The sequence below is a fragment of the Streptomyces venetus genome (assembly GCF_039540295.1).
GTDB classification, from domain to species: Bacteria; Actinomycetota; Actinomycetes; order Streptomycetales; family Streptomycetaceae; genus Streptomyces; species Streptomyces venetus.
This window is the reverse complement of sequence record NZ_BAABET010000009.1, coordinates 114,934-229,609: the sequence shown is the minus strand read 5'-3', so window position 1 is coordinate 229,609 and position 114,676 is coordinate 114,934. Positions and strand designations below refer to the sequence as shown.

Genomic DNA, 114,676 nt, shown 5'->3' with positions numbered 1-114,676 from the left:
CCGGCCCCGGCAGGAACCGCAGCGTCCGCTCGGCCGGACGGGCGACGCCCCGCCAGACGAAGGTGCCGGACTCGTGGTGGAGCAGCCCGCCGTCGTCCAGCGCGCCGAAGCCGGTGGTGCCGGTGAACCGCCCCTCCTCGCCGCTCGCGAGATCCCGTACCGACCGCGCCACCCTCCAGCGCCCGGCCAGATACGCCAGTACGTCCGGCACTGGCCAGAACTCGCCCATCCTGCCCCGCTCTCCGTCCCAGCAGTTGCTGCGCGACCCATTGACGCGCTTGATCCCCCTCCCTATCTTGCCGTTCGAAGTGCTGATCAATGTCTGATATTTCGAACACTCCTCTACCAGAGAGCCGCGGAGTATCCATGCCACGCACCGCCCGCACCCGATGGAGAATCGGTCTCACGACCACCGCTCTCCTGACGGCGGCAGCCCTCGTACCGGCCCCCGCGCACGCCGAGGACGTCACCGACTACGCGATCACCGTCGACCCGTCGTCCGCCAGGGGCGCGAAGATCGACGACACCATGTACGGCGTCTTCTTCGAGGACATCAACCGGGCCGCCGACGGCGGTCTGTACGCCGAGCTCGTGCAGAACCGTTCCTTTGAATACTCCACCGCCGACAACGGCTCCTACACGCCCCTGACCTCCTGGACGGTCGGCGGCACGGCCCAGGTCGTGGACGACTCCGGCCGGCTCAACGAGCGCAACCGCAACTACCTCTCCCTGGGCGCCGGTTCGTCCGTCACCAACGCCGGCTACAACACCGGCATCCGGGTCGAGCAGGGCAAGAAGTACGACTTCTCCGTCTGGGCCCGCGCCCAGGGCGGCAGCACGCTGACCGTCACCCTGAAGGACACGGCGGGAACGCTGGCGACCGCCCGCCAGGTCGCCGTGAAGGGCGGCTGGGCCACGTACAAGGCCACCTTCACCGCCACCCGCACCAGCAACCGCGGCCGCCTCGCCGTGGCCTCCACGAACGCCGCCGCGCTCGACATGGTGTCGCTGTTCCCGCGCGACACCTACAAGAACCAGCCGAACGGCCTGCGCAAGGACCTCGCCGAGAAGATCGCCGCGCTGAAGCCGGGATTCGTGCGCTTCCCGGGCGGCTGCCTGGTCAACACCGGCTCCATGGAGGACTACAGCGAGGCGAGCGGCTGGCAGCGCAAGCGCAGCTACCAGTGGAAGGACACCGTAGGCCCGGTCGAGGAGCGCGCCACCAACGCCAACTTCTGGGGCTACAACCAGAGCTACGGCCTCGGCTACTACGAGTACTTCCGCCTCTCCGAGGACATCGGCGCCATGCCGCTGCCCGTCGTCCCCGCCCTGGTGACCGGCTGCGGCCAGAACAAGGCCACCGACGACGAGGCGCTGCTCAAGCGGCACATCCAGGACACCCTCGACCTCATCGAGTTCGCGGGCGGTCCGGCGACCTCCACCTGGGGCAAGGTCCGCGCGCGGATGGGCCACCCCAAGCCCTTCCACCTCACCCACATCGAGGTCGGCAACGAGGAGAACCTCCCCAAGGAGTTCTTCGCCCGCTTCCAGCAGTTCCGGGCCGCCGTCGAGGCGAAGTACCCCGACATCACCGTCATCTCCAACTCGGGCCCGGACGACGCCGGCTCGACCTTCGACACCGCCTGGCAGCTCAACCGCGATGCCAAGGTCGACATGGTCGACGAGCACTACTACAACAGCCCGAACTGGTTCCTCCAGAACAACGACCGCTACGACTCCTACGACCGGAAGGGTCCCAAGGTCTTCCTCGGCGAGTACGCCTCGCAGGGCAACGCCTGGAAGAACGGCCTCTCCGAAGCCGCCTTCATGACCGGCCTGGAGCGCAACGCGGACGTCGTCAAGCTCGCCTCGTACGCCCCGCTGCTCGCCAACGAGGACTACGTCCAGTGGCGGCCGGACATGATCTGGTTCAACAACCGGGCCTCCTGGAACTCGGCGAACTACGAGGTCCAGAAGCTGTTCATGACCAACGTCGGCGACCGCGTGGTCCCCTCGAAAGCCACCACCACCCCGAACGTCAGCGGCCCGATCACCGGCGCCGTCGGCCTGTCGACGTGGGCGACCAGCGCCGCGTACGACGACGTGAAGGTCACCTCGGCGGACGGCTCGACCCTGCTCAGCGACGACTTCTCCGGTGACGCCTCGAAGTGGACGGGCAGCGGCCGCGGCAGCTGGACCATCCAGGACGGGAGTTACGTCCAGACGGACGCCACGACCGAGAACACCATGGTCACGGCGGGCGACCCGGCCTGGAAGGACTACGACCTGCATGTGAAGGCCACCAAGAAGTCCGGCAAGGAGGGCTTCCTCGTCGCCTTCGGCGTCAAGGACACCGGCAACTACTACTGGTGGAACCTGGGCGGCTGGAACAACACCCAGTCCGCGATCGAGCAGGCCGTGGACGGCGGCAAGGGCACCCTGATGACGAAGGCCGGGTCGATCGAGACGGGCCGCGCCTACGACATCGACATCAAGGTCCGCGGCCGTCAGGTCACCCTCTACCTCGACGGCAAGGAGTGGGGCAGCTTCTCCGACGACAAGCCGGCCGAGCCGTTCCGCCAGGTCGTCACCAAGGACGCCACGACCGGTGACCTGATCGTCAAGGTCGTCAACGCCCAGTCCGCCGAGGCCCGCACCGCCGTCGACCTGGGCGGCGCGAAGGTCGCCTCGACGGCTCGCGTCACCACGCTGGCCGCCGACGAGGACGCCGTGAACACCGAGACGGACACCCCGGTGACCCCGGTGACGTCGACCTTCCGGGGCGTGGCCGGGAAGTTCACCTACACCTTCCCGGCGAACTCCGTGACGTTCCTGCGGATCAAGCAGAACTAGGACCCATCGGTGCGGGCAGCCGTCCCCCGGGCGGCGGCCCGCACCGCGGGCGTCACTGGCAGCAGGGCCTCCCGAGTCGCCGCACAGCACCTGAACGGGAATTGCATAAACGTGCGGAGGAACGTATAGTCATGCCCTCTAAGGAGGAGGTTCCATGGCGGTACGTGCGGCAGTGGCCGGAGCGAGTGGATACGCGGGCGGGGAACTGCTGCGTCTGCTCCTGGCGCACCCCGAGGTCGAGATCGGTGCCCTGACCGGCAACTCCAACGCGGGACAGCGGCTCGGCGCGCTCCAGCCGCATCTGCTGCCGCTGGCCGGCCGGGTGCTCCAGGAGACGACCGCCGAGGTGCTCGCCGGGCACGACGTCGTCTTCCTCGCCCTTCCGCACGGGCAGTCCGCCGCCGTGGCCGAGCAGCTCGGACCGGACGTGCTGGTGATCGACATGGGGGCCGACTTCCGGCTCACGGACGCCTCCGCCTGGGAGAAGTTCTACGGCTCGCCGCACGCCGGAACCTGGCCCTACGGCCTTCCCGAACTTCCCCGTGCCCGCGCCGCGCTGGAGGGGGCCAAGCGTGTCGCGGTGCCCGGTTGCTACCCGACCGCCGTCTCGCTCGCCCTCTTCCCGGCGTACGCCGCGGGCCTCGCCGAGCCCGAGGCCGTGATCGTCGCCGCCTCCGGCACGTCCGGCGCGGGCAAGGCGCCCAAGCCCCACCTGCTGGGCAGCGAGGTCATGGGGTCCATGTCCCCGTACGGCGTCGGCGGCGGGCACCGGCACACGCCCGAGATCACCCAGAACCTCAGCGCGGCGGCGGGGGAGCCGGTCTCCGTCTCCTTCACGCCGACCCTCGCGCCGATGCCCCGCGGGATCCTCGCCACGTGCAGCGCGTCCGCGAAGGACGGCGTCACGGGTGAGTCCCTGCGCGCCGTCTACGAGAAGGCCTGCGCCGACGAACCCTTCCTGCACCTGCTGCCCGAGGGCCAGTGGCCCGCCACGGCGTCCGTCTACGGTTCGAACGCCGTTCAGGTGCAGGTCGCGTACGACGAGGCCGCCGGACGGATCATCGTGATCAGCGCCATCGACAACCTCACCAAGGGCACCGCCGGCGGTGCCGTGCAGAGCATGAACCTCGCCCTGGGACTCGACGAGACCACGGGACTGACGACGATCGGAGTTGCGCCGTGAGTGTGACGGCAGCAAAGGGATTCACGGCGGCGGGCATCGCCGCCGGGATCAAGGAGAACGGCAACCCCGACCTGGCCCTCGTGGTCAACACCGGCCCCCGCCGCGCCGCCGCCGGCGTCTTCACCTCCAACCGTGTGAAGGCCGCGCCGGTCCTGTGGTCCGAGCAGGTCCTGAAGAGCGGCCAGGTGTCCGCCGTCGTCCTCAACTCCGGCGGCGCCAACGCCTGCACGGGACCCAAGGGCTTCCAGGACACGCACGCGACGGCCGAGAAGGTCGCCGAGGTCCTCGGCCGGGGCGCCATCGAGGTCGCCGTCTGCTCGACCGGCCTGATCGGCGTCCTCCTCCCGATGGACAAGCTGCTCCCGGGCGTCGAGAAGGCCGCCGAGTCACTGAGCGAGCACGGCGGCGAGAAGGCCGCCATCGCGATCAAGACCACCGACACCGTCCACAAGACGTCCGTCGTGACCAAGGACGGCTGGACCGTCGGCGGCATGGCCAAGGGCGCGGGCATGCTCGCCCCCGGCCTCGCCACCATGCTCGTCGTCCTCACCACCGACGCCGACCTGGACGACGACGTACTGGACAAGGCCCTGCGGGCGGCCACCCGCACCACCTTCGACCGGGTCGACTCCGACGGCTGCATGTCCACCAACGACACCGTGCTGCTGCTCGCCTCCGGCGCCGCCGGCGTCACCCCCGAGTACACGGAGTTCGCCGAGGCCGTCCGGCAGGTCTGCGACGACCTCGGCCAGCAGCTCATCCGGGACGCCGAGGGCGCCAGCAAGGACATCAAGGTCGAGGTGATCAACGCCGCGACCGAGGACGACGCCGTCGAGGTGGGCCGCTCCATCGCCCGCAACAACCTCCTCAAGTGCGCCATCCACGGCGAGGACCCCAACTGGGGCCGCGTGCTCTCCGCCATCGGCACCACCTCCGCCGCCTTCGAGCCCGACCGGCTGAACGTCGCCATCAACGGCGTCTGGGTCTGCAAGAACGGCGGCGTGGGCGAGGACCGCGAGAAGGTCGACATGCGCTACCGCGAGGTGCACATCGTCGCCGACCTCGCCGCCGGCGCCGAGACCGCCACCATCTGGACCAACGACCTCACCGCCGACTACGTCCACGAGAACAGCGCTTACTCCTCATGAGCAGTCCGACGCGGAAGCACACCGCTCTCCCCAAGGCCCAGATCCTCATCGAGGCGCTGCCCTGGCTGGTCCGGCACAACGGCAAGACCGTCGTCATCAAGTTCGGCGGCAACGCCATGGTCGACGAGGACCTGAAGGCCGCCTTCGCCCAGGACGTCGTGTTCCTGCACCACGCCGGGCTCAAGCCCGTCGTCGTGCACGGCGGAGGTCCGCAGATCAGCGCCGCCCTCGACCAGCACGGCATCGTCAGCGAGTTCAAGGCGGGCCTCAGGGTCACCACCGAGGACGCCATGGACGTCGTACGGATGGTGCTGGCCGGGCAGGTGCAGCGCGAGCTGGTCGGGCTGCTCAACCAGCACGGGCCGCTCGCCGTCGGCCTCACGGGCGAGGACGCGCACACCATCTCCGCCACCAAGCACCAGCCCGAGATCGACGGCGAACTCGTCGACATCGGCCGGGTCGGCGAGATCACCGCGATCGACACGGGCGCGATCGAGGCCCTGCTCGCCGACGGCCGCATCCCGGTCGTCTCCTCGATCGCCCGCTCCCAGGACGACGGACATGTCTACAACGTCAATGCTGATACGGCGGCTGCGGCACTCGCTGCTGCGCTGGGCGCCGAAACCCTCATGGTCCTCACTGACGTCGAGGGCCTCTACGAGGACTGGCCGAACAGCGACGAGGTGATCAGCCGCCTCACCGCCACCGAGCTGGAGCGGCTGCTGCCGGACCTGTCCTCCGGCATGGTGCCGAAGATGGAGGGCTGCCTGCACGCCGTACGCAACGGCGTCACCACCGCCCGGGTCATCGACGGCCGGGTCCAGCACTCGATCCTGCTGGAGATCTTCACCGACGAAGGCATCGGCACGATGGTCGTGCCCGACGAGAAGCCCGGGGGAACGGGCGAACAGGGGGAGTCGTGAACAACGGCGTGGACAACGTCGCGGGCAAGGCGGCGGGCAACGTCACGGGCAATAAGGAACTGACCGCGCGGTGGCAGGGCGCGCTCATGAACAACTACGGCACCCCGAGGCTCCCGCTCGTCCGCGGCGAGGGCACGCAGCTGTGGGACGCCGACGGCAACCAGTACCTGGACTTCGTCGGCGGCATCGCGGTCAACGCGCTCGGCCACGCCCACCCGGCGATCGTCGAGGCCGTGAGCCGGCAGATCGCCTCCCTCGGACACGTCTCCAACCTGTTCGTCGCCGAGCCGCCGGTCGCGCTCGCCGAACGGCTGCTCCAGCTCTTCGGCCGTGACGGCAAGGTCTACTTCTGCAACTCCGGCGCCGAGGCGAACGAGGGTGCCTTCAAGATCGGCCGGCTGACCGGGCGGAGCCACATGGTCGCCACCCAGGGCGGCTTCCACGGCCGCACCATGGGCGCCCTCGCGCTCACCGGCCAGCCCGGCAAGCAGGAACCCTTCCTGCCGCTGCCCGGCGACGTCACCCACGTGCCGTACGGCGACGCCCAGGCCCTGGCCGCCGCCGTGACCGAGGAGACGGCCCTCGTCGTCATCGAGCCGGTCCAGGGCGAGAACGGGGCCGTGGTCCCGCCCGCCGGCTACCTCAAGGCCGCCCGCGCGATCACCGCCGCGACCGGGGCGCTGCTCGTCCTCGACGAGGTGCAGACCGGTGTCGGCCGGACCGGTCACTGGTTCGAGTACCAGGCCCACGAGGGCGTGCTGCCCGACGTCGTCACCCTCGCCAAGGGGCTCGGCGGCGGACTGCCGCTCGGCGCGACCGTCGCCTTCGGGCGGGCCGCCGAACTGCTCCAGCCCGGTCACCACGGCACCACCTTCGGCGGCAACCCCGTCGCCTGCGCCGCCGGGCTCGCCGTCCTCGACACCATCGAGAACGAGGGGCTGCTGGAGAACGTCAAGCGGCAGAGCGAGAAGCTGCGGGACGGAATCGAGGGCCTCGGCCACCAGTTGATCGATTTCGTCCGGGGCGCGGGTCTCCTCCTGGGTATCGTGCTCACCGAGCCGCTCGCGCCTCAGGTGCAGCAGGCGGCTCAGGACGCCGGTCTCCTGGTGAACGCGCCCGCCCCCGATGTCGTACGGCTCATGCCGCCGCTGAACATCGCCGATGCCGAGGTGGACGCTTTCCTCCGGGTGCTGCCCGGCGTCCTCGACGCAGCCTACGGGGACGGACGATCCGGGGAATGAGACGACGATGAGCCAGGCGCAGGATCACGAGCAGCCGGGGGCGGGCGGGCCCGCCGTGCCGCAGACCCGCACCGCACGCCACCGCCGGATCGTGGACATCCTCAACCGGCAGCCCGTGCGGTCGCAGAGCCAGCTGGCGAAGCTGCTCGCCGACGACGGGCTGAGCGTCACACAGGCGACGCTCTCCCGGGACCTGGACGAGCTGAACGCGGTGAAGATCCGCAACGCCGACGGCGACCTGATCTACGCGGTGCCGAGCGAGGGCGGTTTCCGCACGCCGCGCGCGCCGCTGGGCGGGTCGGCGAAGGAGGAGCGGATGCGGCGGCTGTCGCAGGAGCTGCTGATCTCCGCGGAGGCTTCGGCGAATCTCGTGGTCCTGCGTACTCCGCCGGGGGCGGCGCAGTTCCTGGCCTCGGCGATCGACCAGGCCGAGCTGCACGACATCCTGGGGACGATCGCCGGGGACGACACGTTGCTGCTGATCAGCCGTGAGCCCGACGGGGGGCAGGCGCTGGCCGACCATCTGCTGAGGTTGGCGCAGAACGGGCACTGACGCTCGTGGGTGAGTGCGGGTGAGCTGTGGCTGGTCGCGCAGTTCCCCGCGCCCCTGAAAGACAGGCCCGCTGAGCTGCGGGCAGTCGTGCCGCTCGGGGCGATGGGGGTCCCCCCTGCTCGAGCGTAGCCGAGAGCTTGGGGGAGGGTGGGCGCAGCGGCACCCCGCTCCGCCGGGTTGCGGACCCACCCGCCCCCAGCCCCCACTCAGCCCAGCCGCGAAGCCAACCCCCCGGTGCAGCGCACCTCGTCACCGCCGGTGATGAGTAAGGCCTCGACCTCCGGCAGCGACTCCAGCCACGCGAGCCCCTCCCGCGACCCCATCGCGAACGCCGCCGTGGCCCAGCAGTCCACCCACGTCAGCCGAGGCCCGACCACCGTCACGGCCACCAGGTCGGTCACAGCGGACCGCCCCGTACGCGGATCGACGATGTGCGCACCCCGCTCGGCGGTCCCGGACGTGGCCACGGACAGCTCGTCCGCACCGGCCGCGGAGACGACCGCCGCGAGCCCACCCGGCCGCAGCGGATCCGCCACCCCCACCCGCCAGGGCCGCCCCGCCCCCGGCGACCCCAGCACCTGCACATCCCCGCCGCCGTTGACGTTCACCCCGCACACCCCGGGCACCGCCGCCAGCCGCCGCGCCGCCCGCTCCACCGCCCAGCCCTTGACGATGCCGGTCGGATCGAGGCGGCCCTGGTACGACGTGCTGAACCAGCCCTCGCTCAGCCGCTCCGCCTCGGCGGCCAGCTCCAGCACCTCGGCGACCTCGGGGTCACACTCCGCGACGGTCAGTTCGCCGCGCTGGAGCCGCGAGACCTGGCTGTCCTCGCGGTACGTGCTGAACACCTCGTCGACCCGGTGCAGTCCGGCGACGACCTCGTCCAGCGCCGCGCGTACGTCGGCCGGTTCCCCGCCGCGGACGTCGAGCGAGAAGACGGTCCCCATCGTCTCCTCCACATGACGCACCGCGGCGGGAGCCTGTGCGGAGTCGGCCACCGTGTCAGCCACCGGCCTGGTCCAGTGCGGACTGGAGCGACTGCTTGTAGCCCGCGCTGGTGTACGTCGCCCCCGAGACCGCGTCGATCTGCGCGGTGCCCGCCGCGACCGCCGCCTGGTTGAGGCGGGGGACGGAGGAGGAGGTGATCTGGTCGCTGCGTCCGCCCTTGGGCGCCTGGACGGCTTCGGCCTTGGTGATCTTCCCGCCGGCGACGGTGACACGGACCTGGACGGGCCCGTACTGCGTCTGCGCCACACTGCCCGTGACGGTCTTGGCCTGGGCGCCGCTGCCCGACCCGGCGCCCTGTGCGGAGCCGGAGCCGCCGCCCCCTGCCGGGGCCTTGTCCAGCGCGGACTGGAGGGACTTCTTGTAGCCGGCGCTGGTGTAGGTGGCTCCGGAGACCGCGTCGATGTCCGCGGTGCCCGCCGCGACCGCCGCCTGGTTGAGGCGGGGGACGGAGCTGGCGGTGATCTGGTCGCTGCGTCCGCCCTTGGGCGCCTGGACGGCTTCGGCCTTGGTGATCTTCCCGCCGGCGACGGTGACACGGACCTGGACGGGCCCGTACTGCGTCTGCGCCACGTCGCCCGTGAGGGTCTGGGCGTTGCCCGAGCCCTGCGAGGCGCCCGCCGAGGCCTTCGCCTTGTCCAGGGCGGACTGGAGGGACTTCTTGTACCCGGCGCTGGTGTACGTCGCCCCGGACACGGCGTCGATCTCCGCGCTCTGCGCGGCGACCGCCGCCTGGTTGAGGCGGGGCACCGAACTGGCGGTGATCTGGTCGCTGCGTCCGCCCTTGGGGGCCTGGACCGCCTCGGCCTGAGTGATCTTGCCGCCGCTCATGGTGAGGCGGACCTGCACCGGACCGTACTGCGTCTGCTGCGCGTCACCGGTGACCGCGCCGTTCACGCCGCCCTGCGGTGCCTGCCCGGCGGCGGCCGGCGGGAGCTGACCGCCCGCGGCCTGGGCGCTGCCCGGGTCGGAGGCCGGCTTCATGGACAGCAGCAGCACGATTCCGGAGACGGTGGCTGCGCCGGCGAGCACGGCACGCCGGACGGGGTGACTCTTCTTCATGGTTCTCAAGCTCCTGAAGGGCCGTTGATGTCCCGTCGCTCACATCTCGAACGACTCGTGATGGATACGGCGGGCGGGGACTCCCGCGCCGCGCAGTGCCTCGTACACCGACTGCGCGAAGCCGGGCGGCCCGCACATGAAGACGTCGTGCTGGTCGATGTCCGGGATCTTCCGCTGGAGGGACTCCGCGGAGATGTCGGGGCGTTCCCCGTCCGGGCTGTTGACCGCGTACATCAGCCGGGCGCCGCGCTCGTCGGAGATCTTGGCGAGTTCGCCCCACAGCGCCAGGTCCTGGGTGGTGTTGGCCCGGTAGAGCAAGGTGATGTCACCGGTGGCGCCCGGCAGCGTCTCGAACAGGGCCCGCATCGGGGTGATCCCGACGCCGCCCGCGACCAGCAGGACCTTGCCACGGCTGCGGCGCTGCGCGGTCATCGCGCCGTACGGCCCCTCGGCCCACACCTTGGTGCCGGGTTCGAGTTCGCGCAGCCGGGAGGTGTGGTCACCGATCGCCTTGACCGTGATCCGCAGCATGTCCGGGCGGGGCGCCGCCGACAGCGAGTACGGGTGGGAGCTGAAGCGCATGCCCGGCGCCTTGAACCGCCAGCGGAAGAAGTGCCCGGCCTCCGCGCCCATCCGGTGCAGCTTGCGCCCGCCGATCAGCACGGACACGATCCCCGGGGTCTCCTCGATGACCGCCTCGACCCGCATGCGGTGCCGCAGGTTCAGCCGGATCGGGGTGAGGATCCGGTACCAGAGCACCAGTGCGGTCACCACGCCGTACAGCCCGTACCAGAAGGTCTTCGCGGCGGGCTCGACGGCGAACTCGTTGCCGGTGGTGATCTGGTGCCAGAACGTCATGTACACCGACGCGTAGGTGAGCAGGTGCACGTGGTACCAGGTGTCGTACCCGATCAGGCGGCGCACCCCGCCGATCGAGAGGATCCCGATGAGGAACAGCAGGCCCGTGCCGATGGCGGCCTTGCCCATGTCCGGCAGCTGGTTGATGGAGTCGATCGTCTGCTGGACGATGTCCCCGAGCCCCTTGCCCGCCTGGAGCGCGTAGCCCCACATGGTGAGGAAGACGTGGGCCAGCACCAGACAGAGCGTGTAGCGGCCGGTCATGGCGTGCCAGCGCGCGACCCGGTCGGTGCCCACCCGCCGCTCCAGCGCGGGCACCCGGGCCATCTGGAGCACCACCAGCGCCATGAGGTAACCGGCGAGCAGGCCGGTGATCCGGCCCGCGGCCAGGATCTTGCTCGTGTTGTCGGCGAGGGACGGTGTGTTGTCCCACCACAGCCACAGCACGGCCGCCGCGCCCGCCCACACGGCGATCAGCAGCGGGACGGCCGGGGAGCGGCGCGGGCGGATGCGGCGCATCGTCTGGCGGCGGGCGGCACGTCCGCCTGCGAGCGTGGTGGTCACGGTTCCTCCGTGGGGACTTGACCCTTGGCCCACAGATACGTGCCGGGACACGGGAGCGTTCAGCCAGGTGCCGAGTCATGTGCGGACCGGAGTGACCGGAGGTAACACGCCCGCTGTGCCGGGCGGGCGCACGGTCCTAGTACCGGGTGACGGCCGTGGCCCCGCGGGTCGTGCCGACCGCGATGTGAGGGTGCTTCGCCGGGTCGGCCCAGGTCAGGATCCGCCGCATCGCGTCCTTCGGCACGGACACGCAACCGGCCGTCGCCCCGCGCCCGTTGACGTGCAGGAAGATGCCGGCCCCGCGCTCGCGCACCGGGCGCTCGTAGTTGAAGCCGACGACGAGGGCGTGCGCGTACCGCTTTCCGTAGCTGATCAGGTGCTCGGACTCGGCGGCCCGGCAGTCGGCCGCGCGGGGCTCGGTCCACCGGTTGTAGGAGCGGGAGGCGTTGTCCTGGCACCACCAGGAGTCCCGGCGCACCCGGCGGTAGGGGAACGCCGTCCCGCGCGGTGCCGCGTCGATGCCGAAGGCGAACGGCAGGTCGTACAGGCCCGTCGGTGTCGTGTCCGTGCCCTGTCGGCGGGAGGTGCCCCGGACGAGTCCCTTCGCCCCGAAGCGGGCGGGCGCGGACCCCGCCTCCACCCACCGCCCGCCCCTGCGCTCCCACCAGGTGACGGTGCCTCTCGTCGAGGCCGTCTTCGGGGCCACCGCGGTGATCAGCTGGGTGCCGCCGCCGGTGTCCGCCATCCGGGCCGGCAGCGGCGCGGGGGCGGGCGGCCCGGCGCCGAGCGCGACGAGGGAGGAGACGGCGAGGGCGACGGCACCGGGGCGCATGCCTCAGACCGTAGAGGGCGGCAGCGGCAACGGCAGCCCGGGGAGTCCGTCCATGCTGGTCGCGATGTGCTCCTTCTTGGTGAAGTAGGCGCTGAGCGAGGCGTCGTCCTCGCGGGCGAAACGCCTGCCGTGCAGATCGCGGTCCGCCTCGTACGCCATGTAGGGCACCGCGTAGCCGCAGGTGTCGCGGACGAGTTCGGCGGTGACGACGATGACGGCGCGCAGGCCGTGCTGCGTCGGGTCGATGTCGGGGAAGTGGGTGAGCAGTTCAGCGAAACGGGCGTCGTCGCGGAAGACCGGCTCGCCGCGGCCGTGCACCCGGACGATGTTCGGCGGGCCCTGGAAGGCACACCACATCAGGGTGATCCGCCCGTTCTCCCGCAGGTGGGCGATGGTCTCGGCGTTGGAGCCGGCGAAGTCGAGGTAGGCCACCGTGTGCTCGTCCAGCACCGCGAAGGAGCCCTTGAGCCCCTTGGGGGACAGGTTGACCGTGCCGTCGGCGGACAGCGGAGCGGTGGCGGTGAAGAAGACCGGCTGCGCCTCGATGAACGAGCGGAGCCGGCCGTCTATGCCCTCATGAGTCTTTCCCATGCACGTGATTATGTGCCCAGGTCGTTCGACCGTCTAAGGAATTGCGGGATCCGGTCACCTCTGCCGGATCCCGCGCCCAGGTCCCTGTCCGTGGCCGCCCCGGCCGGCGCTCACACGGGGCGGCCACGGCGCCTGTCACCTCACTTGTTGAGGGTGCAGGCAGCCAGGGAGTCCAGGCCGGCAGGCTTCTCGGCGGTGCGGCCGATGGCCGTGGCGATGCGGTTGACGGTGGAGATCCGCTTGTCCTCCAGGGGGCCGAGGATGGCGTTCTGGACGAAGTTGGGGCCGCCCTGGCCGACGGTGTCGACGAGCCGCTTGTTGGCCTCCGCGATCTGCGTGTCCAGCAGCGCCAGGTTGCGGTCGACCTCGGCCTGGGCGGAGGCCGGGACGGCGGGCAGCTGGGAGGCGACGTCCGGGCAGGTGATCGTGCCGGCCGCGGCGTTCCCCGCCTCACCCGCACCGGCACCGGCACCCGCGTCCTCGCCGGCGCCCGCCCCGGCTTCCTCGCCCGCTCCGGCTTCGGCTCCGGCACCTGCTTCGGCGCCCGCTCCGGCCTCGGCGCCCGCTCCGGCTCCGGCCTCCGCGCCGGCGCCCGCCTCGCCACCCGCGGCGTCGCCCGCTCCGGCTCCGCCGTCGGCGTTGAGCTGGCAGGCGGCGAAGGCCTCGAGGCCCTCCGGCTTCTCGGCCGCCCGCCCGATGGCGGTCTCGATGCGGTTCAGGGCCGCGACACGCTTGTCCTCCAGGGGGCCGAGGATGGCGTTCTGGACGAAGTTGGGGCCGCCCTGGCCGACGGTGTCGACGAGGCGCTTGTTGGCCTCCTGGATCTGGGTGTTCAGATCGGCGAGGTTCCGGTCGACCTCCGCCTTCGCCGAGGCGGGGACCTCCGGCAGCTGGCCGGTGACGTCCGGGCACGAGATGGTGCCGGGACCGGCCAGGGTCCGGGCGTTCGTCCCACCGCTCTCGGGCGTCTCCCCGGCGAGGGCGAAGCCGGCGATGACCGTGCCGGACAGCGCCACCGCGGCGGCGCCGCCGATGAACGTGACGCGACGCTTGTTGTACTTCGGAAGAGCCCTGGACATGGGGGTGCCTCACTAGGGGTCGGTGGGTCGTGGGTGTTCGACGCGGCGCCTGCGTTCGGCGAGAGGTACGGGTAAGCGGTTTCCCGCGTTCAAGGGATCTTCAAATTCTTCTCGGCGTGGCCGGAATCAGGCTCTCGAAACCGAGACTGATTGACGAATCATGCGGACCTCTGCATAATCATGCATGTCAGTGATCGCAGTATGAGGAGAAGAACCCGTGACCGAGCGCGTCGTACTCGCCTACTCAGGCGGTCTTGACACCTCCGTCGCCATCGGCTGGATCGCCGAGGAGACGGGCGCCGAGGTCATCGCGGTAGCGGTGGACGTCGGCCAGGGCGGCGAGGATCTGGACGTCATCCGCAAGCGCGCCCTCGCGTGCGGCGCGGTGGAGGCCGAGGTGGCCGACGCCAGGGACGAGTTCGCCGAGGAGTACTGCCTCCCGGCGATCAAGGCCAACGCCCTCTACATGGACCGCTACCCGCTCGTCTCCGCCCTCTCCCGGCCGACGATCGTCAAGCACCTGGTCGCCGCGGCCCGGAAGCACGGCGCCGGCACGGTCGCCCACGGCTGCACCGGCAAGGGCAACGACCAGGTCCGCTTCGAGGCCGGCATCGTGGCCCTCGCTCCCGACCTGAAGTGCATCGCCCCGGTCCGCGACTACGCCATGACGCGCGACAAGGCCATCGCCTTCTGCGAGGAGAAGGGCCTGCCGATCGCGACCACCAAGAAGTCGCCGTACTCCATCGACCAGAACGTCTTCGGCCGGGCCGTCGAGACCGGCTTCCTGGAGGACATCTGGAACGCGCCGGTCGAGGACCTCTACGAGTACACCGAGAACCCGGCCCTCGCGCGTGAGGCCGACGAGGTGGTCATCACCTTCGAGCAGGGCGTCCCGGTCGCCCTCGACGGCAGGCCCGTCACCGTCCTCCAGGCCATCCAGGAGCTCAACGAGCGCGCCGGTGCCCAGGGCGTCGGCCGGATCGACATGGTCGAGGACCGGCTCGTCGGCATCAAGTCGCGCGAGGTGTACGAGGCTCCGGGCGCGATCGCCCTGATCACCGCCCACCAGGAGCTGGAGAGCGTCACCGTCGAGCGGGAACTCGCCCGCTACAAGCGCCAGGTCGAGCAGCGCTGGGGCGAGCTCGTCTACGACGGCCAGTGGTTCTCCCCGCTCAAGCGTGCCCTGGACGTCTTCGTCGACGAGGCCAGCCGGCACGTCACCGGGGACATCCGGATGACGCTGCACGGCGGCCGCGCCGTGGTCACCGGACGCCGCTCGGCGCAGTCGCTGTACGACTTCGATCTCGCGACCTACGACACCGGCGACACCTTCGACCAGTCCGCGGCCAAGGGCTTCATCGACATCTACAGCCTGGCGTCGAAGATCGCGGCCCGGCGCGACCTCTCTTAAGCAGTAGCGTGAGAGCCGCCTCTCCCGTTCACGGGCGGGGAGGCGGCGGCACATCCGTATCTCTCTAGGAGCAACGCAAGTGAGCAGCAACAGCGGTGACGTCCGGCTCTGGGGCGGCCGTTTCGCCGACGGTCCCGCCGAGGCCCTGGCCAAGCTGTCCGCGTCCGTCCACTTCGACTGGCGGCTGGCGCCGTACGACATCGCCGGTTCGCGTGCGCACGCGCGCGTGCTGCACAAGGCGGGCCTGCTCACCGAGGACGAGCTGACCCGGATGATCGCCGGGCTCGACCGGCTGGAGGAGGACGTCGCCGACGGCTCCTTCGTGGGCACCATCGCCGACGAGGACGTGCACACCGCCCTGGAGCGGGGCCTGCTGGAGCGGCTCGGCCCCGACCTCGGCGGCAAGCTGCGCGCCGGCCGCTCCCGCAACGACCAGGTCGCGACCCTCTTCCGCATGTACCTGCGCGACCACGCCCGGATCGTCGGGGGCCTGCTCGCCGAGCTCCAGGACGCGCTGATCGGCCTCGCCGAGGCCCACCCGGACGTGGCGATGCCCGGCCGTACGCACCTCCAGCACGCGCAGCCGGTGCTCTTCGCCCATCACGTCCTAGCCCACGTCCAGGCCCTCTCGCGGGACGCGGAGCGGCTGCGTCAGTGGGACGCCCGCACGGCCGTGTCGCCGTACGGCTCGGGAGCCCTGGCCGGTTCCTCCCTCGGCCTGGACCCGGAGGCGGTGGCGAAGGACCTCGGGTTCGAGCACGGCTCGGCCGGCAACTCCATCGACGGCACGGCCTCGCGCGACTTCGTCGCCGAGTTCGCGTTCATCACCGCGATGATCGGCGTCAACCTCTCCCGGATCGCCGAGGAGGTCATCATCTGGAACACGAAGGAGTTCTCCTTCGTGACCCTGCACGACGCGTTCTCCACGGGCTCGTCGATCATGCCGCAGAAGAAGAACCCGGACATCGCGGAGCTGGCCCGCGGCAAGTCCGGCCGCCTGATCGGCAACCTGACCGGCCTGCTCGCCACCCTGAAGGCGCTGCCCCTCGCCTACAACCGCGACCTCCAGGAGGACAAGGAGCCGGTCTTCGACTCCATCGACCAGCTGGAGATCCTGCTGCCGGCCTTCACCGGCATGATGGCCACCCTCACCGTCCACCGCGACCGCATGGAGGAACTGGCCCCGGCCGGCTTCTCCCTCGCCACGGACATCGCCGAGTGGCTGGTCAAGCAGGGCGTCCCCTTCCGCATCGCCCACGAGGTCGCCGGCGAGTGCGTGAAGGTCGCCGAGTCCGAGGGCAAGGAACTCGACGAGCTGACGGACGAGCAGTTCGCGAAGATCTCCAGCCACCTCACCCCCGAGGTGCGGACGGTGCTGAACGTCCCCGGCGCCCTGGCCTCCCGCAACGGCAGGGGCGGCACGGCCCCGAGCGCGGTCGCCGTCCAGCTGGGAGAGGTGAAGGCGGACGTGTCGGCCCAGCACGAGTGGGCGACAGCAGGACAGCGGGCCTCTTAGGGGCGCGGGGCCGTATCGATGTGCGGCTCCGCCGCGCGGGCGCGACAAGCCCCCACAACCCGCACGCGCAAAACACCGCAAGTCCCGAGCTCTGAGGCGAAGGTCATCGCGGGTTACGTTGGGTCGAAGCCGAACCGGAGCCGACCGAACGGAGCCCCCGATGCCCTTCGCCCGCCTGGCCACAGCAACAACCCCCACCTGCCACATCGGCCTCGGCCTCGCCGCAGTCGGACGCCCGGGCTACATCAACCTCGGCCGAGACGAAGACCTCGGAGAAGACCGCAGCGTCGAGACGCTCCGCGACCGCACCCACGAACTCCTCGACGCCGCCTACGCCCAAGGCGTCCGCTACTTCGACGCCGCCCGCTCCTACGGCCGCTCGGAGGAGTTCCTCGCCGACTGGCTGGCCGGCAGGCCGGGCCTCGACGACATCGTCGTCGGCAGCAAGTGGGGCTACACCTATACCGCCGACTGGTCCACCGACGCCGAGACGCACGAGGTCAAGGACCACACCCTCCCCACCTACGAACGGCAGCGCGCCGAGAGCGACGCCCTGCTCGGCGACCGGCTCGACCTCTACCAGATCCACTCCGTGACCCCGGACAGCCCGGCCCTCACCGACAAGGAACTGCACGCGAAGCTCGCGGAAGCCGCCGCCCAGGGCCTCACCGTCGGCTTCTCCACCAGCGGCCCCGCCCAGGCGGACGCGATCCGCGCCGCCCTGGCCGTGACGGTCGACGGCGAACCCCTCTTCCGTACGGTGCAGTCCACGTACAACGTCCTGGAGACCTCCGCCGCGCCCGCCCTCGCCGAGGCCCACGCCGCCGGCCTCACCGTGATCGTCAAGGAGGGCATGGCCAACGGCCGACTGGCCGGGCCGCACGCTCCGAACGTCGTCAAGGAGGTCGCCGAGCAGGCCGGACTGGGCTGTGACGCCGTCGCCCTGGCCGCGATCCTGCGCCGGCCCTGGGCCGGCGTCGTCCTCTCCGGCGCCGCCACGACCAACCAGCTCGCCTCGAACCTGCACGCCGCGGCCGTCGACCTGGACGACGACCAGCTGGCCCGCCTCGCCACGCTGGCCGAGGAACCGCACGCGTACTGGGAGCGGCGCGGTCAGCTGCCCTGGCACTGACCACTCACCTTCCGAACTCTCACCTTTGAGTGCTCACCTTCTCTCCGTGAGCCGACAGCCATGAGTCACGCATGCCCAGGATGAGACACTGATGTCTCATACGGGTTATGCTCGTCTCATGGCTGTCGACCCTGACCACGTGCTGCGCTCCGCCGCCGCCCTGCTGACCCGCAAATCCACCGCGACCATGGACGAGGTCGCCAAGGCCGCCGGGATCAGCCGCGCCACGTTGCACCGCCACTTCGCGGGACGTGACGCCCTGGTCCGCGCCCTGGAGTCGCTGGGCATCGAGGAGTGCCGGGCGGCGCTGGACGCGGCCCGGCTCGACGAGGGCGCCGCGAGCGAGGCCGTCCGCCGGCTGGTGGGCGCCATGGAGCCCGCCGCCGGACTGCTGGCCTTCCTCTACACCGAGAACCAGCTGTTCGAAGGGGAGGAGCAGAACGCGGGCTGGTCCCTCATCGACGACCGGATCTCCACCCTGTTCCGGCGCGGCCAGCTCGCCGGCGAGTTCCGCATCGACCTCACACCCGCCTGGCTCACCGAGGCGCTGTACGGCCTGATGGCCTCCGGCGCCTGGATGGTGCACAGCGGCAAGGGCGCGCCCAAGGACTTCCAGCACATGATCGTCGAGCTGCTGCTCGGCGGCGCACTACGGAGAGAGGAATCATGACCAGCACCCTGCAGGCGGCGAGGACCGACGAGGCGGTGAAGCGCCCGGGCCGCTGGCTCGCGCTCGGCGTTCTCGTGCTCGCCGTGCTGCTGGTGGCCGTCGACGCGACCGTCCTCGGTCTCGCGACCCCCTACATCAGTGAGGACCTGAAGCCCTCGGGCACGCAGCTGCTGTGGATCGGCGACGTCTACTCGTTCGTCATCGCCGGTCTGCTCGTCTCCATGGGCAGCCTCGGCGACCGCATCGGCCGCAAGCGGATCCTGCTCGTCGGCGCGACGGCGTTCGGCGCGATATCCGTGCTCAACGCCTACGCCACGACCCCGGAGATGATGATCGTCGCGAGGGCGCTGCTCGGTGTCGCCGGCGCGACCCTGATGCCCGCCACACTCGCGCTGATCCGCAACCTCTTCCACGACCCGCGCGAACGCAGTCTCGCCGTCGGCATCTGGGGCGCCACCGCCTCCGCGGGCACGGCGGTCGGCCCGATCGTCGGCGGGTTCCTGCTGGAGCACTTCTGGTGGGGCTCGGTGTTCCTGATCAACCTGCCCGTGATGATCGTGCTGGTCCTCGTCGGAATGAAGCTGCTGCCCGAGTCGCGCACCGCGAACCCCGGCCCCTGGGACATGAGCAGTGTCGTGCTGTCGCTCGTCGGCATGGTCGGCATCGTGTACGCGGTCAAGGAGATCGCGGCGCACGGCTTCGCCTGGACCCCGGCAGCCGCCGGCCTGCTGGGCGCCGCCGCCCTGTACGGGTTCGTCCGCCGTCAGCTCCGGCTCCCGGCTCCGCTGCTGGACATGAGGCTGTTCCGCAACCGCGGCTTCAGCGGGGCGGTCCTGGCCGACCTGCTGACCATCCTGGGCCTGTCCGGGCTGGTGTTCTTCCTCTCGCAGTACCTGCAACTCGTCCAGGGCAGGCGTCCGTTCGAGGCGGGTCTGGCCGAACTGCCCGCCGCGATCGGTGCGGTGGCGGCCGGTCTGGTCGCGGGGCGTGCGGCCCGCCGTTTCTCGGTGCGGTCCGTGGTCTCCTGCGGTCTGGCGGCGATCGGCCTGGGTCTGGCCGCGCTCACGGTGGTCGGTCAGTCCACCGGCTATCCGCTGCTCGGGACCGCGCTGCTGGTGGTCGGTGTCGGTGCCGGTTTCTCGTTCACCGTGACCGCCGACGTGATCCTTTCCAGCGTGCCCAAGGAGCAGGCGGGCTCCGCCTCCGCCGTCTCCGAGACGGCGTACGAACTCGGCGCCGCCCTCGGTATCGCCGTGCTCGGCTCGATCGTCACCGGCGTCTACCGGGACTTCACCGGTCCGGCGGGCACACCGGACGCGGCCCACGAGTCGCTGGGTGGCGCCGTCGAGGCGGCGGCGGGCATGCCCGCGCACAACGCCGCCGTGATGCTGGACGCGGCCCGCACGTCGTTCGTCGACGGACTGGCACTCGCGGCCGGCGTCGGAGCGGCGGTCCTGCTGGCCGCGGCGGTGGTGGCGTGGTTCCTGCTGCGGGGGCAGCGGCTGGAGGGCGGGGCGGAACACCCGTAGCCGGGCGGCGCCGAGGGGCCCGGCCCCTCGGCGCACCGCTGCCTAGGCCGCTTCCTTGGCCTTGCTGGCGTACATGTCGACGTACTCCTGCCCGGACAGCCGCATGACCTCGGCCATCACCGAATCGGTGACGGCCCGCAGCACATAGCGGTCCCGGTCCATCCCCTCGTACCGGGAGAACTCCATCGCCTCACCGAACCGCACGGTGACCTTGCCCGGCCGGGGCAGACCCGCCCCGCCCGGCTGGATCCGGTCCGTGCCGATCATCGCGAACGGCACCACCGGAGCCCCGGTCATCAGCGTGAGCCGGGCGATGCCGGTACGCCCCCGGTACAGACGGCCGTCGGGCGACCGTGTGCCCTCCGGGTAGATGCCGAAGACCCGGCCCTCGTCCAGCACCCGTCGCCCGGTCATCAGGGCCGCCACCCCGCCCCGGCCGCCGTCGCGGTCCACGGGGATCATGCCGACGCCGGTGAAGAACCAGGCCATCAGCCGGCCCTTGAGGCCCTTCCCGGTCACGTACTCGTCCTTGCCGATGAAGAAGACCTGCCGGTCGCAGACCAGCGGCAGGATCATCGAGTCGATGAACGTCAGGTGGTTGCCGGCCAGGATGACCGGACCGTCGCCGGGAATGTGCTCCGCACCTTCCACCTGCGGGCGGAACATCAGGCGCATGATCGGGCCGAGCACTGCCTTGATGAGCGCGAAGCGGGACAACGGACCCTCCGGTGTCAGGGATGCTTTATGTGTCTGTGCAGGTGAGGACGATACTCGCGGCCCCCGGGATCGCGCACATCGGGCACGGCGACTTAACCGAGGCCTTACACACTGTTGACGCGTGTTTACCTGCGGTGACACCCCGTCGACGATGCGTGACCCGGCCGTCGCGATGTGACGGACATCGCTCCGGGCGGACCGGTATCGGCCTCGCACGCGTTCCCAGAACCCGCCGTGCCGAACCGGCCGGGACGTCATGAACTCGACGAACCGTCAGTCCGCCGCCCCGCCCGCCACGGTGACATCGCGTGTCACCCGCGTGTTCCGCGCGGCGTCTCCCGCTGGTCATGTACGCGCCCGTACGATCGGCCCGCACTGACGAGCCGACGGCAGGAGGGCGCTCATGGGAACGCAGAAGTCGAACGAGGGAGCGAGCGGAACCGGACGGCGGGCCCTGCTCGGCGCGGCGGTGCTCGGCGCCGGCGGAGCGGTGCTCGGCGTGACCGGCACGGCGAGAGCCGACAGCGCCCGGTACGGCAGCGGCGGACTGAAGAGCCTCCCCAAGCCGACGATCGTCGGCCACCGCGGAGCCAGCGGCTACCGCCCGGAGCACACCCTCGGCTCCTACCAGCTCGCTCTCGACATGGGCGCCGACATCGTCGAGGCCGGCGACCTGGTGCCGACGAAGGACGGGCACCTCGTCTGCCGTCACGAGCCCGAGATCGGCGGCACCACGGACGTCGCCGACCACCCCGAGTTCGCCGACCGCAAGAAGACCAAGCAGCTCGACGGCGTCTCCACCACCGGCTGGTTCACCGAGGACTTCACACTCGCCGAGCTGAAGACCCTGCGGGCGATCGAGCGCATCCCCGCCAACCGCCCGCACAACACCCTCTACAACGGGCGCTGGGAGATCCCCACCTTCGAGGAGGTCCTGACCTGGCAGGACCAGCAGACCCGCGCGCGCGGCAAGCAGGTCTGGATCTACCCGGAGATGAAGCACCCCACCTACTTCCGCAAGCAGGGGCTGCCGCTGGAGGAGCGGGTCGCCAAGGCGCTGCGCAAGCACCGCAAGGACGGGCGGACCTCCCCGGTCATCATCCAGTCCTTCGAGCCGACCAGCATCGAACGCCTCAACAAGCTCGTGGACAACCCGCTGGTCGTCCTGCTCTCCGGCGCGGACACCCGCCCCTGGGACTTCGTCGAGACGGGCGACCCACGCACGGTCGCCGACCTGGTCAAGCCGGCCGGCCTGCGGGAGATCGCCTCCTACGCGCAGGGCATCGGACCGACCCTGGACCTGGTCATCCCGCGCGACGCCGGGGGCAAGCTCACCGAGCCGACGACGCTCGTCTCCGACGCGCACAAGGTGGGCCTGATCCTGCACCCGTGGACCATGCGCAACGAGAACCCCTTCCTCCCGGCGGACTTCCGCAAGGGCACCGAGGCCGACGCCTACGGGGACGTCTTCGGTGCCTACAAGGCCTACTTCGCCACCGGTATCGACGGTGTCTTCACCGACCAGCCGGACACGGGCGTGCTGGCCCGCGAGGCCTTCGTCAACGGCTGAGCGCGTCAACAGCTGCGCTCACACCCCCCGGTCGAGTGAGCTTCGGCCGCCCGGGCAACCCACCGCCCGGGCGGCCGCGTCGCTCCGCATATGACGCACCACCTGGTCACCTCCCTGCGCCCGCTGCTCACCGCCGAGGCCTCCGCCGAGGCATATGCCGCCGGAGTAGAGCCCGGCGACCTGGAACAGGCGGTCTGGCTCCGTCTGCTGGAGCGCCTGGACGCCGAGGACCCGCCCCGCGACCCGCAGGGATGGATCCGCCGGGCCGTCCGTTCGGAGGCCCGGCGTACCCGCCGGACGAGCCGCCTCGAACGGCCGTACGGAGTCGAACCGGTCGCCGACGGTGGCCGCGACCCCGAACAGCTCGCCCTCGACGCGGCCCGCGGCCGGGCCGTGCGCGCGGCCGTGCGCCGTCTCCCGGGCCGCTGCCCGCGCCTCATGGAGGCCCTGCTCTCTCCTGAGGACCTGACATACCGGGAAATCGCAGGGGAGTTGGGTATCTCACAGGGCAGTCTCGGCCCGGAACGTTCCAGATGCCTGGGATGTCTGCGCAGATTGCTGGCACCGGAGGTTGCGGCCCGCTGAGGACGGGGATAGGAGTGGGGGACGACCGGTGATCAGATGAGCGGGAGGCGTGCGCACATGGGCATGAGCGTGACCATCTCTGCGGCGACCGAGCAGGACGCGGAGCAGATTTTCAGACTGCAGTACCTGTGCTTCCAGACAGAGGCCGCCCTGTACGGGAACTACCGCATCGACCCGCTCGTCCAAACCCTCGACTCGGTCCGCGAGGAAGTCGGCCGCGACTGCGTCTTCGTGGCCCGGCTCGGCGACGAGGTCGTGGGCTCGGTCCGCGGCTCGGTCACCGACGGCGGCGCCGCCGCGATCGGCAAGCTCTGCGTCCACCCGCGCCTCCAGGGCCACGGCATCGGCGCCCGCCTCCTCCGCGCGGCCGAATCCGCCCTCGCCGACCAGCACGGGGCCACCCGCTTCCGCCTCCACACCGGCCACCGCAGCGAGGGCAACCTCCGCCTCTACCGCAGGGTCGGCTACGAAACGGTGGGCACGTCCCAGGGCGCCGACGGCGTCCCGATGATCGTCCTGGAGAAGCCGGCCGGTACCTACGCGGCGACGGCTTGATCTTCGCCTTTCAGGGGCGCGGGACTGTATCGAAGTGCGGCTCCGCCGCGCGGGCGCGATCAACCACGTGTGACCCGCGGCCGCCTGATCACGTCAGGCGGCATCCCCGTCTCGCGTACGCGACTTCCGCAGCCAGTAAATGGCCGACACCGGCAGCAGAACCGGGATGAACACATACCCCATCCCGAAGTCCGACCACACGGTCGCGTCCGGGAAGGCGGACGGCTCGATCAACGTCCAGGTCCCCACCGTCAGGACCCCCACCAACTCGGCAACACAGCAGGCCAGCGCAGCCTTCCGCGCCGTCTCCCCACCGCGCACCAGCGAGTACGTGATGAACCCGTACACGACACCGGCAACGGCCGACAGTGAGTACGCCAGCGGCGCCCGGTCGAACTCCGTCGCGATCTGGTACGCCGACCGCGACACCGCCCCGACGACCATCACTCCGTACAGCCACACCAGCAGCGTGCCCGGCCCGCTGATCAGCCGCTGCCGGCCCACCTCAGCCTCCCCAGATGTCATAGAGCCGCACCTCCAGCACCGCCAGCACCACGCCGCCCGCGGCGACCGTCACCGACCCCCACCGTGAGCGCTCGGCCAGCGACATGAACCCCGCCGCCGGGATGCACGCGAACGCGCCCAGCAGATACGCCACGAAGATCGTCGTGCCCTGCTCCGGCTTCTCGCCCCGTGCCAGCGCCACGATCCCCACCACCAGCTGGATCAGCGACAGCAGGGTGACGACGGCCATGGCGATGAAATGCCAGTCCTTCGTCGGCTGGTCACGGTAGGCCGCCCAGCCGCACCAGGCGGCCAGCAGCAGCGCGGCGACCCCGGTCACCAGCGTCAGGACATCAAGCATGCTGCGACCTTATTACGGCCGAAAAGGCCCGATGCTCCCGGCCCTGGCCTGCCCCGTAGGGTCAGGGGCATGAAGATCGACGCGCACGCCCTGCTGTTCGACAACGACGGAACCCTCGTCTCCTCCCTCGCCTCCGTGGACCGCTGCTGGGCACGGTGGGCCGCCGAGTACGGGATCACGGCCGAGGACTTCGCGCGGGTCGAGCTGCACGGGCGGCCGGCCGCCGAGATAGCCGCCGACCTGCTGCCCGCCGACATCGTGGCGGAGGCCGTCGCGCGGATCGAGGACCTGGAAGTGGAGGACGTGCCCAACGGTGGCGTGCACCTGCTGCCCGGCACCCGCGCGTTCCTCGACGCCCTGCCCGCCGAGCGCTGGGCCGTCGTCACCTCCGCCACCCGGCGGCTGGCCGAGGCCCGACTGGACGCCGTCGGCATCCTGCCCAAGACGCTCGTGGCCGCCGACGACATCACCCGCGGCAAGCCCGACCCCGAGCCCTACCTGCTCGCCGCCCGCACCCTCGGTGTCGACCCCGCCCACTGCGTCGTCTTCGAGGACGCCCCGGCGGGCCTCGCGGCCGGGCGCGCCGCCGGTATGACCACCGTGGCGTTGACCACAACCCACCCGGCGCACGAACTGCGGGCCGACCTCGTCGTCGAGGACCTGTCGGTCCTGTCGGCACTGGTCACCCAGCAAGGGGTGGAGATCTCCCTCCGCGGCTGACGCGCCCCGGCCCCTGTCCACCACTGTCCACCATCCGGACAGCGGCGGGCTGTCAGGACCGTACGCATGTTTTACTGACCGCATGACCACGACGAGCGACCGCATCCCCGCGACCGAGGCGACCGTGCCGCCCGGTGCTCGTTGTACGTGTCGAATGTGCGCCTTCTAGAGGGCCCCCGCACCACCCCCTGAGCTCGCGCCCCGAAGCGAGACCGCGGCATGTCCGCACGCCCTGAGCGATGCGTGACACCCTGCCGCCCGCGCGCATGTTCTCTCCGGTTCCACGCTCCTGCGAGAACCGTGTCGCGTCCCTGAACGAATGCAGCTGTGCCCGGGCACACCCACGCCCGCGCACCTGACAGTGACGGAAACCCACGTGATCACCACAACGGACCTGACCAAGGTCTACCGTTCACGCGGCCGCGAGGTCACCGCCCTGGACGGCGTCGACCTGCACGTCCGCGAAGGCGAGGTGTACGGCGTCATCGGCCAGTCCGGCGCCGGCAAGTCCTCCCTCATCCGCTGCGTCAACCTGCTGGAACGCCCCACCTCCGGCACCGTGACGGTGGCCGGGGAGGACCTCACCGCCCTGGCCGGCCGCGGCCCGCGCGCCGGAAAGGAACTGCGGCAGGCGCGCAGCCGGATCGGCATGGTCTTCCAGCACTTCAACCTGCTGTCCTCGCGCACCGTCCAGGACAACGTCGAACTGCCGCTGGAGATCCTCGGCAAGTCCGGGAAGGAACGCTCCCGCAAGGCACTGGAGCTGCTCGACCTGGTCGGCCTCGCCGACAAGGCGGGCGCCTACCCCGCCCAGCTCTCCGGCGGCCAGAAGCAGCGTGTCGGCATCGCCCGCGCGCTCGCCGGCGACCCGAAGGTGCTGCTGTCCGACGAGGCCACCAGCGCCCTCGACCCGGAGACCACCCGGTCGATCCTCGCGCTGCTGCGCGACCTGAACCGGCAACTCGGCCTCACCGTCCTGCTCATCACCCACGAGATGGACGTCGTGAAGTCGGTCTGCGACTCGGCCGCGCTCATGGACAACGGCCGCATCGTCGAGTCGGGCACGGTCAGCGAGCTGCTGGCGACCCCGGGCTCCGAGCTGGCCGCCGCCCTGTTCCCGCTCGGCGGCGAGGCCTCCGGCGAGGACCGCACCGTCGTCGACGTGACCTTCCAGGGCGAGAGCGCGACCCAGCCCGTCATCTCGCAGCTCGCCCGCACCTACAACATCGACATATCGATCCTCGGCGCCGCCATCGACACCGTCGGCGGCCTCCAAGTCGGCCGTATGCGCATCGAACTGCCCGGCCGCTACGAGGACAACGTCGTGCCGATCGGCTTCCTGCGCGAACACGGCCTGCAGATCGACGTGGTGGGCGCGGCGGAGAACCCGGCCGCGCTGGTGAAGGAGAGTGCCGAATGACCTGGTCCGAGATGCAGCCCCTGCTGGAACAGGCGTGTTGGGACACGCTCTACATGGTCGGCTGGTCCACGCTGATCGCCGTCGTCGGCGGCCTGCCGCTCGGCATCCTGCTGGTCCTGACCGACCGCGGCGGCCTGCTCCAGAACCTCGCCGCCAACAAGGTCATCGGGCAGGTCGTGAACATCGCCCGCTCCCTGCCGTTCATCATCCTGATGGTCGCGCTGATGGGCTTCACCCGCTCGATCACCGGGACGACCATCGGCCGTGAGGCCGCCATCGTGCCGCTCGCCATCGGCGCCATCCCGTTCTTCGCGCGCCTGGTCGAGACGGCCGTCCGCGAAGTCGACCACGGGCTCGTCGAGGCCGTGCAGTCCATGGGCGGCAACACCTGGACCATCGTCCGCAAGGTGCTCGTACCGGAGTCCCTGCCGTCGCTGATCTCCAGCACCACCACCACGATCGTGGCCCTGATCGGCTACTCGGCGATGGCGGGCACGGTCGGCGCCGGCGGCCTGGGAGACATCGCCATCCGCTACGGCTACCAGCGCTTCGAGACGCAGCTGATGTGGATCACCGTCGCGATCCTCGCCGTCGTCATCTCGGTCATCCAGTTCGCCGGCGACTACGCGGCCCGCTCCCTGCACCGCCGCGGCGCCCACTCGGGCCCCGCCCCCAAGCTGCGGCTGCTCAAAGCCGCCTCCTGAACCCCCCCGTTCACCCACGACGGGGCCGCACCACCCCAAGGCCACAAGGAAAGGCACTTTTCGTGCGTAACACCGCCAAGATCACCACCGCCGTACTCGCCGCCGGAGCCCTCACCCTCGGGCTCAGCGCCTGCGGCGCGGGCAGCTCGGACACCGACGGTCCCCTGATCGTCGCCGCCAGCCCCACCCCGCACGCCGAGATCCTGACCTACGTCAAGGACAACCTCGCCAAGAAGGAAGGCCTCGACCTCCAGGTCAAGGAGTTCACCGACTACGTCACGCCGAACACGGCGACGCAGGACGGCTCCGTCGGCGCCAACTACTTCCAGAACAAGCCGTACCTCGACGACTTCAACAAGAAGAACGGCACCGACATCGTGCCCGTCGTCACGGTCCACCTGGAACCGCTCGGTCTCTACTCCCACAAGGTCAAGAAGGCCGACGACCTGAAGAGCGGTGCGACCGTCGCGATACCCAACGACACCGTCAACGAGGCCCGCGCCCTCAAGCTCCTCGCCGCCAACGGGCTCATCACCCTCAAGGACGGCGTCGGCAACGAGGCGACCCCCTCCGACATCACCAAGAACCCGAAGAAGCTCAAGTTCAAGGAGCTGGAGGCGGCCCAGACCCCGCGCTCCCTCGACGACGTGGACGCCGCCGTCGTCAACGGCAACTACGCCCTCGAGTCCGACCTGAAGCCGGCGAAGGACTCCCTCGTCCTGGAGTCCCCGAAGAACAACCCCTACGGCAACTTCCTCGCCGTGAAGAAGGGCCAGGAGGACGACCCGCGCGTGAAGAAGCTCGCCAAGCTCCTCACCTCGCCCGAGGTGAAGAAGTTCATCCAGGACAAGTACGACGGCGCCGTGCTCGCCTCCTTCTGAGCCCGCGCCCGGCACGCGCCACACACGGCGTCCTCCCTCACCGGGTGGGGGAGGGCCCCGTGGTGCGGATCAGTGCTTGCATGCTGCATGCTGGGCAGTTGAGCAGGCCCTGAAGGTTTACCGAAGGTTACGGAGCGGCGCATGACGAGCACCTTTCCCAACGTCTCCATCAGTACGGAGCGGTTGGTACTGCGCCCCTTCGAGGAGCCGGACATCCAGTCGTTCGCCGACATGATGAACGACGAGCTCGTCACCACGTGGACCACCGTCCCGCGCCCCTACACCGAGGCTCACGCCCGCTCCTGGATCACCGAACGGGCCCCCGCCGAACGCGCCGAGGGCCGTGGCATCGTCTTCGCCGTCACGGAGTTCCTCACCCAGCGGCTCGTCGGCGTCGTCCACCTCAAGAACACCGACTGGCGGGTCCGCTCCAGCGAGATCTCCTACGTCACGGCCCCCTGGGCCCGCGGCGAGGGCTACGCCTCCGAGGCGGTGCTCGTCACCGCGCGGTGGCTCTTCGACGACCAGAAGTTCGAGCGCCTCGAACTGCGCACCGCGGCCGACAACACCGCCTCCCAGCAGGTGGCCCAGAAGATCGGCTGTATCAGCGAGGGAGTGCTGCGCGGCGCCTGGATAGCCCGGACCCGCACGGACGACGACGAGTGGACCGAGGTACGCACCGACCTCATCGTCTGGAGCCTGCTCCCCGAGGACCTCGACGGCGTGGGCGAGCAGCCCACCGGCGCCTTCACCTCCTTCGGCGACTGGAACTGACCCGCGACCCCGTGCGCGACGGCACCGCCGCCCCCTCCGCCGGGTTCAGCGGGTACTCTCACGGAGCCCGCCTGCGGGCCGCCCACCCGACGACACGCAGACGAACTGCGAGAACCCCTGGAGACTGACGACGATGGCCGACCGGGTCACGGTGATCGGCTGGGACGGTTCGCCGCTGACCGCCGCGGCGCGCGCCGCCCTGGGTGCCGCCACGCTCGTGGCAGGTGCCGCCCACCACCTGGCGCTCCCGGAGGTCCCCGCCGGCGCCGAGCGCATCCGCCTCGGCAGCGTCGCCCTCGCCGCCCGCCGCATCGCCGCCCACCGCGGCACGGCCGTCGTGCTCGCCGACGGCGACCCCGGCTTCTTCGGCGTCGTACGCACCCTGCGCGCCCCCGAGTTCGGCCTCGAGGTCGAGGTCGTCCCCGCCGTCTCCTCGGTCGCCGCCGCCTTCGCCCGTGCCGGGATGCCCTGGGACGACGCGCAGGTGGTCGTCGCACACCCCCGCACGCTGCGCCGCGCGGTCAACGTATGCCGAGCCCACACCAAGGTGGCTGTCCTCACCTCGCCCGGCGCCGGACCGGCCGAACTCGGCCTGCTCCTCGAAGGAGTCCACCGCTCCTTCGTCATCTGCGAGGAACTCGGCACCGATCGCGAACGCGTCACCGTCGTCACCTCCGACAAGGCGGCCGACCACACCTGGCGCGACCCCAACGTCGTCATCGTCCTCGGCGGCCCGGCCCGCCCCGGCACCGCCGGAGAGGCCGGCGGCTGGATCGCGGGTCGCGACCCGTCCGCCGGACCCCGTGACTGGTCCCTGCCCGCCGAGGCCTACGGTGGCGAGTTCGGCGAGGGCGAGACCCAGCTGCTGCGCGCCTCCCAACTCGCCCGCCTCGGACCGCGCATCGGCGACCTCGTGTGGGACATCGGCTGCGGCAGCGGGGCCTTCGCCATCGAGGCCGCGCGGGCCGGCGCCGCCGTCATCGCCGTCGACAGCGACCGGGCGGCGTGCGCGCGCACCGACGCCACCGCCCGCCGCTTCGGCGCCCAGCTCCAGATCGTGCACGGCAGCGCCCCGCACATCCTGGAGAACCTCCCCGAGCCCGACGTCGTCCGCGTCGGTGGCGGGGGAGCGGCCGTGGTCTCCGCCGTCGCCGACCGCCGACCGCAGCGCATCGTCACCCACGCCGCCACCCGTGACGCCGCCGAACTCATCGGCCGGGACCTGACGGAGCACGGCTACGGCGTCGAGTGCGCCCTGCTCCAGTCCGTCGAACTCGACACCCGGGCCTGGACGGAGAAGAAACGGAGCGTCGCGTTCCTGCTCAGCGGCGTCCTGCCCCGGCGCAGCGCCTGAGCCTGCGGACGTCCCCGTGATCGGGTTGTCGTACTGCGCGCGGTAGGCTGGCCGATCGCTGCACCGCACCAGGACGCCCGGCGGTTCGTCGGTCAATGTCCGGAAAACCCACCCGTTTTGGGGTGGGTGTGGTACGGCAGAACCGGAGGACGCGCAACGTGGCGCAGTCCACAGCGGAACCGTCGCGGATCAACGTGCCGAGACGGTGGTTCGGCCGCAACAATGCCAGTGAGTGGCTTTGTCGCCTTTTCCGGGCGGGCCGTTCGTGCCGCTGGGGACGCACGCTCGTTCTTCACTGTGGGGCGGTCGGTGCGCCGTTCCGGGTGAGCTGGTCGTAGGAGCACTAACCGATGGGCGAGGGGTACGCATGACCGACACCGGCCAGGTCCCGGGCGAGGGACTGCCGGAGAGCGCAGGCATGGTGGAGCAGCCGGGCGCCTCCGCGCACGGTGCGTACGCCTACCTCTCCGAGGACACCGTCGAGGAAGAGGACCTGTTGCTGCCGGGCTCCCACGGTGCCTGGGGCAACGAGGTCACCCCGCCGGCGCCGGAGCCGGTCGTGGAGACCGTGCACCAGCCGGGCCCGCACGAGATCTCCGGCCGTGACAGCGGCTCGGTCGACCTCGGCGGCGTCCGCCTGCCCGACCCACCGCCGATCCCGCCCATCACCCCGCGCCGGCCGCTGCACCTCGGCCCGCCGCTGCCCGACAGCTCCGCCAGCCCGGTCCGCTCCCTGGCCGACCGCGGCCCCGCCGACGCGCCCGTCCGGCAGCCCGCGCCCGCGTCGGCGGGTCCCGAGTACCTCGACGCACCGCGCGCCGCTGAGCCGCTCGCGCCCCAGGCGGCTCCCTGGAGCGCCCAGACCGTGCCCCAGGCCCCGGTGGGCGCCGGGGCGGCACCTGCGGAAACGGTTGTTCCGGCTCCGCAGCCGACGGAGACGTCCCAGGCCGTCGCGACGGGCGTGGCGACGGAGACGGTCGAGCCGACACCGGCACACCCGGCCGAGGCCGAACCACTTCCGACGACCGCCCAGGCCCCGGAGCCTGCGACCGTCCCCGGCCCGGAGGCGGACCAGGCGGTCGCCGGCGAGGCCGGGCAGGCGGTGCCGGTGCAGGGCACGGAAGTTGCCGGTGAGCCGGACCCCGGCCCGGAGGCGGACCAGGCGGTCGCCGCCGATGCCGCGCAGGCGGTGCCGACTGAGGACCCGGAGGCCGTCGGCGAGCCCGGTGTCGGCCCGGACGCGGGTCAAGTGGCTGCCGCCGAGCCCGGACAGGCGGCGCCTGTGGAGGGCGCGGAGGCCGTCGGCGCGGACGCGGGCCAGGCGGTTGCCGCCGATGCCGCGCAGGCAGCGCCCGTGCAGGGCGCGGAGGTTGCCGGAGAGCCTGAAGCGGCGGGCCTCGGCCCGGAAGCCGTGGCCAACGCCGAGACGGGGCAGGCCGTTCCCGCGACCGGCGGGGCGGTCGCCGAGGCCGGCGGGCAGGTCGTTCCGGAGGCCGGCGTGGCCGACGCCGCCGGAGCGGGCGCCGGTCCGGAGGCAGAGCATCCCGTCGTCGCCGCGACCGAGCAGGCCGCGCCGGCCCAAGGCGCGGCCGTCGTGGGTGACCCCGCCGAGGCGGGGGCCGCACCGGCGCGGGACGAGGAACCCGCCCCGGTCATGGACGGTGCCGTTCAGGCCGGTGAGCAGCAGCTCGCCCCCGCCGCTCCCACTACCCCCGCAGGCGACTTGGCCGACGGCGGCGAACACGCCCCGGCGGCCGCCGCCGCGGAGCACGGCGTGGCTCCCGCTCCTGTCCCCGATGCCGCACCGGCCCCCGAAGCGGTCCCCTTCCCGGAGGCTCCCGTCATGCCCGAGCACGCCGCCGCGGCACCCGAGGCCGGCCCCGGAGAGGCGGTTGCCGCCCCCGAGGCCACCGCGCCCGCGGGCCCCGACCCCGCCGTGCGGGCGCCCGACGAGGTCGGCGCCGACGCCGCCGCACAGGCCCAGGCGACGGGCGTGGGCCCCGAGGCCGTCGCGCAGGAGCCGCACACCACCGGCGCCGAGCCCGCGACGCAGCCTGCCGAGCCGATCGCCGCGCAGGCCAACCCCCAGATCCCTGAGGCAACTGACGCCGGGACAGCCGCGCAGGCCCCCGAGGTGACAGCTGCACAGCCCGCCGCCCCCGAGGCGCCCGCCGACCCCACCGCCGTCCCGGCCTCCGAGACGCCGGCCCCTGCCGCGCCCGCCGAGACGCCCGCTCCCGAGGCACCCGCCGACGCACCGGCGCGGCCCACCGCCGAGACCGCGCCCGCCCAGCCTGCCGAGACGGTCACCCCCGACCCGGCTGAGACCACCGCGCCGGCGCAAGCACCCGAGCCGACCGCCGCCGCCCCGGCGGCGGAGCCCGCCCCCGAGGTGGCGCAGCCCGCCCCGCAGCCGGTCGATCCCGCGCCGGCCCCCGCCGAGGACGTCACCGTGCCGACCTCCGACGAGCAGAGCGCCCAGCCCGTCCTCCAGGGCCCGCAGCAGTCCCCTTCCGTCGTCGAGGCGGACACCGTCGTCATGGTCCCCGCACCCCGCGAGGGCGACGCCGAACTCGTACAGAACGCCGACGACCTGGACACCCGGGCCGCCGAACAGGAAGACCTGGCCGACCAGGCACGTCACGACGAGGAAAGCGCGGCCGCAGTGGCAGAAGCACGGCAGTCCACCGGCCCCGCCGCCCCCGCCTACGACCCCGCCGAGCGCGAGGCCGTACTGAAGGTCATGCGCGAACGCCGCGACATCCGCAACGGCTTCCGCAGCGACCCGATCCCGCACGAGGTGCTGCTCCGTGTCCTGGAGGCCGCCCACCACGCGCCCTCCGTCGGCCACTCGCAGCCCTGGGACTTCGTCGTCATCCGCTCCGCCGACACCCGGCGCGCGATGCACGAACTGGCCATGCGTCAGCGCGAGGCGTACGCCAAGTCCCTCCCCAAGGGCCGGGCGAAGCAGTTCAAGGAACTGAAGATCGAGGCCATCCTCGACACCCCGGTGAACATCGTCGTCACCGCCGACCCGACCCGCGGCGGCCGTCACACCCTCGGCCGTCACACCCAGCCCCAGATGGCGCCGTACTCGGCCGCCCTGGCCGTGGAGAACCTCTGGCTCGCCGCCCGCGCCGAAGGACTCGGCGTCGGCTGGGTCAGCTTCTTCGACGAGCGCGAGATGGTCCGCGCCCTCGGCCTGCCCGAGCACCTCGAAGTCATCGCCTACCTGTGCGTCGGTTACGTCGACGAGTTCCCGGACGAGCCCGAGCTGTTGCAGGCGGGCTGGTCCAAGCGCCGCCCGCTGTCCTGGGTCGTGCACGAGGAGACGTACGGCCGCCGCGCACTGCCCGGAGAGGAACCGCACGACCTGCTCGCCGAGACCGTGGCGCAGATCCGCCCGCTGGACGCCAAGGCGCTCGGCGAGGCGTGGGAGCGCCAGAAGCGTATGACCAAACCGGCCGGTGCGCTGGGCATGCTGGAGATCATCTCCGCACAGCTGTCCGGCCTGTCCCGCCAGTGCCCGCCGCCCATCCCGGAGCCCGCGGCCGTCGCGATCTTCGCCGGTGACCACGGTGTCCACGCCCAAGGCGTCACCCCCTGGCCGCAGGAGGTCACGGCCCAGATGGTGGCCAACTTCCTCGGCGGCGGAGCCGTCTGCAACGCCTTCGCCACCCAGGTGGGCGCCGAGGTCTGCATCGTGGACGTGGGCGTGGCCGCCGACCTGCCGGCGACCCCGGGCCTGCTGCCCCGCAAGGTCCGTGCCGGTACGTCCGACCTGACCACCGGCCCCGCGATGACCCGCGAGGAGGCCAAGCAGGCCATCGAGGTGGGCATCGAGACCGCCCGCGACCTGGTCGCCGCCGGCAACAAGGCCCTGCTCACCGGGGAGATGGGCATCGCCAACACCACCGCGTCCGCCGCGCTGATCTCCGTGTTCACGGGTGCGGACCCGGCCGAGGTCACGGGCCGGGGCACCGGCATCAACGACGAGACCCTCGCCCGCAAGACCGAGGTCGTCCGCCGCGCCCTGGAGCTGCACCAGCCGGACCCGGCCGACCCGATCGGTGTGCTCGCCGCGATCGGCGGGTTCGAGCACGCCGCCATCGTCGGCCTCCTCCTCGGCGGCGCGTCCCTGCGGACGCCGGTCATCCTGGACGGCGTCAGCGCCGGTGCCGCCGCCCTGGTGGCCCGCGCCATCGCCCCGGAGGTCCTGGCCGCCTGCATCGCCGGCCACCGAAGCGCCGAGCCGGGCCACGTGGCAGCCCTCAACAAGCTGGGCCTGCGCCCCCTGGTCGATCTGGACCTGAGGCTGGGCGAGGGCACGGGCGCCCTGCTCGCCCTCCCCCTGGTCCAGAGCACGGCCAGGGCGATGCACGAGGTGGCGACGTTCGACTCGGCGGGAGTCACCGAGAAGTAAGGCTTCTCGGGTCCTCGTGAGTCCGTGGGCACCCGTTCCGCAGGACGGAACGGGTGGCCACGGACCCACGCACCCGCACCCGGCCACGATGCCCAGCCACCGGACACCCTCGCCCCCGAAACTCCCCGCGCCTTAAAATCCGCACGTCAGGGCACCGAACACCGCCACAACAGGAGCCACACCCTCATGGCCGAACACCCCGCCTACCCCGTAGGCCTCCGCCTCACCGGCCGCCGCGTGGTCGTCCTCGGCGGCGGTCAGGTCGCCCAGCGCCGCCTCCCCGCCCTCATCGCGGCAGGCGCGGACGTCCATCTCGTGTCTCCCGAGGTCACCCCTTCCGTCCAGGCCATGGCCGACGCCGGCGAGATCACCTGGCACCGGCGCCCCTACGAGGAAGGCGACCTCACCGACGCCTGGTACGCGCTGATCGCCACCGGCGACGTCGACGCCAACACCCGGGCCTCCGCCGAGGCGGAGCGCCACCGCGTCTGGTGCGTCCGCTCCGACGACGCCGACGAGGCGACGGCCTGGACCCCGGCCACGGGCCACAGCGAGGGCGTCACGGTCGCCGTCCTCACCACGGACGCCCGTGGCCGCGACCCCCGCCACACCGCCGCCATCCGGGACGCCGTCGTCGAGGGCCTGCGCGACGGCACGCTGGTCGCCCCGCACCACCGCACCCGCACGCCCGGCGTCGCCCTGGTCGGCGGCGGCCCCGGTGACCCGGACCTGATCACGGTCCGCGGCCGGCGTCTGCTCGCCGAGGCGGACGTCGTCATCGCGGACCGCCTCGGCCCCCGCGACCTCCTCGCGGAACTCCCGCCCCACGTCGAGGTGATCGACGCGGCGAAGATCCCCTACGGCCGTTTCATGGCCCAGGAGGCCATCAACAACGCGCTGATCGAGCACGCGAAGCAGGGCAAGTCGGTCGTCCGTCTGAAGGGCGGCGACCCGTACGTCTTCGGGCGCGGCATGGAGGAGCTCCAGGCCCTCGCCGAGGTCGGCATCCCCTGCACGGTCGTCCCCGGCATCTCCAGCTCGATCTCGGTCCCGAGCGCGGCCGGCATCCCGGTCACCCACCGCGGGGTCGCCCACGAGTTCACCGTGGTGAGCGGCCATGTCGCGCCCGACGACGAGCGCTCCCTGGTCGACTGGCCGTCCCTGGCCAGGCTGACCGGCACACTGGTGATCCTCATGGGCGTCGACAAGATCGGAAAGATCGCCGAGACGCTCGTCGCGCACGGAAAGCCGGCCGACACCCCCGTCGCCCTCGTCCAGGAGGGTACGACGGCCGCTCAGCGCCGCGTCGACGCGACCCTCGCGACGGTCGCCGAGACGGTACGGACCGAGGACGTGAAGCCCCCGGCGGTCATCGTCATCGGCGAGGTCGTGAAGGTCGGCCCTCCGGTCGCCGCACCGAGCGAGTAACCCCGGGTAACCCAACCCGTCCCCAGCCGTTGGCACCGCACCCAGGACAAGGCAGTATCACCCTGTGGCCGATCTCATCACCGTCGAGGATCCCGACGACCCGCGCCTGCGCGACTACACCGGCCTGACCGACGTGGAGCTGCGCCGCAAGCGCGAACCCGCCGAGGGCCTCTTCATCGCCGAGGGCGAGAAGGTCATCCGAAGGGCCAAGGAAGCCGGTTACGAGATGCGGTCCATGCTGCTCTCGGCCAAGTGGGTCGACGTCATGCGCGACGTCATCGACGAGCTCCCCGCCCCGGTCTACGCCGTCAGCCCGGAGCTCGCCGAGCGGGTCACCGGCTACCACGTGCACCGCGGGGCGCTCGCCTCCATGCAGCGAAAACCCCTGCCGACGGCGGCCGACCTGCTCCGCAGGACCCGCCGTGTCGTGATCATGGAGTCGGTCAACGACCACACCAACATCGGCGCGATCTTCCGCTCGGCCGCCGCCCTCGGCATGGACGCGGTCCTGCTCTCCCCGGACTGCGCCGACCCCCTCTACCGCCGCAGCGTGAAGGTCTCCATGGGCGCGGTCTTCTCCGTCCCGTACGCCCGTCTGGACAGCTGGCCGAAGGGCCTGGAGTCGGTCCGCGAGGCCGGCTTCACGCTCCTCGCCCTCACCCCCGACGAGAAGGCCCGCCCTCTCGACGAGGCCGCCCCGCACACCATGGACCGGGTGGCCCTGATGCTGGGCGCGGAGGGCGACGGCCTGTCCACCCAGGCCCTGGTGGCCGCCGACGAATGGGTCCGCATCCCCATGTCCCACGGCGTCGACTCCCTCAACGTGGGCGCGGCGGCCGCCGTCGCCTTCTACGCCGTGGCAACCGGCCGCCCGCAGGCCTAGGGACCGTCGTGGCGCAGCGCGGCCCAGCGGCGCCGGCGTCCTACGGCCCGAGGTTCTACGCTCTGAAGCCATACCGCCCGTGGTCCTTCGGGTCTGAAGCCCTACGGCCCGAGGCCCTACGGTCAGAAGTCCTGCGGCGGAGCGTGTCCCTGCTGAACGCGCTCCTGACGCACGCCTCCCCCGTCGCCGCCGAGCCCTCGCGCCGGCCCCTGGCAGCCCTGGACGAGGGCGATGCCGAGCGCCACGACGAGTGTGACGACGACGAACACGAACAACCGCTGCCGCAGCAACCGCGGGTTGGCGGGCCGCAGCCGGGTCCCCGTGTTCCTGGACGCCGGGCGTCCGGTCCCGCTGTGCGGAGCCGGCCGGCTGCCGCTGTTCGACCGCGTCCCGTTGCGCCCGGTGGGCGTCGGCCTCGATCCGGACCGTGACGGGGAGCCGCCACGAGGGGAGCCGCCACCCGCCGGAGCACCACCGCGGGCACCGCGCCCCGCCGGTTTCCCGTTGCCCTGCGGGCCGCTTCCGCGCCGGGGTGCCCCGTCCCCCACGGGAGCCGAACCCCGGGGCGGGGGAGTGCCCCGGCCCCGTTGCACGCCGGACGCCCCCGCACCCGGCTGCCCCTGCGGCCGCCTGGTGCGCTCGGGGTAGGTGTCGGCGAGCCGCTCGGTCTCGGCGCCGCGCGGCGCGGGGGGCCGTACACCGGTGAGGTCATGCGACTCGCGGGCCGCGATCTCCTTCAGCCGCAGCGACAGTTGGAGGGTGCTCGGCCGCTCCTCGGGGTCCTTGGCCAGGCACGCCCGGACGAGCGGGGCCAGGGCGTCGGGCACGCCGTGCAGCTGTGCCTCCTCGTGCACGACGCGGTACAGCATCACCTCGGAACTGCCGTGCCCGAAGGGCGAGTCGCCCATCGAGGAGTACGCGAGCGTGGCACCGAGCGAGAAGACGTCCGTGGCCGGCGTGACGGCGGCCCCGCGCACCTGCTCCGGCGCGAGGAAGCCCGGCGAGCCGACCGCCGTACCGACGTGGGTGAGTGTCGAGGCACCGGTGGCCCAGGCGATGCCGAAGTCGATGATCCGCGGCCCCTTGGGGGACAGCAGGATGTTGGACGGCTTCAGGTCCCGGTGCACGACCCCGGCCTCGTGCACGGCGACCAGGCCCTCCGACAGCGCGGCACCGACGGCGGCGACATCGGCCGCGGAGAGCGGTCCCTCGGCGGCGACCTTGTCGTGCAGGGAGGGGCCGGGTACGTACTGGGTGGCGAACCAGGGCCGCTCCGCGTCGAGGTCGGCGGCCACGAGCCGGGCCGTACAGCCGCCCCGGATCCGCCGCGCGGCCGAGACCTCACGCGCGAACCGCGAGCGGAACTCCTGATCCTCCGCCAGGTCGGGGCGGATGACCTTGAGCGCGACCCGCTGCCCCTTCTTGTCGGAGCCCAGATAGACCACGCCCATCCCGCCCGCGCCAAGCCGTCTGTGAAGCCTGAACGAGCCGACGACGCGCGGGTCCTCGCGCCTCAGGCGCATCATCGCCATGTTCATCCCCGCTGCCCGGTCCTGTGACGAGCCACAGCTTACGTTTCCATGACCGCCGGCGCGCAGAGGCCGCGCCCTCCGGGGGCGACGGATTGTCAGTGGTGGGTGGGAGATTTGAAAGGTGGTCACGGAGCGTGCGAACGGGACCTGTTCCCATCGGGCCGTGACCCAACCGCCCGTAAGGGACGGGGGATTGGACCCCTACAGCGTGATCCTGTGCGAACAGCCGTGGCCGCCGGTGACGCGATCCGCACGGACGAGGTGCCGACGAGCAGGGCGGTCCGCGGGGCGGGGACGACGGTACGCCGAGGTGTCATGGAAGTGAGCGAAGTCACGCGTAGGGGGACAGTGGTGCGTACGGCACGCTTTGTGGCGAACTGGGTGCGGGGGCGGGTGGAGCAGCCGGCTCCCCGGAAGGAAAGTCAGGACAAAGCGGAGTGAGCCGGGCTTCCCCTCGGGGAACACCCTGAGACCCCGCTCCGCGTCTCCACCCAGGGGAGTACATCGCGGGCGACGGCTCATCCTCCGGGAGGCCCGGCAATCGGTACGAGGGCATGACGCCCCGGAAGGGCCGGACGCCTAGATTTGAGGTCAAGCGGCGGGTGGCAGCACTCGTCCCCCGAGGTCAGACACCCGCCGCTGCCCATGACAACTGAGAACGGTCAGGAGAGGGCCATGGCCCACACGGCGGCGCGGACGATGATCCGCGAGGAGGGACGCAAGGCGTACGCCGCCGCGTTCCGCTCCCGCCGCCAGGGTCGTCGCCACCCCGTGGTGGCCACGCTGATGGCCCTTCCCCTGGCGGTCCTGCTCCTCCTCGTCTTCGACGGGTGGGAGACAGTGGCCACACAGGCGTCGTCCGTGGGAGAGATGCTGGGGCGCTGAGCGGCGACCCCAGGCCCGGAAGAGCGGTCCGGGCGGGGACATCCACCCATGAAACCCCGTGGGGACGGGGGTGCGGCGGACGGCAAAAATGCCGGCGCAGCTGGGGAGCTGCGCCGGCATTGCTTTGCCCCCAGCTGCGGACAGTCGTGCCGCTGGGGCGATGGGGGCCCCTGCGCGAGCGAAGCCGAGAGCTTGGGGGAGGGTGGGCGCAGCGGCACCCCGCTACTCCGGGCTGCGGTACCCCCCGCTCCCAGCCCCAGCGCCGAGCACCTGAAACTCACAGTCCCGCACCCCGCCCCCGCGTACCCTCACCCCGTGACCCCCGCCCCGGCCCCACTCCTGCACGCCCTCACCACCCAGGCCCGAGCCACCGCCCACACCCGCTCCCCAACGTGCCCCTGCGGAGCAGCCGTCACCCTGGCGGACCGCCCCGACGGCACCGTCGTCCGGCACGCGGACACCGTCGCGAAGGCCCACCCCCCGGACACCGACCCCACCGAACTGGCCAGCCGCCTCGCCACCGCCACGGCCCACCCCGGCATCCTCCTGCCACCGCTCGCCCCGACCCCGGCGGCCCTGCACGACCGACTCGTGACGTTCTGGCCGTACGGGACACCCGTGGACCCGGACGACCCGGACGCGGCCCCCTGGGAGGCCGCCGCCACACTGCTCGCCCGGCTGCACCGCACACCGGCGCCGGACGCCCTGCCCGTCATGCGCGGTCCCGCCAAGGCGGCCCGTGCCCTCGACCGGCTCCGCGAGGCCGGCCCGCATCCCGCTGCCGCCCCCGTCCTCAACGCCTGGAGCACCCTCCCCGCCTGGTCTCGCGCCGAGGCCCCGATGCCGGACACCACCACGCTGTGCCACGGCGACCTCCACCTCGGCCAGCTCGTACGCCACCCCGTTCCCGAGGGCCCCTGGCTGCTGATCGACGTGGACGACCTCGGCGTCGGCGTCCCGGCCTGGGACCTCGCCCGGCCCGCCGCCTGGTATGCCTGCGGGCTGCTTCCGCCCGACGAATGGACCCGGTTCCTCACCGCCTACAGGGTGGCCGGGGGTCCCGCCGTCCCCGCCGACGGCGACCCCTGGCCGTCTCTGGACGTCCCCGCCCGTGCCCTCACCGTGCAGACCGCGGCCCGGGCCGTCGCCAAGGCGGCCGCGGCCGGCCGGCCCCTGGACGAGGTGGAGCGGTCGGTCGTGGACGCCTGTGACCGAATGGCTGCCGTCCCGCCGCAGTTGAGGCGGGAGTACGCGAAGTAGGGTGCAACCGACCACAGCGGGACAGAGTCTGTCCTGACGACATACGAAGCAGGACCGACCGGCGAGGAGTTGAACGACCATGCAGTGTCCGAAGTGTCGTGCGCCGATGCACACGTACAACCGCAACGGCGTCCAGATCGAGCAGTGCAGCGGCTGCCGAGGGATCTTTCTCGACTACGGCGAGCTGGAGTCGCTGACCCGCCTGGAGTCCCAGTGGTCCCAGGGCGCCCCGCCGCCCCCGCCCGCCCCGCAGGCCTACCCCGCTCCGCCGGCCCCCGCCTGGGGCGCCCCGCACGGCGGCCACGGTCACCACGGCCATCACGGTCACCACCGCCACAAGAGCTTCGGGCACATGCTCTTCTCGTCGTGACACGACGAGCGTGACCACCACGAAGCCCCCGGCCGATTCGCTCGGCCGGGGGCTCCGGTGTGATGTGGACGATACTGGGATTGAACCAGTGACCTCTTCCGTGTCAGGGAAGCGCTCTCCCGCTGAGCTAATCGTCCTCGGGACCATGACCACGCTGTGCGGCGGATCATGGGCACTGCGTGCGCGATACTGGGATTGAACCAGTGACCTCTTCCGTGTCAGGGAAGCGCTCTCCCGCTGAGCTAATCGCGCGGGTTCGGATCTTCGACGAGATCCAGTGGACGATACTGGGATTGAACCAGTGACCTCTTCCGTGTCAGGGAAGCGCTCTCCCGCTGAGCTAATCGTCCTTGGAGGTGGAGACGGGATTTGAACCCGTGTAGACGGCTTTGCAGGCCGTTGCCTCGCCTCTCGGCCACTCCACCAGGAGTGTAGGGGGCCGGGAAGCCCCCTGTTCCTCGAGCGGACGACGAGGCTCGAACTCGCGACCTCAACCTTGGCAAGGTTGCGCTCTACCAACTGAGCTACGTCCGCTTGTCGTTTCGGTCCGCTCTCGCGGCCCGGCGACGTGTTGAACTCTAGCGGATTCCGGTGCCAGTACAAAAACGCGTTTGTGCAGCGTGCTGCGCTTCCCCTGCTCAGGCGCGTCGCGGAGGCCCCCGACGGGACACGCCCCGGTCACCCGCGCGACACCGCCATAGACTCGACTGCGTGCTCGACCACCCTCCTCTCGCCCGCTTCGGCGACCGCGTCGCCACCGGGCTCCTCGACGTCACCGACGACCCCGCGGCCCTGGAATCCAGTGGCTTCTGGGCCGTCTGCGCCGACTTCGAGGGCCGTCTGACCTGCGCGCGCTTCCGGGAGGTGCGGACATCACCGGTGCCCGCTCCCGTGCCGGGCGCCTGGCGGGGCCCGGCGGTGGGTGCGTGGACGTCCTCGCTCGACCGCGCGGCGTACACGGCGGCGGTGCGGCGGATCCGCGAGCACATCGCGGCCGGCGAGGTCTACCAGGCGAACCTGTGCCGGGTGCTGTCCGCGCCCGTCCCGCCCGGCGCCGACGTCGACGCCCTCACCGCACTGCTGGCCCGAGGCAACCCGGCACCCTATGCAGGAACGATCCGCCTGCCGCGTCACGGCGTGGAGATCGCCACCGCGTCCCCCGAACTGTTCCTGCGGCGCGACGGCCGGGTCGTCGAGTCCGGGCCGATCAAGGGCACCGGACGCACCGAGGCGGACCTGCTGCGGAAGGACTACGCCGAGAACGTGATGATCGTGGACCTGGTCCGCAACGACATCGGGCGGGTCTGCGCCACCGGCAGCGTGACGGTGCCCGACCTGTGCGCCGTCGAGAAGCACCCGGGGCTGGTCCACCTCGTGTCGACGGTCCGCGGTGAACTGGGCGACGGGGCCGGCTGGGCCGAACTGCTGGACGCCGCGTTCCCGCCCGGATCGGTCACCGGAGCGCCCAAGTCGAGCGCCCTGCGGATCATCGACGCGCTGGAGACCGCGCCCAGGGGCCCGTACTGCGGCGGGATCGGCTGGGTCGACGCCGACCGGAAGGCCGGTGAGCTGGCCGTCGGCATCCGTACCTTCTGGATCGACCGGGCGGGCGGCATGCTGCGTTTCGGCACCGGCGCCGGGATCACCTGGGGATCGGATCCCGAGGGAGAGTGGCGGGAGACCGAGCTGAAGGCGGCCCGGCTGCTCGCGATAGCGTCGGGAGCGTACGAGGTGAGTGGAGAGGATGACCTGACGTGAAGATCTGGCTCGACGGCGGGTTGCAGGACATCGAGTCCGCCCGTGTCTCCGTCTTCGACCACGGGCTGACCGTGGGCGACGGCATCTTCGAGACGGTGAAGACCGTGCACGGCCAGGCGTTCGCGCTCACCCGGCACCTCGACCGGCTGACCCGGTCGGCACGCGGCCTCGGGCTGCCGGACCCGGACCACGACGAGGTGCGCCGGGCCTGTGCCGCCGTCCTCGACGCCAACCCGGCGCCGCTCGGCCGTCTCCGCATCACCTACACCGGCGGCCACGGCCCCCTCGGGTCCGACCGCGGCGAGCACGGCCCGACCCTCGTGGTCGCCCTCGGCGCCACCACCCGCCGTCCCGACTCCACCGCCGTGATCACGGTCCCCTGGACCCGCAACGAGCGCGGCGCGCTCACCGGCCTGAAGACCACTTCGTACGCCGAGAACGTCGTCGCCCTCGCCCGGGCCCGGGAACAGGGCGCGACCGAGGCGCTGTTCGCCAACACGGTGGGACAGCTCTGCGAGGGCACCGGCTCCAACGTCTTCGTGGTCCTCGACGGCGAGTTGTACACCCCGCCGCTCGCCTCGGGCTGTCTCGCCGGCGTCACGCGCGCGCTGGCGATCGAGTGGACCGGCGCCGAGGAGACCGACCTGCCGCTCGACGCCCTCCAGCGGGCCGACGAGGTCTTCCTCACGTCCACGCTGCGGGACGTGCAGGCCGTGCACCGGGTCGACGACCGAGAGCTGCCGGGCGCGCCGGGTCCGGTGACGGCCAAGGCCATGCGGATCTTCGAGGAGCGGTCCGGGAACGATCTCGACCCCTGACAGCACTCGGATATTCGGCTGACCGGGGCCGTGGACCGCGGGTAGAACACCTCTGATGACCACGACCCTGCGGCCGACCGAGCCGCTTCAGCAGAACGCCGACGGGACGCGCTCGCGCCGCTATCAGGTGTGTGTGAACAGCCGTCCCGTAGGGGCGATACTCCTCGGCACGCATCCCGTGTTCGGCGACGCCGTGGCCCAGGTCCAGAGCCTGCGCATCGGAGCCGGACCGCGGACGCGGCCGGGGGACGGTGGCCGCGCTCGCCGCGGAGGAGGTGGCGCGCGGCTGGGGGTGCCGCCGTATCGAGGCGGTGGTGCCCGCCGACTCCGGGCCGGCGTTCCGGCTCGCCACGGCGCTCGGCTACGTCGTACGCAACCGCGGCATGGAGAAACCCCTCGGCGACACCCCGCCGGACCTGCCGGAAGGCAGCCGCGCCCGGCCCATGACCGAAGCGGAGTTCGGCCCCTGGCTGGAGAAGAGCGAGGAGGACTACGCGCGGAGCTGGATGGAGCGAGGCGTTCCGGAGGCCGAGGCCCGGGCCAAGTCCGAGCGCGACCACGCCGTCCTGCTGCCCGACGGCCTCGCCACCCCCGGCGCACTCATCAGCGTCGTGGAACACGACGGGAGACCGGTGGGCACGCTGTGGCTCGCGGTGCGCGAGGACGACGCCTTCGTCTTCGACGTCGAGACCCACGCCGCCCACCGGGGCAGAGGACACGGCCGCACCCTCATGCTGCTGGCCGAGGCCCAGGCGATCGTCGAGGGCAGGCGGACCATCGGCCTCAACGTCTTCGCCGGCAACGATCCGGCGGAACGGCTCTACGCGTCGCTCGGCTACGAGACCCGGCAGTACGCCATGTACAAGCCGCTCCTGTAGCGGCCCGGCGTGGGGCACGGGGCCGGGGACCGGGGCCGGACGGGTCAGTCCTGCTGCCCCTGCTCCGCCAGCAGCCGGTCCGCGATCTCCTCGATCCGCTCGCGCAGCCCCTCCTGGCTCTTGCCGCCGTCGAGGCGCTCACCGCCGATGACGTACGTCGGGGTGCCGGTCACGCCGATCGCCTTGCCCTCGGCCTGGTCGGCGTCCACGAACAGGATGTGCCGGCCGTCGATCAGCGCGGTGTCGAACTCTTCGGCGTCCAGGTCCAGTTCGCGGGCCAGCTCGACCAGGAAGGGTTCTCCCTCACGGCCCAGCTGCTCGACGCGGCCGAGCAGCGCCTCGACGTACGGCCAGCCCCGGCCCTGCTCCCACGCCTCCTCGGCGGCCTGGGCGGCGGCGAAGGCGTGCTTGTTCTTCTCCAGCGGGAAGTGCCGCAGCCGCACCTCCAGGCGGTCGCCGTAGCGGGCGCGCAGGGCACCGAGGTCGCCCAGGGCGGTACGGCAGTCCGGGCACTGCAGGTCGCACCAGACCTCGAGCACGGGGGCGGCGGGACGGGCGGGGGAGGAGTCGCTCATGCCGACAGTCTTCCAGCCCTCGGGGTCGGTACCCCAATCGGACGTACCCGGGCCGGGGGCACCGGCACCTGCGGAGGAGACGACCCGGAGATGTCCCTGATGTCCGGCCGCGGCATGGCCCGCCGGGGTGCGGCGGGTGCAGGATGGAAGGGACGAAACCCCTGCTCGACCGCGCCACGCTGGAGGACCGGATGATTACCGAGACCGTCTGCTCCGCCGTGTCCGCGGCAGGCCTGGGCATTGCGGTCGTCACGGCGTACCGCAAGCGCTACCTCACGGCCACCCGTATCGCGGCCTACTCGCTCGTGCCGATCGGCCTGGTGATGACCGGGGTCGTCGAGTGGCTGGCCGACACCGCCTTCAGCCCGACGGCCTGGGCCGGCTTCGGCGTGCTCGGCGTCGCGTGGGTGCTCTTCATGACCACGCGCGTCGTGGAGCGCCGCCGCGGCGGCACCCGCAAGGAGCGCAGAGCCGCCCGGGCGGCGGACCGGCCCGACGCGGTGGCCCCGGCGGCCTCGGCGCCCTCCCTGGGCCAGGGTTCCCGCCCCGCTGCCCGGCCCGCGGCGGCTCCCCGGGGAGACGACGACTTCAGCGACATCGAGGCCATCCTCAAGAAGCACGGCATCTGAGGGGCCCGCACCGGCTGAATCGTCACAGTGGGTCCGCGGGCGCGCGGAAGTGATCACAACCCGAACGGGACCTCGCGGAATCGGCGCACTCCCGCTCCGAACAGGGACGCTGATCGCGTCCGGTCGGCCGACTGCGCCATCATCACCGCGAGATGCTGGACACCACACAGAGCGACCCCGCGCCGCCGCAGGACGAGCCCCGCGGTTGTCTTTTCGCCCTTTCCCAGCCACCGCTGATGATCTTCCTTGCGGTGATCGGGAGCCTGCTGCTCATGGCCTCGTTGCACGACCTGCTGCTGCTGTGAGCCTCACCCGCGGTACCCGGCGCCATCCGCCGGGACCGCGTCGGCGTCGATGTCCCTCCGGAACCACACCCGGCCCACTCGGCGGGCCGGACGGCCGGGCTCAGCCCGCCGCCTCCTTGCGGCGCGCCCGGTACGCGGCCACGTGCAGGCGGTTTCCGCAGGTGCGGCTGTCGCAGTACCGCCGCGAGCGGTTGCGGGACAGGTCGACGAAGGCGCGCCGGCAGTCGGGCGCCTCGCACCGCCGCAGCCGCTCCTGCTCCCCGGCGACCACGAAGAAGGCCAGGGCCATCCCGCAGTCGGCGGCCAGGTGGTCGGCGACGGAGGCGCCGGGCGCGAAGTAGTGCACATGCCAGTCGTAGCCGTCGTGGTCCGTGAGCCGGGGAGTGGTCCCGGCGGCCGCTACCAGTTCGTTGATCAGGCCCGCGGCGGCCCGGGGGTCGGGGGCGGCGAAGACGGCGGCGAACCGCCCCCGGATCTTCCGCACCGCCGAGAGGTCGAACTCCGAGAGCACTCCGACATCGCTGATCTCGTGGTTGTGCACAAAATCCGTCAGGGTCGCCACGTCGGGCAGCCCGTCGGGTGCCGTGTCGTCCTCCGGTGCGGTGTTCACCAGATCGACCACGGTGTCGAGGGCGCACCGGGTGTCATGGGTGATCAGCACGATTCGCTCCCTGGCCTGGGGGGTCGGGCAGGCGCCCGCCGATGCTGGCCGATGGTAACGGCTCCGCTGTCGCCGGACCGCCCTCGTACCCGCACACGGCTTCGAATACAACGCCGCCCTGCGCGCGATGGTTCCCGGCCGGCCCGCCGTACCGCCCGACGAGGGCGGGAGCGGCGGTGCACGCGAACCGGCGCCGCCCCGCGGGATACGCGGTAACGGCGCCGGTACGTCCCGTATGCAGTTGTCCGAGCCCGAGCCGTCTCCCCGAGTCGACGGCGCCGGGCGGCTTTGTGAGGGCCTCGCCCTAGCTTTCCGCCAGGATGTGCGAGAGCTCCTGGTCGAGGTCGAAATGCCGGTGCTCCGTGCCGGGCGGCACAGCGGCGTCGGTGCGCTTCAGGAAGGACTCCAGGGCCCTTGCCGGGGCCTCGAGCAGGGCTTCGCCCTCCGGTGAGCTCAGGGCGATGCACACGACGCCCTGACCGTGGCTGCGCGATGGCCAGACGCGGACGTCTCCGGTGCCCGTGGGGCGGTGAAGTCCCTCGGCGAGGAGGTCGCGGGCGAACACCCACTCGACGGTTTCCTCGGCTCCGGTGTGGAAGGTGGCGTGCACGGCGTAGGGGTCGGCCGTGTCGTACCGCAGGCCTGCGGGGACAGGCAGGGAGGACTCGCTCGACACAACGAGGCGCAGGTGCAGCTCGCAGCTGACCGTGGTGTTCATAAGCGCCAGGGCCTTTCGCTCAGTGTGCGCTCGGGGATTCGCACGTCGGCGAAATCGACATGCCACCTACGGTGCCGTTGTAAACCCCTCTGAGTGTTTTGCGTGCCTTTACGTAACTCTTCCGGCCGAGAGATCGTTCGCGTCGTGCGTCCATTCCGGTGACTGGTTTCGCTCGGGTAGTGTTTGCCCGTATGAATACGGGGAGTAACGAGCCGGGCGAGGTGGCCGTGGCGTCGGACGAGACGGGGACTGACGAGGTGCACAGCGAGCAAGAGCGGCCGCTCGGCTCGCGTGCTCCGGAATTCATCAAAGCGCGCCGCGCGCTGCACGTGAGCTGGCAGGTCGGGGTCTTCATCATCGGGCTCGCGGTGGTCGTGGCGGGCATCATCATGCTGCCCCTGCCCGGACCGGGCTGGGTCGTGATCTTCGGCGGCATGGCGATCTGGGCGACCGAGTTCGTCTGGGCCCAGCTGGTGCTCCGCTGGACCAAGCGGAAGGTCACCGAGGCGGCGCACCGCGCCCTCGACCCCAGGGTGCGGCGCCGGAACATCATCCTGACATCGATCGGGCTGGTGATCGTGGCCGTACTGGTCGGGATATACCTGTGGAAGTTCGGCATGGTCATGCCGTGGAAGATCGAGGACCAGTGAGCCGCGGCGGGGGTGCCGGCGTCGGCCGTCCGGTCACGGGCACCCTCTGACATGGGGTAATGTTCTTCCTGCGCCCGGGCGATTAGCTCAGTGGGAGAGCGCTTCGTTCACACCGAAGAGGTCACTGGTTCGAACCCAGTATCGCCCACCCGGATCGGCGGCCCACCTGCACAGTGCGTGCGGGTGGGCCGCCGTCGTGTTCGGCCGAGCGGCGCTTCGCGGGCGGGGTCACCTGTCGGAAACCGGACACCGCCCACCCCGCCCCACGGCCCCCACCGGGCTGTCGGCTTTCGGTCGCGACCGAAGCCTCCGGGACCCGGCCCGCTTCGTTCGGCCCTCCGGTCACACCCGCCTCACCAGTGCCGTCATCGAGCCGAAGCCTCGCCGACCGGGCGCCACCTCCTCGCGCCCTCCGTCTCCTCGGTGAGAAATTCTTGTCCGAAACATTGACGCACCCTCAGGCCCTCCGTACCTTGTGCCAGCAAGCGCTTACTTGAAACGATTCATGCGAGCGGGACGACGTGCGGGGAGGCCAATCGTGGTGAACGGCAGGAATGTTGAGAGACGTACGGTCCTGAAGGTGGCCGGCGCCACGGCGGCCACGCTGGGGCTGGCCGCGACCACCGGCTGCGGCGGCGACGGAGGGGCTTCCGCGGACGGAACGGTGACGATCCGTTACGCGTGGTGGGGTGCGGAGGACCGCGCCCAGCGCATCAACAAGACCATCGCGCTCTTCGAGAAGAAGTACCCGAAGATCAAGGTGAAAACGGACTTCCAGCCCTATCTCGACTTCTGGAAGAAGTTCAACACCCAGGCCTCCGGCGGAAATCCGCCGGACGTCTTCCAGAATGCCATCGGCTTCCTCCGCAAATACGACGCGAAGAACGTACTGCTCGATCTCAGTGAGCAGGCCAAGGCGGGCAACCTCCGGATGGACGGATTCCGGGCGGGCCTGGAGAAGTTCGGCGAGATCGACGGCAAGCTCCTCGGGGTCCCGGTCGGTTCGAACTCGATGGCCCTGGTCGTCGACAAGCCCGTCTACACCCGCGCCGGAGTGAAACCGGAACAGGGCTGGACCTGGGACGACTTCGACGCCGCGATGAAGAAGATCCGTGACAAGACGGGCCGCGCCGGGGACAGCGGCATGTACGGCGTCATGTACCTCTACGACCTGTACCTGCGTCAGAACGGCAAGGCCTTCTTCACCGAGGACGGGCTCGGCTTCACCGAGTCGGATCTGACGGACTGGTGGACGAAGGCCGAGAAGGGCGTCAAGGAGGGCCTCTACGCCGACGCCAAGAAGGTCGCCCAGATCAAGCCCAAGTCGGCGGTCGCCGCGGAACTCGCCGGCGGCGAGTTCACCTGGGACAACTTCACCGTCCGTTACACCTCCGAGGGCAAGAGCGAGTACGGCCTGGCCCCCATCCCGACGACGGACGGCAAGAAGACCGGCCAGTACCTCGGCTCACTCATGCTGAGCGCCTCCAAGCGCACCCAGCACCCCAAGGAAGTCGCCCAGTTCATCGACTTCATGGTGCACGACCCCGAGGTCGCCAAGATCATGGGCTACGACCGGGGCGTGCCCGCGACCCAGGCCCAGTACGACGCGTACAAGCCGGCCGACGAGGTCAACAAGGCGATCGCCGCCTACGAGGAGTCCCTCGTCGAGGCGGGCGTCCTGGAGCCCATCACGCCGCACCCGAACGGTGCTGACATCTGCGAGTCCGCGTTCCTGCGCATCGCCGAGGAGCTCGCCCTGGGCAAGCGCACGGTGGACGAGGCCGTCAAGCAGTTCTTCACCGAGTCGAAGACGGCTCTCGCCGGCTGATGGGAACCGCCGTGACACACGCCCCTGCGAGGGAGGGCCTGTCCGAGGACTCCGAGCCGCGGCACGGTCCGGTGAAGCCCGAGCGCCCCGCCGCCCTCAAGCGGCGGCGGCGCCGGGAGAACCTGGCCGGCTATCTCTTCATGTCCCCGTGGATCGCCGGGTTCCTCCTGCTCACCGCGGGCCCGATGGTCGCCTCGCTCTACTTCGCCTTCACCGACTACAACCTCTTCGACGCGCCCAAGTGGATCGGCCTCGACAACTTCTCCGAGATGTTCGGCGATCCGCGCTGGCGCCACTCGGTGCAGGTCACGCTCTGGTACGTCGTCGTCGGCACGCCACTGAAGCTGCTCGCGGCCCTCGGGGTGGCGCTGCTGCTGGCCCAGAGCCGGCGCGGGCAGGGGTTCTACCGGGCCGCCTTCTACGCTCCGTCGCTGATCGGGGCGAGCGTCTCCGTCGCGATCGTGTGGAAGGCGATCTTCTCGGACGACGCGATCGTCGACCGCACGCAGAAGATCTTCGGCGTGGACGTCGGCGGCTGGACCGGCGACCCGGACATGATCATCTACAGTCTGGTGGCGCTCACCGTCTGGCAGTTCGGCGCGCCCATGGTCATCTTTCTGGCCGGCCTCAAGCAGGTCCCGCGCGAGCTGTACGAGGCGGCCGAGGTCGACGGGGCCGGCAAGCTGCGCCGGTTCTGGAACATCACGCTGCCGATGATCTCCCCGGTGCTCTTCTTCAACGTCCTGCTGGAGACGATCCACTCCTTCCAGATCTTCAGCTCGGCGTACATCGTCGGCGGCGGCGCCGGCGGCAACGCCTGTGGCCCCGCGGACGGCTCCATGGTCTACACCTGCTACCTCTACGTCCAGGGCTTCGAGAACAGCCGTATGGGCCTGGCCTCCGCCATGGCCTGGATGCTGCTCGTCGCGGTCGCCCTGGTGACGGCGGTGCTGTTCTGGTCCCAGAAGCGCTGGGTGCACTACGAGGAGGGCGCGTGATGAGCTCCGCCGGTCTGTCGACCTCGCGTCACAAACTGCCCGGTTCCGTCGCCTGGCACATCGGGTCCCTGGTGATCCTCGCGGTGATCCTCTACCCGGTGATCTGGGTCATCGGCGGTTCGTTCAAGAAGAGCGAGGACGTCGTCGGCAGCCTGGATCTCTTCCCGGGCGATCCGGTCATCTCCAACTACACCAGCCTCGCCGACGGCATCGCCGACATCCCGATCTCCACGTTCTTCTTCAACTCACTGTTCCTCGCGGTCGGTTCGGTGATCGGGATCCTGGTGTCCTGCTCGCTGACGGCGTACGCCTTCGCCAGGATCAGGTTCGCGGGCCGCAATCTGCTGTTCGCGCTGATGATCGGCACCCTCCTGCTGCCGTACCACGTGCTGCTGATCCCGCAGTACGTGCTGTTCCGCAACATGGAGATGATCAACACCTACACCCCGCTGCTGCTGGGCAAGTACCTGGCCACCGAGGCGTTCTTCGTCTTCCTGATGGTGCAGTTCATGCGCAACCTGCCCAAGGAGCTCGACGAGGCGGCCAGGCTCGACGGCTGCGGGCATCTCCGGATCTACTGGTCGATCATGCTGCCGCTGTGCCGCCCGGCCCTGATCACCAGTGCCATCTTCACGTTCATCAACGCCTGGAACGACTTCATGGGACCGCTGATCTACCTCAACGAGCCCGACAAGTACACGGTCTCGCTCGGCCTGAAGATGTTCGTCGACCAGGAAGGGCTGGCCAACTACGGCGGCATGATCGCCATGTCGCTCGTCGCGCTGCTGCCGGTCCTCGCCTTCTTCCTGGCCTTCCAGCGGTATCTGATCGACGGTATGGCCACGTCGGGGCTGAAGGGCTGAGTGCGCATGGCCGAGACCCGAGTGAAGGTACGTGGGGAGTCGGTGTTCGCGGAGCGGTTCGCGGTCTTCGCCGAGTCTCTGCTGACCGGGGTGTGGATCGCGGTGGCCTCGTTGGGGGTGGTGACGTATCCGGCCGCGTTCGCCGCGGGTGCGCGGCATCTGCGGCGCCGTACCGCCCATGAGGGCGGCGGCTGGCGGGAGTTCGTCGCCGACTTCCGTACGGCCCTGCGCGGCGGGTGGCTCGCCGGGCTCGCCGGGTGGGCCGTGGCGGCGGTTGTCTGGGTGGACGTCCAGGCGGCCCGGGCGGGGATTCCCGGTGGGCCGCTCGTCGGGGCCGTCGGGATGGTCGCGCTGATCGGCCTCGTCGTGGCGGGGCTGCGCGCGGCGGCGGTCTGGGAGCCGGACACCCGCTGGCGGACGCTGCTCGCGCACGCCTGGCGCCGGACCGCCCTCGACCCGGCCGGATCCTTCCTGATCATCGCCGGGCTGGCCGTCGTGGTCCTGTCCGCCTGGTTCGCCGCACCGCTGGCGGTCCCCGTCCTCGGGGCCGTCGCGGCGGCGGCCGTCGCCGTGGAGGAGCGGTACCGGCACCGCTGACCGGCGGCGCCCTCACCCCAGGTCGGCGCCCCCGGGCGCCGCACCTCTCTCTGTCATGCCCCTGATCAGCGCACGGCATCACTTTCCGCACGGCCCCTTCCGCACGGACAAGGAAAGGCAGCATCCCTATGTCTCCCATCCCCCGCAGGTCCCTCCTCAAGGCGGCCGCCGTCGCCGGAGCCGCCGCCCAGTTCAGCTGGGCGCTGGGGGCGCAGGACGCGCAGGCCGCACCCGTGGCCGAGACCGCCGAGCCCGACCCGGTGACCCTCGACTGGCTGGAGGACGGCGGCCTCGGCGCGGCACCCGGCTCCACCGTCGGCGTCCCCTGGCCCAAGGGCGCCTACCAGAAGGACCAGACGTTCGCGCTGACGGACGCGGGCGGCACGGCCGTCCCCGTGCAGTCGTGGCCGATCGCCTACTGGCCCGACGGCTCCCTCAAGTGGACCGCGCACGCGGTCGGTTCCGGCGACGGCAAGCTCACCCTCAAGGCCGGGACACCCGCCGCCCCCGAGAAGAAGGTCACCGTCGACAAGAGCGGCGGCACCATCGACATCTCGACCGGTGTCATCACAGCGAAGATCGGCACGTCCGGCTCGACGATCGTCAAGTCGGTCAGCCGGGGCTCGACGGAGATCGCGAAGAACGGCCGCCTCGTGCTGATCCGCCAGCCCGAGATCGAGGACGAGGACCAGGGCGCGGTGAAGACCGAGCGCTTCGACGGTGCCGTCTCCAAGGTCACCGTCGAACAGGAGGGCCCGGTCCGCGCGGTCGTCCGCATCGACGGCAAGCACCGCAAGGGCGGCCGCAGCTGGCTGCCCTTCTCGATCCGGCTCTACTTCTACGCCGGCGCCGACTCCTTCCGCATGGTCCACACCCTCACCTTCGACGGCACCCAGGAGCCCGCGAAGGCGAGCGGCGACTTCATCCGCGGCCTCGGCGTGCGCTTCCAGGTGCCGATGCGGGACGCCGCCTACGACCGGCACGTCCGCATCGGCGGCGACGGCACCGGCCTGCTCCGCGAGGCCGTCAAGGGCATCACCGGACTGCGCCGCGACCCCGGGGCGGCCGTGCGCACGGCCCAGTTCGAGGGCAAGAAACTGCCCGACCCGGCCACCTGGGACCAGCGGGTCACCACCCGCCTCCAGTACATCCCCGAGTGGGGCGACTACACCCTCTCCCAGCTCTCCGCCGACGGCTTCACGGTCCGCAAGCGCACCAAGAAGGGCCACGGCTGGATCGGCGCGGGCGGTGGCCGCAGGGCGAGCGGCTTCGGCTACGTCGGCGGCGCGAGCGGCGGCTTCGCCTTCGGCCTCAGGGACTTCTGGGAGAAGTTCCCCGCCCAGCTCGACATCCGCGACGCCCAGACCGACACCGCCGAGGTCACCCTCTGGCTCTGGTCGCCCGAGGCGCAGCCCATGGACCTGCGCTTCTACCACGACGGCATGGGCCAGGACACCTACCCGGAGCAGCTCGAAGGCCTCAACATCACCTACGAGGACTACGAGCCCGGCTTCGGCACCCCCTACGGCATCGCCCGCACCAGCGAACTCCTGTTCTGGGCCCACGACTCCACGCCCGGCGCCGAGCGGATGGCCGAGCAGGTCGCGGCCGTCAGGACGCCCCCGCAGCTCGCCGCACCGCCCAAGCAACTCGTCAAGGCCGGAGTCTTCGGCAAGCTCTTCTCCGAGCCCGACCGTTCCACCAGCGCCAAGGCGAAGATCGAGGACCACCTCGACTTCCTCTTCACCTACTACAAGGACCAGGTGGAGCAGCGCCGCTGGTACGGCTTCTGGGACTACGGCGACATCATGCACAGCTACGACCCCAGCCGCCACCAGTGGTGCTACGACGTCGGCGGCTACGCCTGGGACAACTCCGAGCTCTCACCCGACCTGTGGCTCTGGTTCGCCTACATGCGCTCCGGCCGCGCCGACATCTTCCGGTTCGCCGAGGCCATGACCCGGCACACCGGCGAGGTCGACGTCTACCACCTCGGCAAGTGGGCCGGCCTCGGCACCCGGCACGGCGTCCAGCACTACGCCGACAGCGCCAAGCAGCAGCGCATCGCCAACACCACCTACCGCCGCTACTACTACTTCCTCACGGCGGACGAACGCGTCGGCGACCTCATGCACGCCAACGTCGACTCCGACGAGACGTTCCTCGTCCTCGACCCCATCCGCAAGATCCGCACCGAGCCCTACACACCCGACCGCAACGCCCTGTCCATCGGTTTCGGCACCGACTGGAGCGGCCTGGTCTCCGCCTGGCTCACCGAGTGGGAGCGGCGCGGCCCCAAGTGGGAGAAGGCCAGGGCGAGGGTCCTGTCCACCATGGAGACCATCGCCGCCCAGCCCAACGGCTTCGTCCAGGGCAGCGCGCTCTACGACCTCGACACCGGCAAGTTCGCCGTGGACAAGGAACCCAAGGTCAGCGTCTCGCACCTGTCGGCCATGTTCGGCCTGGTCGAGCTCTGCGCGGAGCTCATCGACCAGATCGACATGCCGAAGTTCAAGGAGGCGTGGCTCGACTACTGCCGCTACTTCAACGCCACCAAGGCCGAGCAGAAGGCCCGCTACGGCTCCGACTTCGGCTCCCTGCTGCTCTTCCAGGGCCACTCCCGGCAGGACGCCTACGCGGCGGCCCGGACGGGCGACGAGAAGCTGGCCGCCCGGGCATGGCGGCAGTTCTACAACAGCGCCGACACCTGGGATTACAAGGAGTCCACCGACTGGTCCACGAAGAAGATCGAGGGCCCGACCGGCCTGGTCGCCGGCAGCGAGGCGGCCTGGGTGTCCACCAACGCCACGGCGCTGTACGGCCTGGCCGCCATCCAGAACCTGGCACTGGTCGGGGACAAGATGCCCTGACCGGAGGTTAGTTCATCCGCCCCAGGACCTCCCGCACCCTGCGGACGTCCCGGATCCGCTGCTCGTACGTCGCCCCGAGTGCGAGCAGCAGGAGCCCGGCGAGGGCGGGCGGCGCCCAGCGAGGGAGGGCCCCGGTCACCTGCACGACGTACGGGGCGAGTTCGTGCAGGGTGACCAGGGCCAGCACCGACCCGCCGAGCACCAGCGGGGCCTGGAGGCGGTGCCTGGCACCCAGCAGGGTCACCAGCAGCGCGGCCGTGCCCAGCAGCAGCGGGCGCGTCCAGTGCGGGTCGGTCCAGGCCACGACCAGACTCGGCACGAGAGTGGCCGCGAGTCCGGGGCCGTACGCCGTCCAGGACGAGGCCCGCGGGTCGTGACGCCGGCGCAGCACACCGATGACCAGCGCCGGCACGGTCACCGGCAGCGTGTACGCCTCGGGCGTGCCGACGTCCCAGGCGGCCAGGCGTACCCAGGCCGCCAGCACGAACAGGGCCGTGGCCGCGTAGCCGACGGGACGGCGGCCGGGGCGTACCGCCGTGCCCGCGGCGATCACCCCGCACAGGGCCAGCACCAGGGCGAGCAGCGGCGGATCGGTGACGGCGAGGCCCACGGCGAGCAGGCCGGCGGCGGCTCCCGCGACCTCGACGGGCACCGTCGCCCGGGACTCCCCGAGACGCGCCGCGAGCAGGGCGGCGGCCGCGGGGACGGCCAGGACCAGCAGCGCGACGCGGGCCGGCGGCCAGTCCACGGCGGCCCCCGTCGCAGCGGCCAGGGCGGCGGCGTACACCAGAGCCGCCGGGGCCGTGACGGCGGCGAGACGCGCCCGCCACGACGCCGCCGCGAACATCGCGACCAGCGCCGACAGCGTGACGAGGGTCGCGGTCTGCGAGGCGAGGGACGTCAGGGCGAGACTGACCGAGGTGACCAGGGCGAGGACGAGGGCGGCGAGCTGTCGCACGGAAGACACCGTGGCCCGGCACCCGTACAGGGCGGCCGCGGTCAGCCCTCCCGGAACCAGCATCCCCGCGACGTACGGAATCCCGAGGACCGCCGGAAGAATCAGTACCGTGGCCGACACCAGGCCCAGCGCGCCCATCCGGGCCCGCGCACGCCACGGCCGCGCACGGACCGCCAGAGCGAGCACCGCCGCGACGGCCACCAGCACCACAGGGACCCCCGCCACGTCCGGCGGCCAGGGGACCTCGACGGTCGCCGCGGCACGCGCGTCCACCGGCGCACCGCTCCACACCCGGCCCAGCCAGCCGGCCGGCCCCAGCACCGTCACGGCGACGACGGGCAGCGTCCACAGCACGGCCAGCGCCTGCACGGCACCGGAGGCCCAGGCGAAGCCCGCCCGCACCGGCGCAGGCAGCCGCCCGGCGCGCACCGCCGCCAACAGGGCGATACCGAGGACCAGATGGGCCGGAACCGTCCACGCCCCCGGCAGCCAGGGCCGGGTCACCGCGCCGAACGCGGCGACCGAGAGCAGCCCCGAGGTGATCGTGAGGCCGAGGGGGTGCTGCTCGCTCGGCGCCCGCCAGGCCGCGGCCAGCGCGATCCCCGCCGCGAACAGAAGGAGAGCCCCGGCACGAGCGGCCGCACCCGGGCCGTCGGCCGCCAGGGACAGCCATCCGGCGGCCAGGACGCCCCAGCCGCCCACGGCGTACGCACCGACCAGGGCGGTGATCCGCACGGACCCGTTCGTCACGCGCAGCGCCACCGCCGCGTCGAGCCCGGCCGTCACCAGCAGCGCGGCCGTGATCACGTACGGGCCGAAGTCACCGGCCAGGGCCCCCAGCGGCAGCGGGAACTGGGCCGCCGCCAGGGCGCAGGGGAGGGGCAGGCGCAGCGCGGCCGTGGCCGGCAGCAGACCGTACGCCGACCAGCCCGCCGCCAGCACCGCCGACGCGACCGCCGCGTACCCGGTGCCGTCCGTCCCGGAGAGGGCGGCCGCGTGCAGCGCGTAGGCGTCCAGAAGGGTGAGCGCCAGCCCGAGCCCCGCCACGGACTCGGCCGTCGACCGGAGCCCCCGCTTCAGCAGCGGCACCGGGGCGGCGAGCGCGGCCAGCGTGACCGCGCCGAGCACCAGCGCCCGCCCGGTGATCCCCAGGTGACCCCAGCTGACCAGCGTGAACACCGCGGCAGCCAAAGTGAGCAGGACACCACCGAGGACCAGGAGCACGTTCTGCACACCGGGCGCGGCGGTCTCCGGGCGGGGCGGTGCGGTGGGCGGCCCTTGTGGCTGTGGCTCTGGTTGCGGTCGCGGCTGCGGCTGGTGCAGCGCCGTGAGCAGCCAGGCGCGGCGGGCCAGCAACTGGGCGCGCCGGGCCTCCAGTTGCCGGAGTTCGGCATCGAGGAGCCGCAACTCCTCGGCCGGGGGCGGAAGGTGCGTCATGCCTCGCAGTGTGGTGCGCGTCACCTCGTACGGCATGAGTGCGGATACTCAGGCGCGTACTCAGACCGTCCCCGCGGTCAGGGGGCAGACTGCCGTCATGGACTGGAACCGCTATCGCTTCCGCAGTCTGTGGGCCCTGCCCGCCCCGCCCGCCACCGTGTACGCGGCGCTGGAAGACGCCGAGGGCTACCCCCGGTGGTGGCGCCAGGTCCGGGAGGTGACCAGGCTCGACGACACGACCGGGGTGATCCGGATCCGCTCCGTCCTGCCGTACGACATGACCTTCACCGCACGGGAGGTGCGGCGCGAACCGGAAGACGGTGTGCTGGAGCTCGCGATGTCCGGGGACATCGAGGGCTGGGCACGCTGGACGGTCACGCCGCTCGGGACGGGCACGCTCGCGCGGTACGACCAGGTCGTGGACGTCCGCAAGCCGTTGCTGCGGCGGCTCGCGGTGCCGTGCCGGCCCGTCTTCCGGGCCAATCACCGGCTGATGATGCGGGCGGGAGCGCGCGGACTGGCCAGGCACCTCGAAGCGGTTTGAAGGAAGCGTGCCGGGACCTGTATTGTTCACTGCGTTCCCGGGCGATTAGCTCAGTGGGAGAGCGCTTCGTTCACACCGAAGAGGTCACTGGTTCGAACCCAGTATCGCCCACCGGAAACAGCCGGTCCGTCTCAGACGGACCGGTTTTTTTCATACCCGGACCAGGTGCTCAGGCCGCCGCCGGCAGGTCCGGACGCAGCGGCCAGGCCGGGTCGACCGTCTCCTCCACGCCGCTGCGCGCGAACCACGCCTGGAGGCCCCGGGCCTGCGCCGCGTGCCACACCGCCTGGAGCGTGTGCAGCTCACCGGGTGCCAGCCGCTCCAGCCGGGACGCGAAACGGCGGCCCACCGCCCGGGTGACCTCCAGCGCCGCCATCGCGTCGGCCGCCGCGTCGTGCGCGCCCTCCAAGGCGACGCCGTAGTGCGCGCACAGGTCCGTCAGGGTGCGGCGGCCCTTGCGGTACCGGTCCAGATGCTTGTCCAGCACCCTCGGGTCGAGCACCCACAGCGGCGCCGACTCGAACCAGCGGCCCAGGGCCGAGGCGCGGTGACGCCGCAACTCCCGGTCCAGCAGGGTCAGATCGAACGGCGCGTTCATCACCACGACCGGGCGGCCGGCGTGGGCCTGCTCGGCCAGCGCCTCCGCTATCTCGTACACCACCGGCGCCGGCCACCGCCCGTTGCGCTGCAGGTGTTCCTCCGTCAGTCCGTGGACCGCCGTCGCCTCTGCGGGCACCGGCACTCCCGGGTTCACCAGCCAGCGGCTGACCCGCGGCCGGATGCCCGGCGCGTCCTGGACGACGACGGCGGCCGACACGATCCGGTCGGTCTCGACGTCCACGCCCGTCGTCTCCGTGTCGAAGGCGGCCAGCGGCCCCTCGTACCAGCACATCGTCATAGCCACACAACCCCTCGCTCACCTCTGGCAGTTGACGCACCGTCCGCTGCCCGATCCGGTGATACCCGGGCTGTTTGCGCCGTACGCCGGAAGGAGACAACAGGAGTACGGGTCATTGCAGTTCAGCGGCCCGCAACGGGGAAACACTTGTTCTGGAAGGCTGTTGGCCATGGCCATAGCGCAGCCCGAACGGGGCGGGCTGCTGCCCGAGCGCACGGCTCCCTCCCGCGGCACTCTCGCCACCACCGCCTGCATGGAGACACTGCAGGTCGGCTATCTGCACGCCGTCGCGGCGGCCGCCGGCTGCTCGCTGTCCCAGCCGTTCCCCGACAACGGCATCGACTGGCACGTCAGCCACAGTGCCCCCGGGCACACGGTCGACGACGAGGTCACCATCAAGGTGCAGCTCAAGGCCACCTACCAGGTGCCGCCCCGCCCGCCGGGACGCACCTTCGCCTTCACCCTCGACAACGACCACCTGGCGAAACTCGCCCGTACGCCCGTCTCCGTGCACAAGATCCTGGTGGTGATGCTGGTGCCGCGCTCCCAGGACGACTGGCTGCGCGCCGGCCACGACCGGCTCGACCTCAGGCACTGCTGCTACTGGACCAACCTCGCCGGCCACCCGATCACCGGCCGCCGCCGCACCACCGTGCGGATACCGACCGCACGCATCTTCGACGACCGGGCGCTGTGCGAGATCATGACGCGGGTCGGGACGGGAGGAACACCGTGACGCACCGCCCGACCGAGGAGCCACTGAGGGCCGTGCGGCCCCACCCCGTCGACTCCTGGAGCGGCCTTCCGCCCGAGCCCCGCGAGGTCGACCCGGCCGTGCTGACCGCCCTGCTGCGCCGGCACGGCTGGCAGCGGCGCGGCGGCGCCCCCGGGCGCTACGGCCGCTGGACCCCGCCCGGCCCCGGCGGCAGCGGCACCAGCCTGCTGGTGCCCGAGAGCCGCGCCTTCCCCGACAGCGACGACCTGCTCGGCGAGGCCCTGCTCGCCCTGTCCCGCAGCGGCTCGCCCTCCGCACGCGACGTTCTCGTCTCCCTCACCGTGGCCGGCGACGAGATCCACTGGTGGCACGACGTACCCGTCGGGCCCGCCGGCGCGGCGCCCTGGATCGTCGAGGACCGGCTGCGCACCGCCGCCCGCCGGATGCTGCTCGCGGCGGCCCTCGCCGCCCGCGCGCGGGCCGGCTACCACGGCGCCCGGCACCGGAGCTCAGCGGCCGCGTCCCTGGAGAACGTCCTCGTGGGCTCCGCCACCGACAACCACCTCACCGCCTTCGTGCCCGTCACCGGCGGCCGCACCCTGGCCGTGCGCCTCCACCAGGCGCTGTACGCCGCCCGTGAGGCCATCGACTACCGGCGCGCCACGGGCGGCATGGACGCCTTCGACGGCGCGGTCGAGGCCGGCGTGAGCCACGAGCTCACCGAGGCCCTCGTCGCCCTGGTCCGGGGGACGGAGGGCGCCCGGATCGCCGTCGAGTGGGCCCCGGCGGCCGGTGTGCCCGAGGGCTGCGCCCCCTTTGCCGAGCCCGTCGAGTTCTCACCCGGCGACCTGCCCGTACTGCGCGAGGCGAGCGCCCGCTACCTGCGCGAGGAACCGGCGGTGCCGGTGCGGATCACCGGCTCGGTGGTACGGATGCGCAGGTCAGGGCCGCGCGGCGAGGGCACCGTACGGCTGCGCGTGCTGCAAGGGGCCGACGTACCGAACGTCCGGGTCACCCTGGACGAGGAGGGCTACCGGATCGCCGGGCACGCCCACCTCGTCGGGCTGCCGGTGCGGGTCCAGGGCCGCCTGGAGAGCCGGGGCGGCTTCCGGCGTCTCACCGGCGCGCACGGCGTCGTACCGGTGCAGGTCGACGACGCCGAGCGGGACCGGCTGATGAAGTCGCTCCAGGAGAACGCCGGGATCGCGGCCTTCTTCGAGGAGGCCTGCGGAGGGGACGGGGAGGACTGCGGGGACTGATTTCGCGGTGGACGGTCCGGGGTCGGTACGATCCTTACTCGTGCGCGCGCTCCGGTATGGCGCACGCGACCCCACCTTCAGTCAGGAGAGACCGGTGTCAGACGTCCGTGTGATCATCCAGCGCGATTCCGAGCGGGAAGAACGCGTGGTGACGACGGGCACTACGGCCGCCGAGCTCTTCGCCGGCGAGCGCTCGATCATCGCCGCGCGCGTGGCCGGCGAGCTCAGGGACCTGTCGTACGCCCTGGCCGAGGGCGACGAGGTCGAAGGCGTCGAGATCTCCTCCGAGGACGGTCTGAACATCCTGCGGCACTCCACCGCGCATGTCATGGCCCAGGCCGTGCAGGAGCTCTTCCCCGAGGCCAAGCTCGGCATCGGCCCGCCCGTCAAGGACGGCTTCTACTACGACTTCGACGTCGAGAAGCCGTTCACGCCCGAGGATCTCAAGGCCATCGAGAAGAAGATGCAGGAGATCCAGAAGCGCGGGCAGAAGTTCGCCCGCCGCGCCGTCACCGACGAGGCCGCCCGCGAGGAGCTCGCGAACGAGCCGTACAAGCTGGAGCTGATCGGCCTCAAGGGCTCCGCGTCCAGCGACGACGGCGCGGACGTCGAGGTCGGCGCCGGCGAGCTGACGATCTACGACAACCTGGACGCCAAGACCGGCGAGCTGTGCTGGAAGGACCTCTGCCGCGGTCCCCACCTGCCGTCGACCCGGGCCATCCCGGCGTTCAAGCTGATGCGCAACGCGGCCGCCTACTGGCGCGGCAGCGAGAAGAACCCCATGCTCCAGCGCATCTACGGCACCGCCTGGCCGACCAAGGACGAGCTGAAGCAGTACCTGGAGTTCCTCGCCGAGGCCGAGAAGCGCGACCACCGCAAGCTCGGCAGCGAGCTCGACCTGTTCTCGGTCCCCGAGCAGATCGGCTCCGGCCTCGCCGTCTTCCACCCCAAGGGCGGCATCATCCGCCGGGTCATGGAGGACTACTCGCGGCGCCGCCACGAGGAAGAGGGCTACGAGTTCGTCTACACCCCGCACGCGACGAAGGGGAAGCTCTTCGAGACCTCGGGCCACCTGGACTGGTACGCCGACGGCATGTACCCGCCCATGCAGCTCGACGAGGGCGTGGACTACTACCTCAAGCCCATGAACTGCCCGATGCACAACCTGATCTTCGACGCGCGCGGGCGCTCCTACCGTGAGCTGCCGCTGCGCCTGTTCGAATTCGGGACGGTGTACCGGTACGAGAAGTCCGGCGTCGTGCACGGCCTCACCCGCGCCCGCGGCTTCACCCAGGACGACGCGCACATCTACTGCACCCGCGAGCAGATGTCGGAGGAGCTCGACAAGACGCTCACCTTCGTCCTCGGCCTGCTCCGCGACTACGGCCTGACCGACTTCTACCTGGAGCTCTCCACCAAGGACCCGGAGAAGTTCGTCGGCTCGGACGAGGCCTGGGAGGAGGCGACGGAGACCCTCCGCCAGGTCGCCGAGAAGCAGGGCCTGCCCCTCGTTCCGGACCCGGGCGGCGCCGCCTTCTACGGGCCGAAGATCTCCGTCCAGACCAAGGACGCCATCGGCCGCACCTGGCAGATGTCGACCATCCAGCTCGACTTCAACCTGCCGGAGCGCTTCGACCTCGAGTACACCGGCGCGGACGGCGCCAAGCAGCGCCCCGTCATGATCCACCGCGCCCTGTTCGGCTCGATCGAGCGCTTCTTCGCGGTGCTCCTGGAGCACTACGCGGGCGCCTTCCCGGCCTGGCTCGCCCCGGTCCAGGCGGTCGGCATCCCGATCGGCGACGCGCACGTCGAGTACCTGGAGAAGTTCGCGGCGGCGGCCAAGAGGAAGGGCCTGCGCGTCGAGGTCGACTCCTCCTCCGACCGGATGCAGAAGAAGATCCGCAACGCCCAGAAGCAGAAGGTGCCCTTCATGGTCATCGCGGGCGACGAGGACATGTCCCACGGGTCCGTGTCCTTCCGCTACCGGGACGGCTCGCAGGAGAACGGCATCCCGTTCGACGAGGCCATCGCGAAGATCCAGAAGGTCGTGGAGGAGCGCGCGCAGGTCTGATCACACGGCGCGAAGGCCCTCGGGGAGATCCCGGGGGCCTTTGCCGTCCCCCCAGCTCGACGCCATATGCTGCACTGCATGACGAGTGAGCCGGAGCAGCAGCTGGGAGTGGGGACGCAGGACGCGTTCCAGCGTCTGTGGACGCCCCATCGGATGGCCTACATCCAGGGCGAGAACAAGCCGACCGGCCCGGGCGCGGCCGACGGCTGCCCCTTCTGCTCGATCCCGGCCAAGTCCGACGAGGACGGGCTGGTCGTCAAGCGTGGCGAGCAGGTCTACGCGGTGCTCAACCTGTACCCGTACACCGGCGGGCACCTCATGACCGTCCCCTACCGCCACGTCGCCGACTACACCGACCTCACGGCGGGGGAGACCGCCGAGCTCGGCGAACTCACCAAGCAGGCGATGACGGCCCTGCGCACGGCCTCCGGCGCGCACGGCTTCAACATCGGCATGAACCAGGGCACGGTCGCCGGCGCGGGCATCGCCGCACACCTCCACCAGCACATCGTGCCCCGCTGGGGCGGCGACACGAACTTCATGCCGGTGGTGGGCCACACCCGCGTCCTGCCCCAGCTCCTGGCCGACACGAGGAAGATGCTGGCAGAGGCCTGGCCGACCAGCTGAGCCCGGCGGGGTCGGGCTTTCTCAGCCCGTCCGGCGTTTGAGGACGAGGCCGTTCAGGCCGATGGGGGTCTGGGGGCGCAGCCCCCAGGGACACAAGCCCCCACCGGCCGGAGGCCTACGCGTCGTAGACGTCGGCCTTCTTCGGCGAAGCCTCCTGCACCGCCCCACTGAGCACCGCCGACCGCGACCCGAACTTCTCCACGTCGACCCCGTTCTCCCGCAGCACCTTCAACGCCGCCGCATGCACCACACGCAGCACAGGCGTCGCGGCCCGAAGCGCGTCGTCCGCCATGAACCGGTGCCGCCACGGCTGGTCCGCCCACGCGTGCCGCAGCCCGAACGGCTCCGGCAGGGTCAGCTTGCCGCCGAGCCAGTCCAGCAGCGGCGGATACCAGGACAGCGGGGCGCGCGCGGCCAGCCGCACCACCTCGTCGGCGTCGATCAGCGGCAGCTTCACGGTGCGGGTCTCCCAGAACCGCAACGACTTCTGGACCGTCTTCTCCTTGTCCGCGGGCTTCTCGTTGAACAGGGAGTTGACCGGCCCCAGGGCGTGCCCGGTGACCTCGATGCGCAGGGTGTCGTGCAGCACCGTCACCGTGATCAGCATCGTGATCACCAGATGGCCGTCCCAGAGGGTCCACTGCACACCGAGGTAGTGCCGGTCGCCGCTGCCGAACTGCTGCTTGTTGCAGATGTCCTGGATGGCGTGCGTCCGGACCGTGTACGCGTCGACGTCCGTGCCGCCCGGCCGGGACACCTCCGTCGCCTTCTCGCCGATCGGCGTGACGATCCAGTGGGTGATGGACGGCTTGGGGAAGCCACCGGTGTTGATGGACGTGCGCTCCAGCATGCCCAGACCGCCCTGGATCGCCACGATCACGTCCCAGCTGCGGAAGGGGTGGAACTCCTTGCCCGGCTCGGCCGAGACCAGCTCCTCGGCCAGCTGCCAGCTGCCCCACCGCGTCCCCATGCCGAGTATGCCCTTGGGACCGGCGTAGAAGACGGAGTTGGAGCGCTGCTCGGCGCCGAGGCGGGCCAGTTCCTTGCGCACCTGCTCGGCCGCGTCGCCGGGATTGCCCGGGACCGCCTCGGGGATCTTGGCCCCCACACCGCCGCCCGACAGCAAACTCGACCAGCGTTCCCGCAGGTCACGGGCCGTCCGCTCGCAGATCATCTTGGCCCAGAACCAGCCGACGACCGGCATGACGACGGCCGCGCGCCCGTACAGGGCCCAGAATCCCGTGAACGGCATACGGATCAGGAACAGCACGGCGAGCGCGCCCACCGCGACCAGCAACGTGGTGGCGAGGGCGCCGGTGCGCTTGTCCTCGCGCTTGGCCATGGTGGTGCGCAGCGTGAACACCAGCAGCCACACGAGGAAGCCCGGCAGGAAGAGCACCCCGCAGATCACCGTGATCGCCGACAGCCAGTTGTCGCGGTCGCGGCGGATGCGGTGGGCCGCCAGGCAGTGCTCCACGACGACCTGGGGCTCGATACCGAAGGACTGGATCACCGGATTGCGCCCGGCACCCAGCATCCGGTCGATGACGGCACGGGAGAAGGCCTCGCCGAAATTGGGGCGGAAGATCCTCGCCCAGGAGCGCGGCGGTGTCACCTTCGACTGGTGCCACTCGTTGTCCGCGTTCAGGATCTTGGTGACCTCGTCGTCCCGGTACGCCGCGGCGGCCAGCGCGTAGGTCGCCGCCGTCTGGCCAGTCGCACCCGCCAAAGGCACCTGGGCCCCTGGACTGAAGTCGAATCCGTCCGTCACTGCCGCCCCCATCGCTGCCGCACCTGCATTGCGGCCTTCCCGACTTCCGCGCTCCGCACACCTGTTGATCAGGTCATCAGCGTATCGGCACGCACCAGCGCCCGTCGGCGGACGGCCACGCAAGCCGCCCGCCGAGGCGCACAGAAGCCCCCACGGGGCAGTCGGCGGCGCCGGGCGCCAACTACGAGGCCTTGCGCACCTCTTCACGGACCCGGTCCGCGACCTGCGGCGGCATCGGCTCGTGCCGCGCGTACCGGCGGCTGAAATGTGCCGTGCCGTGCGACAGGGACCGCAGGTCGACCGCGTACCGGCCGATCTCGATCTCGGGCACCTCCGCCCGGATCAGGGTGCGGCCGCCGGGTGTCTGTTCGGTGCCGAGCAACCGGCCGCGCCGCCCCGACAGATCGCTCATCACGACGCCGACGAAGTCGTCACCGACCAGCACCGACACCTCGGCCACCGGCTCCAGCAGATGGATCTTCGCGTCCGCCGCCGCCTCCCGCAGCGCGAGCGCGCCGGCCGTCTGGAACGCGGCGTCGGAGGAGTCCACCGAGTGCGCCTTGCCGTCCAGGAGGGTCACGCGCACGTCGATGAGCGGATGCCCGGCGGCGACTCCTCTGGCGGCCTGGGCCCGTACGCCCTTCTCCACCGACGGGATGAACTGCCGCGGCACCGCGCCGCCGACGACCTTGTCCACGAACTCGATGCCCGAACCGCCCGGCAGCGGCTCCACCTCGATCTCGCAGATGGCGAACTGACCGTGCCCGCCGGACTGTTTGACATGCCGTCCGCGCCCTGCCGACTTGCTCGCGAAGGTCTCGCGCAGGGAGACCTTGTGCGGTACGACGTCGACCTGGACGCCGTAGCGGCTGCGCAGCCGCTCCAGGGCGACGTCCGCGTGCGCCTCGCCGAGGCACCACAGGACGACCTGGTGGGTGTCCTGGTTCTGCTCCAGCCGCATCGTGGGGTCCTCGGCCACCAGCCGGGCCAGGCCCTGGGAGAGCTTGTCCTCGTCCGGTTTGCTGTGCGCCTGGATGGCCAGCGGCAGCAGCGGATCGGGCATCTGCCACGGCTCCATGAGCAGCGGGTCGTCCTTGGCGGACAGGGTGTCGCCGGTCTCGGCGCGGCCGAGCTTGGCCACGCACGCGAGGTCGCCCGCGATGACGTGCGACACCGGGCGCTGCTGCTTGCCGAACGGCGTGGACAGGGCGCCGATGCGCTCGTCGACGTCGTGGTCCTCGTGCCCGCGGTCGGCCAGCCCGTGCCCGGAGACGTGGACGGTCTGGTCGGCGCGCAGGGTGCCGGAGAACAGACGGATCAGCGACAGCCGGCCGACGTACGGGTCGGAGGACGTCTTCACGACCTCCGCGACCAGCGGCGCGTCCGGATCGCACGGCTTGAGCTCGCGCGGCTTGCCGTCGATGGTGGTGACGCGCACCGTCTCGTGCTCCAGCGGCGTCGGGAAACCGCGGGTGACGAGCTCCAGCAGCTCCACGGTGCCGAGTCCCTGCCGGGAGCCCTCGACCGCGGGGGCGGCGGCCAGGACGGGGAAGAAGACACCTCGTGCGACGGCCCGCTCCAGGTCCTCGATCAGTGTCCCGACGTCGACCGGCTCCCCGCCGAGGTAGCGGTCCATGAGGGTCTCGTCCTCGCTCTCCGAGATGATCCCCTCGATCAGCCGGTTGCGGGCCTCCTCGATCAGCGGCAGCTGGTCCTCGCCCGGCTCGGACTCCTTGCGCTCGCCGGTCGAGTAGTCGAACAGCTTCTGCGACAGCAGCCCGATCAGGCCGGTCACGGGCGCGTGCCCGTCCGGTGCCTGGGGGCCGTGCAGGGGCAGGTAGAGCGGCAGGACGGCGTCCGGGTCGTCCGCACCGAAGGCCTCCGCGCAGGTCCGCGTCATCTCCTCGAAGTCGGAGCGCGCCGCCTCCAGGTGCGTGATGACGATGGCGCGCGGCATGCCCACGGCCGCGCACTCCTCCCACACCATGCGGGTCGAGCCGTCCACGCCGTCCGAGGCCGAGACGACGAAGAGGGCCGCGTCCGCCGCCCGCAGACCGGCCCTGAGCTCACCGACGAAGTCGGCGTATCCGGGGGTGTCGAGAAGGTTGACCTTGATGCCGTCCCACTCGACGGGCACCAGGGAGAGCTGCACCGAGCGCTGCTGCCGGTGCTCGATGTCGTCGTAGTCGGAGACGGTGCCGCCGTCCTCCACACGGCCCGCCCGGTTCACCGCCCCCGCCGTGAGCGCGAGGGCTTCCACCAACGAGGTCTTGCCCGATCCGGAGTGGCCGACCAGCACCACATTCCGTACGGACTGGGGGTGGTCGGCCGCCTGTGCCCTGCCGGCGGCCCCAGGGTGTGTCTGTGCCTTGTCGCCCATGATCCTGCCTCCCGTGCACGGTGAGGTCACTGTGGGCGCGGACACGCGGGATCCGCGTGCGGTGCGGCTCCGGCGACGCCCGCGGTTATTCGAGCTTTCCACTCCTGTCACGGTGCGTCCATACGAACGACGTGATCGCGCCCCGCGCCGCGCCCCGCCTCGCGCTCCGTCGAGCCGTGACACGGGCCTCGGGTCCCGGCCGTCGCCCGCACGCCCGCGTGGCTACGATGGGCCAGCCGGTGGCCAGCAGGGGCCAGACGGCGACACCGACCCTCGGGAAGGCCATGCTGAACAAGTACGCGCGTGCATTCTTCACGCGTGTCCTCACACCGTTCGCCGCGTTTCTGATCCGGCGGGGCGTCAGCCCCGACACCGTCACGCTCATCGGCACCGCCGGTGTGGTCGCGGGCGCGCTGGTCTTCTACCCCATGGGCGAGTTCTTCTGGGGCACGGTCGTGATCACACTCTTCGTGTTCTCCGACCTCGTCGACGGCAACATGGCCCGTCAGCTCGGCCGCTCCAGCCGCTGGGGCGCCTTCCTGGACTCCACGCTCGACCGGGTCGCCGACGGGGCGATCTTCGGCGGCTTCATCCTCTGGTACGCCGGCGGGGGCGACGACCTCGTCCTGTGCGCCGTCTCCATCTTCTGCCTGGCCAGCGGGCAGGTCGTGTCGTACACCAAGGCCCGTGGCGAGTCGATCGGCCTGCCGGTCGCCGTCAACGGGCTCGTCGAGCGTGCCGAGCGGCTGGTGATCTCGCTGGTCGCGGCCGGGTTCGCGGGCCTGCACAAGTTCGGTGTACCGGGCATCCAGTACCTGCTGCCCATCGCCTTGTGGATCGTCGCCGTGGGCAGTCTCGTCACCCTCATCCAGCGGGTCGTCACGGTCCGCCGGGAGTCCGCCGAGGCCGAGGAGGCCGATGGCGCGCAGGACAATGAGGGCAAGCAGCACAACGCCTCTCACGGGAGCGAGGCGGCCACGTGAGCGCACAGGACCGGCTGACGGACGCGCTGTACGGCCTCGGCTGGAGCACGGTCAAGAAGCTCCCCGAGCCGGTCGCCGTACGGCTCGGACAGACCATCGCCGACCTCGCCTGGAAGCAGCGAGGCAAGGGCGTGCGACGGCTGGAGAGCAACTACGCGCGCGTGGTGCCCGACGCGAGCCCCGAGCGCCTCGCCGAGCTCTCGCGCGCGGGCATGCGGTCGTATCTGCGCTACTGGATGGAATCGTTCCGGCTGCCCGCCTGGAGCAAGGAGCGCATCCGGGACGGCTTCGAACCCAAGGACCTGCACCACCTCACCGAGGGCATGGCGGCCGGCCGGGGCGTCATACTCGCCCTGCCCCACCTCGCCAACTGGGACCTCGCCGGCGCCTGGGTCACCACCAAGCTGGGCATCCCGTTCACCACGGTCGCCGAGCGCCTGAAGCCCGAGACGCTGTACGACCGGTTCGTCGCCTACCGCGAGGGGCTCGGCATGGAGGTCCTGCCGCACAGCGGCGGCACCGCCTTCGGCACCCTGGCCCGGCGGCTGCGCGACGGCGGTCTGGTCTGCCTGGTCGCCGACCGCGACCTGTCCGCCTCCGGCGTCGAGGTCGGCTTCTTCGGCGACACGGCCCGGATGCCGGCCGGACCGGCCCTGCTCGCCCAGCAGACGGGCGCCCTGCTGCTGCCCGTCACGCTCTGGTACGACGACTCGCCCGTGATGCGGGGCCGCGTCCATCCGCCCGTCGAGGTGCCCGAGTCAGGCACGCGCGCCGAGAAGACGTCTGTCATGACACAGGCGCTGGCCGACGCCTTCGCCACAGGCATCGCCGACCATCCGGAGGACTGGCACATGCTGCAGCGGCTGTGGCTCGCGGATCTCGACCCTGCGAAGGGGACCTCGTGAGGATCGGCATCGTCTGCCCGTACTCCTGGGACGTACCGGGTGGCGTCCAGTTCCACATCCGTGACCTCGCCGAGTACTTCATCCGCCTCGGTCACGAGGTGTCCGTCCTCGCCCCCGCCGACGACGACACCCCCCTCCCGCCGTACGTCGTCTCGGCCGGACGCGCGGTGCCGGTGCCGTACAACGGCTCGGTGGCCCGGCTGAACTTCGGCTTCCTCAGCGCCGCCCGGGTACGCCGCTGGCTGCACGACGGCGCGTTCGACGTGATCCACATCCACGAGCCGACCTCGCCGTCGCTCGGCCTGCTGACCTGCTGGGCGGCCCAGGGCCCGATCGTGGCCACGTTCCACACGTCCAACCCGCGCTCCCGGGCGATGATCGCCGCGTACGCGATCCTCCAGGCCGCGCTGGAGAAGATCAGCGCGCGGATCGCGGTGAGCGAGTACGCCCGCCGCACGCTCGTGGAGCACCTCGGCGGGGACGCGGTGGTGATCCCGAACGGCGTCGACGTCGACTTCTTCGCCAAGGCCGAGCCCAAGGCCGAGTGGCAGGGCGAGACGATCGGCTTCATCGGGCGCATCGACGAGCCCCGCAAGGGACTGCCGGTGCTCATGAGGGCCCTGCCGAAGATCCTCGCCGCGCGCCCGGAGGCCCGGTTGCTGGTCGCCGGACGCGGCGACGAGGAGGAGGCCGTGGAGACGCTCCCCGCCGAGCTGCGCTCCCGTGTCGAGTTCCTCGGCATGGTCAGCGACGAGGACAAGGCCCGCTTCCTGCGCAGCGTCGACCTGTACGTCGCACCCAACACCGGCGGGGAGAGCTTCGGCATCATCCTGGTCGAGGCCATGTCCGCCGGGGCCCCCGTGCTCGCCTCCGACCTGGACGCCTTCGCCCAGGTCCTGGACCGGGGCGAGGCCGGCGAACTGTTCCCCAACGAGGACGCCGACGCCCTGGCCGACGCGGCCGTGCGGCTGCTGGCGGACCCGGTGCGCCGCGCGGAACTGCGCGAGCGGGGCAGCGCCCACGTACGGCGCTTCGACTGGTCGACCGTCGGCGCGGACATCCTGTCCGTGTACGAGACGGTGACGGCGGGAGCGGCGGCGGTCGCCGAGGACGAGCGGGCGACGGGGCTGCGGGCCAGACTGGGGCTCGCCCGGGACTGACGCCGGGGCGCGGGTGCATTTCGAGCCACTTCGCACCAGGAGCCGGACGGTCGTCCGTCGGCGCCGGACGGGGCGGGGTGCACGGACGGACCGGCCCTGACGCTAGCCTTGCCGCCCGTGACCACCACTCTCATCTGGATCGCCGTGGCCCTGGTGGCGATCGGGCTCTACCTGAGCTGGACCGCCGGGCGCCTCGACCGCCTCCACGCCCGGATCGACGCCGCCCGGGCCGCCCTGGACGCGCAGTTGCTGCGCCGGGCCTCGGTGGCGCAGGAACTGGCCACGTCCGGGGTCCTGGATCCGGCCGCCTCGATCGTCCTGTACGAGGCCGCCCACGCCGCCCGGCAGGCCGAGGAGGAGCAGCGGGAGGTCTCGGAGAGCGAGCTGAGCCAGGCCCTGCGCGCCGTGTTCGCCGAGTCCGCGCAGGTGGAGGCGGTACGCGAGGCGCCCGGGGGAGAGGAGGCGGCCCGGGAGCTCACCGAGGCCGTCCGCAGGGTGCCGATGGCCCGGCGCTTCCACAACGACGCCGTACGCGCGGCCCGGGCCCTGCGCCGGCACCGCAAGGTGCGCTGGTTCCGCCTGGCCGGCCACGCCCCGTTCCCCATGGCCTTCGAAATGGACGACGAGCCTCCGGCAGCCCTGGTGGACCGGGCGGCCTAGACGTTTCTGCTTGCCCGCAGTTTTAAGAATCGGCTTGTTTCTGCTCATCCCAAACAGCCCTCATTCGGTGCGGCACAAAATCATTGCGTGCCTCGGTGAAAGTGGGTTAACGTCTTGGCGGCCAGCCTGACCAGCATGGCCGGGCAGCGTGCCGGAGGGGACCGACAGGGGCGGTGATGCTCCGTCGGACCGGGCGCTCCCTAGGTGCTCTTATTTCTGCGGGGGAACTCAAATGCGGACGTCTGTACTGCTGCGCCACCGAGTGCGTCTTAGGCCCGTGGCGCGATAGGCATCTGTCTTTCCATGTAACGCTTCGCGCTTTTCGGGCCGGCCGTTTTCGCAGGACTTCGTGTCTTCGGTTTCTTGAGGCCGCCTCCTGATTCAGGGTTTTCGACTTCGTGTCCGCGTATCACTGAACGACGGCGTACCCGTTGTCCGCCTGCCCCTGCTTCGCCATGGCTGCTGCCCGCTCACCGAGCGTCGGCAGCCGCATACCCCTGCCCCGCCCTGCTCATCTGACGGGCTGCCCGTATGTGGCGGCAGAAAGGTTCCTTTACATCCATGAACAGCAAGCACATCGCTCCCGCAGGTATGGGGCGGATCATGACGCGCGGCCTCGTGACCGCAACCGCTCTCGCGGCCGTGACCGGCACTGTCGCGCCCGGAGCATTCGCCGACAGCGCTCCGGACGTCCCGGCATCGGACGTCGTGGCCCGCGTGGCGGGCATCGGGACGACCGACGCCCAGCGCGTCGACGCCGCGGCCGTGGTCCGTCTCGACCCGACCGCCGAGGTGCTCCTGCTCAGCGACTACGACTTCATCCACGCGCTGTGGCAGAAGGCCAGCGACGCGGGCGAGAAGCTGGACACGGTGCGCACCGCCGCCGAGCAGGCGATGGCCAGCACGGTCGACGAGGACCACGTGAACTTCATCGTGACCGGCGTGCACGAGGCGTACCGGCTCGACCAGCAGCGGGAGCGGGAGAAGGCCGAGGCAGAGCGGGCGGCCCGGCTGGCCAAGTCCCAGGTCCTGCTCACCGTCGGCATCCCGAGCACCCCCGAACTGCTGGCCCTCAGCGACGACAACTTCATCCGGGCCGTCGCCAGGCACGAGGCGTCCGGTCCCGAGGTGCGGGCCGCGGCACTGCAGGCGCTGGCCGGTGAGCCGGCGGACTGGCACGAGTTCATCGTCAACGGCGCCCGCGAGGCGCACAAGCGGGACGTGGCCAAGGAGCTCGAGGACCTCGCCGAGAAGGATCGCCTGGAGGCCGAGCGCCGCAAGGAGATCGCCGCGCGCAAGAACGCCGCGGCCCTGTTCCGTATCACTCCCTCCGAGGCCATGCTCGGGCTGAGCGACGACAACTTCATCCGCGAGCTGCTCCGCCTGGCCGCCGCCGACCTGCACGGCACCGAGCTGTATGCCGAAGGGCAGCGGGCCACCCTCAGCTCCGACCCGGCCGTGTGGAAGGCGTACATCCACACCGGCGCCGACGCCGCGTACAAGCGCGACGACGAGAACCGGCGCAAGAAGCTCGCCGAGGCGAACCGCAAGCTCGCCCTCCAGATACAGGCCGCCGCCGAGAACGGCGGTGTCAACCCCAACCTCGTCGCCGCGGCCAAGAAGGCCCTGGCCGGCAGCGACGACGATGTCGCCGTCTTCCTGAAGGCGGACACCCAGTACCGGCTCAAGCGCCAGTCCCTCAGAGCGTGGGGAGGCGGTGAGTACGCGCGCCAGTCCGGCGCGGACCGTGGGAAGGTCGTCCTCAACGACACCCTCAAGAGCACCAGTGCACCGGCCGACCGCGAGGACGCCACCTGGGTCGTCGTGCCCTCTCTCGCGAGCCGGCCCGGCTGCTACTCCTTCGAGTCCGTGCGCAAGCCCGGCTACTACATCAGGAGCGGCAAGGCCGAGAAGAACGGGCTGCGTGTGGAGATCGCCGCGGACGACCGGAGCGCCACCTTCCGGAAGAGTGCCACGTGGTGCACCAAGCCGTTCCCTCCGCGGCCACTGCCCACCCCGCTCAACGGCATGTCCTTCTCGCAGGCCGCCGGTAGCGGCGTGAACTGGCTCGCTCCCACGACGACCGAGGTCTACGCCCGATCCGACTTCTCCTTCCCCCTGCCCGGTGGGAAGCCGGGCGAAGCCCAGCCGGTACGCCCGGCGGCCTGGCGTATCAGCGCACCGCTGGCGCCCTGACGAGACACCGGCCCAGGGGAGAGAGCAGCAGTGGTGGCAGATTCCGCCGGTCACGGCGTGAGACGTCAGAGATGGGCCGTGTCCGCGCTGGTGGCCGGGGTGCTGGCCGGGGGCGGTGTGCTTCTGCCCGCGGCGCCCGCCCGCGCGTACACCGCCGTGCGGGCCGCCGACCCGGCCGACGCGTCGTCGCCGGTGGCCGCCGCCGCGGCGGACGAGGCGCGGGCGCGGGTGCTGCGGCTGGCCAAGTCGGGCCTGCCCGCGGAGATCCGCACCTCGGCATGGAACGCGCTGCGCAGTACGCGCGGCGATGCGGCCATCGCCGAGTGGCTGGCCCCCGGGGGCGGCTACGACGCGGCGAAGCAGCGCCTGCGTGACGCGCGGTCCCGCAACCGGGCGTTCTGCGAGCGGGTGGTGAGCACGCATCCGGTGGCGTTCTCCCCGCAGGTGCGATCGGCCGCCGAGCGGGCGCTGAAGGGCACCGACGCCGATCGGGCCGCGTTCGTGAAGACCGGCTACGCCGAGGCCCAGCAGGCTGACCGTGTGCTGCGGGAGGCTGACGCGCAGCGCCGTCTGGAGGTGGCCGAGAAGGACCGTGCCTTCGTGCGAGTGGTCGCGGAGAGCGATCCGGGCGAGCAGGTGCGGGTGGCGGCGCAGTGGGCGCTGCGGGCCGGCTCCACGGACGCGGATGTCGCGGAGTTCTTCGGCTACGGCTGGGCGACGGGTGCGGCGCTGGACGTGGAGGCGTACCGGCTTCGGGTGGCGGACGGGGAGGTGCGGCGCCAGCACGTGCTGTCGTCGCTGATTGCCCAGGCGGTGGCCGCCGAGGAGGCGTTGAAGTCGTCGGCCGACGCCGCGAAGGCACGTGCCGAGGCCGAGTCGGCCTGGCGGGCGGTCGCCGATCACGCGGACGGCGCACAGACGGCCTGGCTGGCCGAGCAGGAGGCGGCCAGGGCGCAGGCGGAGAGCTGGCAGAACATCGCCCGGCTGTCCAAGGAGAGCGCGGACGCCATCTGGGAGAAGATCGCCGCGCCGGCCGAGGCCCGGCAGGGCGACTGGGCCGCGGAGCAGGCGGAGGCCGCCCGGACGGCCGCCTTCTGGAAGGACATGGCGGACCGGGCCCGCGACAGCGAGAACCGCGTCAAGGGCTGACGCCGCCGGCCCGGCGAACACCGTGCCGGGCCGGCCCACCGGGCCCTCGGCCGCACGGCAGCCCCGTAACGCTGCCGGCTGCGCGGCCGAGGCCCCGATCACCCCTGCCCGCGTATCGAGGGCAGGGGCTTGTTTTTGCCGAATTCCTTTGGCCTGTCCCCTTATTGAAGGAGTTCCCATGAGAAAGAGATTCCGGCCGAGATCCGGAAGATTACGCCGGCGCGTGCCCGGCATGATGGGCAAGGCGGTGTCGACCGTCATGGCGCTGGCCGTCCTCGGCACTGTGACCGGGGAAGCCGGAGCCGTCACACAGGAGAAGCCGGGCAGCGTCGAACTGACCCGGATTCTGGCCGGATTACCGAAGGCGGCGACCGACCCGGCGCGGCCGCATTCCGCACTGGACGAGATCAGTGCGGACCGCGACCGGCAATTGGTGGAGGACTTCGCGGAGTTCGACGAGGAGGAGGAAGTCCGCGAGGCCGCCAGGAAGGCGTTGGAGAGTACGGATCCCAACGCGATCCGGGACTTCCTGGAGCGGGGAGAAGCCGAGGCGCGGCAACGCGCCAAGGACAAGAGGGACGCGGCCGATGTCGCCAACCGCCGTCAGATCGAGGCGATGCGCGGCACGGGCGGTCCGTTCTTCAACGCGGAGGCCGAGCGGGTCCTGAAGGGCACGGCCCGCGACCGCGCCGACTTCCTGGCCTTCGGCGCCGAGATCGCGCGGCAGCGGGACAAGGCGACGGAGCAGAACGACAAGGAACGCGCGGCGGAGAACCGCAAGCGGGTCGAGATGCTCGTCGCGGTCGGCGGCCCGGCGGTGAAGGGTGCCGCGCAGGCCGCCTTGGCCACGGGCGACGACAAGGTGATCGCCGAGTTCCTGGAGAAGGGCTATCTGGTCGCCGCGCAGAAGGACGCGGACGACCGGGCCGCGCACGAGAAGGCGCAGAAGGAGGCGCTGGAGGCGGCGGAGCGGCTGCGCGAGCTGGCGGAGAAGGCGGCCACGGCCGCCGGTGCCCGTACCAAGCTGATCGCCGCGCACGGCAACGCGGTCAAGGCGCTCAAGACCGCGTCGAACGCGATGAGCGCGGCGGGCGCGCAGTCCCGCGAGGCCGACCGGATGCTCGCCGCCGACCGGGCCGGCAAGCGCCTGTCCGACTACGGGCCCGTCAAGACCGAGATCGCCCGGCAGGTCGGTATCGCCGAGGACGCTGCCAAGCAGGCGCAGGTGGCGGCGGGCCAGGCCAAGGTGCAGGCCGATGTCCTGGTCGAGACGGGGCTCACCCACGGTGTCCAGTGGTCGGAGGTCGCCTCCGGTATCGCGGGTGCGGCGGACGCGGCGGCCAAGGCGGCGGCCACCGCGCAGCATGCGGTGGACGCGTCGGCCGCCGACGCCGCCGGGCTGAACTCCAAGAACCAGGCCGAACTGCACGCGCGGCAGGCCGCCAAGTGGCGGGAGAACGCCGAGGAGCACGCGAAGGCGGCGGCCCGGCTCGCCGAGGCGGCGGCCAAGCAGGCGAAGATCGCGGCGGACGCGGCGGCCAAATCCCGCCAGGCCAGGATCGATGCCGAGCAGGCCGAGAAGCAGGCATGGGAGCACGCCCAGAAGACGCGCGCCGCGCGGGTCGAGGCGCAGCGCCAGGCCAAGATCGCAGCCGAGCAGCGGCAGATCGCCGAACGCGAGCGCGACCTGGCGGCGGCCGCACGGGCGCGTGCCGAACGGGAACGCGACGTGGCCGCTCAGGCACGGGCGCGTGCCGAGGCCGAAGCACGGACCGCCTCGGCCAAGCGGGCCGACGCACAGGCCGCCGCGGCCGAAGCGGCGGAGAAGCGGGCCACCGCGCAGACCCAGGAGGGCATCGCCGCCAAGGCCGACGAACTGGCCAGAGGCGAGGAGACCAAGGCCCGCAACGCCCGGAACAAGGCGGTGGAGGCCGAACGCGTCCACAAGGCGGAGGAGTCCCGGGCCAGGGCGACCGAGGCGCTGGCCGCCAAGGCGAAGGGCACCGAGCACGCCGAGACCGCGCGTACGGCCGCCACCGAGGCACGGTCCGCCGCGGACGCGGCCGGCACGGCCGCCGGCACGGCCCGTGGCGCAGCCGACCAGGCGTCCTCGGCGGCGGTGCGTTCGCGTTCCGCGGCCATCGAGGCCGCCGGTGCGGCCGCGCGGGCGCGGGCGGCGGCCAGTGAGGCCACCGCGCACGCCGCGCGGGCCAACGCCGCCGCCAACAAGGCCGAAGCCGCCGCGTTCGCGGCGAACGCGGCGGCGAGCAAGGCGGAGTCCGAGGCCGCGGCCACGCACGCGGCGACGCAGCGGGCCAACGCCAAGGCGGCCGAGGCCACCGCGCAGGAAGCCCGGGCCGGCATCGCCGCCCACGAGGCCTCCCGGCTCGCCGGGCTGGCCGCCATCCACGCCAACCAGTCCCTCCAGGCGGCCAACCGCACCCGGGAGGAAGCCGACGGCGCCACCAGGGAAGCGGCGATGGCGCGTCTGCAGTCCACCATCGCCGTCCAGGCCGCCACCTCCGCCCGCACCACCGCCGCCGGTATCGCCGACCCGGCCAACACCGCCATCCAGCTCACCGCGCCGTTCACCGGCACGGACGTGAACGCCGACTTCGCCGCGGAGGTGGCCCAGGCCGCCCTGGCGATGGGCCAGGCGGAGGTGACCCGGGCCGAGACCCGAGCGGCGGAGGCGGTCAAGGCCGCCGACGCGGCCGAGGCCGCAGCCGCGCGTGCCAACGCCGAGGTGGGCCCCGCGTTCAAGGCGGCGGCGGCAGCGGCGCGTTCCTCCGCGGACGCGGCACGCTCCTCCGTGGCCGCGATGAAGTCCGCGGCGCAGGCCGCCGAGGACGGAGCCAAGGCCCGAGCCGCGGCTGCCCGGGCCAACGAGGCCGACGCCCAGGCGCAGGCCGACGCGAAACTCGCCCGACAGGCCGCCAACGAGGCGTTCGCGGACGCGGCGGCGGCCCGCAACGCCGCCACCCAGGCGGAGGCCGAGGCCGCACGCGCCCGTGGAGCCGCCACGGAAGCGGAGAACCACGCCGCGGCCGCGAGCAGCGCCGCCACCCTGGCCGAGAAGGAAGCGAGCGTCGCCCAGGGCGCGGCCGCCCAGGCGGAGAAGGACGCCGCCGACGCCGACACGCTCGCCACCTCAGCCGAGGAGCACGCCAAGTCGGCCGAGACCGCCGCCAAGAACGCCGGCACCTATGCCAAGGAAGCGGACGAGGCGGCCAAACGAGCCGAGGAGTACCAGCGCGAGCAGGAGCGCAAGGAGCGCGAGGAGGCCGCCCGGAGCAAGGAGAACGGCGACCCGTACTCCCTGGAGGAGGCTGAGCGCAAGGCGCTCGAAGCCGCCGGCATCAGCGAGGCGGAGTACGAGGCGGCCCGGGCGCTCGCGCAGAAGGACCTGCTGGACTATCTGAAGGAGAACGGCGCCGAACTCCTCGTCGAACTCGCCGCCGAGGAGATCAAGGAGTGCTGGGACGATCCGGATATCTCCACCTGCCTGTGGGCGGTCGTCAGCAACCTGCCCTGGGCGAAGGCCGCCAAGCTCGTCGGCAAGCTGCCGAAGATCGGCAAGGCCATCTGGGGTATCAAGGACTTCCTGGACAAGTCGGCCAAGGCCAAGAAGCTCGTCGACAAGGGCGAGAAAATCCTCGAGGACGTATGGAAGAAGCTTCCGGCCTGTGTGACCGACAGGAAGAAGAGCGGTTCCGCTCCGCAGCGTTCCGCGCGGTCGGCCGGCGGTGCGCAGCGTTCGGCCGTGGTGAGGGGCGGCGGCGGTGACGCGGGAGATCTGGGCCTCGCGCGCGAGGAGTTCATCGCTAAGCTCGTCGGCGGAAAGGTGGCCAAGGGAGAGAACGGGCAAGACATCCCGATCGTCATGCCCAACGTGGGATCCAGTGGTCTCGACGTCATCGGGCCGAACGGCGAGTACATCTTCGTCGGCGGTGGCGCCAAGGCCGCGAACCCGTCCAAGTTCGGCAAGGCCCTCAAGATCAACAAGTACGCGGCCGACGAGGCCGGGGTGAAGGCGATCTACTACCTGGCCGACAACACACCGGAATCCGCCATCAAGCAGGCCAAGAGGGTCTTCGGAGAAGAAAATGTGCACATCTTCACGCTGCCGAGCTGCTAGCCATGGCTGACGGATTCATCCGCTGGTACCGGGAGTCGGGGGCCACGCCGGTCTTCGCCGAGCAGGTGGAACTCTTCCGGGCGCACGGCATCGGTCTCGTGCACCCCGTGAGTGGTGCGGCCGTGGTGCTCGACGTCGAGGGGGAACACGTCCTGATGCCTCCGGACGAGCTGGGCCGTCTTCTGGGGCTGCGTGTCGCCTCCCTCACGATGGACTGGTGGATCTCCCAGGATGTCGATGTCGTCGACACATACACGTACGAGCCGTGGGGGTGCGAGATCCAGACGCTGTGGGTGGACGGCCTCACCTCGGAACAGGCCGACTCGGTCGAGGCGGCCGTTCTCGCCGCGGCGAGGGGACTTCCCACGCCCACCCGCGCGGTGATCGTCGATCGACGGGGTCGAAGTGACCCCGACGACTGGGACGCGGCGGTGCTCCACGACGGGGAGGTGCTGCCGGCCGTCGCGGACCGGGTGCTCGTGCGCGACCCGCTCAAGGGAAGGCTCCTCAGGTCGTCGCCGGAGCTGAGGAGTGAGGAGACCGGAGCAGGCCTGACCCTGCTCTCTCCCGCCCGTCCGCTCTGACACCCGCTCGGTCCGTCCCCGCGAGGCCTCCGGGCGGAGGGCCCCGCCGAACCACCGGGTTCGGCGGGGCCCTCGGCATGCCCGGGACAGAAAAACGATCCACCGGCCTCCCATTGGCCCTTGCTGTGGCCCGCCCCCCTCACGTTTCCTCATTGCTGCAGAAACCCCCTTTCCCCTCAGCGAGGTCACCCGTGTCCATCTCCGAAAACCAGGCTCCCGAGACCGGCACCGCCCGTGTGAAGCGCGGCATGGCCGAGCAGCTGAAGGGCGGCGTCATCATGGACGTCGTCACCCCGGAGCAGGCGAAGATCGCCGAGGACGCGGGAGCCGTCGCGGTCATGGCCCTGGAGCGGGTCCCGGCCGACATCCGCAAGGACGGCGGCGTGGCCCGCATGTCCGACCCGGACATGATCGAGGGCATCATCGAGGCCGTCTCGATCCCGGTGATGGCCAAGTCCCGCATCGGCCACTTCGTCGAGGCCCAGGTGCTGCAGTCCCTCGGCGTCGACTACATCGACGAGTCCGAGGTCCTCACCCCGGCCGACGAGGTCAACCACTCCGACAAGTGGGCCTTCACCACGCCGTTCGTCTGTGGCGCCACCAACCTGGGCGAGGCCCTGCGCCGCATCGCCGAGGGCGCGGCCATGATCCGCTCCAAGGGTGAGGCCGGCACCGGCAACGTCGTCGAGGCCGTCCGCCACCTGCGCCAGATCAAGGGCGAGATCGCCAAGCTGCGCGGCTGCGACAACAACGAGATCTACGCCGCCGCCAAGGAGCTGCGCGCCCCGTTCGAGCTGGTCAAGGAGGTCGCCGAGCTCGGCAAGCTCCCGGTGGTGCTGTTCTCCGCCGGCGGCGTGGCCACCCCGGCCGACGCTGCCCTGATGCGCCAGCTCGGCGCCGAGGGCGTCTTCGTGGGCTCCGGCATCTTCAAGTCCGGCGACCCGGCCAAGCGCGCCGCCGCCATCGTCAAGGCGACCACGTTCTACGACGACCCGAAGATCGTCGCGGACGCGTCCCGCAACCTCGGCGAGGCCATGGTCGGCATCAACTGCGACACCCTCCCCGAGACCGAGCGCTACGCCAACCGCGGCTGGTAACACCCATGACCGAAGCACCTGTGATCGGCGTCCTGGCCCTCCAGGGCGACGTACGGGAGCACCTCGTCGCCTTGGCCGCGGCCGATGCCGTGGCCAGGCCGGTGCGGCGCCCCGAAGAGCTCGCCGAGGTCGACGGTCTCGTCATCCCCGGCGGCGAGTCCACCACCATCTCCAAGCTGGCCGTCCTGTTCGGAGTGATGGAACCCCTCCGCGCGCGCGTGCGGGACGGCCTGCCCGTCTACGGCACCTGCGCCGGCATGATCATGCTCGCGGACAAGATCCTCGACCCGCGCTCGGGCCAGGAGACCATCGGCGGCATCGACATGATCGTGCGCCGCAACGCCTTCGGCCGGCAGAACGAGTCCTTCGAGGCGGCCGTCGGCGTCAAGGGCGTCGCGGGCGACCCCGTGGAGGGCGTCTTCATCCGCGCCCCCTGGGTCGAGTCCGTCGGCGCCGGGGCCGAGGTGCTCGCCGAGCACGACGGCCACATCGTCGCGGTCCGCCAGGGCAACGCCCTCGCCACGTCGTTCCACCCGGAACTGACCGGCGACCACCGCGTGCACGCCCTGTTCGTCGAGATGGTGCGCGCGAACCGGACGGCGGAGTCCTAGTAGGATTCCTGCGTTCGTTGCTGAGATGGGTTACGCGAAGGAGACAGGCAGATGTCCGGCCACTCTAAATGGGCCACGACGAAGCACAAGAAGGCCGTCATCGATGCCAAGCGCGGCAAGCTCTTCGCGAAGCTGATCAAGAACATCGAGGTCGCCGCGCGGATGGGCGGCGTCGACCTCGAGGGCAACCCGACGCTCTACGACGCCGTTCAGAAGGCCAAGAAGCAGTCGGTTCCGAACAAGAACATCGACTCCGCGATCAAGCGCGGTGGCGGTCTCGAGGCCGGTGGCGCCGACTACGAGACGATCATGTACGAGGGCTACGGCCCGAACGGCGTGGCCGTGCTCATCGAGTGCCTCACCGACAACCGCAACCGCGCGGCCTCCGACGTCCGCGTCGCCATGACCCGCAACGGCGGCTCGATGGCCGACCCCGGCTCGGTGTCCTACATGTTCAGCCGCAAGGGCGTCGTCATCGTCCCCAAGGGCGAGCTGACCGAGGACGACGTCCTCACGGCCGTCCTGGACGCGGGCGCCGAGGAGGTCAACGACCTCGGCGAGTCCTTCGAGGTCATCAGCGAGGCCACCGACCTGGTCGCGGTCCGCACCGCTCTCCAGGACGCCGGCATCGACTACGACTCCGCCGACTCCAGCTTCGTGCCGTCCGTCCAGGTCGAGCTGGACGAGGAGGGCGCCAAGAAGATCTTCAAGCTGATCGACGCGCTCGAGGACAGCGACGACGTGCAGAACGTCTTCGCCAACTTCGACGTCAGCGACGAGGTCATGGAGAAGGTCGACGCGTAACGGCGGGCTCCACAGCCACAACGGGCCGACGGGACACACCCCGTCGGCCCGTCGCGTTGTCAGTGGCACCCGATAGCCTGCACAAACAGGTGAGCGACAGGGAGGGCGCGTGCGCGTACTGGGGGTGGACCCGGGACTGACCCGGTGTGGTGTCGGGGTGGTCGAGGGCGTCGCCGGACGGCCGCTCACCATGATCGGCGTCGGCGTCGTCAGGACGCCCGCCGACGCGGACCTCGGTCACCGTCTCGTCGCCGTCGAGCAGGGCATCGAGCAGTGGCTCGACGAGCACCGGCCGGAGTTCGTCGCCGTGGAACGCGTCTTCAGCCAGCACAACGTGCGTACGGTGATGGGCACCGCCCAGGCCAGCGCCGTCGCCATGCTCTGCGCCGCCCGCCGCGGGATCCCCGTGGCGCTGCACACCCCGAGCGAGGTCAAGGCCGCCGTCACCGGCAGCGGCCGGGCCGACAAGGCCCAGGTCGGCGCCATGGTGACCCGCCTGCTCCGGCTCAGCGCACCGCCCAAGCCCGCCGACGCGGCGGACGCCCTCGCCCTCGCCATCTGCCACATCTGGCGCGCCCCCGCCCAGAACCGCCTCCAGCAGGCCGTCGCCCTGCACACATCGAAAGGCCGTACGGCATGATCGCCTTCGTCAGCGGCACGGTCGCCGCGCTCGCCCCCGACGCCGCGGTCGTCGAGGTCGGCGGCGTCGGCATGGCCGTACAGTGCACGCCGAACACCCTGTCCACGCTCCGCATGGGCCAGCCGGCCAAGCTGCACACCTCCCTCGTCGTACGGGAGGACTCGCTGACCCTGTACGGCTTCGCGGACGACGACGAGCGGCAGGTCTTCGAGCTGCTCCAGACGGCGAGCGGCGTGGGACCGAGACTCGCCCAGGCGATGCTGGCCGTGCACACCCCGGACGCGCTGCGCCGGGCCGTCGCCACCGGCGACGAGAAGGCACTCACCGCCGTCCCCGGCATCGGCAAGAAGGGCGCCCAGAAGCTGCTCCTGGAACTGAAGGACCGGCTCGGCGAGCCGATCGGAGCGCCCGCGGTCGGTGCGCCCGTCAGCAACGGCTGGCGCGACCAGCTGCACGCGGCTCTGATCGGCCTCGGCTACGCGACCCGGGAGGCCGACGAGGCCGTCGCCGCCGTGACCCCGCAGGCCGAGGCCGTCGAGGGCACGCCCCAGGTGGGGCAGCTTCTGAAGGCGGCCCTGCAGACGCTGAACCGAGCCCGCTGATCCACGACCCTCTGAGGCACATCTATGAACTGGGACGACACGACCGACACCTCCGCCGGCGAGCGGCTGGTGGACTCTGTCGCCGACGGTGAGGACCAGGCCGTCGAGGCCGCCCTGCGCCCCAAGGACCTGGACGAGTTCATCGGCCAGGAGAAGGTCCGCGAGCAGCTCGACCTCGTCCTGCGCGCCGCACGCGCCCGTGGCGCGACCGCGGACCACGTGTTGCTCTCCGGCGCCCCCGGCCTGGGCAAGACCACCCTGTCGATGATCATCGCGGCCGAGATGGGCGCGCCCATCCGCATCACCTCGGGCCCCGCCATCCAGCACGCCGGCGATCTCGCCGCGATCCTCTCCTCCCTCCAGGAGGGCGAGGTCCTCTTCCTCGACGAGATCCACCGCATGTCCCGGCCCGCCGAGGAGATGCTGTACATGGCGATGGAGGACTTCCGCGTCGACGTCATCGTCGGCAAGGGCCCGGGAGCCACCGCCATCCCGCTGGAACTGCCCCCGTTCACCCTGGTCGGCGCCACCACGCGCGCGGGCCTGCTGCCGCCACCGCTGCGGGACCGCTTCGGTTTCACCGCCCACATGGAGTTCTACGAACCGGCCGAACTGGAGCGGGTCATCCACCGTTCGGCGAACCTCCTCGAGGTCGAGATCGAGCCGCACGGCGCCGCCGAGATCGCCGGCCGCTCCCGCGGCACGCCCCGCATCGCCAACCGCCTGCTGCGCCGCGTCCGGGACTACGCGCAGGTCAAGGCCGACGGGCTGATCACCCAGGACATCGCGGCGGCCGCCCTCGCCGTCTACGAGGTGGACGAGCGCGGCCTCGACCGCCTCGACCGGGCCGTGCTCGAAGCCCTGCTCAAGCTGTTCAGCGGCGGTCCGGTCGGTCTGTCCACGCTCGCCGTCGCCGTGGGGGAGGAGCGTGAGACGGTGGAAGAGGTGGCCGAGCCCTTCCTCGTGAGGGAGGGGCTGCTGGCCCGCACCCCGCGCGGCCGGGTGGCCACCCCCGCCGCATGGGCGCATCTCGGCCTCACGCCGCCCCGCTCCCAGACGGCGGGAAACGGACAACAGGACCTGTTCGGGGCGTGAGCGCACCGTCACCGTTTCGGGACGGCGACGTCAGTGGCCGGAGCAGGAACCCCGGTGCCATGCTGAGCGTTGTTCCATGCGCGCGGACTCGCTTAGACTCCGCCGATGCCGCCTTTGTCGGCGGCGTACATACCCCCAACCATCTGGCCGCTCACAGCGCGGTCGTGTGAAGGAAGTACCGACCCGTGAGTCTCCTGACGCTCCTCCCGTTCATCGTGCTCATCGGGGCCATGTTCCTGATGACCAGGTCGGCCAAGAAGAAGCAACAGCAAGCCGTGGACATGCGGAACCAGATGCAGCCCGGCAGCGGTGTCCGCACCATCGGGGGCATGTACGCCACGGTCAAGGAGGTGAACGACGACACCGTCCTCCTCGACGCCGGTCCCGGCGTCGAGCTCCTCTTCGCCAAGAACTCCATCGGTGCCGTCCTCACCGACGACGAGTACAACCGCATCGTCCACGGCATCGAGCACGACCTGAAGTCCGACGCCGACCTCGTCCCGGACGACGCCTCCTCCCTCACCGAGACCGGCGAATCCGCCGCCGACGCCACCGCTGACGACAAGGCCGTCGACCTCGGCAAGAAGGACGCGGCCGACGAGCCCGCCGAGGACGCCCCGGCCGGCGAGGCGAAGACGGACGAAGAGCCGAAGAAGACCGACGGCGACTCCGAGGCGAAGTAGTCGTGACCCGGGGTGCGCGGGCGCGGCCCGCGCACCCCGGACCACGCCCAGCTCGCACGGAATCCCGACACCATGTCATGGCCGCCCGTCCGCCGATCCGGAGCGAGGCGGCCCGAGAGGGAGTACGAGAAGGTGGCCACACCTAAAAAGGGCAGGAACGCGAGCGCCCAGAGCAAGCCGTGGCGCTCGCTGGCCCTGATCCTGATCGCCATCGCGGCGCTCACCGGTGGGATGTTCGCCTCGGGACACACGAAACCGCGTCTCGGCATCGACCTCGCCGGCGGTACGAGCATCACGCTCCGCGCGGTCCCCGAGGCCGGCAACGAGTCGGCGATCAACAAGACCAACATGGACACCGCCGTCTCCATCATGGAGCGCCGTGTCAATGGTCTGGGCGTCTCCGAGTCCGAGGTGCAGACGCAGGGTCGCGACAACATCGTCGTGAACATCCCCAAGGGGACCAACTCCGAGCAGGCACGTAAGCAGGTCGGCACCACCGCCAAGCTCTACTTCCGCCCGGTCATCGCCACCGAGATCTCCGGCGGCAACGGCAAGACCAGCCCGTCCCCGAGCCCCACCGGCAGCCCCTCGGGCAAGCCGTCGGGCAAGGCCACCGACAAGCCCGAGGCCACCGACAAGGACTCGGCATCCCCGTCCGCGAGCCCGACCACGCAGGGCCGCGCCGTCACGGACGCGCTGAAGGCCGACGCGACGCCGTCCGCCGGCGCCTCGGACAAGGCGAAGGCCAGCCCCTCACCGTCCGCCTCCGGTGGCAGCGCCGCGGCCGACGCGAGCAAGCTCCAGGCGCAGTACGCCGCACTCGACTGCACCGACGAGAAGACCCGCGGCAAGGTCGGCGACGGCTCGAAGGCTTCCGAGCCGACCCTCGCCTGCGGCAAGAACTCGCGGGGCCAGTGGCAGAAGTACATCCTCGGCCCGGCCGAGGTCGACGGCACCGACGTCGACAAGGCCCAGGCCAGCCTGAACACCCAGAGCGGTGCCGGCTGGACGGTCCAGATGGACTTCACGGACTCAGGCGCCAAGAAGTTCGCCGACATCACCGGCAAGCTGGCGCAGAACCAGGACCCGCAGAACCAGTTCGCGATCGTCCTGGACGGTGACGTCGTCTCCGACCCGTTCGTCCGCCAGGCCCTGACCGGCGGCAACGCGGAGATCTCCGGCAACTTCAACCAGCAGTCGGCGCAGGAACTCGCCAACATGCTGAAGTACGGTGCGCTGCCACTGACCTTCAAGGTGGACAGCATGACGACGGTGACCGCCGCCCTCGGCGGTGACCAGCTGCAGGCCGGGCTGATCGCCGGCGCGATCGGTCTCGCGCTGGTCGTCATCTACCTGCTGGCCTACTACCGCGGCCTGGCGTTCATCGCGATCCTCTCGTTGCTGGTCTCCGCCGCCCTCACCTACACGCTCATGGCCCTGCTCGGCCCGACCATCGGCTTCGCGCTGAACCTGCCGGCGGTGTGCGGTGCCATCGTCGCGATCGGTATCACGGCGGACTCGTTCATCGTGTACTTCGAACGCATCCGCGACGAGATCAGGGAAGGCCGCACGCTGCGCCCCGCCGTGGAGCGGGCCTGGCCGCGCGCCCGGCGCACCATCCTGGTCTCCGACTTCGTGTCGTTCCTCGCCGCCGCGGTGCTGTTCATCGTCACCGTCGGCAAGGTCCAGGGCTTCGCGTTCACGCTGGGCCTGACCACCCTGCTCGACGTGGTCGTCGTGTTCCTCTTCACCAAGCCGCTGATGACGCTGATGGCCCGTCGCCCGTTCTTCGCGAACGGCCACAAGTGGTCCGGCCTCGACCCGAAGAGCCTGGGTGCGCAGCCGCCGCTGCGCCGCACCCGCCGCCCCGCCGCCCCCGTCGACCCGAAGGAGGCCTGAGATGTCGAAACTCGGCAACCTCGGCGCCCGACTGCACCGTGGCGAGGTCGGCTACGACTTCGTCAAGAACCGCAAGATCTGGTACGGCCTGTCGATCCTGATCACCATCACGGCCATCGTCGGCCTGACGGTCCGCGGCTTGAACATGGGCATCGAGTTCCAGGGCGGCGCCGTCTTCACCACTCCGAAGAACACCAGCGCCTCGGTGTCCCAGGCGGAGGAGTACGCGGAAACGGCCTCCGGGCACGACGCGATCGTCCAGAAGCTCGGCGACGGCAGCCTGCGCATCCAGGTCGCCGGCATCGACACCGACGCGGCGAACACGATCAAGAACACGCTCGCCGACGACCTCAAGCTCGACTCGGAGCAGATCAACGCCGAGCTGGTCGGCCCCAGCTGGGGTGAGCAGATCGCCAACAAGGCCTGGCAGGGCCTCGGCATCTTCCTGGTCCTCGTGGTGATCTATCTGGCGATCGCCTTCGAGTGGCGCATGGCCATCGCCGCGTTCGTCGCGCTGATCCACGACATCACCATCACGGTGGGCATCTACGCCCTCGTCGGCTTCGAGGTCACACCGGGCACGGTGATCGGTCTGCTGACCATCCTCGGCTACTCGCTCTACGACACGGTCGTGGTCTTCGACAGCCTCAAGGAACAGACCAAGGACATCACCAAGCAGACCCGCTGGACCTACAGCGACGTCGCCAACCGCTCGATCAACAGCACCCTGGTCCGTTCCGTCAACACCACGGTGGTCGCGCTGCTGCCGGTCGCGGGCCTGCTGTTCATCGGTGGCGGTGTGCTCGGCGCCGGCATGCTGAACGACATCTCGCTGTCGCTGTTCGTCGGTCTCGCCGCCGGCGCGTACTCCTCGATCTTCATCGCCACGCCGCTCGTCGCCGACCTCAAGGAGCGCGAGCCGCAGATGAAGGCCCTGAAGAAGCGCGTCCTGGCCAAGCGGGCCCAGAAGGGCGAGACGGCCCCGGAGGAAACCGCCGAGGAGTCGTACGCCGAGGAGCCCGCGGACGCCGCACCCGCGGTCGTCGGCCCGCGCAACCAGCCCGCGTCCCGCAGCCGCGGCCGCGGCCGTCCCTCGGGGAAGCGCCGATGACCGAGATCAGGGACCTGCTGCTCAGCCGCATCAGGGACGTGGCGGACTACCCGGAGCCGGGCGTGATGTTCAAGGACATCACCCCGCTCCTGGCGGACCCCGCGGCGTTCACCGCGCTCACCGACGCCCTCGCCGAGATCGCCGAGCGCAGCGGTGCCACCAAGATCGTCGGTCTGGAGGCCCGCGGCTTCATCCTCGGCGCCCCGGTCGCCGTCCGCGCCGGTCTCGGCTTCGTCCCCGTGCGCAAGGCGGGCAAGCTCCCCGGAGCCACCCTCGCCCAGGCCTACGACCTGGAGTACGGCTCGGCGGAGATCGAGGTGCACGCCGAGGACCTGACCGCCGAGGACCGTGTCCTGATCGTCGACGACGTCCTCGCCACCGGCGGCACCGCCGAGGCATCGGTCCAGCTCATCCGCCGGGCCGGCGCCGAGGTCGCGGGTCTCGCCGTCCTCATGGAGCTCGGCTTCCTGCACGGCCGCAGCCGCCTGGAACCGGCGCTGAGCGGCGCCCCGCTGGAGGCGCTGCTCACGGTCTAGAAGGCCCACGGCAGCCCGGTGGACACCGGCTCGACACCGCGGAGGCGGACCCGGAGGGAATCCGGTGTCCGCCTCTCGTGTTTCTCGGGTAGACGGTCCTCACATTGGCCTGAAGGCGATCCTGGGCCTCAGGATCGCTACCATGGGGTCTCCGGAGCCTGACCGGGGGACCCGGAACGCGCACGAGGAGCCCTCTTGCCAGACGAGGCCCAGCACCTGACCGCCGCCAAGCCCGAGTCCGCCTCGGCAGCCGCGGCCAAGCCCGCGCCGAACGCGCCGCACGCGAAGAACGACACCCGCGGGCCGGTCGAGCACGCCCAGTCGGCGCCGGTCGACAAGCCCGTAGAGCAGTCGCGCCCCAAGCCCGTGCCGCCCGCAGTGCGCCAGGCCGCCGGTCAGCCCGCCCGCACCGGCTCCTCCAACCGCGTCCGCGCCCGCCTCGCGCGTCTCGGCGTCCAGCGCGCGAACCCCTACAACCCGGTGCTGGAGCCGTTGCTGCGCATAGTGCGCAGCAACGACCCGAAGATCGAGACGGCGACGCTCCGCCAGATCGAGCGCGCCTACCAGGTCGCCGAGCGCTGGCACCGCGGCCAGAAGCGCAAGAGCGGCGACCCGTACATCACGCACCCCCTCGCCGTCACGACGATCCTCGCCGAGCTGGGTATGGATCCGGCCACCCTGATGGCCGGTCTGCTGCACGACACGGTCGAGGACACCGAGTACGGCCTGGACGACCTGCGCCGCGACTTCGGCGACGTCGTCACCCTGCTCGTCGACGGCGTCACCAAGCTCGACAAGGTGAAGTTCGGCGAGGCCGCCCAGGCCGAGACCGTGCGCAAGATGGTCGTCGCCATGGCCAAGGACCCGCGCGTCCTGGTCATCAAGCTCGCCGACCGCCTGCACAACATGCGCACCATGCGCTACCTCAAGCGCGAGAAGCAGGAGAAGAAGGCGCGCGAGACCCTGGAGATCTACGCGCCGCTCGCCCACCGCCTGGGCATGAACACCATCAAGTGGGAGCTGGAGGACCTCGCCTTCGCGATCCTCTACCCCAAGATGTACGACGAGATCGTCCGGCTGGTGGCCGAGCGGGCACCGAAGCGTGACGAGTACCTGGCCATCGTGACCGACGAGGTCCAGCAGGACCTGCGCGCGGCCCGCATCAAGGCGACCGTCACCGGCCGCCCGAAGCACTACTACAGCGTCTACCAGAAGATGATCGTCCGCGGCCGGGACTTCGCGGAGATCTACGACCTGGTGGGCATCCGCGTCCTCGTGGACACCGTCCGCGACTGCTACGCGGCCCTCGGCACCGTGCACGCGCGATGGAACCCGGTCCCCGGCCGGTTCAAGGACTACATCGCGATGCCCAAGTTCAACATGTACCAGTCGCTGCACACGACGGTCATCGGCCCCGGCGGCAAGCCCGTCGAGCTGCAGATCCGCACGTTCGACATGCACCGCCGCGCCGAGTACGGCATCGCCGCGCACTGGAAGTACAAGCAGGAGGCCGTCGCCGGCGCCTCCAAGGTGCGCACCGACGCGCCCAAGTCGTCCGGCAAGAGCAAGGACGACCACCTCAACGACATGGCCTGGCTGCGCCAGCTGCTGGACTGGCAGAAGGAGACGGAGGACCCCGGCGAGTTCCTGGAGTCCCTGCGCTTCGACCTGTCGCGCAACGAGGTCTTCGTCTTCACCCCCAAGGGCGACGTCATAGCGCTCCCCGCCGGAGCCACCCCCGTCGACTTCGCGTACGCCGTGCACACCGAGGTCGGCCACCGCACCATCGGAGCCCGCGTCAACGGCCGGCTGGTCCCGCTGGAGTCCACCCTCGACAACGGCGATCTGGTGGAGGTCTTCACCTCCAAGGCACCCGGCGCCGGCCCCTCCCGTGACTGGCTCGGCTTCGTCAAGTCGCCCCGTGCCCGCAACAAGATCCGGGCCTGGTTCTCCAAGGAACGCCGCGACGAGGCGATCGAGCAGGGCAAGGACGCCATCGTCCGCGCGATGCGCAAGCAGAACCTGCCGATCCAGCGCATCCTGACCGGCGACTCCCTGGTGACCCTGGCGCACGAGATGCGCTACGCCGACATCTCCGCCTTGTACGCGGCGATCGGCGAGGGCCATGTGTCCGCGCAGAACATCGTGCAGAAGCTGGTCCAGGCCCTCGGCGGCGAGGAGGCCGCCACCGAGGAGATCGACGAGTCGGTCCCGCCGGCCCGTGGCCGCAGCCGCAAACGCCGCTCCAGCGCCGACCCGGGCGTCGTCGTCAAGGGCGTCGAGGACGTGTGGGTCAAGCTGGCCCGCTGCTGTACCCCCGTCCCGGGCGACCCCATCATCGGCTTCGTCACCCGCGGCAGCGGTGTATCGGTTCACCGCCACGACTGCGTGAACGTCGAGTCACTCTCCCGCGAGCCGGAGCGCATCCTCGAGGTGGAGTGGGCGCCCACCCAGTCCTCGGTCTTCCTGGTCGCCATCCAGGTCGAGGCCCTGGACCGCTCCCGGCTGCTCTCCGACGTCACACGCGTGCTGTCCGACCAGCACGTCAACATCCTCTCCGCGGCCGTCCAGACCTCCCGCGACCGCGTCGCCACCTCCCGGTTCACCTTCGAGATGGGCGACCCGAAGCACCTCGGCCACGTGCTGAAGGCGGTCCGGGGCGTGGAGGGCGTCTACGACGTGTACCGGGTGACGTCGGCGCGCAACAGGACGTGACCAGCGGTCCAGGACATCACCAGCGGCCGTGACCACGCGAAAGAGGGCTCCCGTGCCTGACGGGAGCCCTCTTTCGGTGTACCGGTGACCGTCAGCCTCCGAACTCCTGCAGACCCTTCAGCGCCTGGTCCAGCAGCGCCTGGCGGCCCTCGAGCTCACGCTCCAGCTTGTCGGCCTTGGCGTTGTTGCCCTGCGACCGGGCCTGCTCGATCTGGCCCCTGAGCTTGTCCACGGCGGCCTGGAGCTGACCGGTCAGGCCCTCGGCACGCGCGCGTGCCTCCGGGTTCGTCCGGCGCCACTCGGCCTCCTCGGCCTCCTGGATGGCCCGCTCGACGGCGTGCATGCGGCCCTCGACCTTGGGCCGGGCGTCGCGCGGCACGTGGCCGATGGCCTCCCAGCGCTCGTTCACGTTGCGGAAGGCGGCCCGGGCGGCCTTCAGGTCCGTGATCGGCAGGAGCTTCTCGGCCTCCTCGGCCAGCTCCTCCTTGAGCTTCAGGTTCTCCGACTGCTCGGCGTCCCGCTCGGCGAAGACCGAGCTGCGGGCCGCGAAGAACACGTCCTGGGCGCCGCGGAAGCGGTTCCACAGGTCGTCCTCGTGCTCACGCTGCGCACGGCCGGCGGCCTTCCACTCGGCCATCAGCTCGCGGTAGCGCGCGGCCGTCGCACCCCACTCCGTGGAGTTCGACAGGGCCTCGGCCTCGGAGACCAGCCGCTCCTTGGTCCGCCGCGCCTCCTCGCGCTGCGCGTCCAGCTGCGCGAAGTGCTGCTTGCGCCGCTTGGAGAACGCCGACCGGGCATGCGAGAACCGGTGCCACAGCTCGTCGTCGGACTTGCGGTCCAGCCGCGGCAGACCCTTCCAGGTGTCCACCAGGGCCCGCAGCCGCTCACCGGCCGCCCGCCACTGGTCGGACTGCGACAGCTCCTCCGCCTCGGCGACGAGCGTCTCCTTGGCCTTGCGCGCCTCGTCGGACTGCCTCGCCCGCTGCGCCTTGCGCTCCTCACGGCGCGCTTCCACCTGCTCGACGAGCTTGTCCAACCGGACCCGCAGGGCGTCCAGGTCGCCCACCACGTGGTGCGCGTCGACCTGCTCCCGAATGTGGTCGATCGCGGCCTGGGCGTCCTTCGCCGACAGGTCGGTGGTCTTCACTCGCTTCTCGAGGAGGCCGATCTCGACAACCAGGCCCTCGTACTTGCGCTCGAAATAGGCCAGCGCCTCCTCGGGGGAGCCTGCCTGCCAGGAACCGACGACCTGCTCGCCGTCGGCCGTACGCACGTACACGGTCCCCGTCTCGTCGACGCGGCCCCACGGGTCGCTGCTCACAGCGCCTCCTCCACATGATGCCTGCGAGGGGCCTCAGCGCCCCCGGGCATCGTCCACAGTTTCGTCACGGCCAACATAGGCGACCGGCGGGGGGCGTGTCCGCATCCCGCGCGACCGAAATTTCGCAGTTGGGGGGTCAGGATTCGGTGATCGTCGCCTTGTTGATCACGACCGTCGCATTGGGCGCCGTGTTGCCCGTCTGGGGGTCGGGTGCCGCTGCTCCGGCGTCGGCGATCTTCTTCAGGACCTTCATGCCCGCCTCGGACACGGTACCGAACGGTGTGTAGTCGGGCGGCAGCTGACTGTCCTGGTAGACGAGGAAGAACTGGCTGCCACCGCTGTTCCGGCCCTGCTTCGTCTGCGCGTTGTACTGGTTCGCCATCGCGACCGTGCCCGCCGGGTACACCCCGCCCTTGAGGCTCTTGTCCTTCAGGTTCTCGTCCGGGATCGTGTAGCCGGGGCCGCCCATGCCGGTGCCCTGCGGGTCGCCGCACTGCAGGACGTAGATGTTCTGGTCCGTGAGCCGGTGGCACTTGCTGTGGTCGAAGTAGCCCTTCCCGGCGAGGAAGTTGAACGAGTTGACGGTGTGCGGTGCCGCCGACGCCTTCAGGTCGATGTCTATCTCGCCGCAGGTCGTGTCCAACTTCATCGCGTACTTCGCCGACTTGTCGATGGTCATCGCCGGTTCCTTCTTCCAGGTCTCCGACTTGACCTTGCCCGCGGCGGGCTTCTCGCACGGGTCCGGGGCCTTGCTGGGCGAGGCGCTCGGGGTGGCCTCCGCGCTCGCGTTCTCCTTCTTGCCGTCGTCCTCGAAGGGCTTGGTCAGAAAGACCGTCACGGAGAACACCACGACCACGCCGAGGACCGAGGCGATCACGGAGTTGCGGATGCGGGCCTTGCGTCGCGTCTCAGTGCGCCGCTGCTGCTGCCGCAAGTACTTCTCACGGGCGAGCTGACGCCGCCGCTGTTCCTGGCTGACCACCGGGTTCTCTCCTCATGCGTCTAGAACATCGACCGGTACGCGTGGGGCCTGTGCGCCGACCGCCTGCGTGTGCCCCGTACCGTATATGGGTTCGCTGAGGAATCGGCAGCGCCGGTAGGCTCTGTGGACAGCCGCAGCCGCCCGTATCGACACAACGAAGGACGATCGTGCTCATTGCCGGGTTCCCCGCCGGGGCCTGGGGGACGAACTGCTACCTCGTCGCCCCCGCCGCCGGTGAGGAGTGCGTGATCATCGACCCCGGCCATCAGGCCGCCGACGGCGTCGAGGAAGCGATCAAAAAGCATCGCCTCAAGCCCGTGGCCGTCGTCCTCACCCACGGCCACATCGACCACGTGGCCTCGGTCGTCCCGGTGTGCGGCGCGCACGACGTGCCGGCCTGGATCCACCCCGACGACCGGTACATGATGAGCGACCCCGAGAAGGGGATCGGCCGTTCCATCGGCATGCCGCTCCTGGGGGAGCTGACCGTGGGGGAGCCGGACGACGTCAAGGAACTGACCGACGGCGCGAAGCTGGAGCTGGCCGGTCTGGAGCTGGCCGTGGCCCACGCCCCGGGCCATACCAAGGGGTCGGTGACCTTCGGCATGCCCGAGGCGGCGGACATCCCGCCGATCATGTTCTCGGGCGACCTGCTGTTCGCCGGCTCCATCGGACGCACCGACCTGCCCGGCGGTGACATGGCCGAGATGCTCGACTCGCTGGCCCGCGTGTGCCTGCCGCTCGACGACTCGACCGTGGTGCTGTCCGGCCACGGCCCCCAGACGACCATCGGCCAGGAGCGCGCCACCAACCCGTATCTGCGGCAGGTGGCCGCCGGCCAGGGAGCCCACGACGCTCCCCGACGAGGAATGTGACGAGACCTTCCGTGAGCACCTTCAAGGCCCCCAAGGGCACGTACGACCTGATCCCGCCGGACAGTGCGAAGTACCTCGCCGTCCGCGAGGCCATCGCCGCCCCGCTGCGCAACTCCGGCTACGGCTACATCGAGACGCCCGGCTTCGAGAACGTCGAACTCTTCGCGCGCGGCGTCGGTGAGTCGACGGACATCGTGACGAAGGAAATGTACGCCTTCGAAACGAAGGGCGGCGACCGGCTGGCCCTGCGCCCCGAAGGCACGGCCTCCGTCCTGCGTGCCGCGCTGGAGGCCAACCTGCACAAGGCGGGCAACCTCCCGGTCAAGCTCTGGTACTCCGGCTCGTACTACCGCTACGAGCGTCCCCAGAAGGGCCGCTACCGCCACTTCTCCCAGGTCGGCGCCGAGGCGATCGGCGCGGAGGACCCGGCGCTCGACGCCGAGCTGCTCATCCTGGCCGACCAGGCGTACCGCTCGCTGGGCCTGAGCAACTTCCGGATCCTGCTCAACAGCCTGGGCGACAAGGAGTGCCGCCCCGTGTACCGGACGGCGCTGCAGGACTTCCTCCGCGGCCTGGACCTGGACGAGGACACCCTGCGCCGCGCGGAGATCAACCCGCTGCGCGTCCTGGACGACAAGCGTGAGTCGGTCCAGAAGCAGCTGGGGGACGCCCCGCTGCTGCGGGACTACCTCTGCGACGCGTGCAAGGCGTACCACGAGGAGGTCCGTGAGCTGATCACGGCGGCGGGCGTCGCCTTCGAGGACGACCCGAAGCTGGTCCGCGGCCTGGACTACTACACCCGCACCACCTTCGAGTTCGTCCACGACGGCCTCGGCTCCCAGTCCGCGGTCGGCGGCGGCGGCCGCTACGACGGCCTGTCCGAGATGATCGGCGGCCCCGCGCTGCCGTCCGTCGGCTGGGCCCTCGGCGTCGACCGCACGGTCCTCGCCCTGGAGGCGGAGGGCGTCGAGCTCGAACTCCCCGCCACCACCAGCGTGTTCGCGGTCCCGCTCGGCGAGGAGGCCCGCCGGGTCCTGTTCGCCAAGGTCACCGAGCTGCGCAAGAACGGCATCGCGGCGGACTTCTCCTACGGCGGCAAGGGCCTCAAGGGCGCGATGAAGAACGCCAACCGCAGCGGCGCCCGCTACACGGTCGTCGCCGGCGAACGCGACCTCGCCGAGGGGGTCGTCCAGCTCAAGGACATGGAGTCGGGCGAGCAGACAGCGGTGGGCGTCAACGAGATCGTGGCCGAACTGGAAGCCCGCCTGGGCTGAACCCTCTCAGCCCGCGCTTGAGGACGAGCCGTTCATGAACGAGATCGTGGCCGAGCCGGAAGCGCGCCTGGGCTGAACCCTCTCAGCCCGTCCGGCGTTTGAGGACGAGGCCGTTCAGGCCGACCGGGGTTCCAGGGGGGCGTAGCCCCCTGGAACCGGGGTCGAAGAGGCGGAGCCCCTGGGGACGGGACGGGTAGGGGCGGCGGGGGCGAGAACCTCAGTCCAGCAGCCCGTACCGCATCGCGCCGGCGACCGCCGCCGCCCGGTCGTCCACCCCCAACTTCCCGAACACACGCAGCAGATACGTCTTCACCGTCGACTCGCCGATGAACAGACGGCGCCCGATCTCCGCGTTGGTGCAGCCCTCGGCGACCAGACGCAGCACAGCCGTCTCGCGTTCCGACAGGCGCGGACGCTCCGGCCTGCTGCGCAGCTGATCCACCAGCCGGGCCGCCACGGACGGCGCCAGCACCGTCTCGCCGCGCGCCGCCGCCCGCACGGCCTCCGCGAGTTCCGCACGCGGCAGGTCCTTCAGCAGATAGCCCGCGGCCCCGGCCTCCACGGCCCGCAGGATGTCCCGGTCCGTCTCGTACGTCGTGAGCACGACCACCCGGCACGCCAGCCCCGCCCGCGACATCCGCACGATCGAGTCCACACCCCCACCGCCCGGCATCCGCAGATCCATCAGCACGATGTCGGGCCGTAACCGAGCCGCCAGCACCTCCGCCTGCGGACCGCTGGACGCGTCCGCGACGACCTCCAGGTCGGACTCGGCACTGAGCATCGCCCGCAGCCCCTCCCGCACGACGGGATGGTCGTCGGCCAGGATGATGCGGATCACGACGTCTCCCTCCTCGCCAGCGGCAGCCGGACGGTCACCACCGTGCCGTCACCCGGTGCGCTGTGCACCTCGGCGGTCCCGCCCACCTCGACGGCCCGGGCCCGCAGCCCCGCCAGACCGTATCCGCCCCGGACGGCAGCCGGATCGAACCCGGGCCCGTCGTCCCGTACGGACACGGTGAGCCGGTCGTCGTCGTACGCCAGCGTCACCCCGAGCACCACCGAACTTCCCGCGTGCTTCCGGGCGTTGGCCAGGGCCTCCTGGCAGGCGCGCAGCGCGACCACCTCGGGCCCTGCGGGCAGCACGCGCACCGGTCCGGTCACCTCCAGCGTCGCGTCATGGCGTGCGGCGAGCCGGCCCAGCGCGTCCCGCAGCGACGCGCCGTCCAGGTCGGCGGGCGCACCCCCGGCGACGAGGGCCCGGGCCTCGGCGAGGTTCTGCCGGGCCGTCGCGTCCATCAGGCGTAAGTGCCGCCGCGCCTCGGCCACGTCCTGGTCCAGCTCCGCCTCGACCGCCTGGATCAGCATCACCAGACTGGTGAACCCCTGCGCGAGCGTGTCGTGGATCTCCCGGGCCAGCCGCTCCCGCTCGGCCAGCGCCCCGTGCGCCTCGGACAGCCGGCCGACCTCGTGCCGGCTCGCGTCCAGCTCCGCGATCAGCTCGGCCCGCTCCTGGCTCTGCTCGATGATCCGGATGATCCAGATGCCGACGGCCACCGAGAACACCAGCGTGACCACGGAGAACAGCACGTCGAACGCCACTTCCCGGGCACCGGGCCACCACAGCAGCGCCCAGCCCGCCACGGGCACGAGGTTCATCACGGCCACCGCCACCAGCGCCGACCGCAACCGCAGTGTCATGAAGCACTGGGGGATCAGCGCGAACGTCAGCACCCGTGTCTCCCCGGCGAGAACCGCCGACGGCAGGAACAGCGTCAGCGCCGCGGCCAGATAGCCGATCGCCTGCCGCTGGTCGGGCGGGTCACTCCGGATCAGACGCCGCCCGGCCACCACGTACAGAGGGACGAGCGGGACGAGCAGCGACGCCGCGACCGCGCGGAGCGGCCAGCCGGGCCGCTCCGTGGTGAGCACGTAGGCCACCGTGGCCGCCCAGATCAGCGCGAAGTACGTGTCCCAGAGCCGGAACGAGCGCTCCCACTGGTAGGCGCTCGCGGCATCGCTCATCCGGTGCGCCGGTCCTTGAAGCGGAACGTCAGCAGGCACAGCACCAATCCTCCGACGCACCAGGCGGCGAGCACCAGAGCCACGCGCCCCGTCTCCCAGCTCCCCGCCTGCTCCAGCACCTGCGCCGACTCCGGCAGGAACACCCCCCGCAGCCCCTGGCACATCCACTTCAGCGGGAACAGCGCACCGACCGTCAGCATCCAGTCCGGAACGGTGCCGATGGCGATGTACACCCCGGAGATGAACTGCAGCACCAGGAAGGGCAGGACCACCACGGAACTCGCGCTGTTCGCGGAGGCCGGCACCGAGCTGATGGCGATACCGAGCAGCGCGCACGCCGTGATCCCGAGCACGAAGATCCACGCCAGGTCGAACCAGCGGCCCGCGTCGGACGGCAGGTCCACGTCGTACAGGGTCGTGCCGACGAGCAGCAGGACCACCGTCTCCAGCAGACCGGTGAACAGAACCAGCCAGATCTTGCCGAGGAAGTACGCCGTCGGCGGCATCGGCGTGCCGCGCAGCCGGCGCAGCACCTTGTCCTCCCGCTCGACCGCGATCGAGATGCCCAGCGACTGGAAACTCGTCGACATGATGCCGGCGGCCATCATCGCCGGGACGTACAGCTGCGAGGCGGTGATGCCCGCGCCCTCCACGTCGTCCCGGAAGATCGACGCGAACAGGAACAGGAAGACGACCGGGAAGGCGAAGGTGAACACCACCTGGTCGCGCTGGCGGAAGAACTGCCTGATCTCCAGCGCGCCCCGCCGCAGCCCGAGCCCCCAGGCGCCGGGCAGCCGCCCCACGCCGACCGCATCGCGGCCCCGTACGGCCGTCGTGGTCATGTCCTGTCCTCCTGCCGCTGTCCGGTCAGCCGGAGGTAGACGTCCTCCAGCGTGGGCCGGGTCACCGCCAGACCCGGGATCTCGCCGTCGAAGCGGCACATGAGCTCGGCGATCGTGCGCGTCGGCGCCTCGGTCCGCGCCACGCGCGCGGTGCCGTCCCGCTCCGTCCACTCGACGACGGCCTCACCGCCGAACCTCTCCCGCAACGCCTGCGGCTCGCCCTCGGCGACGATCCGGCCCTGCGCGACGACGGCCAGCCGGTGCGCGAGGGCCTCCGCCTCCTCCAGGTAGTGCGTGGTCAGCAGGATGGTCGTGCCCTCGTCGGCCAGGGCGCGGATCAGCGACCAGAACTGCCGCCGGGCCGCCGGATCGAACCCGGTCGTCGGCTCGTCCAGGAGCAGCAGGTCAGGACCGCCGATCACGCCCAGCGCCACGTCCAGCCGCCGGCGCTGGCCGCCCGACAGCCCCTTGATCCGGCAGTCCGCCTTTGCCTCCAGGCCGACCAGGCCGATGACCTCCTCCGGGTTCCGCGGCCGGGGGTAGTAGCGGGCGAAGTGCCGCACGGTCTCCCGGACCGTCAACTCGGCGGGCGCTGATTCGTCCTGCCAGACGATTCCGACACGTGACCGCCACGCGCGCGTGCCGGACGCCGGGTCCGACCCGAGCACGGACACCTCGCCCGCGTCGCGGCTCCGGTTGCCCTGGAGGATCTCCACCGTGGTGCTCTTGCCCGCGCCGTTGGGCCCGAGCAGGCCGAACACCTCGCCGCGCCGGATGCCCAGGTCGATGCCGTCGACGGCGGTCACGTCGCCGTAGCGCTTGCGCAGCCCCCGCGCCTCCACGGCGAGGTCGTACCCCTGTGCTGTCATACGACGAGCGTCGGCCGGAACCGACCCCTCAGGGACGACCGGGAGGACATGCTTATGTCCACTGAACGGTGGACAGGCGCCCCCGTGCGGCACAATGGCCCTGACCGAAGCAGTCCGGGTCTCGAGTGACGGAATCGGCGGGATGAGCAAGACGACAGTGAAGGACGTCTCCACGGAACCCGAGCCGGAGAGCGCCGAGATCGCGCCCCGTCGCGAGGGCGGCAGCCGGGCCTTCGCCCTGATGCTGATGATCACCGGCGCGGCCGGGCTGCTCGCGGCGTGGGTCATCACGATCGACAAGTTCAAGATCCTCGAGGCCAAGGTCGAGGGCAAGACGTTCACGCCCGGTTGCAGCTTCAACCCCGTCGTCTCCTGCGGCAGCGTCATGGAGAGCAAGCAGGCCGCGGTCTTCGGCTTCCCGAACCCGATGCTCGGCCTCGTCTGCTACGGCATCGTCATCGGCGTCGGCGTGAGTCTGCTCGCCCGCGCCCGCTTCCCGCGCTGGTACTGGCTCACCTTCAACGCCGGCTGCCTCTTCGGCGTCGGCTTCTGCGCGTGGCTGATGTTCCAGTCCCTGTACCGGATCAACGCGCTGTGCCTGTGGTGCTCCCTGGCCTGGGTCGCCACGATCATCATGTTCTGGTACGTGACGTCGTTCAACATCCGCAAGGGCTTCCTGCCCGCCCCGAACTGGCTCAAGAGCTTCTTCGGCGAGTTCACCTGGGTCATGCCCGTGCTGCACATCGGCATCATCGGCATGCTGGTCCTGACCCGCTGGTGGGACTTCTGGACCAGCTGACCCGGGCGGTCCGGGCCCCGGCCGGATTGTCGGTGCGGTGATTTAGGGTTTCTGACGTGGAGCCCGACCTGTTCACCGCCGCAGCCGAAGAACGCCAGGAGAAGGAGCCGTCCAGCAGCCCCCTGGCGGTGCGGATGCGCCCGCGCACCCTCGACGAGGTCGTGGGCCAGCAGCACCTGCTGAAGCCGGGCTCGCCGCTGCGCAGACTGGTCGGAGACGCCTCCGGTCCGGCCGGCCCCTCCTCGGTGCTCCTCTGGGGCCCGCCCGGCACCGGCAAGACCACCCTGGCGTACGTCGTCTCCAAGGCCACCGACGCCCGCTTCGTCGAACTGTCGGCGATCACCGCGGGCGTCAAGGAGGTCCGCGCGGTCATCGACGGCGCCCGCCGCGCCTCCGGCGGGTACGGCAAGGAGACCGTCCTCTTCCTCGACGAGATCCACCGCTTCAGCAAGGCCCAGCAGGACTCCCTGCTCCCGGCCGTGGAGAACCGCTGGGTGACCCTGATCGCCGCGACGACGGAGAACCCGTACTTCTCGGTGATCTCGCCCCTGCTGTCCCGCTCCCTGCTGCTCACCCTCGAACCGCTCACGGACGACGACATCAGGGGCCTCATCCGCCGCGCTCTCAGCGACGAGCGCGGCCTGGGGGACGCCGTCGCCCTCCCCGAGGAGACCGAGAACCACCTCCTGCGCATCGCCGGCGGCGACGCCCGCCGCGCCCTGACCGCCCTGGAGGCGGCCGCCGGAGCCGCCCTCGACAAGGGCGAGGCGGAGATCGGCCTGACCACCTTGGAGGAGACGGTCGACCGGGCCGCCGTGAAGTACGACCGCGACGGCGACCAGCACTACGACGTGGCCAGCGCCCTGATCAAATCCATCCGCGGCTCCGACGTCGACGCCGCCCTGCACTACCTGGCCCGGATGATCGAGGCCGGCGAGGACCCCCGGTTCATCGCCCGGCGCCTGATGATCTCCGCCAGCGAGGACATCGGCCTGGCGGACCCGACCGCCCTGCAGACGGCGGTCGCCGCCGCCCAGGCCGTCGCCATGATCGGCTTCCCCGAGGCCGCCCTCACCCTCAGCCACGCCACCATCGCCCTCGCCCTCGCCCCCAAGTCCAACGCCGCGACCACCGCGATCGGCGCCGCCCTGGAGGACGTCCGCAAGGGCCTCGCCGGCCCGGTGCCCGCGCACCTGCGCGACAGCCACTACAAGGGCGCGACCAAACTCGGCCACGGCCAGGGCTACGTCTACCCGCACGACCTGGCCGAGGGCATCGCCGCCCAGCAGTACGCCCCGGACGCGCTCAAGGACCGCGAGTACTACGAGCCCACCCGGCACGGCGCGGAGGCCCGCTACGCGGACGCCGTCGAGTGGACCCGGAAGAACCTCGGTCGAAAGCGCTCCTGAGCACCCTGTAAACTCGTCCGGAGTGCCGCGTCCCGTGCAGTCAGAACGGGACAGTCGGCCGGAGCCCCGATCCTCCGGGATCGGCTCCAGGAGCGTCGCGCACCGTCGAACGGTGTCGCGGGCAGCCCACCACCACCCGTCGTATGACGGGCCCGGCCGGTGGGCCACTCGCGTGCTGCACGTATGTGCCCAGACCAGGGGAGCGGCTGCCCACCCGGGCCCGACAGGGTCCCAGGCGGGTTTCCCCGGCTGCGGATGCGACCTCCCACAACCCTGACAAGCCGATACAACGAAAGCGAAGAACAGTGGCGAACCAGTCCCGCCCCAAGGTCAAGAAGTCGCGTGCCCTCGGCATCGCGCTGACCCCGAAGGCCGTCAAGTACTTCGAGGCCCGTCCCTACCCGCCGGGTGAGCACGGCCGCGGCCGCAAGCAGAACTCGGACTACAAGGTCCGTCTGCTCGAGAAGCAGCGCCTGCGCGCGCAGTACGACGTGTCCGAGCGCCAGCTCGTCCGCGCCTACGAGCGTGCCAGCAAGGTCCAGGGCAAGACCGGTGAGGCCCTGATCATCGAGCTGGAGCGTCGCCTCGACGCCCTGGTCCTGCGTTCGGGCATCGCCCGCACGATCTACCAGGCCCGTCAGATGGTCGTCCACGGCCACATCGCGGTCAACGGCAAGAAGGTCGACAAGCCCTCCTTCCGTGTCCGTCCGGACGACGTCGTGCAGGTCCGCGACCGCTCCAAGGAGAAGACGCTCTTCACGATCGCCCGTGAGGGTGGCTTCGCTCCCGAGGGCGAGACCCCGCGCTACCTCCAGGTGAACCTCAAGGCCCTGGCGTTCCGCCTGGACCGTGAGCCGAACCGCAAGGAGATCCCGGTGATCTGCGACGAGCAGCTCGTCGTCGAGTACTACGCCCGCTGATCTTCGGCAGGCACGCGGTACAACAGCCCGCCGTCTCCCCGTCCCTCCCGGGCGGGCGAGGCGGCGGGCTTTCGCGAATCCGCCGTCGCCGGGCGGTAATCCGGTACGGAGCCGCACCCCCGGCGCGATAGGCTCGTGGCACGACTTTCTCGTATTCAGGCAGATGTTCAGGCACGTTTCAGGGAGCGGGTGCACACAGTGTCCGGTGGAGAGGTGGCCGGCATCTTGGTGGCCGTCTTCTGGGCGATTCTGGTCTCCTTCCTCGCCGTCGCGCTGGCGAGGCTGGCCCAGACACTCAGAGCGACCACCAAGCTGGTGGCGGACGTGACGGACCAGGCCGTCCCACTGCTGGCCGACGCCTCCTCGGCGGTGCGATCCGCGCAGACCCAGATCGACCGGGTCGACGCGATCGCCTCCGACGTCCAGGAGGTCACGTCGAACGCCTCCGCGCTCTCGACCACCGTCGCCTCCACCTTCGGCGGCCCGCTCGTCAAGGTCGCCGCCTTCGGCTACGGCGTGCGCCGGGCCCTCGGCGGCCGCAAGGAAGAAGCGCCCGCCAAGGCGTCCAGGCGTACCGTGATCGTGGGCCGCACGGTCTCTCGGCGCAGCGCCCGAGGGAAGAGGGACTGAGAGACAGCGATGTTCCGCCGTACCTTCTGGTTCACCACGGGCGTCGCCGCCGGTGTGTGGGCCACCACCAAGGTCAACCGCAAGCTGAAGCAACTCACGCCCGAGAGCCTTGCCAGAACCGCGGGGAACAAGGCGATCGAGGCCGGCCATCGCATCAAGGACCGCGCGGTGGGCTTCGCGCTCGACGTCCGGGACAACATGGCCGTGCGGGAGGCCGAGCTGGGCGACGCCCTCGGGATCAACGAGAATCCCGAACTCCCAGGGCCCCGGCGGTACGCCGCCATCGAGAACCGCAACAACCCCAAGTACGTCGAGGGCTCGACGTACCAGACGTACCCGTACAACCGGAATGAGGACCACTGATGGAGTCGGCTGAGATTCGCCGCCGCTGGTTGAGCTTCTTCGAGGAGCGCGGTCACACCGTCGTCCCTTCGGCGTCGCTCATCGCGGACGACCCGACTCTGCTCCTCGTCCCGGCCGGCATGGTGCCCTTCAAGCCCTACTTCCTGGGTGAGGTCAAGCCGCCCTTCGCCCGCGCCACCAGCGTGCAGAAGTGCGTGCGCACGCCGGACATCGAAGAGGTCGGCAAGACCACCCGGCACGGCACGTTCTTCCAGATGTGCGGCAACTTCTCCTTCGGCGACTACTTCAAGGAAGGCGCCATCACGTACGCCTGGGAGCTGCTCACCAGCCCCCAGGACAAGGGCGGTTACGGCCTCGACCCCGAGCGCCTGTGGATCACCGTCTACAAGGACGACGACGAGGCCGAGCGCATCTGGCACGAGGTCGTCGGGGTGCCGAAGGAGCGCATCCAGCGCCTGGGCAAGAAGGACAACTACTGGGACATGGGCGTCCCCGGCCCCTGCGGCCCCTGTTCCGAGATCAACTACGACCGCGGCCCCGAGTTCGGCGCCGAGGGCGGCCCCGCCGTCAACGACGAGCGGTACGTGGAGATCTGGAACCTCGTCTTCATGCAGTACGAGCGAGGTGAGGGCCCGGGCAAGGACTACCCGATCCTCGGCGAACTGCCCAGCAAGAACATCGACACCGGCCTCGGCCTCGAGCGCCTCGCCATGATTCTGCAGGGCGTGCAGAACATGTACGAGATCGACACCTCCATGGCCGTCATCAACAAGGCCACCGAGCTGACCGGCGTCCGCTACGGCGACGCCCACGCCTCGGACGTCTCCCTGCGCGTGGTCACCGACCACATGCGCACCTCGGTGATGCTCATCGGCGACGGCGTCACCCCCGGCAACGAGGGCCGCGGCTATGTGCTGCGCCGCATCATGCGCCGCGCCATCCGCAACATGCGCCTGCTCGGCGCCACCGGTCCGGTCGTCAAGGACCTGATCGACACCGTGATCGAGATGATGGGCCAGCAGTACCCCGAGCTCATCACCGACCGCGAGCGCATCGAGAAGGTCGCCCTCGCCGAGGAGAACGCCTTCCTCAAGACGCTGAAGGCCGGCACCAACATCCTCGACACGGCCGTCACCGACACCAAGGCCTCCGGCTCCACGGTGCTGCCCGGCGACAAGGCCTTCCTGCTCCACGACACCTGGGGCTTCCCGATCGACCTCACCCTCGAGATGGCCGCCGAGCAGGGCCTCTCCGTGGACGAGGACGGCTTCCGCCGCCTGATGAAGGAGCAGCGGGAGCGCGCCAAGGCCGACGCCCAGGCCAAGAAGACCGGGCACGCCGGCGCCGGTGCCTATCGCGAGATCGCCGACCAGGCCGGTGCCACCGACTTCATCGGCTACACCGACACCGAGAGCGAGTCCACGATCGTCGGCATCCTCGTCGACGGCGCCTCCTCCCCGGCCGCCACCGAGGGCGACGAGGTCGAGATCGTCCTCGACCGCACCCCCTTCTACGCCGAGGGCGGCGGCCAGATCGGCGACACCGGCCGCATCAAGGTCGACACCGGTGCCGTCATCGAGATCCGCGACTGCCAGAAGCCGGTCCCGGGGGTCTACGTCCACAAGGGCGTCGTCCAGGTCGGCGAGGTCACCGTCGGTGCCAAGGCCCACGCCTCGATCGACGGCCGCCGCCGCAAGGCCATCGCCCGCGCCCACTCGGCCACGCACCTGACCCACCAGGCCCTGCGCGACGCCCTCGGCCCGACGGCCGCTCAGGCCGGTTCCGAGAACCAGCCCGGCCGCTTCCGCTTCGACTTCGGCTCCCCGTCCGCCGTCCCGACGGCCGTGATGACCGACGTCGAGCAGAAGATCAACGAGGTGCTCGCCCGCGACCTCGACGTCCGCGCCGACGTCATGGGCATCGACGAGGCCAAGAAGCAGGGTGCCATCGCCGAGTTCGGCGAGAAGTACGGCGAGCGCGTCCGCGTGGTCACCATCGGTGACTTCTCCAAGGAACTGTGCGGCGGCACGCACGTGCACAACACCGCCCAGCTGGGCCTGGTGAAGCTGCTCGGCGAATCCTCCATCGGCTCGGGTGTCCGCCGTATCGAGGCCCTGGTCGGCGTGGACGCCTACAACTTCCTCGCCCGGGAGCACACCGTGGTCGCCCAGCTCCAGGAGCTGATCAAGGGCCGCCCGGAGGAGCTCCCGGAGAAGGTCTCCGCCATGCTCGGCAAGCTGAAGGACGCCGAGAAGGAGATCGAGAAGTTCCGCGCCGAGAAGGTCCTCCAGGCCGCCGCCGGTCTCGCCGAGTCCGCCAAGGACGTCCGTGGCGTTGCTGTCGTGACCGGTCAGGTCCCCGACGGCACGACCGCCGACGACCTGCGCAAGCTCGTCCTCGACGTGCGCGGACGCATCCAGGGCGGGCGGGCCGCCGTCGTCGCCCTGTTCACGGTGGCGAACGGCAAGCCGCTCACGGTCATCGCCACCAACGAGGCCGCCCGCGAGCGGGGCCTGAAGGCGGGCGACCTGGTCCGTACGGCCGCCAAGACCCTCGGTGGCGGCGGTGGCGGCAAGCCGGACGTCGCCCAGGGCGGCGGCCAGAACCCGGCCGCCGTGGGTGACGCCGTCGACGCCGTCGAGCGCCTGGTCGCCGAGACGGCCAAGTAAGAATCGGGTCAAGAAGATGCGCAGAGGACGTCGACTCGCGATCGACGTCGGGGACGCCCGGATCGGGGTCGCCTCGTGCGACCCCGACGGGATCCTCGCCACCCCGGTGGAGACAGTCCCCGGGCGTGACATCCCCGCAGCCCAGCGGCGGTTGAAGAGCCTGGTCGAGGAGTACGAGCCGATCGAGGTCGTGGTCGGTCTCCCGCGTTCCCTCAAGGGGGGCGAGGGACCGGCCGCGGTCAAGGTCCGGGGCTTCGTCCAGGAACTCGCCCGTATGATCTCCCCGGTTCCGGTGAGACTCGTGGACGAGCGCATGACGACGGTGACGGCCAGTCAGGGACTGCGCGCCTCGGGCGTGAAGTCCAAGAAGGGGCGGTCCGTCATCGACCAGGCAGCGGCCGTGGTCATCCTGCAACAGGCGCTTGAATCCGAACGGGTGTCAGGTAAAGCACCCGGCGAAGCCGTCGAAGTGGTCATCTGATCGCGATACGGTAACGTTCCGCGCGACGCGGCGGCGTTCGAACGGTCCCGCCGCACAGCAAGAGGCGATACGGGAGCGGAGCCGGAAGCCGCGTGACCGCCGCCTCGCGGCTCTAGGGGATCGATGACTGAGTATGGCCGGGGCCAAGGCTCCGAACCGTGGCATCCGGAGGACCCGTTGTACGGGGACGGCGGATGGGGCGGACAGCAGGCCCACCAGGGCCCGCAGTCCCCCTACGACGGCCAGCCGCAGCACTATCCGGAGCAGCAGCAGTACGACGACTGGGGCACCGGCGAACAGGCCGGATACGGTCAGGCGCAGCAGCAGTACCAGCAGTACGCGCAGCACCAGTACGACCAGCAGCAATACGACCAGCGGAACTACGACCCGCAGTACGCCGTACAGACGCAGCAGGGCTACGACTCCGGCACCTGGGCCACCGGCTCGCACGGCCAGGTCCCCTACCCGCCGGATCCGGCCGACCCCTACGGGCAGCAGACCGGGCCGTACGGCGGGGACCAGCGCGACCACTACGGCACGCCGGACGCGTACCCGCCCCCCGAGCCGCCGAGCCGCCGGAACGCGGAACCGGAGCCGCTCGAGACCGACTGGGACCCCGGCCCGGACCAGGGCGAGCACGCCTTCTTCGCGGGCGGCGACGACGAGGACGACGAAGCGGGGGACCGCCGCGGACGCGGCGACGACCAGCGAGGCCGCGGCGGCAAGCCCAAGAAACGCCGCAACGGCATGGCCTGCCTGCTGGTCGCCCTGGTGCTCGGCGGAGGCCTCGCGGGCGCGGGCTACTTCGGCTACCAGTTCTACAAGGACCGTTTCGGTGACGCCCCGGACTTCGCGGGCGACGGCAGCGGGCAGGAAGTGTCCGTCGAGATCCCCGAGGGCGCGGACGGCTACGCGATCGGACGGGCGCTGAAGTCCGCAGGTGTCGTCAAGAGCGTCGACGCCTTCGTCTCGGCCCAGGCCGGCAACCCCGACGGCCGCGCCATCCAGGCCGGCGTCTACACGCTGCACAAGCAAATGTCGGCCGCCAGTGCGGTCGAACTGATGCTCAGCCCCGAGAGCCGCGACAACCTGATCATCGCCGAGGGCAAGCGCAACGCCGACATCTACCGGCTCATCGACAAGCGGCTGAAGGTCGCGGACGGCACCACCGCGGCGGTCGCCAAGAAGGACTACAGGCAGCTGGGCCTGCCCGCCTGGGCCCAGAACCACCCGGGCGTCAAGGACCCCCTGGAAGGCTTCCTGTATCCGTCCAGCTACGGCGTGAGCAAGGGCCAGAAGCCCGAGGACGTCCTGAAGCAGATGGTCCGGCGGGCCACCGCGACGTACGAGAAGCTCGGTGTGGAGAAGAAGGCCCAGAGCCTCGGGCTCGAAAACCCGTGGCAGCTGGTCACCGTCGCGAGCCTCGCCCAGGCCGAGGGCACGAGCCACGACGACTTCCGCAAGATGGCCGAGGTCGTCTACAACCGGATGAAGCCCGGCAACCCGCAGACGAACGGCATGCTGGAGTTCGACTCCACCTACAACTACATCAAGAACCAGAGCAAGATCGACCTGAGCCTGAGCGAACTGCGGAACTACGACAACCCGTACAACACGTACTTCCACAAGGGACTGCCGCCGGGCCCGATCGACAACCCGGGCGAGGAAGCGATCAAGGGCGCCCTCAGCCCGACGGACGACGGCTGGTACTACTTCATCTCGCTCGACGGCAAGACCAGCAAGTTCACGAAGACGAACGCCGAACACCAGAAGCTGGTGGACCAGTTCAACGCCTCGCGGAACAACTGAGGAACTCCTGATGGCCGCACCACGCCGGGCCGCCGTGCTCGGTTCCCCGATCGCGCACTCGCTCTCCCCGGTCCTGCACCGAGCCGCCTACCAGGAGTTGGGCCTGGCCGGCTGGACGTACGACAGGTTCGAGGTCGACGAGGCCGGGCTGCCCGGGTTCTTCGAGACGCTCGGCGCCGAGTGGGCGGGGCTCTCGCTGACCATGCCGCTGAAGCGGGCCGTGATCCCGCTGCTCGACGAGATCAGCGACACCGCGGCCTCTGTCGACGCGGTCAACACCGTCGTCCTCACCGAGGACGGCCGCAGGACCGGCGACAACACCGACGTCCCCGGAATGGTCGCGGCTCTGCGCGAGCACGGCATCGACAAGGTCGACGCCGCCGCGATCCTCGGAGCGGGCGCCACCGCCTCGTCCGCGCTGGCCGCGCTGGCCCGGATCTGCCCGGGCGAGATCGCCGTCTACGTGCGCAGTGAGGCCCGGGCCGCCGAGATGCGGCAGTGGGCCGAGCGGCTGGAGATCACGGTACGCGTCGCCGACTGGGCGGACGCCGAGCAGGCCCTGCGCGCGCCCCTGGTGATCAGCACCACCCCGGCCGGTGTCACCGACGCCCTCGCCCGGTCCGTGCCGGAGCGCCCGGCGGCCCTCTTCGACGTGCTCTACCACCCGTGGCCGACCGACCTCGCGGCCCGCTGGTCCTCGTACGGCGGGGCCGTCGTCAGCGGTCTCGACCTGCTGGTGCACCAGGCCGTGCTCCAGGTCGAGCAGATGACGGGGCTGGCCCCGGCGCCCCTGGACGCCATGCGAAAAGCGGGCGAACGCGCTCTCGCGGCCCGCTAGGATCCGCTCTCGGTTCCGCAGGGGGCGGAACAGGGGAGGGGAACGCACACCATGTCCACAGGCCTGCCTCAGGCTTCCGCCAAGTCCCAGATCTTCGAGGCCCTGCTGGGATTCCTGCCCGACTGGGTGCAGATTACGGTGATCGCCCTGATCGTCCTCGCCGTCGTGGCGTCCTGGGCCGTGAAGATCAAGCGGAAGGTCGCCTACCGCCGCGCCGTCCGGGGCGGACAGCCGGTCCACGCCGCGGCGCGGTACGGACAGGGACGCGGGGCGGACTACCTGGGGGAGTACGCCCCGCCGCCCGCGCAGTCCGCATCGCAGCCGAGCGGCGCCGACTTCCTGGGCGCGTACGCGCCGCAGCGGTCCGGCACCGACGGCCCGGCCCCGGGCACGTCCGCCTGATGGACCGGCGGCCGGACGCACGGCGGGACATGGGAGGATCGGAGGTGGCGTACCGGGGTCCGAGCACCCGGTCAGGCCGTAGCCGTAAGCGATGGCATGCGTACGCTGGGCAGTAAGCAGGCCGCGAAAACTGAGGAGCATCGTTGAGCAGGTTGCGCTGGCTGACCGCGGGGGAATCCCACGGTCCCGCACTCGTCGCGACGCTGGAGGGCCTTCCCGCCGGCGTGCCGATCACCACGGACATGGTGGCGGACCATCTCGCGAGGCGGCGCCTGGGCTATGGGCGCGGTGCCCGCATGAAGTTCGAGCGGGACGAGGTCACCTTCCTCGGTGGTGTCCGGCACGGCCTCACCCTCGGCTCCCCGGTCGCGGTCATGGTGGGCAACACCGAGTGGCCCAAGTGGGAACAGGTCATGGCGGCCGACCCGGTCGACCCGGAGATCCTCGCCGGGCTCGCCCGCAACGCCCCGCTGACCCGCCCGCGGCCCGGCCACGCCGACCTCGCCGGCATGCAGAAGTACGGCTTCGACGAGGCCCGGCCCATCCTGGAGCGGGCCTCCGCCCGTGAGACCGCCGCCCGCGTGGCCCTCGGCGCGGTGGCACGGTCGTACCTCAAGGAGACGACCGGCGTCGAGATCGTCAGCCACGTCGTCGAGCTGGCCTCGGCGAAGGCTCCGCACGGCGTGTACCCCACCCCGGCCGACGTCGAGAAGCTGGACGCGGACCCCGTGCGCTGCCTGGACGCCGACGCGTCGAAGGCGATGGTCGCGGAGATCGACCAGGCCCACAAGGACGGCGACACCCTCGGTGGCGTCGTCGAGATCCTGGCCTACGACGTGCCGGTGGGGCTGGGTTCGCACGTGCACTGGGACCGGAAGCTGGACGCCCGGCTCGCCGGTGCGCTCATGGGCATCCAGGCGATCAAGGGCGTCGAGATCGGCGACGGCTTCGAGCTGGCGCGGGTGCCCGGCTCCAAGGCGCACGACGAGATCGTGAACACGCCCGAGGGCATCCGCCGCGTCTCCGGCCGCTCCGGCGGCACCGAGGGCGGTCTGACCACCGGTGAGCTGCTGCGGGTCCGCGCCGCGATGAAGCCGATCGCGACCGTGCCGCGCGCCCTGCAGACGGTGGACGTCACCACCGGTGAGGCGACCCAGGCTCACCACCAGCGTTCCGACGTGTCCGCCGTGCCGGCCGCCGGCATCGTCGCCGAGGCGATGGTCGCCCTCGTCCTCGCCGACGCCGTCGCGGAGAAGTTCGGTGGCGACAGCGTGACCGAGACCCGCCGCAACGTGCGGTCCTACCTCGACACCCTGGCCATCCGATGAGCCCACTGATCGTGCTCGTCGGCCCGATGGGCGTGGGCAAGTCCACCGTCGGGCAGCTGCTGGCCGAGCGGCTCGGGACCGGCTACCGGGACACCGACGACGACATCGTGGCCGCGCAGGGCCGGACCATCGCAGAGATCTTCGTCGAGGAGGGCGAGCCCGCCTTCCGCGCGATCGAGAAGCAGGCGGTGCGCGAGGCGCTGGAGGGGCACGACGGGGTGCTGGCCCTGGGCGGCGGCGCGATCCTCGACCCGGACACCCGTGCCCTGCTCGCCGGCCACCGCGTCGTCTACCTGTCGATGGACGTCGATGAGGCGGTCAAGCGGACCGGCCTCAACGCGGCCCGCCCGCTGCTCGCGATCAACCCGCGCAAGCAGTGGCGCGAGCTGATGGAGGCCCGCCGGCACCTGTACGAGGAGGTCGCCACGGCCGTCGTCGCCACGGACGGCCGTGCGCCCGAAGAGGTCACCCGAGCGGCGCTGGACGCACTGGAGTTGAAGGAAGCATGAGCGAGGCAGTGACGCGGATCCAGGTCGGCGGCACCGCCGGCACAGACCCCTACGAGGTCCTGGTGGGCCGCCGGCTCCTGGGCGAGCTGCCCGGGTTGATCGGAGGCAGGGCCAAGCGGGTCGCGATCGTCCACCCCGAGGCGCTGGCCGAGACCGGTGAGGCGCTCCGCGCCGACCTGGCCGACCAGGGCTACGAGGCGGTCGCCATCCAGGTGCCCAACGCGGAGGAGGCCAAGACCGCGGAGGTCGCCGCCTACTGCTGGAAGGCGCTCGGCCAGACCGGGTTCACGCGCACGGACGTCATCGTCGGTGTCGGCGGCGGCGCGACCACGGACCTGGCCGGTTTCGTGGCCGCCACCTGGCTGCGCGGGGTGCGCTGGATCGCCGTCCCCACCACCGTCCTCGCCATGGTCGACGCGGCCGTCGGGGGCAAGACCGGCATCAACACCGCCGAGGGCAAGAACCTGGTGGGGGCCTTCCACCCGCCCGCCGGAGTGCTCTGCGACCTGGCCGCGCTGGACTCCCTCGCGGTCAACGACTACGTCTCCGGGCTCGCCGAGGTCATCAAGGCCGGCTTCATCGCCGACCCGGTGATCCTGGACCTCATCGAGGCCGACCCCGAGGCGGCGCGCACCCCGGCCGGTCCGCACACCGCCGAGCTCATCGAGCGCTCCATCCGGGTCAAGGCCGACGTGGTGTCGTCCGACCTGAAGGAGTCGGGCCTGCGCGAGATCCTCAACTACGGCCACACCCTCGGCCACGCCATCGAGAAGAACGAGCGCTACAAGTGGCGCCACGGCGCCGCGGTCTCGGTGGGCATGCACTTCGCCGCCGAACTGGGCCGCCTGGCAGGCAGGCTGGACGACGCGACGGCGGACCGCCACCGCACCGTCCTGGAAGCGGTCGGCCTGCCGCTGTACTACCGCCACGACCAGTGGCCCAAGCTGCTGGAGACCATGAAGGTCGACAAGAAGTCCCGCGGCGACCTGCTGCGCTTCATCGTCCTCGACGGTCTGGCCAAGCCCACGGTGCTGGAGGGACCCGACCCGGCGGTGCTGCTCGCCGCGTACGGAGAGGTGGGGCAGTAAGTCCCACGGCGCGTCTTCCGCCCGAAAACGCCTTACGCGGCGGGCACTTCGGGTCGCCCTCGGCCGTTCACACAACAATGGCCGGGGGCGGTACCGTTCGGTAGCGGCGGGCCCGCCCCCGCTGTCAGCGCCCATCGCCTGTACGAGACGGAGTGGCACCGGATGCAGCACGCAGTGGGTTCTCCGCTGCCGCCGCCCCACCAGACGGGGCAGGGACCGGCCGTCGGCTGGTCACCGGCCGCACACCACCCGGGTCCGCAGCACCCGGGCGCGCCCCAGGGCTCCGTGCCCGTGCCTCCGCCGCCCCCCGCGCCGGGATATCCCGCGCCCCCGCCCGGCCCCACCCCGCATGCCCCGGCTCCGCAACCGGCCTCTGTTCCTCCCGCGCCGGACACCACCGGCCATGTGCCGCTGCCGCCGGGCGGTCCCGTCGGCGTGCCCAGCCCGCCGCCCGCCACGATGGCGCCCGACCCCGCCGGTACGACGCTCGCCGTCCTGCTCATCGGGCCCGCCGGGGCCGGGAAGACCAGCGTCGCCAAGTACTGGGCCGACCATCGCCGGGTCCCCACGGCCCACATCAGCCTCGACGACGTACGCGAGTGGGTCCGCTCCGGCTTCGCCGACCCGCAGACGGGGTGGAACGACAACTCCGAGGCGCAGTACCGCCTCGCCCGCCGCACCTGCGGGTTCGCCGCACGCAACTTCCTGGCCAACGGCATCTCGTGCATCCTCGACGACGCGGTCTTCCCCGACCGGCCGGTCGTCGGCCTCGGCGGCTGGAAGCGGCACGTGGGGCCGGGGCTGCTGCCGGTCGTCCTTCTTCCCGGGCTGGACATCGTCCTGGAACGCAACGCGGAGCGCTCGGGCAACCGGCGGCTGACGGACGAGGAGGTCGCCCGTATCCACGGGCGGATGGCCGGGTGGTACGGGTCCGGCCTGCCGATCATCGACAACTCGCAGCTGGATGTGCCGGAGACGGCCCGGGTACTGGACGACGTCCTGGCCAGGTCCATCGCGAGTCCGCCGCAGTGGTAGTCGGCGGACGGTCGGTGCACTGACCCGGCGCTCGGTGCGCGCCGGGCGTTGCCGCCGGGGTCGGGGCGTTGCGCAGCCCGGCGGAGCGGGGCGCCGCTGCGCCCACCCGTGCCGCCCCTAGCACTACTGCCCGCAGCTCAAGCCGGACCACGCGTAGGCGCTACACGCTCAGCCGCCGCCGGCAACCCCCACTCGGCCCCTCTCGACCGGCGGCATCCCGCCCCCGCTCGTAGGCTCGGGTCATGTCAGACGTGTACGCGGCCCGCCGGACGCGCTTGAGGGAATACTGCAACGCGGGCGGCAGCGCGGCGGCGCTGGTCTCCCGTCCCGCCAACGTGCGCTATCTCGCGGGCGCCGCCCCGCGCGGCGCCGTTCTCCTGCTGGGCAAGACCGAGGACCTGCTGGTGTGCGGCGGTCCGACGGCCGGCCGCCCGGGTCAGGAACGGCCCGACGAGACCCTGCGCGTACAGATCCTGCCCCCGGCCGGTGGCGGCGATCCGGTCGTCGCGGCCGGCGACCTCGCCGCGGGCCAGGGCGCCGACTCCCTGGCCGTGGAGGAGCACCACCTCACCGTGGCCCGGCACCGCGCCCTCGGATCGGTCGCCCCCCGGCTGCGCCTGGCCGACCTCGGCAGCGCGGTCGAGCAGCTCCGGGTCGTCAAGGACGAGGAGGAGATCTCCTGCCTCCGCATCGGCGCCGAGATCGCCGACCAGGCCCTCGGCGAACTGCTGGAGTCCATCCTCGTCGGCCGCACCG

General features: G+C 71.2%; 102 protein-coding genes, 7 tRNA genes and 1 pseudogene (2 of these 110 running past the window's edge). 81 read left to right on the top strand and 29 right to left on the bottom strand.

Going from position 1 to position 114,676, the window contains the following annotated elements:
* On the bottom strand, positions 1-229 hold the 5' portion of the coding sequence (locus tag ABEA82_RS28435; RefSeq protein WP_345664536.1) for a DUF6314 family protein. It extends 212 nt beyond the left edge of the window; the window shows 229 of its 441 coding nt (coding positions 1-229); it begins with the start codon at positions 227-229; its stop codon lies beyond the left edge, outside the window.
* A 137-nt stretch (positions 230-366) separates the two neighbouring features.
* Between ABEA82_RS28435 and ABEA82_RS28430 the strand changes: the two genes are divergently transcribed.
* The 6 genes from ABEA82_RS28430 to ABEA82_RS28405 all read left to right on the top strand — a co-directional run bounded on the left by ABEA82_RS28430 (position 367) and on the right by ABEA82_RS28405 (position 7,901).
* On the top strand, positions 367-2,853 hold the full coding sequence (locus ABEA82_RS28430; RefSeq protein ID WP_345664535.1) for an alpha-L-arabinofuranosidase C-terminal domain-containing protein: 2,487 nt from the start codon (positions 367-369) through the stop codon (positions 2,851-2,853).
* A 154-nt stretch (positions 2,854-3,007) separates the two neighbouring features.
* Entirely contained in the window at positions 3,008-4,036 is a 1,029-nt protein-coding gene (gene argC / locus ABEA82_RS28425; RefSeq protein WP_345664534.1) for an N-acetyl-gamma-glutamyl-phosphate reductase, read from the top strand.
* Positions 4,033-5,184 (top strand): bifunctional glutamate N-acetyltransferase/amino-acid acetyltransferase ArgJ, encoded by a 1,152-nt coding sequence (argJ, locus tag ABEA82_RS28420; RefSeq protein WP_345664533.1) that lies wholly within the window; start codon positions 4,033-4,035, stop codon positions 5,182-5,184. The genes argC and argJ overlap by 4 nt, the downstream gene beginning before the upstream one ends.
* The gene (gene argB / locus ABEA82_RS28415; protein WP_345664532.1) at positions 5,181-6,107 is read left to right on the top strand and encodes an acetylglutamate kinase; all 927 of its coding nucleotides are present in this window, start codon (positions 5,181-5,183) and stop codon (positions 6,105-6,107) included. Before argJ ends, argB begins: the two co-directional genes overlap by 4 nt.
* On the top strand, positions 6,104-7,348 hold the full coding sequence (locus ABEA82_RS28410) for an acetylornithine transaminase (RefSeq protein ID WP_345664531.1): 1,245 nt from the start codon (positions 6,104-6,106) through the stop codon (positions 7,346-7,348). Before argB ends, ABEA82_RS28410 begins: the two co-directional genes overlap by 4 nt.
* 7 nt (positions 7,349-7,355) lie before the next feature.
* Complete coding sequence (locus ABEA82_RS28405; protein ID WP_345664530.1) at positions 7,356-7,901, top strand: arginine repressor; 546 nt, start codon at positions 7,356-7,358, stop codon at positions 7,899-7,901.
* Between the two features lie 206 nt (positions 7,902-8,107).
* Here the strand turns inward: ABEA82_RS28405 and ABEA82_RS28400 are convergent, their stop codons facing one another.
* The 6 genes from ABEA82_RS28400 to ABEA82_RS28375 form a co-directional block, all read right to left on the bottom strand.
* Complete coding sequence (locus ABEA82_RS28400) at positions 8,108-8,911, bottom strand: FAD:protein FMN transferase (protein WP_345664529.1); 804 nt, start codon at positions 8,909-8,911, stop codon at positions 8,108-8,110.
* On the bottom strand, positions 8,904-9,968 hold the full coding sequence (locus tag ABEA82_RS28395) for an FMN-binding protein (RefSeq protein ID WP_345664528.1): 1,065 nt from the start codon (positions 9,966-9,968) through the stop codon (positions 8,904-8,906). Before ABEA82_RS28395 ends, ABEA82_RS28400 begins: the two co-directional genes overlap by 8 nt.
* Positions 9,969-10,007: 39 nt before the next feature.
* On the bottom strand, positions 10,008-11,390 hold the full coding sequence (locus ABEA82_RS28390) for a ferredoxin reductase family protein (RefSeq protein WP_345664527.1): 1,383 nt from the start codon (positions 11,388-11,390) through the stop codon (positions 10,008-10,010).
* A gap of 136 nt (positions 11,391-11,526) precedes the next feature.
* Positions 11,527-12,222 carry a L,D-transpeptidase family protein gene (locus ABEA82_RS28385; protein WP_345664526.1) on the bottom strand — a complete coding sequence of 232 codons (696 nt, stop codon included), beginning with the start codon at positions 12,220-12,222 and terminating at the stop codon, positions 11,527-11,529.
* Between the two features lie 3 nt (positions 12,223-12,225).
* A complete protein-coding gene (locus ABEA82_RS28380) occupies positions 12,226-12,813 on the bottom strand; it encodes a pyridoxamine 5'-phosphate oxidase family protein (RefSeq protein ID WP_345664525.1) in 588 nt (195 codons plus the stop codon).
* Positions 12,814-12,953: 140 nt separating this feature from the next.
* Positions 12,954-13,892, bottom strand: a complete 939-nt coding sequence (locus ABEA82_RS28375; protein ID WP_345664524.1) for a hypothetical protein — start codon at positions 13,890-13,892, stop codon at positions 12,954-12,956.
* Between the two features lie 217 nt (positions 13,893-14,109).
* Between ABEA82_RS28375 and ABEA82_RS28370 the strand changes: the two genes are divergently transcribed.
* The 5 genes from ABEA82_RS28370 to ABEA82_RS28350 all read left to right on the top strand — a co-directional run bounded on the left by ABEA82_RS28370 (position 14,110) and on the right by ABEA82_RS28350 (position 20,150).
* Entirely contained in the window at positions 14,110-15,303 is a 1,194-nt protein-coding gene (locus ABEA82_RS28370) for an argininosuccinate synthase (protein WP_345664523.1), read from the top strand.
* A gap of 79 nt (positions 15,304-15,382) precedes the next feature.
* Positions 15,383-16,819: an argininosuccinate lyase gene (argH, locus tag ABEA82_RS28365; RefSeq protein ID WP_345664522.1), complete on the top strand. Its 1,437-nt coding sequence runs from the start codon at positions 15,383-15,385 to the stop codon at positions 16,817-16,819.
* A 160-nt stretch (positions 16,820-16,979) separates the two neighbouring features.
* Positions 16,980-17,951 (top strand): aldo/keto reductase, encoded by a 972-nt coding sequence (locus tag ABEA82_RS28360; RefSeq protein ID WP_345664521.1) that lies wholly within the window; start codon positions 16,980-16,982, stop codon positions 17,949-17,951.
* A gap of 118 nt (positions 17,952-18,069) precedes the next feature.
* The gene (locus ABEA82_RS28355) at positions 18,070-18,621 is read left to right on the top strand and encodes a TetR/AcrR family transcriptional regulator (protein ID WP_345664519.1); all 552 of its coding nucleotides are present in this window, start codon (positions 18,070-18,072) and stop codon (positions 18,619-18,621) included.
* Entirely contained in the window at positions 18,618-20,150 is a 1,533-nt protein-coding gene (locus ABEA82_RS28350) for an MFS transporter (RefSeq protein ID WP_345664518.1), read from the top strand. The genes ABEA82_RS28355 and ABEA82_RS28350 overlap by 4 nt, the downstream gene beginning before the upstream one ends.
* A 42-nt stretch (positions 20,151-20,192) precedes the next feature.
* Here ABEA82_RS28350 and ABEA82_RS28345 read toward each other — a convergent pair whose 3' ends face one another.
* Complete coding sequence (locus ABEA82_RS28345; protein WP_345664517.1) at positions 20,193-20,867, bottom strand: lysophospholipid acyltransferase family protein; 675 nt, start codon at positions 20,865-20,867, stop codon at positions 20,193-20,195.
* Positions 20,868-21,270: 403 nt separating this feature from the next.
* On the opposite strand from ABEA82_RS28345, the gene ABEA82_RS28340 reads away from it, so the two are divergent.
* The 3 genes from ABEA82_RS28340 to ABEA82_RS28330 all read left to right on the top strand — a co-directional run bounded on the left by ABEA82_RS28340 (position 21,271) and on the right by ABEA82_RS28330 (position 23,577).
* The gene (locus tag ABEA82_RS28340; RefSeq protein ID WP_345664516.1) at positions 21,271-22,437 is read left to right on the top strand and encodes a glycerophosphodiester phosphodiesterase; all 1,167 of its coding nucleotides are present in this window, start codon (positions 21,271-21,273) and stop codon (positions 22,435-22,437) included.
* A gap of 90 nt (positions 22,438-22,527) precedes the next feature.
* Positions 22,528-23,022, top strand: coding sequence for an RNA polymerase sigma factor (locus ABEA82_RS28335; protein WP_345664515.1), 495 nt, complete (start codon positions 22,528-22,530; stop codon positions 23,020-23,022).
* A 57-nt stretch (positions 23,023-23,079) separates the two neighbouring features.
* Complete coding sequence (locus ABEA82_RS28330; RefSeq protein WP_003989036.1) at positions 23,080-23,577, top strand: GNAT family N-acetyltransferase; 498 nt, start codon at positions 23,080-23,082, stop codon at positions 23,575-23,577.
* Between the two features lie 93 nt (positions 23,578-23,670).
* On the opposite strand, the gene ABEA82_RS28325 is transcribed toward ABEA82_RS28330, so the two are convergent.
* Entirely contained in the window at positions 23,671-24,102 is a 432-nt protein-coding gene (locus ABEA82_RS28325) for a hypothetical protein (protein WP_345664514.1), read from the bottom strand.
* Positions 24,083-24,442 carry a hypothetical protein gene (locus ABEA82_RS28320; protein WP_345664513.1) on the bottom strand — a complete coding sequence of 120 codons (360 nt, stop codon included), beginning with the start codon at positions 24,440-24,442 and terminating at the stop codon, positions 24,083-24,085. The genes ABEA82_RS28325 and ABEA82_RS28320 overlap by 20 nt, the downstream gene beginning before the upstream one ends.
* Positions 24,443-24,511: 69 nt before the next feature.
* On the opposite strand from ABEA82_RS28320, the gene ABEA82_RS28315 reads away from it, so the two are divergent.
* The 9 genes from ABEA82_RS28315 to ABEA82_RS28275 all read left to right on the top strand — a co-directional run bounded on the left by ABEA82_RS28315 (position 24,512) and on the right by ABEA82_RS28275 (position 37,029).
* Positions 24,512-25,162, top strand: coding sequence for an HAD-IA family hydrolase (locus ABEA82_RS28315; RefSeq protein WP_345664512.1), 651 nt, complete (start codon positions 24,512-24,514; stop codon positions 25,160-25,162).
* A gap of 376 nt (positions 25,163-25,538) precedes the next feature.
* Positions 25,539-26,582, top strand: a complete 1,044-nt coding sequence (locus tag ABEA82_RS28310) for a methionine ABC transporter ATP-binding protein (protein ID WP_345664511.1) — start codon at positions 25,539-25,541, stop codon at positions 26,580-26,582.
* On the top strand, positions 26,579-27,286 hold the full coding sequence (locus ABEA82_RS28305) for a methionine ABC transporter permease (RefSeq protein WP_003989031.1): 708 nt from the start codon (positions 26,579-26,581) through the stop codon (positions 27,284-27,286). The genes ABEA82_RS28310 and ABEA82_RS28305 overlap by 4 nt, the downstream gene beginning before the upstream one ends.
* Before the next feature lie 62 nt (positions 27,287-27,348).
* Positions 27,349-28,167 (top strand): MetQ/NlpA family ABC transporter substrate-binding protein, encoded by an 819-nt coding sequence (locus ABEA82_RS28300; protein WP_345664510.1) that lies wholly within the window; start codon positions 27,349-27,351, stop codon positions 28,165-28,167.
* A gap of 141 nt (positions 28,168-28,308) precedes the next feature.
* Positions 28,309-28,941: a GNAT family N-acetyltransferase gene (locus tag ABEA82_RS28295; protein WP_345664509.1), complete on the top strand. Its 633-nt coding sequence runs from the start codon at positions 28,309-28,311 to the stop codon at positions 28,939-28,941.
* 133 nt (positions 28,942-29,074) lie between these two features.
* Positions 29,075-30,295 carry a precorrin-6y C5,15-methyltransferase (decarboxylating) subunit CbiE gene (cbiE, locus tag ABEA82_RS28290; RefSeq protein ID WP_345664508.1) on the top strand — a complete coding sequence of 407 codons (1,221 nt, stop codon included), beginning with the start codon at positions 29,075-29,077 and terminating at the stop codon, positions 30,293-30,295.
* A gap of 367 nt (positions 30,296-30,662) precedes the next feature.
* Positions 30,663-34,718, top strand: coding sequence for a nicotinate-nucleotide--dimethylbenzimidazole phosphoribosyltransferase (cobT, locus tag ABEA82_RS28285; protein WP_345664507.1), 4,056 nt, complete (start codon positions 30,663-30,665; stop codon positions 34,716-34,718).
* A 186-nt stretch (positions 34,719-34,904) separates the two neighbouring features.
* Entirely contained in the window at positions 34,905-36,146 is a 1,242-nt protein-coding gene (gene cobA, locus ABEA82_RS28280) for a uroporphyrinogen-III C-methyltransferase (RefSeq protein ID WP_345664506.1), read from the top strand.
* A 64-nt stretch (positions 36,147-36,210) separates the two neighbouring features.
* Positions 36,211-37,029 (top strand): TrmH family RNA methyltransferase, encoded by an 819-nt coding sequence (locus tag ABEA82_RS28275; RefSeq protein WP_345664505.1) that lies wholly within the window; start codon positions 36,211-36,213, stop codon positions 37,027-37,029.
* A 122-nt stretch (positions 37,030-37,151) separates the two neighbouring features.
* Here ABEA82_RS28275 and ABEA82_RS28270 read toward each other — a convergent pair whose 3' ends face one another.
* Positions 37,152-38,567, bottom strand: coding sequence for a serine/threonine-protein kinase (locus ABEA82_RS28270; RefSeq protein ID WP_345664504.1), 1,416 nt, complete (start codon positions 38,565-38,567; stop codon positions 37,152-37,154).
* Between the two features lie 186 nt (positions 38,568-38,753).
* On the opposite strand from ABEA82_RS28270, the gene ABEA82_RS28265 reads away from it, so the two are divergent.
* From ABEA82_RS28265 to ABEA82_RS28250, 4 genes are all read left to right on the top strand, one after another.
* A complete protein-coding gene (locus ABEA82_RS28265) occupies positions 38,754-39,002 on the top strand; it encodes a hypothetical protein (protein ID WP_425588564.1) in 249 nt (82 codons plus the stop codon).
* 234 nt (positions 39,003-39,236) lie between these two features.
* Entirely contained in the window at positions 39,237-39,446 is a 210-nt protein-coding gene (locus tag ABEA82_RS28260; RefSeq protein WP_345664502.1) for a hypothetical protein, read from the top strand.
* A gap of 315 nt (positions 39,447-39,761) precedes the next feature.
* Complete coding sequence (locus tag ABEA82_RS28255; RefSeq protein WP_345664501.1) at positions 39,762-40,706, top strand: phosphotransferase family protein; 945 nt, start codon at positions 39,762-39,764, stop codon at positions 40,704-40,706.
* Positions 40,707-40,785: 79 nt separating this feature from the next.
* Positions 40,786-41,076 carry a TFIIB-type zinc ribbon-containing protein gene (locus ABEA82_RS28250; protein WP_345664500.1) on the top strand — a complete coding sequence of 97 codons (291 nt, stop codon included), beginning with the start codon at positions 40,786-40,788 and terminating at the stop codon, positions 41,074-41,076.
* Between the two features lie 65 nt (positions 41,077-41,141).
* On the opposite strand, the gene ABEA82_RS28245 is transcribed toward ABEA82_RS28250, so the two are convergent.
* The 5 genes from ABEA82_RS28245 to ABEA82_RS28225 all read right to left on the bottom strand — a co-directional run bounded on the left by ABEA82_RS28245 (position 41,142) and on the right by ABEA82_RS28225 (position 41,610).
* Positions 41,142-41,213: transfer RNA gene (locus ABEA82_RS28245), tRNA-Val, on the bottom strand.
* 43 nt (positions 41,214-41,256) lie between these two features.
* Positions 41,257-41,328 (bottom strand) — tRNA-Val (locus ABEA82_RS28240).
* A gap of 26 nt (positions 41,329-41,354) precedes the next feature.
* A tRNA-Val gene (locus tag ABEA82_RS28235) sits at positions 41,355-41,426 on the bottom strand.
* A gap of 1 nt (position 41,427) precedes the next feature.
* A tRNA-Cys gene (locus ABEA82_RS28230) sits at positions 41,428-41,501 on the bottom strand.
* Between the two features lie 36 nt (positions 41,502-41,537).
* Positions 41,538-41,610: transfer RNA gene (locus ABEA82_RS28225), tRNA-Gly, on the bottom strand.
* A gap of 177 nt (positions 41,611-41,787) precedes the next feature.
* Between ABEA82_RS28225 and ABEA82_RS28220 the strand changes: the two genes are divergently transcribed.
* The 3 genes and pseudogenes from ABEA82_RS28220 to ABEA82_RS28210 all read left to right on the top strand — a co-directional run bounded on the left by ABEA82_RS28220 (position 41,788) and on the right by ABEA82_RS28210 (position 44,530).
* Positions 41,788-42,834, top strand: coding sequence for a chorismate-binding protein (locus ABEA82_RS28220; RefSeq protein ID WP_345664499.1), 1,047 nt, complete (start codon positions 41,788-41,790; stop codon positions 42,832-42,834).
* Positions 42,831-43,652 carry an aminotransferase class IV gene (locus ABEA82_RS28215; protein WP_345664498.1) on the top strand — a complete coding sequence of 274 codons (822 nt, stop codon included), beginning with the start codon at positions 42,831-42,833 and terminating at the stop codon, positions 43,650-43,652. Before ABEA82_RS28220 ends, ABEA82_RS28215 begins: the two co-directional genes overlap by 4 nt.
* Positions 43,653-43,707: 55 nt before the next feature.
* Positions 43,708-44,530: pseudogene (locus tag ABEA82_RS28210) on the top strand (GNAT family N-acetyltransferase).
* Between the two features lie 44 nt (positions 44,531-44,574).
* On the opposite strand, the gene ABEA82_RS28205 reads toward ABEA82_RS28210, so the two are convergent.
* On the bottom strand, positions 44,575-45,105 hold the full coding sequence (locus ABEA82_RS28205) for a DsbA family protein (RefSeq protein WP_345664497.1): 531 nt from the start codon (positions 45,103-45,105) through the stop codon (positions 44,575-44,577).
* 191 nt (positions 45,106-45,296) lie between these two features.
* Here ABEA82_RS28205 and ABEA82_RS28200 point away from each other — a divergent pair, with 191 nt between their 5' ends.
* Together ABEA82_RS28200 and ABEA82_RS28195 are read left to right on the top strand one after the other, a co-directional pair.
* Positions 45,297-45,734: a hypothetical protein gene (locus ABEA82_RS28200; protein WP_345664496.1), complete on the top strand. Its 438-nt coding sequence runs from the start codon at positions 45,297-45,299 to the stop codon at positions 45,732-45,734.
* Between the two features lie 152 nt (positions 45,735-45,886).
* On the top strand, positions 45,887-46,039 hold the full coding sequence (locus ABEA82_RS28195; protein WP_167545780.1) for a hypothetical protein: 153 nt from the start codon (positions 45,887-45,889) through the stop codon (positions 46,037-46,039).
* Between the two features lie 100 nt (positions 46,040-46,139).
* Here ABEA82_RS28195 and ABEA82_RS28190 read toward each other — a convergent pair whose 3' ends face one another.
* Together ABEA82_RS28190 and ABEA82_RS28185 are read right to left on the bottom strand one after the other, a co-directional pair.
* A complete protein-coding gene (locus ABEA82_RS28190) occupies positions 46,140-46,700 on the bottom strand; it encodes a CGNR zinc finger domain-containing protein (RefSeq protein WP_345664495.1) in 561 nt (186 codons plus the stop codon).
* 304 nt (positions 46,701-47,004) lie between these two features.
* Complete coding sequence (locus ABEA82_RS28185; protein ID WP_004002642.1) at positions 47,005-47,418, bottom strand: SsgA family sporulation/cell division regulator; 414 nt, start codon at positions 47,416-47,418, stop codon at positions 47,005-47,007.
* A gap of 191 nt (positions 47,419-47,609) precedes the next feature.
* Here ABEA82_RS28185 and ABEA82_RS28180 point away from each other — a divergent pair, with 191 nt between their 5' ends.
* From ABEA82_RS28180 to ABEA82_RS28150, 7 genes are all read left to right on the top strand, one after another.
* The gene (locus tag ABEA82_RS28180; RefSeq protein WP_345664494.1) at positions 47,610-48,068 is read left to right on the top strand and encodes a TIGR02611 family protein; all 459 of its coding nucleotides are present in this window, start codon (positions 47,610-47,612) and stop codon (positions 48,066-48,068) included.
* A 76-nt stretch (positions 48,069-48,144) separates the two neighbouring features.
* Positions 48,145-48,216 (top strand) — tRNA-Val (locus ABEA82_RS28175).
* Positions 48,217-48,573: 357 nt separating this feature from the next.
* A complete protein-coding gene (locus ABEA82_RS28170) occupies positions 48,574-49,896 on the top strand; it encodes an ABC transporter substrate-binding protein (protein WP_345664493.1) in 1,323 nt (440 codons plus the stop codon).
* A complete protein-coding gene (locus tag ABEA82_RS28165; protein ID WP_345664492.1) occupies positions 49,896-50,894 on the top strand; it encodes a carbohydrate ABC transporter permease in 999 nt (332 codons plus the stop codon). The genes ABEA82_RS28170 and ABEA82_RS28165 overlap by 1 nt, the downstream gene beginning before the upstream one ends.
* Complete coding sequence (locus ABEA82_RS28160) at positions 50,894-51,757, top strand: carbohydrate ABC transporter permease (protein WP_345664491.1); 864 nt, start codon at positions 50,894-50,896, stop codon at positions 51,755-51,757. The genes ABEA82_RS28165 and ABEA82_RS28160 overlap by 1 nt, the downstream gene beginning before the upstream one ends.
* Positions 51,758-51,763: 6 nt before the next feature.
* Positions 51,764-52,354, top strand: coding sequence for a hypothetical protein (locus ABEA82_RS28155; RefSeq protein ID WP_345664490.1), 591 nt, complete (start codon positions 51,764-51,766; stop codon positions 52,352-52,354).
* A 128-nt stretch (positions 52,355-52,482) separates the two neighbouring features.
* The gene (locus ABEA82_RS28150) at positions 52,483-55,224 is read left to right on the top strand and encodes an exo-rhamnogalacturonan lyase family protein (protein ID WP_345664489.1); all 2,742 of its coding nucleotides are present in this window, start codon (positions 52,483-52,485) and stop codon (positions 55,222-55,224) included.
* Positions 55,225-55,231: 7 nt separating this feature from the next.
* On the opposite strand, the gene ABEA82_RS28145 is transcribed toward ABEA82_RS28150, so the two are convergent.
* A complete protein-coding gene (locus ABEA82_RS28145) occupies positions 55,232-57,655 on the bottom strand; it encodes an SCO7613 C-terminal domain-containing membrane protein (protein ID WP_345664488.1) in 2,424 nt (807 codons plus the stop codon).
* Positions 57,656-57,716: 61 nt separating this feature from the next.
* On the opposite strand from ABEA82_RS28145, the gene ABEA82_RS28140 reads away from it, so the two are divergent.
* On the top strand, positions 57,717-58,163 hold the full coding sequence (locus tag ABEA82_RS28140) for an SRPBCC family protein (RefSeq protein WP_345664487.1): 447 nt from the start codon (positions 57,717-57,719) through the stop codon (positions 58,161-58,163).
* Between the two features lie 39 nt (positions 58,164-58,202).
* Positions 58,203-58,274: transfer RNA gene (locus tag ABEA82_RS28135), tRNA-Val, on the top strand.
* Between the two features lie 58 nt (positions 58,275-58,332).
* On the opposite strand, the gene ABEA82_RS28130 is transcribed toward ABEA82_RS28135, so the two are convergent.
* Complete coding sequence (locus ABEA82_RS28130; protein ID WP_345664486.1) at positions 58,333-59,061, bottom strand: 3'-5' exonuclease; 729 nt, start codon at positions 59,059-59,061, stop codon at positions 58,333-58,335.
* A gap of 169 nt (positions 59,062-59,230) precedes the next feature.
* Between ABEA82_RS28130 and ABEA82_RS28125 the strand changes: the two genes are divergently transcribed.
* The 4 genes from ABEA82_RS28125 (at position 59,231) to ABEA82_RS28110 (ending at position 63,733) form a co-directional block, all read left to right on the top strand.
* Positions 59,231-59,797, top strand: coding sequence for a DUF4365 domain-containing protein (locus ABEA82_RS28125; protein WP_345664485.1), 567 nt, complete (start codon positions 59,231-59,233; stop codon positions 59,795-59,797).
* On the top strand, positions 59,794-61,035 hold the full coding sequence (locus ABEA82_RS28120; RefSeq protein WP_345664484.1) for a hypothetical protein: 1,242 nt from the start codon (positions 59,794-59,796) through the stop codon (positions 61,033-61,035). The genes ABEA82_RS28125 and ABEA82_RS28120 overlap by 4 nt, the downstream gene beginning before the upstream one ends.
* A 94-nt stretch (positions 61,036-61,129) precedes the next feature.
* Positions 61,130-63,106: a threonine--tRNA ligase gene (gene thrS / locus ABEA82_RS28115; protein WP_345664483.1), complete on the top strand. Its 1,977-nt coding sequence runs from the start codon at positions 61,130-61,132 to the stop codon at positions 63,104-63,106.
* Positions 63,107-63,172: 66 nt separating this feature from the next.
* Complete coding sequence (locus tag ABEA82_RS28110) at positions 63,173-63,733, top strand: HIT family protein (protein WP_345664482.1); 561 nt, start codon at positions 63,173-63,175, stop codon at positions 63,731-63,733.
* Positions 63,734-63,848: 115 nt separating this feature from the next.
* Here ABEA82_RS28110 and ABEA82_RS28105 read toward each other — a convergent pair whose 3' ends face one another.
* The gene (locus ABEA82_RS28105; RefSeq protein WP_345664481.1) at positions 63,849-65,516 is read right to left on the bottom strand and encodes a hypothetical protein; all 1,668 of its coding nucleotides are present in this window, start codon (positions 65,514-65,516) and stop codon (positions 63,849-63,851) included.
* Between the two features lie 169 nt (positions 65,517-65,685).
* Positions 65,686-67,884, bottom strand: a complete 2,199-nt coding sequence (locus tag ABEA82_RS28100; RefSeq protein ID WP_345664480.1) for an elongation factor G-like protein EF-G2 — start codon at positions 67,882-67,884, stop codon at positions 65,686-65,688.
* A 227-nt stretch (positions 67,885-68,111) separates the two neighbouring features.
* On the opposite strand from ABEA82_RS28100, the gene pgsA reads away from it, so the two are divergent.
* The 19 genes from pgsA (at position 68,112) to relA (ending at position 91,452) form a co-directional block, all read left to right on the top strand.
* Positions 68,112-68,867, top strand: a complete 756-nt coding sequence (pgsA, locus tag ABEA82_RS28095; protein ID WP_345664661.1) for a phosphatidylinositol phosphate synthase — start codon at positions 68,112-68,114, stop codon at positions 68,865-68,867.
* A complete protein-coding gene (locus ABEA82_RS28090; RefSeq protein ID WP_345664478.1) occupies positions 68,864-69,772 on the top strand; it encodes a phosphatidylinositol mannoside acyltransferase in 909 nt (302 codons plus the stop codon). The genes pgsA and ABEA82_RS28090 overlap by 4 nt, the downstream gene beginning before the upstream one ends.
* Entirely contained in the window at positions 69,769-70,932 is a 1,164-nt protein-coding gene (locus ABEA82_RS28085; protein WP_345664477.1) for a glycosyltransferase family 4 protein, read from the top strand. Before ABEA82_RS28090 ends, ABEA82_RS28085 begins: the two co-directional genes overlap by 4 nt.
* A gap of 117 nt (positions 70,933-71,049) precedes the next feature.
* Entirely contained in the window at positions 71,050-71,592 is a 543-nt protein-coding gene (locus tag ABEA82_RS28080) for a LemA family protein (RefSeq protein ID WP_345664476.1), read from the top strand.
* Positions 71,593-72,153: 561 nt separating this feature from the next.
* Positions 72,154-73,788, top strand: coding sequence for an AbfB domain-containing protein (locus ABEA82_RS28075; RefSeq protein WP_345664475.1), 1,635 nt, complete (start codon positions 72,154-72,156; stop codon positions 73,786-73,788).
* Positions 73,789-73,845: 57 nt separating this feature from the next.
* Positions 73,846-74,937 (top strand): hypothetical protein, encoded by a 1,092-nt coding sequence (locus ABEA82_RS28070; RefSeq protein ID WP_345664474.1) that lies wholly within the window; start codon positions 73,846-73,848, stop codon positions 74,935-74,937.
* Between the two features lie 232 nt (positions 74,938-75,169).
* The gene (locus tag ABEA82_RS28065) at positions 75,170-79,075 is read left to right on the top strand and encodes a hypothetical protein (RefSeq protein ID WP_345664660.1); all 3,906 of its coding nucleotides are present in this window, start codon (positions 75,170-75,172) and stop codon (positions 79,073-79,075) included.
* A 2-nt stretch (positions 79,076-79,077) separates the two neighbouring features.
* Positions 79,078-79,659: a hypothetical protein gene (locus tag ABEA82_RS28060; protein WP_345664473.1), complete on the top strand. Its 582-nt coding sequence runs from the start codon at positions 79,078-79,080 to the stop codon at positions 79,657-79,659.
* 191 nt (positions 79,660-79,850) lie between these two features.
* Complete coding sequence (gene pdxS / locus ABEA82_RS28055; protein ID WP_003988989.1) at positions 79,851-80,756, top strand: pyridoxal 5'-phosphate synthase lyase subunit PdxS; 906 nt, start codon at positions 79,851-79,853, stop codon at positions 80,754-80,756.
* 5 nt (positions 80,757-80,761) lie between these two features.
* Positions 80,762-81,367, top strand: coding sequence for a pyridoxal 5'-phosphate synthase glutaminase subunit PdxT (gene pdxT, locus ABEA82_RS28050; protein ID WP_345664472.1), 606 nt, complete (start codon positions 80,762-80,764; stop codon positions 81,365-81,367).
* 51 nt (positions 81,368-81,418) lie between these two features.
* Positions 81,419-82,171 (top strand): YebC/PmpR family DNA-binding transcriptional regulator, encoded by a 753-nt coding sequence (locus tag ABEA82_RS28045; protein ID WP_003988987.1) that lies wholly within the window; start codon positions 81,419-81,421, stop codon positions 82,169-82,171.
* Between the two features lie 109 nt (positions 82,172-82,280).
* Positions 82,281-82,811 (top strand): crossover junction endodeoxyribonuclease RuvC, encoded by a 531-nt coding sequence (gene ruvC, locus ABEA82_RS28040; RefSeq protein WP_003988986.1) that lies wholly within the window; start codon positions 82,281-82,283, stop codon positions 82,809-82,811.
* Entirely contained in the window at positions 82,808-83,413 is a 606-nt protein-coding gene (gene ruvA, locus ABEA82_RS28035) for a Holliday junction branch migration protein RuvA (protein ID WP_003988985.1), read from the top strand. Before ruvC ends, ruvA begins: the two co-directional genes overlap by 4 nt.
* Before the next feature lie 24 nt (positions 83,414-83,437).
* On the top strand, positions 83,438-84,508 hold the full coding sequence (gene ruvB, locus ABEA82_RS28030; protein WP_003988984.1) for a Holliday junction branch migration DNA helicase RuvB: 1,071 nt from the start codon (positions 83,438-83,440) through the stop codon (positions 84,506-84,508).
* Positions 84,509-84,693: 185 nt separating this feature from the next.
* Positions 84,694-85,191 carry a preprotein translocase subunit YajC gene (yajC, locus tag ABEA82_RS28025; protein ID WP_345664471.1) on the top strand — a complete coding sequence of 166 codons (498 nt, stop codon included), beginning with the start codon at positions 84,694-84,696 and terminating at the stop codon, positions 85,189-85,191.
* A 132-nt stretch (positions 85,192-85,323) separates the two neighbouring features.
* On the top strand, positions 85,324-87,090 hold the full coding sequence (secD, locus tag ABEA82_RS28020; protein ID WP_345664470.1) for a protein translocase subunit SecD: 1,767 nt from the start codon (positions 85,324-85,326) through the stop codon (positions 87,088-87,090).
* Between the two features lies 1 nt (position 87,091).
* Positions 87,092-88,201, top strand: coding sequence for a protein translocase subunit SecF (secF, locus tag ABEA82_RS28015; protein ID WP_345664469.1), 1,110 nt, complete (start codon positions 87,092-87,094; stop codon positions 88,199-88,201).
* Positions 88,198-88,737 carry an adenine phosphoribosyltransferase gene (locus ABEA82_RS28010; protein ID WP_345664468.1) on the top strand — a complete coding sequence of 180 codons (540 nt, stop codon included), beginning with the start codon at positions 88,198-88,200 and terminating at the stop codon, positions 88,735-88,737. Before secF ends, ABEA82_RS28010 begins: the two co-directional genes overlap by 4 nt.
* Positions 88,738-88,932: 195 nt before the next feature.
* Positions 88,933-91,452, top strand: a complete 2,520-nt coding sequence (gene relA / locus ABEA82_RS28005) for a GTP pyrophosphokinase (protein ID WP_345664467.1) — start codon at positions 88,933-88,935, stop codon at positions 91,450-91,452.
* A gap of 91 nt (positions 91,453-91,543) precedes the next feature.
* Here the strand turns inward: relA and ABEA82_RS28000 are convergent, their stop codons facing one another.
* Complete coding sequence (locus tag ABEA82_RS28000) at positions 91,544-92,773, bottom strand: DUF349 domain-containing protein (protein ID WP_345664466.1); 1,230 nt, start codon at positions 92,771-92,773, stop codon at positions 91,544-91,546.
* Between the two features lie 136 nt (positions 92,774-92,909).
* Positions 92,910-93,755 (bottom strand): peptidylprolyl isomerase, encoded by an 846-nt coding sequence (locus ABEA82_RS27995; RefSeq protein WP_345664465.1) that lies wholly within the window; start codon positions 93,753-93,755, stop codon positions 92,910-92,912.
* Positions 93,756-93,922: 167 nt separating this feature from the next.
* Here ABEA82_RS27995 and ABEA82_RS27990 point away from each other — a divergent pair, with 167 nt between their 5' ends.
* Both ABEA82_RS27990 and hisS read left to right on the top strand, forming a co-directional pair.
* A complete protein-coding gene (locus ABEA82_RS27990) occupies positions 93,923-94,630 on the top strand; it encodes an MBL fold metallo-hydrolase (RefSeq protein ID WP_345664464.1) in 708 nt (235 codons plus the stop codon).
* 11 nt (positions 94,631-94,641) lie between these two features.
* Positions 94,642-95,904 (top strand): histidine--tRNA ligase, encoded by a 1,263-nt coding sequence (hisS, locus tag ABEA82_RS27985; RefSeq protein ID WP_345664463.1) that lies wholly within the window; start codon positions 94,642-94,644, stop codon positions 95,902-95,904.
* 217 nt (positions 95,905-96,121) lie between these two features.
* Here the strand turns inward: hisS and ABEA82_RS27980 are convergent, their stop codons facing one another.
* The 4 genes from ABEA82_RS27980 to ABEA82_RS27965 are packed head-to-tail and all read right to left on the bottom strand — an operon-like array spanning position 96,122 to position 99,640.
* On the bottom strand, positions 96,122-96,745 hold the full coding sequence (locus ABEA82_RS27980; RefSeq protein WP_345664462.1) for a response regulator: 624 nt from the start codon (positions 96,743-96,745) through the stop codon (positions 96,122-96,124).
* Entirely contained in the window at positions 96,742-97,929 is a 1,188-nt protein-coding gene (locus tag ABEA82_RS27975) for a sensor histidine kinase (RefSeq protein ID WP_345664461.1), read from the bottom strand. The genes ABEA82_RS27980 and ABEA82_RS27975 overlap by 4 nt, the downstream gene beginning before the upstream one ends.
* The gene (locus tag ABEA82_RS27970) at positions 97,926-98,771 is read right to left on the bottom strand and encodes an ABC transporter permease (RefSeq protein ID WP_345664460.1); all 846 of its coding nucleotides are present in this window, start codon (positions 98,769-98,771) and stop codon (positions 97,926-97,928) included. The genes ABEA82_RS27975 and ABEA82_RS27970 overlap by 4 nt, the downstream gene beginning before the upstream one ends.
* Positions 98,768-99,640, bottom strand: a complete 873-nt coding sequence (locus ABEA82_RS27965; protein ID WP_345664459.1) for an ABC transporter ATP-binding protein — start codon at positions 99,638-99,640, stop codon at positions 98,768-98,770. The genes ABEA82_RS27970 and ABEA82_RS27965 overlap by 4 nt, the downstream gene beginning before the upstream one ends.
* 142 nt (positions 99,641-99,782) lie before the next feature.
* Here ABEA82_RS27965 and ABEA82_RS27960 point away from each other — a divergent pair, with 142 nt between their 5' ends.
* The 15 genes from ABEA82_RS27960 to ABEA82_RS27890 form a co-directional block, all read left to right on the top strand.
* The gene (locus tag ABEA82_RS27960; RefSeq protein WP_345664458.1) at positions 99,783-100,439 is read left to right on the top strand and encodes a vitamin K epoxide reductase family protein; all 657 of its coding nucleotides are present in this window, start codon (positions 99,783-99,785) and stop codon (positions 100,437-100,439) included.
* A 56-nt stretch (positions 100,440-100,495) separates the two neighbouring features.
* A complete protein-coding gene (locus ABEA82_RS27955; protein ID WP_345664457.1) occupies positions 100,496-101,848 on the top strand; it encodes a replication-associated recombination protein A in 1,353 nt (450 codons plus the stop codon).
* 305 nt (positions 101,849-102,153) lie between these two features.
* Positions 102,154-102,768, top strand: coding sequence for a 30S ribosomal protein S4 (gene rpsD, locus ABEA82_RS27950; RefSeq protein ID WP_345664456.1), 615 nt, complete (start codon positions 102,154-102,156; stop codon positions 102,766-102,768).
* A gap of 189 nt (positions 102,769-102,957) precedes the next feature.
* Positions 102,958-103,398, top strand: coding sequence for a DUF948 domain-containing protein (locus ABEA82_RS27945; RefSeq protein ID WP_345664455.1), 441 nt, complete (start codon positions 102,958-102,960; stop codon positions 103,396-103,398).
* Positions 103,399-103,407: 9 nt separating this feature from the next.
* Entirely contained in the window at positions 103,408-103,761 is a 354-nt protein-coding gene (locus ABEA82_RS27940; RefSeq protein ID WP_248508222.1) for a hypothetical protein, read from the top strand.
* On the top strand, positions 103,761-106,430 hold the full coding sequence (gene alaS / locus ABEA82_RS27935) for an alanine--tRNA ligase (protein ID WP_345664454.1): 2,670 nt from the start codon (positions 103,761-103,763) through the stop codon (positions 106,428-106,430). The genes ABEA82_RS27940 and alaS overlap by 1 nt, the downstream gene beginning before the upstream one ends.
* Before the next feature lie 16 nt (positions 106,431-106,446).
* On the top strand, positions 106,447-106,911 hold the full coding sequence (gene ruvX / locus ABEA82_RS27930; protein WP_345664453.1) for a Holliday junction resolvase RuvX: 465 nt from the start codon (positions 106,447-106,449) through the stop codon (positions 106,909-106,911).
* Between the two features lie 123 nt (positions 106,912-107,034).
* Positions 107,035-108,720, top strand: a complete 1,686-nt coding sequence (gene mltG, locus ABEA82_RS27925; RefSeq protein ID WP_345664452.1) for an endolytic transglycosylase MltG — start codon at positions 107,035-107,037, stop codon at positions 108,718-108,720.
* A 10-nt stretch (positions 108,721-108,730) separates the two neighbouring features.
* The gene (locus ABEA82_RS27920; protein ID WP_345664451.1) at positions 108,731-109,558 is read left to right on the top strand and encodes a shikimate dehydrogenase; all 828 of its coding nucleotides are present in this window, start codon (positions 108,731-108,733) and stop codon (positions 109,556-109,558) included.
* A gap of 51 nt (positions 109,559-109,609) precedes the next feature.
* On the top strand, positions 109,610-109,960 hold the full coding sequence (locus ABEA82_RS27915; protein WP_345664450.1) for a hypothetical protein: 351 nt from the start codon (positions 109,610-109,612) through the stop codon (positions 109,958-109,960).
* A gap of 143 nt (positions 109,961-110,103) precedes the next feature.
* A complete protein-coding gene (aroC, locus tag ABEA82_RS27910; protein WP_345664449.1) occupies positions 110,104-111,288 on the top strand; it encodes a chorismate synthase in 1,185 nt (394 codons plus the stop codon).
* Positions 111,285-111,797, top strand: coding sequence for a shikimate kinase (locus ABEA82_RS27905; protein ID WP_345664448.1), 513 nt, complete (start codon positions 111,285-111,287; stop codon positions 111,795-111,797). Before aroC ends, ABEA82_RS27905 begins: the two co-directional genes overlap by 4 nt.
* Positions 111,794-112,885, top strand: a complete 1,092-nt coding sequence (gene aroB, locus ABEA82_RS27900) for a 3-dehydroquinate synthase (RefSeq protein WP_345664447.1) — start codon at positions 111,794-111,796, stop codon at positions 112,883-112,885. Before ABEA82_RS27905 ends, aroB begins: the two co-directional genes overlap by 4 nt.
* 162 nt (positions 112,886-113,047) lie before the next feature.
* Positions 113,048-113,920, top strand: coding sequence for a Pro-rich N-terminal domain-containing protein (locus ABEA82_RS27895; RefSeq protein WP_345664446.1), 873 nt, complete (start codon positions 113,048-113,050; stop codon positions 113,918-113,920).
* Between the two features lie 242 nt (positions 113,921-114,162).
* Positions 114,163-114,676 carry the beginning of an aminopeptidase P family protein gene (locus ABEA82_RS27890; protein WP_003988958.1) on the top strand. 596 nt of this gene lie beyond the right edge of the window, so 514 of the gene's 1,110 nt are visible here — the first part of the coding sequence; its start codon is at positions 114,163-114,165; its stop codon lies off the right edge, out of view.

What these genes read in the sequence shown, in the direction of transcription:
- ABEA82_RS28430 (WP_345664535.1), top strand. Translation starts at nt 367, where the DNA reads ATGCCACGCACCGCCCGCACCCGATGGAGAATCGGTCTCACGACCACC.
- argC (WP_345664534.1), top strand. Translation starts at nt 3,008, where the DNA reads ATGGCGGTACGTGCGGCAGTGGCCGGAGCGAGTGGATACGCGGGCGGG.
- argB (WP_345664532.1), top strand. Translation starts at nt 5,181, where the DNA reads ATGAGCAGTCCGACGCGGAAGCACACCGCTCTCCCCAAGGCCCAGATC.
- ABEA82_RS28405 (WP_345664530.1), top strand. Translation starts at nt 7,356, where the DNA reads ATGAGCCAGGCGCAGGATCACGAGCAGCCGGGGGCGGGCGGGCCCGCC.
- ABEA82_RS28395 (WP_345664528.1), bottom strand. Translation starts at nt 9,968, where the DNA reads ATGAAGAAGAGTCACCCCGTCCGGCGTGCCGTGCTCGCCGGCGCAGCC.
- ABEA82_RS28385 (WP_345664526.1), bottom strand. Translation starts at nt 12,222, where the DNA reads ATGCGCCCCGGTGCCGTCGCCCTCGCCGTCTCCTCCCTCGTCGCGCTC.
- ABEA82_RS28380 (WP_345664525.1), bottom strand. Translation starts at nt 12,813, where the DNA reads ATGGGAAAGACTCATGAGGGCATAGACGGCCGGCTCCGCTCGTTCATC.
- ABEA82_RS28375 (WP_345664524.1), bottom strand. Translation starts at nt 13,892, where the DNA reads ATGTCCAGGGCTCTTCCGAAGTACAACAAGCGTCGCGTCACGTTCATC.
- ABEA82_RS28360 (WP_345664521.1), top strand. Translation starts at nt 16,980, where the DNA reads ATGCCCTTCGCCCGCCTGGCCACAGCAACAACCCCCACCTGCCACATC.
- ABEA82_RS28355 (WP_345664519.1), top strand. Translation starts at nt 18,070, where the DNA reads ATGGCTGTCGACCCTGACCACGTGCTGCGCTCCGCCGCCGCCCTGCTG.
- ABEA82_RS28350 (WP_345664518.1), top strand. Translation starts at nt 18,618, where the DNA reads ATGACCAGCACCCTGCAGGCGGCGAGGACCGACGAGGCGGTGAAGCGC.
- ABEA82_RS28340 (WP_345664516.1), top strand. Translation starts at nt 21,271, where the DNA reads ATGGGAACGCAGAAGTCGAACGAGGGAGCGAGCGGAACCGGACGGCGG.
- ABEA82_RS28335 (WP_345664515.1), top strand. Translation starts at nt 22,528, where the DNA reads ATGACGCACCACCTGGTCACCTCCCTGCGCCCGCTGCTCACCGCCGAG.
- ABEA82_RS28330 (WP_003989036.1), top strand. Translation starts at nt 23,080, where the DNA reads ATGGGCATGAGCGTGACCATCTCTGCGGCGACCGAGCAGGACGCGGAG.
- ABEA82_RS28325 (WP_345664514.1), bottom strand. Translation starts at nt 24,102, where the DNA reads ATGACATCTGGGGAGGCTGAGGTGGGCCGGCAGCGGCTGATCAGCGGG.
- ABEA82_RS28320 (WP_345664513.1), bottom strand. Translation starts at nt 24,442, where the DNA reads ATGCTTGATGTCCTGACGCTGGTGACCGGGGTCGCCGCGCTGCTGCTG.
- ABEA82_RS28315 (WP_345664512.1), top strand. Translation starts at nt 24,512, where the DNA reads ATGAAGATCGACGCGCACGCCCTGCTGTTCGACAACGACGGAACCCTC.
- ABEA82_RS28305 (WP_003989031.1), top strand. Translation starts at nt 26,579, where the DNA reads ATGACCTGGTCCGAGATGCAGCCCCTGCTGGAACAGGCGTGTTGGGAC.
- ABEA82_RS28295 (WP_345664509.1), top strand. Translation starts at nt 28,309, where the DNA reads ATGACGAGCACCTTTCCCAACGTCTCCATCAGTACGGAGCGGTTGGTA.
- cbiE (WP_345664508.1), top strand. Translation starts at nt 29,075, where the DNA reads ATGGCCGACCGGGTCACGGTGATCGGCTGGGACGGTTCGCCGCTGACC.
- cobT (WP_345664507.1), top strand. Translation starts at nt 30,663, where the DNA reads ATGACCGACACCGGCCAGGTCCCGGGCGAGGGACTGCCGGAGAGCGCA.
- cobA (WP_345664506.1), top strand. Translation starts at nt 34,905, where the DNA reads ATGGCCGAACACCCCGCCTACCCCGTAGGCCTCCGCCTCACCGGCCGC.
- ABEA82_RS28270 (WP_345664504.1), bottom strand. Translation starts at nt 38,567, where the DNA reads ATGAACATGGCGATGATGCGCCTGAGGCGCGAGGACCCGCGCGTCGTC.
- ABEA82_RS28260 (WP_345664502.1), top strand. Translation starts at nt 39,237, where the DNA reads ATGGCCCACACGGCGGCGCGGACGATGATCCGCGAGGAGGGACGCAAG.
- ABEA82_RS28250 (WP_345664500.1), top strand. Translation starts at nt 40,786, where the DNA reads ATGCAGTGTCCGAAGTGTCGTGCGCCGATGCACACGTACAACCGCAAC.
- ABEA82_RS28205 (WP_345664497.1), bottom strand. Translation starts at nt 45,105, where the DNA reads ATGAGCGACTCCTCCCCCGCCCGTCCCGCCGCCCCCGTGCTCGAGGTC.
- ABEA82_RS28200 (WP_345664496.1), top strand. Translation starts at nt 45,297, where the DNA reads ATGATTACCGAGACCGTCTGCTCCGCCGTGTCCGCGGCAGGCCTGGGC.
- ABEA82_RS28195 (WP_167545780.1), top strand. Translation starts at nt 45,887, where the DNA reads ATGCTGGACACCACACAGAGCGACCCCGCGCCGCCGCAGGACGAGCCC.
- ABEA82_RS28185 (WP_004002642.1), bottom strand. Translation starts at nt 47,418, where the DNA reads ATGAACACCACGGTCAGCTGCGAGCTGCACCTGCGCCTCGTTGTGTCG.
- ABEA82_RS28180 (WP_345664494.1), top strand. Translation starts at nt 47,610, where the DNA reads ATGAATACGGGGAGTAACGAGCCGGGCGAGGTGGCCGTGGCGTCGGAC.
- ABEA82_RS28170 (WP_345664493.1), top strand. Translation starts at nt 48,574, where the DNA reads ATGCGAGCGGGACGACGTGCGGGGAGGCCAATCGTGGTGAACGGCAGG.
- ABEA82_RS28165 (WP_345664492.1), top strand. Translation starts at nt 49,896, where the DNA reads ATGGGAACCGCCGTGACACACGCCCCTGCGAGGGAGGGCCTGTCCGAG.
- ABEA82_RS28160 (WP_345664491.1), top strand. Translation starts at nt 50,894, where the DNA reads ATGAGCTCCGCCGGTCTGTCGACCTCGCGTCACAAACTGCCCGGTTCC.
- ABEA82_RS28155 (WP_345664490.1), top strand. Translation starts at nt 51,764, where the DNA reads ATGGCCGAGACCCGAGTGAAGGTACGTGGGGAGTCGGTGTTCGCGGAG.
- ABEA82_RS28150 (WP_345664489.1), top strand. Translation starts at nt 52,483, where the DNA reads ATGTCTCCCATCCCCCGCAGGTCCCTCCTCAAGGCGGCCGCCGTCGCC.
- ABEA82_RS28145 (WP_345664488.1), bottom strand. Translation starts at nt 57,655, where the DNA reads ATGCCGTACGAGGTGACGCGCACCACACTGCGAGGCATGACGCACCTT.
- ABEA82_RS28140 (WP_345664487.1), top strand. Translation starts at nt 57,717, where the DNA reads ATGGACTGGAACCGCTATCGCTTCCGCAGTCTGTGGGCCCTGCCCGCC.
- ABEA82_RS28130 (WP_345664486.1), bottom strand. Translation starts at nt 59,061, where the DNA reads ATGACGATGTGCTGGTACGAGGGGCCGCTGGCCGCCTTCGACACGGAG.
- ABEA82_RS28125 (WP_345664485.1), top strand. Translation starts at nt 59,231, where the DNA reads ATGGCCATAGCGCAGCCCGAACGGGGCGGGCTGCTGCCCGAGCGCACG.
- ABEA82_RS28110 (WP_345664482.1), top strand. Translation starts at nt 63,173, where the DNA reads ATGCTGCACTGCATGACGAGTGAGCCGGAGCAGCAGCTGGGAGTGGGG.
- ABEA82_RS28105 (WP_345664481.1), bottom strand. Translation starts at nt 65,516, where the DNA reads ATGGGGGCGGCAGTGACGGACGGATTCGACTTCAGTCCAGGGGCCCAG.
- ABEA82_RS28100 (WP_345664480.1), bottom strand. Translation starts at nt 67,884, where the DNA reads ATGGGCGACAAGGCACAGACACACCCTGGGGCCGCCGGCAGGGCACAG.
- pgsA (WP_345664661.1), top strand. Translation starts at nt 68,112, where the DNA reads ATGGGCCAGCCGGTGGCCAGCAGGGGCCAGACGGCGACACCGACCCTC.
- ABEA82_RS28075 (WP_345664475.1), top strand. Translation starts at nt 72,154, where the DNA reads ATGAACAGCAAGCACATCGCTCCCGCAGGTATGGGGCGGATCATGACG.
- ABEA82_RS28065 (WP_345664660.1), top strand. Translation starts at nt 75,170, where the DNA reads ATGATGGGCAAGGCGGTGTCGACCGTCATGGCGCTGGCCGTCCTCGGC.
- ABEA82_RS28060 (WP_345664473.1), top strand. Translation starts at nt 79,078, where the DNA reads ATGGCTGACGGATTCATCCGCTGGTACCGGGAGTCGGGGGCCACGCCG.
- pdxT (WP_345664472.1), top strand. Translation starts at nt 80,762, where the DNA reads ATGACCGAAGCACCTGTGATCGGCGTCCTGGCCCTCCAGGGCGACGTA.
- ABEA82_RS28045 (WP_003988987.1), top strand. Translation starts at nt 81,419, where the DNA reads ATGTCCGGCCACTCTAAATGGGCCACGACGAAGCACAAGAAGGCCGTC.
- ruvA (WP_003988985.1), top strand. Translation starts at nt 82,808, where the DNA reads ATGATCGCCTTCGTCAGCGGCACGGTCGCCGCGCTCGCCCCCGACGCC.
- ruvB (WP_003988984.1), top strand. Translation starts at nt 83,438, where the DNA reads ATGAACTGGGACGACACGACCGACACCTCCGCCGGCGAGCGGCTGGTG.
- secF (WP_345664469.1), top strand. Translation starts at nt 87,092, where the DNA reads ATGTCGAAACTCGGCAACCTCGGCGCCCGACTGCACCGTGGCGAGGTC.
- ABEA82_RS28010 (WP_345664468.1), top strand. Translation starts at nt 88,198, where the DNA reads ATGACCGAGATCAGGGACCTGCTGCTCAGCCGCATCAGGGACGTGGCG.
- ABEA82_RS27975 (WP_345664461.1), bottom strand. Translation starts at nt 97,929, where the DNA reads ATGAGCGATGCCGCGAGCGCCTACCAGTGGGAGCGCTCGTTCCGGCTC.
- ABEA82_RS27970 (WP_345664460.1), bottom strand. Translation starts at nt 98,771, where the DNA reads ATGACCACGACGGCCGTACGGGGCCGCGATGCGGTCGGCGTGGGGCGG.
- ABEA82_RS27965 (WP_345664459.1), bottom strand. Translation starts at nt 99,640, where the DNA reads ATGACAGCACAGGGGTACGACCTCGCCGTGGAGGCGCGGGGGCTGCGC.
- ABEA82_RS27960 (WP_345664458.1), top strand. Translation starts at nt 99,783, where the DNA reads ATGAGCAAGACGACAGTGAAGGACGTCTCCACGGAACCCGAGCCGGAG.
- ABEA82_RS27940 (WP_248508222.1), top strand. Translation starts at nt 103,408, where the DNA reads ATGTTCCGCCGTACCTTCTGGTTCACCACGGGCGTCGCCGCCGGTGTG.
- alaS (WP_345664454.1), top strand. Translation starts at nt 103,761, where the DNA reads ATGGAGTCGGCTGAGATTCGCCGCCGCTGGTTGAGCTTCTTCGAGGAG.
- ruvX (WP_345664453.1), top strand. Translation starts at nt 106,447, where the DNA reads ATGCGCAGAGGACGTCGACTCGCGATCGACGTCGGGGACGCCCGGATC.
- mltG (WP_345664452.1), top strand. Translation starts at nt 107,035, where the DNA reads ATGACTGAGTATGGCCGGGGCCAAGGCTCCGAACCGTGGCATCCGGAG.
- ABEA82_RS27920 (WP_345664451.1), top strand. Translation starts at nt 108,731, where the DNA reads ATGGCCGCACCACGCCGGGCCGCCGTGCTCGGTTCCCCGATCGCGCAC.
- ABEA82_RS27915 (WP_345664450.1), top strand. Translation starts at nt 109,610, where the DNA reads ATGTCCACAGGCCTGCCTCAGGCTTCCGCCAAGTCCCAGATCTTCGAG.
- ABEA82_RS27905 (WP_345664448.1), top strand. Translation starts at nt 111,285, where the DNA reads ATGAGCCCACTGATCGTGCTCGTCGGCCCGATGGGCGTGGGCAAGTCC.
- aroB (WP_345664447.1), top strand. Translation starts at nt 111,794, where the DNA reads ATGAGCGAGGCAGTGACGCGGATCCAGGTCGGCGGCACCGCCGGCACA.
- ABEA82_RS27895 (WP_345664446.1), top strand. Translation starts at nt 113,048, where the DNA reads ATGCAGCACGCAGTGGGTTCTCCGCTGCCGCCGCCCCACCAGACGGGG.